Genomic DNA, 115343 nt, shown 5'->3' with positions numbered 1-115343 from the left:
TCAGTTTAATATTAAACATTGTTGCCCTATCCTATGGAATTATTGCTAATAAAGATGCTTCATGGTTTTACGCAAGTGCTACAGGATTGTTATTTGCATTTACCTATCTGTATACAGCAATCAATTCAATCTTTAATTTAGACCAAAGATTATATGGCTGGTTTAGTTTATTTGTCGCTATTAACTCAATACCAGCTGGAATACTATGTTTTTCAGGGTATGGTGGAAATTCTTTATATGGAATTATCTGGTTCCTATGGGGGATTTTATGGTTGACAGGTTTTATCGAAAACACATTAGGGAAAGATCTTGGTAAATTCGTTGGCTATTTAGCCGTTGGCGAAGGCATAGTAACAGCTTGGATACCAGGATTTTTAATGTTATTAAGTATGTGGCCAAAATAGTATGAAAGGGGAATGAACATGCAATTAACAACAAGAGAACAAGAAAAAATGATGATCAGTTTAGCAGCTATGATAGCAAATAGACGGAGAGAAAAGAAAATTAAATTAAATCATCCAGAAAGTATCGCATTAATTACTGATTTAGTTCTAGAAGGAGCTAGAGAGGGAAAATCAGTTTCTGAGCTGATGAATGATGGGAGAACTCTTTTAACAAAAGATGATGTGATGGAAGGTGTTTCAGAAATGATCCCTATGATTCAAGTTGAAGCAACTTTTCCAGATGGAACTAAGTTAGTAACGATTCACGATCCAATTCAATAAAAATTATAAGGGGGAATACATTATGATACCAGGAGAATATAAATTAGCAAAAGATCCAGTTCTTTGTAATGAAGGCTATGAAGCAATAACTATCGAAGTTAAAAATATTGGAGATAGAGCTGTTCAAGTAGGTTCTCATTTTCATTTTTTTGAAGCGAATGAAGAAGGATTAAAATTTGACCGAGATAAAGCTAGAGGAAAACGATTAGATATACCAGCAGGAACTGCTGTCCGTTTTGAACCAGGTGAAGTGAGAAAAGTGAATTTAATTGATCTAGGTGGAAAACGTCGTATCTTTGGTTTCAACGATAAAGTAAATGGCTATTTAGATGATGATCGAAATAAATAGAAGATAGAAAAGAGGGAAAAATATGAGTTTTGAATTAGATAGAAAAAAATATTCACAAATGTTTGGCCCTGTGATAGGAGATAGCATTCGTTTAGGAGATACTGATTTATTTGCAGCTATCGAAAAAGATTATACAGTTCATGGTCAAGAGAGTAAATTTGGTGGAGGAAAAGTATTACGTGATGGAATGGGCGTTAGTGCGACAGAAACACGCCGTTCAAATCCTCTAGTAGTGGATACTATTATTACTAATGCGACAATTATAGACTACACAGGAATTATCAAAGCAGATATTGGTATTCGTGATGGAAAAATTATCGCAATTGGTAAAGGTGGAAATCCAGACAACATGGATAACATTGACTTTGTTGTTGGTGCAAGTACTGAAGCAATATCTGCAGAAGGTTTAATTGTTACTGCAGGAGGTTTAGATATCCATGTGCATTTTATTTCACCAGGATTAGCTCATGCAGCGTTGGATAATGGTATCACAACACTATTTGGTGGAGGGACAGGTCCAGCTGATGGAACGAATTCAGCGACAACCTCTCCAGGTAAATGGCATATCGAAAAAATGTTACAATCAGCTGAAAATTTACCAATTAACGTTGGTGTTATGGCAAAAGGATCTGGTGCTACGCCAGAAACTATCGCTGAGCAAATTGAAGCAGGCGCTATGGCAATTAAGACCCATGAAGATTGGGGTGCAACTAGTGCAGGTATTGATAATTCATTAAAAGCTGCTGATGAATATGATGTACAATTTGCTGTGCATACTGACTCATTAAATGAAGGTGGATTTGTAGGGAATACACTTGATGCGTTTGCAGGAAGAACAGTTCATACGTTCCATACTGAAGGTGCTGGTGGAGGTCATGCTCCAGATATTATGGTTGTAGCAGGGCATGATAATGTGTTACCTTCTTCAACTAATCCAACAAATCCATACACAGTAAATGAGATTAGTGAGTTATTTGATATGGTTATGGTTTGTCATAATTTAGATCCAAAATTACCTGAGGACGTATCGTTCGCTGAATCACGTGTACGTAAACAAACTATTGCAGCCGAAGATGTATTACATGATATGGGAGCTTTAAGTATCATGACATCAGACGCGATGGCAATGGGACGTGTTGGTGAAGTTGCAATGCGTTGTTGGCAATTAGCAGATAAAATGAAAAAACAACGTGGACCGTTAGAAGGTGATAGCGAGTTTAATGATAATAATCGTATAAAACGCTATATTGCAAAATATACAATCAACCCAGCTATTACTAATGGTGTATCAGACTATATTGGATCAGTTGAAGTCGGTAAATTTGCTGATTTAGTTATCTGGGAACCAGCTAAATTTGGGGCAAAACCAAAAATGGTATTGAAAATGGGGATGATTACTTACGGTGTTATGGGAGATGCAAGTTCTAGTTTACCGACACCTCAACCTAGACTTATGAGAGATCTTTTTGGTGCTTATGGAAAAGCGGTTGAAACAACTAATATTACGTTTGTTTCAACTTATGCCTATGAACATGGTATTAAAGATCAAATTAACTTAGGAAAAGTAGTTCTTCCAGTACATAATACAAGAAACTTAACGAAACGAGATATGAAATTAAATAATTATAGCCCAAAAACTATCTCAGTAGATCCACAAACATTCGATGTAAAAATCGATGATGAATTGATTACATGTGAACCAATTGATCAAGTAGCATTAAGTCAAAGATACTATTTATTCTAAAATGAAATAGTTGAATGTAGTTTTAGATGATAAATGTGAATAGGAATAATAGTAATTAGGATGATTCACATTATCATCTATTCTTTTAAAGAAATGGAGTAAAAAAAGTATGATTTTTAATAAAATAGATACAACAATAGATGAAGTAAATGATATAGAAACATTTCATGTCGAAACGGTATCTTTAACTCATGATGAATTGAATAAGAAAATACTACGTGTGACGTCTGATCATGGCAATGATTATGGGATTAACTTATCAGAAGATAGTGAAAAATTAAGTAATGGAGCAATATTTTTTATCGATGATCATAATGTATTACTCGTTACAGTCCGTTCAGAAAAAATGATTATAGTCAGTCCTTCAACAATTGATGAAATGGGAGAGGTTGCTCATATGTTAGGAAATACTCATAAACCTGTTGTCGTAGAAGATGGACAAATAGTTTTAGAGTTTGATCCGACAGTTGTCGAATTACTTGATGCCAAATCTGTTGATTATCGCATTGATGTGATTCAATTAAAAAAACCATTAAAACACGTGGACTTGTCTCATGTACATTAACAATAAATCATTTAAAAATTATTTAGACGTTGTACAGGTGTGTGATTCGACATTTCCCATAGGAACGTTTAATCATTCTTTTGGTATGGAAAATTATTTAAGAACGGACAAAGTAGATAATGCCGAAGATTTTGAATTATGGCTAGATACGTATTTGAAAACACAATTTAAGTATGGGGAAGGATTACTTATTTCGTTATGTTTTGATGCGTTAGAAAAAGATGAAATAGATAAAATATGGTTTTATGATCAATTAATTACTTGTTCCTCTCAATCAGTTGAAACAAGAAATGGGACAAAAATGATAGCCAAACAAATGATAGATTTAATCCAAATATTACATGATATTCCTTTAATTACAAAATATGCAGAATTGATTCAATCGAAAGAAGTTTATGGTAACCCTGCTATAGTATTTGCTATTTTTGCGTATATTAAAGGATTAGAGAAAAATGAATCTATTTTCTTATATGGATATAGTATTAATTCTACCATGATCCAAAATGCAGTAAGAGCTATTCCCTTAGGTCAAAAGATAGGTCAGCTAGTCTTACAACGAACCTTTACAGTACTAAAAGACATAATTGAGGAAATAAAAGATTTAGATTCAAATTATTTAGGAGCTAATGTCCCTGGAATAGAACTATCTCAAATTAAGCATGAAACACAAATATTTAGACTATTTATGTCATAGGAGGACATTATGATGAAAAGAACAGTAGTAATTGGCGTTGGAGGTCCTGTAGGATCTGGAAAAACGTTATTAATCGAAAGATTAGTTAGAAAAATGAATGAAGAATTAAATGTAGCAGTTATTACAAATGATATTTATACAAAAGAAGATGCCAAGTTTTTAGTGAACAATTCTGTGTTAAACGAAGATCAAATTATTGGTGTGGAAACAGGAGGATGTCCTCATACAGCTATTAGGGAAGATGCTTCCATGAATTTTTCTGCTATTGAGGAGTTAAAAAATAGATTTGAAGATTTAGATATTATTTTTCTTGAGAGTGGTGGAGATAATTTAGCGGCAACTTTTAGCCCAGAGTTAGTGGATTCATCTATTTACATTATCGACGTTGCTCAAGGAGAAAAGATTCCTAGAAAAGCTGGTCAAGGTATGATTAAAAGTGATCTTTTTATTATCAATAAAGTAGATTTAGCACCTTATGTAGGGGCAGATTTAGATGTGATGAAAAAAGATACAGAAGTCTTTAGAGATGATAATACATTTTTATTTACTAACTTAAAAGATCAAGACGGTTTGGATGCTGTATATGATTGGATTAAAAAAAATGTATTGTTAGAAGGTTTGTAAAATGAAAAATAAATCAGATGGATTAATAGATTTGATTTTTTCTGAAATAAATGGAAGAACAATTGCTAAGAGGATATATCATGAAGGAAATTCTAGAGTATCCTCTAATGTCCATTTACCATATGAAAATACACCCTACTATTTTTTAATTAATACTGGTGGTGGATTTATTGAGGGTGAAACATATGAAGTCAATGTGACACTATTAAGTCATTCTCATGTAATTGTAACGTCTCAAGCACCTACTTATGTTTATAAATGCGATAACAGAATAGAAACTGGTCAGAAGGTATCTATTCATTTAGAAGAAAATAGTTTTTTAGAATATTTAACAGATGAGGTTATTCCATATAAAAACGCTGTGTATTCTCAAGAGACAATGATTCATATGACACCTACTTCAACACTGGCTTTAATTGATGGTGTGACTGCTGGATGGTCTGAAGATGAGAAGGACTTTCAATATTCTAGCGTTCAAATGAAGACAAGTATCTATATGGATAAAAAATTAATCTATAATGATCACTCATTTTTAACACCTGAAAAAGATGATATGAGACAGTTAGGTTTTTTTGAAGGCCATCAAAACTACAATAGTTTAGTCGTGATTAGTCATCTTTGTACGAATGATGTGATAGAAAAAATAAAAGAAAAGCTTTCTACGTTACAGATTGAGGTAGATTTTGGTCTATCAACATTAGAGAAACCAGGATTTATTTTAAGAACAATGAGTGATAAGGGTGAAAAAAATAGAAAAGTGTTGATGCATGCATTAAACATTTTTAGGTCATTAGTATTTGAACTGCCAGAGTTAGAATTAAATAAAAATGACCATTATTTTAAATAGATTAATAATGGAGGAAACGCATATGGTAGTGAAAGATTTTAAAAAAGAAATGATTGACTATTGGGCTGATCGCTCAATAACATATGCTGAACAACATAAAGATGAATTACTAGGGGAACAAAAAAAAATTTGGCAAGATTATATTCATCAAGAGTTGCTAACTAGTGATATCAAAGTAAAAAAAGTGCTGGATATTGGGACGGGTCCTGGTTTTTTATCAATCATTTTAGCTGATTTGGGTTATGAAGTAACTTCTATTGATATGACCGAAGAGATGTTAACAAAAGCAAAATATAATGCAGGTCATCTATCATCAATGATAGAGTGGCAATTGATGGATGCTCAAGAATTATTATTTGATGAAAATGAATATGACGCTATTGTAACTCGAAATGTTACATGGAATCTAGAAAATCCAGAAAAAGCTTACCAAGAATGGGTGAGAGTGCTAAAACCTGGAGGTATATTATTGAATTTTGATTCTAACTGGTATCACTATTTATATGATGAAAAGGTTAGACAAGAATACAATGAAGCTAGACGTCTAGTTAAAAATTACGATGTGAAAGATTTATATGAAATGACTGATATTCAACGTATGGAAGAATTAGCAAGAAAGATGCCGATGTCTAAAATAGATAGACCACAGTGGGATATTGATATACTAAAGTCTTTAAATATAAGTGATATTTCTGTTCGTCATAATTTAAATAATTATTTGTTGAATGAAGAACAACAAGTAAATTGCATGTTTTCTCCTATTTTTTTGATTAAAGCAACTAATTAATTCTTTTTATGTAAAAAGTGTTTTAAAGATAAAATAAAATATTTTAAAAGTTTATTTTATTACAAATGTGTTATATTTGTGTTGTAGATTGAATATAATACTTTGGAGGATGATTTAAGTGAATAGAAGCAGGTTTTTAGGTTTTTTTGTATTTTTAATGTCAATAGTATTATTAACCGGTTGTGGTAAAAAAGAAGCACAAACGAGCAAAACAAATTTAAATTATGGAAGTACAAAAGATGTTAGAGATATCAATCCCCATCTTTACAATGGAGAAATGGCTGCTCAAAACATGGTTTTTGAAGGACTGACTAAAAATGAAGATGGTAAAGTCATTCCAGCTTTAGCAGAAAGTTGGGACATCTCAGATGATGGTAAAGAATATACATTTCACTTACGAAAAGGTGTGACATTCTCAGATGGTGAGCCTTTTAATGCAGAGGCTGTTAAGAAAAATTTTGATGCTATATTAAGCAATCGTGAAAGACATGCATGGCTTGATATGGTTAATGAAATAGATAATACGCAAGTCATTGATAATGATACATTTAAATTAACATTAAAACATGCATATTACCCTACTTTAGTTGAATTAGGATTAACAAGACCATTCAGATTTATTTCACCTAAATGTTTTGAAAATAACGAAACAAAAAACGGTGTAACAGACTATATTGGTACTGGAGCATATGTTCTTGAGAGTCATAAAGATGGTCAAGTAGCAGTCTTTAAAAAAAATAATCATTATTGGGGACAAGAACCTCAAATTGAAGAAATAACGTGGAAAGTAATACCTGATACTCAGTCATTGTTGTTATCATTAAAAAAAGGGGATATTGACTTGATATATGGATCAGATGGTGATCAATTAAGTATGGACACGTTTACTGAAATGGAAAAAGATAAAAAATTCCAAACATTATTTAGTAAACCTGTTGCATCACGTGCAATTTTATTAAATAGTAAGAGACCTAATTTAAATGATAAAAATGTCAGAGAAGCCATTACTCAAGCTGTTAATAAACAAAATATTGTTAAAGGAATACTAAATGGTGCAGAAGACGAAGCACAAACCTTATTACCAAAAACGGCCCCCTATTCAGATGTTGATTTAAAACACTATGCTTTTGATATAGAGAATGCAAAAAAATTACTAGATAATGCTGGTTGGAAAACTAGTGACGATGGTTTTCGTTATAAAAATGGTGAAAAATTATTATTAACATTTTCATATAATTCTCAAAATGCCCAAGAAGGATTAATAGCACAATCTATTCAATCTGATTTAAAAAATGTGGGGGTAGACGTTACTATCATATCTGAAGAAAAACAAAATTTTTTAGATAGACAAAAAAGTGGCGAGTTTGATTTACAATACTCATTATCATGGGGGACACCTTATGATCCACAATCATATGTTTCTTCATGGAGAATACCAGCTCATGGAGATTACCAAGCACAATTAGGTTTAGAGAAGAAAAAATGGTTAGATAACTTAATTACTGAAGTGATGATTGAACCTAATGAAGAAAAAAGACAGGAAGACTACAAAACAATTCTTTCTTATATTAATGACGAATGTGTTTATATTCCTATTTCTTATTCAAAAACAAAAGCGATTGGTTCATCAGATTTAAAAAATATAGAATTTAATGATTCTCAATATGAAATCCCATTTGAAAAAATGTCATTTAAAAAACAATGATAAGGAAATAGAGCGTGATGTTATGATTAAACGAATATTATCTTTGATTATAAAGGTTTTTGGCATAGTGTTCTTAACGTCATTTATCCCATTTTTTTTACTGACTTATCTATCTAAAGATCCAGCTGAAACATCACTACGAGTACAGGCAATTACACCGACACAAGAAAACATTATCCAAAGACGTCATGAACTTGGATTAGACACACCTTTTTTTATAAGGTATTTGAAATGGATAGGAAATGCGATACAAGGTGATTTTGGATTGAGTTATGTTTCAGGTAAAAACATAAAAAATATGATTTTAGATGCTTTTCCTTATACTTTTATTTTGATGATTATGACAGTTGTCTTTATTCTAATTACTTGTTTTATTTTTAGTATGCTAATGGTTCATCTATATAATCATTGGTTTGAAAAAATAATGAGAGTATTGAGTTTTATATTAAGTGCTGTTCCGTCATTTTGGTTAGGTATCTTGTTGATTTCATTATTTTCGGTGAAATATAATTTGTTTCCAACAGGAGGATTTGATGGTTTTTATTCTGTTATTCTACCTGCGATTACGTTATCAATAGTGTATTCGTCATCGTATATACGCCTAATTAGAAATGAATTTATCCAAAATAGAACACAACAATATGTGAATTATTATAAAGTAAGAGGTTTTTCTCAAAAAAAAATAGGACGTCACATTTTAAAGAATTCCTTAAAATCATCATTAGTGTCAATTGGAATGAGTATCCCTAAATTAATTGCAGGAAGTATTATAGTAGAAAGTGTTTTTGCTTGGCCAGGATTAGGGTTATTGTGTATTAACGCTATACATAATAGAGATATTCCAGTTTTACAAGCATATATCGTGTTAACAGCTTTGTTTTTTGTTTTTAGTGGTATGATTGTAGAAAAATTAATGACATATATTGATCCAAGGTTATCAGAAAGAGGCAGTGTATGAGAAAATTTAAAAAAATAAAAACTGATAAACTACTTTTAGTTTTCAGTATTATTTTAATTTTATTATTACTTTGCATTGTTTTTGCTCCGTATGTTACGGTGCACGATCCAAATAGTCAAGATATTCCGAATAAACTATTGAAACCATCTTTTCAGCACATATTAGGAACAGATTTATTAGGTAGAGATATTTTTTCTAGAATTGTTTTTGGTGGAAGAACAACAATATTATTATCAATATTAATTGTTATTTCGATTATTCTAGGTGGCGTTATTTTTGGAAGTATATCTGGCATGTCAGATGGTATATTTGACCGTATGATTGTTAAAATTTGTGATTGGTTGTTGTCTCTACCAAGTGAAATGCTGTCTCTTATTATGATAGGAATATTAGGACCGAGTATGTTAACAATTATTTTGGCATTAACACTAGTTCGGTGGCCTTGGTATATAAAAATGATACGTTCTGAGATAAAAGTCATTCGGAGTAAAAATTATGTGTTATTTTCTGTCGGATCTGGAAAAAATAAGTTATGGATATACTATCATCACGTCTTACGACAATTACTAAGAAGTATTATCGTTTACGCTACTTTGGATTTAAGCACAGTAGTGATGAGTATTAGTGCATTATCTTTTTTAGGAATAGGGATACAACCCCCAACGCCAGAGTGGGGGACTATGCTAAACGATGCTAGAGAGGTTAGTGTGATAAATCCTTGGCAAATGATTCCACCAGGTATGGTACTATTTTTAGTGATCGGCATGTTAAATTACATTAGTGATTTTATTAATGAACAATTTTATCAAAAAAATTAGAAGGTATGAAAAAATGACTCACATTATGTCTATTGACCATTTGACTGTGCAATCCAATGACGAAAAAAAATTTTTAAATGATATTAGTTTTTGTATTAATAAAAATGAAGTGACTGGTATATTTGGACCAAGTGGAAGTGGAAAATCAACCTTATTGAAAACATTAGTGGGATTAAGCGAAGCTAATTTTTTGATTGATGGGCAAGTATCCTATTATTTTGATAATGAAGATGTTAAGAAGTTGAATACTATCATAGACAAGGATGGGATATCACTTATCAGCCCTAAATTATCCTATATTCCACAGAATGCTTATCAAGCGTTTGATCCCATTGAAAAGATAGGTAAACAATTTGAAGAAACCTTTCTTGAAAACCAAATAGATTCGACAGTTGGTAAAGAAAGAATAAAAGACCTATTTTTTAAAATGGATTTATCCACAGAAGCATTGACAAAATACCCATTTCAATTATCAGGTGGAATGTTACAAAGATGTATTATAGCACTTTGTCTATCTTTAAACCCTGAATGTGTTATAGCAGATGAACCAACAAGTGCTTTGGATAGTATTAATAAGAAAAAAGTAATTGATTTATTCTTAACGTATAAAAAAGAAGTAGGTAAAACATTGATTTTGTCTACTCATGATATCTCTGTTATGGATGTTCTATGTGATTATGTGGTTGTATTAGATGATGGAAAAAAAATAGAAGAAACAAAAACTTGTGATATAGATAATAATGATCAGTCGTATATAGGAAAAGTTAGAAAAATAAAAGAAAAAATAGGTAAACCCTTTTGGAGGTTAAAAAATGGGTGAGTGGTTGGTTGTAACAAACTTATCAAAGTCTTATGGGGTATCTCGCTTTTTATTTTCCAAAAAAAAGCGAGATATTATAAAAAATATTAGTTTCTCATTTAAAAAAGATAGCGTTGCTATTTTAGGAGAAAGTGGTAGTGGTAAGACAACGCTTATCAAGATGTTATCAGGAATTGAAAAACCTAGCTCAGGGGATATTAAACTAAACGTGACACAGTCTCCCAAAAAGAAGAATCCAATTAGTATGATTTTCCAAGACTATTGGTCAGCAATTAATCCTAGATTTACCGTATATGAAGCATTAAAAGAAACAATGAATGAAACTGATGAAAAAAAAATGCTTGATGAGATGACTAACATACTCAAAAAAGTTGGATTATCGGCTGACGTATTATATAAAAAAGCCACTGAAATGAGTGGGGGACAGATTCAACGCATTTGCATTGCAAGAAGCTTATTATCAAGAACTCAAGTATTAATCTTTGATGAGTCCTTTAGTTCTTTAGATTTAATAGTTGTTGATCAATTGCTTGATTTATTGATGGAACTTAGAAAGGAATACAAACTTAAATATGTATTTGTAACTCACAGTTTGGAATTAGCGACTTATTTCTGTGAGGAACTACTGGTATTGAAAGATGGAGAGGTAGAAGAATCACTATTAGTTAGTAATTTAATGCATAGTAATTCTGTTTACGTGAAAGAGTTGATTAAGGCGCAAATTTGATTTAGTTGGTATAAATCAAGTTGAAAGAGAGGAATTACTTTTATGACGCACTCAATAAATACAGGAGATACGGCATTTATCATACTATGTACAGCTCTAGTATGCTTAATGACCCCAGGGTTAGCTTTCTTTTATGGAGGATTATCTCGTAAGAATAATGTATTAATTATTATGTCACAATCTTTTGTGTCAGTTGGTATTACAACAATTATGTGGATTTTAGGTGGTTTTGGTTTAGCTTTTGGTACTGATATTGGTGGTATTATTGGAAATCCAGCTGATTTCTTTTTAATGAAAAATGTCGGTTCTTTATCAAATTTATTACATGGGGCAACCATACCATTTATTATGTTTTTTGCATTTCAGTTAATGTTTTGTATCATCACAGTTCCACTTATGACAGGAGCTTTTGCAGATAGAATGACAATGAAAGGGTATATATTATTAGTAATCGCATGGAATTTATTGATATATTTTCCTATTTGTCATTGGGTTTGGGGCGGAGGATTTTTATCTCATTATAATTTTAGAGATTTTGCTGGAGGAACGGTTATCCATACAACAGCAGGATTTGGGTCACTAGCCACCATCCTATTTTTAGGGCAAAGAAAGCTAACCAATAAACAAAAAAATCAACACAATAATTTGATGGTAGCAGCGATTGGAACGGGATTACTATGGTTCGGTTGGTTTGGATTTAATTCTGGTGGAGCATTAAGAGCGGATACGCAAGCTGTTAACGCATTTGTTTCTACTTTTATTTCTTTGGCTACAGCTTTAACAGTGTGGATTATTTTTGCTAAAGTAAAAAAAGGATATTATGACTTTGTTGATATATTAACTGGGTCAGTAGCAGGGTTAGCAACCATTACTCCTTGTGCTGGTTATGTGACACCAACAAGTGCATTTGTGATTGGGGCTATTGCTGGGATAGTTTGTAATATAGCAGTTGATTTTCGTAAGAAAAAAGGTTGGGATGATGCATTAGATGTTTGGGGAGTCCATGGTATGGGTGGGTTTACTGGTACTATTCTGATAGGAATCTTTGGTACAACAGATTCTTTAATTAGTTCAAATGGAGCACATGGTTTAGTGGTACAAGTACTAGGAGTATGTTTAGTTGCAATCTATTCATTCTTAGTAACACGACTTATTTTAATTCTTATTTCTAAAATTGCTAGAATTAAAACAACTGAGCAAGAACAAGAAGAAGGACTTGATAGTTATTTCTTCCATCAAGTAACTTATGATGAATAATAACACTACCCCACACGAAAACAACATATTGTTTTCGTGTGGTTTTTTTGAATCAGTTATTTGTTTTCTGTTATAGGATTCAAATGTATTTTTAACGTGTTTTATGATAGAATATAAACATTACAAAAGGATTTGTATTAATACAGATTTTTTAAATTAACTATAACAAGAAGAAAGCAATAAGGTGACACGTATGAGCATGACAAAACATGATCAAATATTAGCACATATTGAGTCCTTGCCTGTAGGAGATAAAATTTCTGTTCGAGGCATTGCCAAAATGTTAAGCGTTAGTGAAGGAACGGCTTATCGTGCCATTAAAGAGGCAGAAAATGTGGGATTGGTATCCACTATACAGCGAGTTGGAACGATAAGAATTGAAACGAAAACAAAAGAGAACATAAAAAATCTAACTTTCAAAGAAATTGTTAAAATTATCGATGGTGATGTATTAGCGGGGAAAAAAGGATTAAAAAAACCATTAGATAAATTTATTATTGGGGCGATGACAGAAAAAAGCATGTTACGCTATATTACGCCAGGAGCTTTAATGATTGTTGGTGATAGAGAAGGTGTTCAGCGGTTAGCATTAAATAATTGTGCAGCTGTTCTGTTAACTGGTGGATTTGAAGTCAGTCAAGATATTATAGACTTAGCAGATGAAGTTAAAATGCCTATTTTACGTACATCTCATGATACCTTTACTGTTGGAATGCTAATTAACCGTGCTATTAGTGATCAGATGATTAAAAAGGATATCGTGTTGGTAGAAGATATTCAAACGCCTGAAAGTGAAACATGCTATATGACAACGAAAGATACGGTTGAGGATTATGTTAAATTGGTTGAGAAAACTGGATACACACGTTTTCCTGTAGTAAATAAATCTAATCGCTTAGTGGGGATGGTAACAGCAAAAGACGTGTCTGATAAATCACTGACACAATCTATTGAAAAAGTTATGACGAAAGATCCACGACATGCTAAATCACATATGAGTGTAGCAAGTATCGGACATCAAATGATTTGGGATGGTTTGGAGATTATTCCTGTGGTGGAAGATGATCTAACGCTTGTCGGAATTATATCACGACAAGATGTGATGAGAACTGTTCAATTAGCACAAAAGCAACCACAGGCTGCACATAAATTGACGGATCATATTACTAACCAGATTGTGGAAAAAGAAATGCCTGAAAAAGGAGATGCTATTTTTACATTTGTTGTCACGCCACAGATGATTAATAATTTAGGAACGCTCTCTTTTGGTGTATTAAATCAAATTATTTCAAGTGTTGTTCGTTCAACGATGTTATCACGATACAATTTTCATTCGGTTATTGAGCAAAGTAGCTTATATTATTTCAAATTAATCCAAATGGACAGCGAAATAGAAATCAGAACTCAAGTGATAGAAGTTGGTAGACGTTCAGGAAAAGTTGAAGTAAGTGTATATAAAGATAATATCGTTTCTGCAAAAGCGATTGCAGTATGTCAGTTAATGGATCCAGTTTAGGAGGAAAAGTATGACTATTAGTCAAGAAATTTTAAAAGAAATAAAACATCATGATACCATCATGATCCATCGCCACCAAAGCCCAGACCCAGATGCACTAGGCTCACAAGGTGGTTTAGGAGAAATATTAAAAGAAAGTTTTCCTAAGAAATCCATTTATTTAGTTGGTGGTCCTGTGAATGATTTAGACTACCTTGTCACGATGGATGATGTGAGTGATGAGATGTATCAAGATGCTTTAGTTATTGTGACAGATACTGCGAATGCTCCACGAATAAGTGGAGAGCAGTATTACTTAGGAAAAAAATTAATTAAAATAGATCATCATCCGGATGATGAGCCTTATGGTGATTTATCATGGGTAAATACACAAGCAAGTAGTACAAGTGAATTGATTTATGATTTTTATGAAGAAAACAAAGAAAATCTTGTTATGACAGATAATGCTGCTAGATTACTTTATGCCGGTATTATTGGAGATACTGGACGATTTTTATACCCTGGAACAACGTCTCACACATTATGGGTAGCTAGTCAACTACTAACATACGACTTCGATGCGGCAAGATTAAGTCGATATATGGACGAAGTAGATGAAAAAATTTCGCGTTTGTCAGGATACATCTACGAAAATATGGTTTCGGATGAAAATGGTGCAGCGATGGTGTTGTTAACACAGGATGCATTGAAAGAGTTTGATGTAGTTGATTCGGAAACACCAGCTATTATTCCTTTACCAGGAAAGATTCGTGGGATTTTATCGTGGGCAATTTTTGTTGAGCAGCCTGAAGGATTTTTTAGAGTTCGCTTGAGAAGTAAAGGTCCTGTGATTAATGGTATTGCAAAACGACATCATGGTGGTGGTCACCCATTGGCTAGTGGAGCAAACGCTAAGGATATGGATGAAGTGGAAGAAATATTTGAAGAAATCAAAACAATTGTTAGTGAATATAAAATATCATAAGTAAAAAAGCGTAAAAATAAGTTAACCTTATTTTTACGCTTTTTTATTATCCAAGTATTTTTTCAACGACTAATTGTTTACCATAGTCACCATCATGTGTAGAAATAGCTTTATAACCTTGTTTTTCCCAGAAACGACTCGCACGTTGATCATCGTCGATAAAAGTTAATCTTATGGTTTTCGTACCAGTATCTGAGACAGTTTTTTCTAAGGCTGTATATAATTCTTTCGCTAGTTCTGTACCACGATACTCACTTTCTAATACAAAATAACCAAGCATCCCAGTTTCTTTTTGTGGAAAGTCTTCGACCCAGTCAATAAATCCCATCAATCTATCACGATCAAAAATCCCATACATGTATTTTTGTGATGGTGATGTTTTTGGTGGAAGTGATGTGAAGAACTCTTTAACTTGCTCTTTTGTAGGTTCAGCAGCAACATAATCTGTGAAGTAATCTGTTGTTCTTAATAAAAACTCTTTGAAGATGGCTAAATCAGCTTCGTTTTCTCCATCTAATAATCGAATATGAATGGATGGAAAATCAACAGTATTAAAATGTTTCATAAAATATAAACCTCTTTCTATCTGTAAGGAACAGTTATTACTACTTTAGAATAGCTTATATCAAGATTAATTAAAAGGTGTTAAGGATAAAAAAATGAAAAACGGACTAGAATCAATGAATTGTATTAATCATGAAAAAAAACTTTGCGAAATGCTAATAAGCAAGTATAATAAAACAGGACGTTTTTGTGTTACAACTGAAACAATACATTAAGAAAGAGAAGTGAGACTAATGGGACGTAAATGGGCTAATATCGTAGCTAAGAAAACAGCTAAAGATGCAAACAACAGTAAAGTTTATGCCAAATTTGGAATTGAAATTTATGCAGCAGCAAAATCAGGTGATCCAGATCCGCACTCTAATCAAAAACTTCGTTTCGTTATTGATCGCGCAAAAACATACAATGTACCAAAACATATTATTGATCGTGCTATCGAAAAAGCAAAAGGATCCGGCGATGAAAACTATTCAGAATTACGCTATGAAGGATTTGGGCCAAATGGTTCGATGGTGATTGTTGATACACTAACAAATAATGTTAACCGTACAGCAGCAGACGTTCGAGCAGCTTTTGGTAAAAATGGTGGGAACATGGGTGTATCAGGTGCTGTAGCATATATGTTTGACAACACAGCGATTTTTGGTTTTAAAGGCGAAGACGTGGAAGAAATTTTTGAGTATCTATTAGAAAAAGATATCGAAGTCAAAGATGTGTTCGAAGAAGAAGACCAAATCATCGTTTACGGTGAATCAAGTGATTTCCACGCGATTCAAGAAGCATTAAAAGAAAAAGGAATTACAGAATTTTCCATAGCTGAAATTCAAATGATTGCTCAAAATGAAGTCGAATTATCTGAAGACGACCTAGCTCAATTTGAAAAAATGATTGATGCTTTAGATGAATTAGAAGATGTTCAACAAATTTTCCATAATGTAAATATGGATTAGTAGTAAATAAAAAAGTCAGAAGTTTAATTCTTCTGACTTTTTTTTCGTTTACCGAGTATGCGTGTTTTTTTAACAGATTCGTTTTCTGATTCTGTAGTGTTTTTTGCTTCATCCGTATCTTTGACACGTAGTTCTAATGTATAAGGTTCTTTATAAATAATTCCGTCTTTTTCATAAGATCCACCATTAACAAAGACACCAAGAGGAACTAAAGAATCAGCATCATCATTTATTTTGATACTAGCCACTTCATTTAAATCTTTGTAGCTACTTCCAATCAGCAATTTTCCTTTTGAAATTTTATAGAAAGGAATAAGAGTATAGCTATTTAGTTCGTAAGCATAGTCATTGAGTTTTTTTGCTGTGATATAGTTTTTTTCCAATAATTCATGGACAACTGTATCAATTACTTGATCGCTATCATTATTTAAAGTTAGTGTTAATAGTTTTCCTTGAATTTTTGGAGTGGTTGAATTTGTTTGCACAGTTTCATCAAATGTCGCATCTTCCGGTACGATATTTTCAATTAAATTAGTGACATCCCATTTTACTTTCTGATTTTTAAAATAATAAATAAAGTTTAAAACGATAAAGTAAGCTAGAACAATAAAAATCAGTAGGTAAAGTATCATTCTGAGATAATTTCCGTTTTGAAAGTATCCTTTTACAATACGCAAGATATATAGTGTTGGAAAAACACTAACAACAGTCAAAATCTTATTTTGTAACCTTGGGTTGATATTTAAGTAGTTTAAGAATTTGGTTATATTACTCAAGATTAAAGTTAGTAAAGCATCCATTAGTTATTCCCCCCCATAACAGTTTTATTCTCATTTGTTTTAGGGGTCACCGTAGCATTTTGTGCATCAGGAGTTACCGTATTTTCAGTCTTTTCTTCCATATTTTGGGTGTTACTTGATGGTTGATTTTCAGAGGAATGGGTATTTTCTTCTGATGACGAGTGATTTGATTTGTTTTGTTTACTGTCTTTTGTTTTCTCTTGCGGTTCAGATACAGAATGTTCAGTTTGTTGGACGGAGCTATAAGTTGTATCCGAGTAATTGGTTGTAGTATTTGTATTGTCTTGAGTTGAATGAGTTATCGTTTCAGTTGTAGACGTTTCAGTTTTTTTGGTTTTATAATTACTACCGTCCACAACAGCAGTTGTTGCACTTATCCCTAAAGCAATACTAAAAATAGCAATAGGCTTTAAAAAGGGAGCAACGATTTTTTTATCTTTGGCCATACAATACTCTCCCTTCTAATAAATCATGTAAATCTCTTATTATCATAACAGATTTACTGTTTTTCTAATTAAAAAAATAACTATTTTCATTATTTTTAAACTAAATTTAATAAGATATTTGTTGTTATATAGGTTAAACAAGCCGTTTTTGTGGTTGCAACATGATTGATGACTATTTTATGTATTATCATAGAACCGTCTTTTTTTATGGTATAATTTGTAAAATTAGTTACTAGTGATAGGAGGAGTAATATGATTAAACCAAGACGATTAAAACGTGGAGATAAGATTGCAGTTGTCAGCTTATCAAAAGGATTACTGGGAGAAGAATTTGTTGAACATAATCTCATTTTAGGGAAAAAGAGATTGGAAGATTGTGGGTTAGAAGTTGTGTTTATGCCCCATGCTTTAAAAGGGATAGACTTTGTTGACAAACACCCAGAAAAAAGGGCAAAGGATTTGATTCAAGCTTTTGAAGATGACTCTATCAAAGGGATTATTTGTGCGATTGGAGGAGATGATACCTATCGAACGCTTCCTTATCTGATGGAGAATGATAAGTTTAAGGATTTAGTCAAAACTAAACCGAAATTATTCACTGGATTTTCTGATTCCACGACTAATCATTTGATGTTTTATCATCTTGGTTTAACAACTTATTATGGGATGGCTTTTATTCCTGATTTAGGTGAAATTAGTGATAGCATGTTGTCATATACTGAAAATTATTTTAGTTATTACTTTGAAGAGAGCCCACTGTATGAAGTGATAAAGCCAAGTGAAATTTGGTATGATGAACGACTAGACTTTTCTAAAAAAGCATTAGGGCAACAACGCATAAGCCATGTTGAGACAAAAGGCTATGAATTGCTACAAGGTAAGTCGGTATTTGAAGGAGAATTGTTAGGTGGTTGTATTGATAGTTTGTATGATATGTTAACACCATTTACAAATAGCGATGAACCAGACGTGATTGAACGATACGGTATTTTTCCAGATTTAACGACTTGGCAAGGAAAGATTTTATTTATTGAAACATCAGAAGTGAAAGAGTCACCAGAAACAGTTGAAAAAATGTTGGGAGTACTGAAAGACAAAGGTATATTTGATGTGGTGAATGGTGTTATTTTTGGTAAACCACAAGACGAAGTATTTTATGAAGAATACAAACAATCTTTAGTTAAAGTGATTGATAATAAAGAGTTGCCAATAGTTTACAATGTTAATTTTGGACATGCTACGCCCAGATGTGTTTTGCCATATGGGGTTCGTGTACAAGTTGATAGCGAGAAACAGGAAATCAGATTGTTAGAGTCAGCATTTTATGAGGAGAAAAATCATGGAAACTAGACTAGCAGATGTTTCAACTATTTATCATTCAGCTTTAAATTTATTTCCTTATTGGACAAATAAAAAATTAGAAGAATGGAAACAAGCTTATCTGGACACGATAAAACAAACATTATCTAGTGATTCGCTTACTGATTTCTATCATCTATTATGTCAATTTACTGCCAGATTAGATGATGGGCATACGATGATTTATTTACCAAAGGAGCTTAAAGAAGATTTAGTATATCCTATAGCTTTGGATATGATAGAGAACCAATTAGTTATAGTGAAGACAACTAATGATTATCAAAATTATTTGTATTTACCTATTAAGAGAATAAATGGATTGTCCGTTTCAGACTTTTTAAAAGAAATAACTTCTAAGTTTTGGCTTAGTAATGAGGTAGTATCACTTTACTATTATCAAAACTATTTGTCTTTTTTTCAGCCCAATCAATTATCCGTAGATTTTTTTTCTAATGATAGATTAGAGTTATCTCCTCAAAATAAGGAGACAATTGTTTGGATGGAAGAAAAAGTAGAAAAGGACCTAGTAGTTGAAACAGACGCTATTACAATCATAAAAGATAAGAATAAAATCTTGATAACGATTAAGCATTTTTTGAGTCAAGATGTCGTGACAATTTTTTACCAATATATGGAGTTGTACAAAGAGTCAGAGGTCATCATTTTTGATGTCAGAGGGAATATGGGTGGAAATTCAGGATTAGCCAATGATATTTGCTCAGCTTTTTTTAAAGAGTCATTTGAAACCGAGTTATCTTTTTACCAAGTGTTAGATGCACAACGTTATGCCTCTGGGACGCAGCTTTATTACAAGCAAGACATAAGTGATGATAATGAGTTTACTCAAACGCTATCTCATCAATATTATTTAGAAGGAATTGATCAAGAAACAGTACCCAAAAATCGAGGGGAGTTATCAGATAAAGCTGTAATAATTATTCAGAATAGACAGACGTATTCTTCAGCTGAAAATTTTGTGATGAATTTTTATAAAAGACCTAAAACAAGAATTATTGGAACGTATTCAGCTGGATCGACAGGTCAGCCAGCTTTAATACCTCTTGAAACAGGTGGTACGTTTATGGTGACAGCAAAAGGAGTTAAAATTCCCAATGGAAAAATCCACCATAATATTGGTATTAAGCCAGATATCATGATGGAAGAAATGTTATCAGATAAATTAAATGGTGTTGATTCTTTACTAAACTATGCGTTACAAACTAGCATTGATTATTAAGCAGTTCAAGAGCTTGTTGTAAATCAACGTCTTCTGTTAAATGTTTAGGCGTCCAAGGAACATAGACATCCGGTTTCACACCTTTACCTAGCATTCCAAGACCATCATCTACAAGAGAAGTTTTAGATGTGGGGTACATGAGACTAAATAATGGGTATTCTTGGAAACAGCAATTGGCATAATCAAGAATACCTAATGTATTTCTTCCAAGAGTGGTAACCTTATCAGATTTTTTTACTAAATTGACAAAGCTATCACCACTAGAACCACAATAAACATCTGTTAATACAATAATAGATGATGGTAAATTTGTTCCATGAATGGTGTAATCAAGAATAGGACTATCAGTAAAGGGGATAAATCCAGTTTGATTTCCTTCAATGTGTTTTTTAAAGAAGTCTAATTCAGATTGTATGAACTGTCTGGATACATCATCTATCTCTTCAGAATCTAAATAAGGTTGAAAAGCTTTTTGACGTAATTCATCGTTTCTCTTAGTTACATTATAATACATTAATTCGTTTGGATTACTTAGTTCTTCAAGGCTTATAGTCTGTTTAAACAAATAGTCTAATAAAGGGAAATAACTCATATCACTGCCACCATTATTAATACGAACATCAATAATTAAAGAATCAATTGTTTCGAGTGATTGTCTGTTTTCCTGAATTAATGCTGAAATAGGTTGTTCTGCATAAAAATCACTTAAAACCATGTAGCCAGTTTGCTCGTTAATCAACTCAAAAGAATACGTGCTCTCTTTAGGTGGTATGTTTGATTCTTTAGGCGTTTTGAGAATGTCACCATTTGATAGTGTAATCGTTTCTGATTTTTCTAATAAGTAAGTAAAACTTTGTCTTTCGGGTATAGGATTTAGAATCCTTTCATTTTCTTTTACAACTTCAGAAATAGGTTTATTATCAATTTTGATAATTTCTTGTCCAATGCTTAATAGACAATTTTTTGAAAATAAATCGGATATATAAAGTTTATCGTTAAATCGTCGTGTTAAAAAATTAACTCTAGGAATATCAATAGTTGGTTCAATTAAAGTCAGATGAGCATCTTGATAGGTTTTTAAAAAGTCCATTGTGGCATAATAAAAATCTTTATCAGAAGTGATTGAAGGGACTCGTTCTAAATAGTCATTTTTCGCTTCATCTTGTGGTAATTCTTTGCAACCTGAGTAGTCATTACTCACTAGTTCAATAATATCATTGGCAATTTTTTCATACGTCATATTAGACACCTCGTTTATAGGATATAATAAGTATACCGAAATATTCATTAAAAGTAAGTATATAATAAAAAGGATGGTTGAAAGAGTTGAAATATAATTGTCAGTGTTTATGTGGAAAAGTTAACTATAATGTGATACTGGATAATTTAGATTTTAGTATTTGTCATTGTTCAATGTGTAGAAAAAATACTGATGGAACAGGATTCTTATATTTTTATACTTATTGTCAACCTAATTTTTCTTCAAGTGATTTTCTATCAACTTATAATGCTCAAAATATTGCAGAAAGAGTATTCTGTAATCAATGTGGGACATTGCTATATTATCGACATTTTGAAAGTAAGGGGTATTTTATTCCGATAGGAGTAGTAGACAACTTATCTGAAGAAAAAGTAAAATTAGTGTCAGAATGGTACTATCAGGTTAACCGAGTTATTATGATTACAATAAAGAAACAAAAAAATATTAAAAAGGAGATATCAACAATGACATGGAGAGAAAATCGAATTAAATCTGCGCAAAATGGTACAAATCCAATGTTGATAAAAGAGATGACAGGAGGCTTTTTAGTATTTGGTGATGTTCAGTTTTTACCTGGATATTGTGTGTTATTACCAAAAAGAGAAGTAAATTCATTAAATAATTTGTCATTAGAAGAAAGAGAATCTTTTTTATTAGATATGTCGATAGTAGGAGATGCCTTGTTAAGTATGTGTGGCGCTACTAGAGTAAACTACGATATTTTAGGTAATACAGATAACTATCTGCATGCTCATATTTTTCCTAGATACGATTGGGAAGAAGAGGAAAGACGTAAAATGCCTGTATGGTTGTATGATAAATCAAATTGGCGTAACCCAGACACAGCCTATCAAGAAGAAAAACATGGAGAAATTCGTTCAAGAATAAAAAACTATTTAGATAAAGAAAGCTAACTATTCTTCTCCATATAATCTAAGGATTTTTCAAAAAGAATTAAAAAAATAGAAAATAACATAATCGTCTGAACTGGCAGAGAAACAGAGGCGACAAAATAATCAGTGATCATTAAAGAGATGACATTTTGAAAAAACATCAACAAGATAGAGTCTTTTTTAGTCAGCAGATGAAAAATGGAATCTATAAAAAAATCAATGACTAAATAAATAACAAAAAATAAGATTAAGTTACCAGGATGTGAATAGGTGGCACCAAGTAGTTTTAATGCACCTGAAAACGTCAAAGAGATAATAATTAACGGAACTAGAATGATAACAGCAAGAATCAATTTTGTCATAAAGTTAACAGCCCTCTCAAATTATACTTTTGCTAAAAATAGTGTACTCTGTTTTATAGCCTTATATGACAATTAAAGCACCAATAAAAAAAGGGGTGTTGTTATGTTTAAAGTATCAAATTTTTGGGGTAATCATGATGTTATAGTCAAAAATGAGTTAGGGACTTTTAAAGTAATAGAATATGTTAAAGAATTGAGTCTAACACCACAAGAAGCACAAATAGCCTATTTTTCAAGTAAGATGAATGTCAGAAAACGCCAAGTGATTTGTGACGTGGAACAAACAGATATCACATTACAAGCTGGTGCTATGCAGTGGACAGTTGGAGATGTCAGTGTAACGACAAGTGTAAAAGGTGTAGGCGACTTTTCAGTAAAACTGTGAGAGGTGCTGTAACGAAAGAATCTGCGATTAAACCTGAATATACAGGTAAAGGATTACTAGTGCTTGAACCAACGTATAAATATATTATATTACTTGATGTATCACAGTGGGACAATTCAATTGTACTTGATGATGGCTTATTCTTAGCTTGTGACTCAGGATTAAAACATAAGGCAATCATGCGTTCAAATATTTCATCTGCTGTTGCAGGGAATGAAGGACTATTTAATTTAAACATTAAAGGAAATGGAATTCTTTGTTTAGAATCCCCAACACCTTATGAAGAATTGATTGAAATCGAATTACAAGATGATGTATTAAAAGTAGATGGTAATATGGCGATTGCTTGGAGTGGTTCTTTAGATTTTACTGTTGAGCGTTCAGGAAAAAGTTTGATGGGATCTGCCGTTTCAGGTGAAGGACTTGTCAATGTTTACCGAGGAAGTGGGAAAGTATTGTTAGCACCAGTTGGATAAACTAAAAAGGAAAGTATCCTAATAGATGCTTTCTTTTTTAATTATAAAATAGTTTATGGCTTTTGATAACTCTAAGTAAGAGTTTTTATTTAGTTCATGTTTTCCATTTGGGACAATACTTAAGTCAGAAGATGGAATGAGTGCGTGAATTTGTTTAGCATATTTCAAATTAACAGTGTCTTTTTCTCCACACAGTATCAGTGAAGGAAGATTAATTCTTTTTAAAGACTCCGTTAAGTCAATATTAATAGATGAAGTGAGTTGAATCATTTGTTTTTTAGACAATCCAATTGTTTCGAAATTTTTTTTTGGAAGAATCGTAAAAAGTAATGATTGGAATAAATTGATTGTCTTAGGAATTGGCTTATGTATAGCACTAGCAATAATAATACCTTTTAAGTAACGATTAGTTGACTTACAAGTATACATCAGTGCCAGTAAACCTCCTAATGATAACCCACATAGATAGTAAGGTTCTGTTATTTCGTCAAGCTTTTTTGATATTTTGGGATAGATGGTTTCAATAGTCACATCCGAATTTTTGTTTATTGCTGTAAATAGGGGGATAATCTGACTATTTACAGCAATATGTTCCACAACTTTTTCCCAGTCATCCTCGTTTTGACCTAAGCCATGTAAAATAACTAATTTTGTCATAGTGGCACACTATATATCATTTTTTTATTATATTTAATGTAGTTTACAGAGTAGGTGATAATTAATCGAGTAAATTTTCTCATGAAAGGAAAAAGCCCTAACCCTATTGCACAAAGAAAAATACTTGAAATAGATTGGAACATAGAGAAATCTTGAAGTTGTGTCACATTGGCTATCACTAAAAGGATAGGAGATATAATAAATGCTCCTATAATTATCCAAAAACTAGCTATAATAGCATATAGTGCTATCGCAAATCCCATTACTACAACTAAATTAAAAAAAATTAAACTTATTAAAGCAAACCAATTCTTTTTCATTTTTAACACCCCTTTTATAAAGAATAGCAAATTAACTAGTTTTTATAAATAGGGCTTAAGGAGTATTTTAAATATGCGAACATATGATACGTTATAAGTTAATAAAGATGATTAGTTAAATAGTTAATGCTGATTAAAGTAAGAGAAAATATTAGACGAATAGTTATATGAGTTGTTGTTAACCTATTGAGAATAAAAATGCCATTGAGAAGTGCTGCGATAAAAAGAATGACAACACCCACATATAATAGGCGATAGTCTTTAATATAAAGTAGAAGGCATAAGGCCCCGACTAGATTGATAATAAAAATGATAGGGTGTTCTGAAAACGAAATTATTTTAATAGTAGCTAATGCCATTAAAATACCATATAGCATAGATATAACTGATAAAATATAGAACATAAAAATACACCTCCTTTTTATATGGTTTATTAAATCATAGGTGGTGTACCACATGACAATAGTTTTTAAGGAGGATTTTACATTATGTACATTGGAGAGTTTATCCAAACATTTGAGACAACTAGAGAAACAGTAAGATATTATATTGAAGAAGGATTACTCACACCAACAAAAGTAAATGGAAACTATTTTTTTACGGATTTAGATATATCTGATTTTAAAAATATTCGAGAATTACGCGACATGGGATTATCGATTCGAGTATTAAAGCAAATTAAGAAAAATAAAAAAGATTGTGGCAGTAAAAGACAGTGGGAGGACAATTTTCAAATCATTAATGATGAATTAGAGAGAGTAGAAAAGGAATTAGAAATCTTAGCCCAGCAAAAGAAAACGCTAGAGGCTGTTTCAAATCAGTTGCAGTTGGTACTAGATGAATGTAGTAAAAAAGAACTAGAAAATGAGTGATAGATTTCAAGAGTTTTTAGAAATAACTATATATTTAAATAAATTGAGTATAATCCCTTTACTAATAGCTTCATTGGGTTTGGAATATATGACAAAAAAGATTGGTCTGCTAGGAGTATTGATATTCATGTGAAAGGTGATTCACATGGTTGGGAAGCTCCTGAAGATGAAAAAATTGACGATTGGGAAAATATATAGTTAGTTATGAAAGACTTAGGGTATACTTTAATAGATTTACATGAACATGAATTTAACAAAGATGATTTTTCTGTAGAGTACGGTGTCATTGACATGTTACCTATTTTTTCAAACGTATCTTTAAGTGATTTAGAATGGAACAACTGGGATGATGTTGAATTTCATACGTCATTGACTGAAGCATTGCTTAAAATCTATTTAGCTTCTAGTAAAGATAGTTATAGGGCAGAAGGTAATAATAACAAAGATTTTGAAAAAATAAAATATCTTAAATCCCTCTTAACAATAAATTGGTTTAGGAAAATACATCACTGTCCACATCAAAAAACCACATGAGAACTCAATCCTCATGTGGTTCCTTTTATATCAATGTAAATCTTTTAAAGAGTTTACATCATACCGCCCATCATTGATGGATCCATTCCACCAGGCATGCCGGCAGATTCTGGTTCTGGTTTGTCAGCAATCACGCCTTCAGTTGTTAAGATTAGTGCAGAAACACTTGCAGCGTTTTGTAAAGCTGAACGTGATACTTTAGTTGGATCTACGATACCAGCATCAATCATGTTAACCCAAGTATCATCTTTTGCATTGTATCCAACGCCTGCATCAGCTTGTTTTAATTTATCAACAACAACTGAGCCTTCCATACCAGCATTTTCAGCGATTTGACGAACAGGTTCTTCTAAAGCACGGACAACAATGTTCACACCAGTTTTCTCGTCACCTGTTACATCAAGTTCAGCTACTTTTGGTAATACGTTAACAAATGCAGTACCACCACCAGCAACAATCCCTTCTTCAACAGCGGCGCGAGTTGCGTTTAACGCATCTTCAATACGTAATTTTAATTCTTTTAATTCAGTTTCAGTAGCCGCACCAACTTTAATGACAGCCACACCACCAGCTAATTTAGCTAAACGTTCTTGTAATTTTTCACGGTCAAAGTCTGATGTTGTTTCAGCAATTTGAGAACGGATTAATGATACACGGTTTTCAATTGCTTGTTTGTCACCATTTCCTTCAACAATTGTTGTGTTATCTTTGTCGATAACGACTTTACTTGCAGAACCTAACGCATCAATTGTTGTATCTTTTAAGTCTAAGCCTAAATCTTCAGTGATAACAGTTGCGCCAGTTAAAGCAGCAATATCTTGTAACATTTCTTTACGGCGGTCACCAAATCCAGGAGCTTTAACAGCAGCCACATTGAATGTACCGCGGATTTTGTTTAATACTAATGTTGGTAAAGCTTCGCCATCAACATCATCAGCAATGATTAATAATGGTTTACCTTGTTGTAAGATTTGTTCTAATAAAGGTAAAATATCTTGGATATTAGAGATTTTTTTGTCTGTAATTAAGATATATGGATTTTCTAAAACAGCTTCCATTTTATCGTTGTCAGTTACCATGTATTGAGATAAGTAACCACGGTCAAATTGCATTCCTTCAACAACATCTAATTCAGTTTCAATTCCTTTAGATTCTTCGATTGTGATAACGCCGTCGTTACCAACTTTTTCCATTGCTTCAGAGATTAATTCACCAATTTTTTCACTACCAGAAGAAACAGCAGCTACTTGTGCAATTGATTCTTTTGAGTCAATTTTTTTAGAAATAGCATGTAATTCTTCAACAGCTTTTTTAGTAGCTAATTCAATCCCACGACGAATGCCGATTGGGTTTGCACCCGCAGTGACATTTTTAAGTCCTTCACGAACGATTGCTTGAGTTAAAACAGTTGCAGTCGTTGTTCCGTCACCTGCGATGTCATTTGTTTTAGAAGCTACTTCAGCTACCAATTGAGCACCCATGTTTTCAAAACGATCTTCTAGTTCAACTTCTTTAGCGATAGTGACACCATCGTTTGTAATTAATGGAGAACCAAATGATTTATCTAAAACAACGTTACGTCCTTTAGGTCCTAATGTTACTTTTACAATATTTGCTAATGTATCAACACCATGTACCATTGAGCTACGAGCGTCTTCAGAAAATTTAATATCTTTTGCCATTGATTATTCACCTCATATTATTTTTTTATTCTACAATTGCGATTATGTCTTTGTCGTGTAATACTAAGTAATCTTCACCAGAGTCAGTTACTTCTTGTCCGGCGTATTTTTCGAATAGGACAGTTTGTCCAACACTTACAGATACGGATAATTTTGTCCCATTTTCTAATGTACGACCATCGCCAACAGCAACGACCTCACCAGTTTGAGATTTTTCTTTTGAAGCTGATGTTAAAACTAGTCCACTGGCAGTTTTTTCTTCCGCTTCTTTTACTTTAATAACAACACGATCTCCTAATGGTTTTAACAATGTGTATCCCTCCATAATTTTATTTTTTAGCACTCTTATTCAATGAGTGCTAATCACATCTTTTATAATACAGATAAATGTTTTTTTTTGCAAGTATTTTGATACAATAAGAAAAGATATCAAAATCAACGGTAGAAAAGATAGGTGTAAGCACAGATGACATTGAATCAAAATATGATTTATACAATTTTTCTATATTTATTTTTATTGAACAGTCATTTATTTTTTTCATTAAATAACAATCAAACTATGTTGCTTTATAGTGTCATAGTATGGTTAATTTTAGTTATTTATTTTAAAACGTCAAAAAAAGATACGTTAACAAAATCAACTTCTTCTATAAAAAAGATAGCATGGTGGGGAGTTATAGGTCTGTTGTTAAGTTTTATGGTCCAATGGGGATTTTTATTTATCACTAATATGATTTCTCCAAGTTTAAATCGCAACACAGATATATCAGGTCAATCAACTTATTTATTTTTGCTTGTCTCTATTTTATTTAATCCTATCATGGAAGAATTAGTTTTTCGGTTTAGTTTTGTCAATTGGATTGGACAAAAATTACCGATTTGGGTGGGGATTGTAGTAAGTTCGCTGATTTTTATGTTGATGCACACAAGTGGGAACCTGATGATTTACTTTGGTTTGGGTATGGTTTTTTCATATATTTATAAAAAAAGTGGAAGTATTTTAACATCTATTCTGGTACATATGGTGATGAATGGGATAGTGATTTGGCTAAATTAAAAAAGCTTAGCGACAGCGGTCGATAAGCTTTTTATTTAGTCTTCTTTGTAGTTAGATAAGAAGTAGATTAATGTTTGCATTTCATTTGTTAGGTCAACATTTTGAATTTGCACATCCTTTGGAACGTTGATACGAATTGGTGTGAAATTCATAATGCCTTTGATTCCGGCTTCAACTAGACGGTCAGCATTTTCTTGTGCATGTGCTGGTGGGACAGTTAAAATGGCAACATCAATATGTTGTGCACGAATTTGTTCAACCATATCATTAGCATCATAGATAGGAACGCCATCAAGTATACGACCGACAATATCAGGTTTAACATCAAATGCAGCACTGATACGAATACTATCACTTTGATGGAAACGGTAGTTCAATAATGCGTGTCCTAAATTACCAACACCGACAAGAGCTACATTTGTTAAACGATCTTCATTTAACGTTTTAGCAAAAAAAGTCATTAAACTTTCCACGTCATACCCGTAACCACGTTTACCTAATTCCCCAAAATAAGAAAAGTCACGTCGAATCGTCGCACTGTCAACTTTCACAGCCTCACTTAACTCAGTTGAAGAGACTTTTTTCTTTCCTGAATCAAATAAAAATTTCAAATATCGATAATACAAAGGTAACCTTTTGGCAGTTGCCTTTGGAATAGTCGTGTCTTTCATAATAATTCCCCTCACTTTTCATATACCCTCATTGTTATAAAGTTCACGTTAATAGGATACCTTTACTAAGGGATAAAAGCAATTTTTACGCTTATACTTGAGTAATTATGAACGATAAATATACCAAACATATTTTGTGTTTTATGATAAACTGTTTTTAGAAATTAAAAGATGGAGGACGTCATGATTTTATTACAAGCTAACAATGTCTCTAGATTATTTGGAGATGACGTATTATTTGAAAATATTCAATTAGATATACAAGATAAAAGTCGAATTGCGCTTGTTGGACGTAATGGTGCAGGGAAATCGACATTATTAAAAATGTTAGCTGGCATTGAGGAGCCAGATACAGGTTTAGTTACGAAAACAAGAGATTTAACAATTGGTTATTTAGATCAACATACTGGTTTTGAATCAGATAAAACAATTTGGGAAGAGATGGTTAGTGTCTTTGACTATGTTCAAGAGATGGAAAAAAACTTACGACAATTAGAAAAAGACATCGCCGATCCAAATATCCATGATGATGAAGAAAAATATCAACAAGCACTAAAAGATTACGATAAATTACAACATGAGTTTAATGAAATGAATGGTTATGGTTATGAGTCTGAAATAAAATCTGTTTTACATGGATTTCGTTTTGATGAAAGCTATTTTGATGTACCAATTCAAAATCTATCAGGTGGTCAAAAAACTCGTTTAGCATTGGCACGTTTGTTATTGGAAAAACCTAATCTACTCATTTTAGATGAGCCGACTAACCATTTAGATATTGATACATTAAATTGGTTAGAAGGGTATTTACAAGGCTATCGTGGGGCTATTTTGATGGTATCCCATGACCGTTATTTCTTAGATAAGATTGTGAATGAAGTATATGATATTAGTCGAAGAAAAATTAGTCATTATAAAGGTAATTATTCGAAGTTTTTAGAAATGAAAGCTGAGAGATTAGAACAAGAAGAAAAAGAATACGAAAAACAGCAGGATAAAATTGCAAAACTAGAGGACTTTGTGGCACGAAACGTTGTACGCGCATCAACAACAAAACGAGCACAAAGTCGCCGCAAACAATTAGAAAAAATGGAAAAATTAGAGAAGCCCTTAGGTGACGAGAAATCAGCTCATTTTCTATTTAAAATCAATCGCACGTCAGGTAGAGAAGTGCTAACGCTGGATGATGTGGCAGTGGGGTATGATGATCTTATTTTGAGTGAACCTATTAATCTAGCTTTGCGTAAACAAGAAGCCATTGCTTTAGTTGGCCCAAACGGAGTTGGTAAATCGACATTATTAAAGAGTATTATCGGAGATATTCCATTTATTAAAGGAACAGCTGATATTGGCCATAAAGTAGATATTGGTTACTATGACCAAGAGCAAGGAAAACTTAGTGGAAGTCAAAGCGTGTTGGAAGAATTATGGCGTGAGCATCCAACGACACCTGAAAAAGATATTCGTACTTTATTAGGTAGCTTTTTATTTTCTGGAGAAGATGCTAAAAAAACGATTAATTTATTAAGTGGGGGAGAAAAAGCCCGTGTCGCATTAGCAAAATTAGCGATGCAACGTGATAACTTTTTAATTCTAGATGAGCCGACTAACCACTTAGATATAGATAGCAAAGAAGTATTAGAAAATGCCTTAATCGAATATGATGGCACATTGCTATTTGTTTCTCATGACCGCTACTTTATTAACCGAATCGCGACAGGTGTTTTGGAGTTGTCAGAAGAGGGTAGTACTTATTATCATGGAAATTATGATTACTACATCGAGAAAAAAGAAGAAGAAGAGGAACGTAACGCATTACTTGATGGCGAACAAGATAATCCAACGAAACACATGACAGAGGTTAAACTAAGTTACGAAGAATCAAAAGAAAGACAAAAAGAACAGCGTAAATTAGAGAGATTGGTTGAATCATTAGAAGTTGAGCTGCAAGAGATGGAAGAAAAAATCGAAGCAATTCAAAAAGAGATGGAACAACCAGAAGTGCTTGAAGATCACGAGCAACTCTTGAATTTAGATAAAGAATTGAAAGAAACTTATAGTAAACAAGAAACGTTATTAGAATCTTGGGAACATGCTTCCTTAGAGTTAGAGGCGTTTTAATTAAACGTAAATGAAAGAAGGTGTCACTTATGAGAAAGAAAGATGGATTAGAGTATTTCTTACAAAATAAACTGAATGCTCGAGGTAAATTGATAGTGATTCTCTTTTTATTCTATCTTTGGTTGAGGTATTCAACTAATTTATATGTGATGTTAAAATTCTTTGTCGTGGTGGCACTTATCTCATTAGTTGTGTTGATTTACGAATTAATCTTTTATAAAAAAATATACAAAGAATAACAGCCAAAGCATCATGCCTTGGCTGTTTTTAGTTCATTTTTTTGTACGTCGTTCATATCGATTGAATAAAAGTAAGGCAATTAATGAGAATAATACAGGTCCGGCAATTTGCCATAGTGTATCTCCCCAAACAGGACCACCTTCTCTAAATAAAGGTTCGATAATGGTAAAGATATTAGCAAAACCAATGACAGCCATGACGACTATCGTACTCACCATATATTGCGTTTTGGTTTTGAAAATATTGATTGAATGATCAATGTCTGATTTTTGTTTAAATGCTGGAAAAGCACCTGTTAAAAATAGATAAGGAATCGTCATTGAGACGTTTACCATTAAGGTTAAAACATTATAGAATGATTGTGCGTCTTTACCACCAAATGATACTAAAGCTAAGATAAGAACCACAATCGCACATTGAATCCACATAGCAAAAGCTGGCATGCCTTTGTCATTTTCTCTAACCATTTTTTCAGGCCAAAGTCCTTTTGGTGTTCCTTTGATAATCGTTTTTAGTGGTGAATAGATTAAAGTAAAGAAAGCACCTAAGTAAGCTAGAAACATGGATAAACCGGTAAATCTAGCTAATCCATGCCCAATGGCTAAAGCAGTATCTGTCGATAAATTAATTGCTCGACCTAATTCAAATCCTAGATTATTCATTAAGACATAAGTGATATTGCCAAGATTGACATTATCACCACTTAAAACAGAATTCCAGTTTGTTGACACACCCCATAAAAGAATGGTTAATGCATACCCAATAGAGATGATGATAGCTGAAAGAATAACTCCTTTAGGGAAATTTTTCTCAGCATTTTCTGTTTTATCTACTAATCCACCCACAGCTTCTAGTCCACCATAAGCGAAAATAGCAAATACTAAAAATGAAATAATAGCTAGAGGAGAGTTGAAACCTGGATTTGGAGAATCAATAAAACTTTTCATTCCTTCAATCGGTTGAGCGACTTGACCTTTGTTAAAGATTAAGATAATCAAGCTGACAATGATTAATACCACATTTAAAAATGTAACGGCAATCCCACCGGCAGAAGTAATTTTTGTGATTTTATCTAATCCTCTTGCTGCAAAAAATGTCACAACGATAATAAATAAAATAGCTAATAACCCGATTGTTTGAGTGGAATCAAGTCCAAACAAACTCCAATAATTTGTTTTATCAGACCCTGAATAAGTTGTAGACAAGGTGATAAAGACTTTTGTAGAAACATTCACCATCCAAATAATGTAAGATGTATACCACATGAATGTCCCGATGAACGCATATTTTGGTCCAACAGATTTTTCCATCCAAGTGTACATCCCACCACTTTCATGTTTGAATGTCGACCCATATTCAGCCATCATTAGTGCATATGGTATAAAGAAAAAGAGTGCTGCTAAAATATACCAAATAATAGCACCATATCCCATACGATAAAAGGCGACTGGAGCATTACCAAACCCGAACACTGAGGTAAAAATCATTAAGATTAAACCGAACAGGGTTACCTTTTTTGTTGATTTTGTCATAAAAATCCTCCTTAATTTAAAATGCCCTATTATACCCCACAACTATAGTATCAAACATTCTAAGAAAAGATTAAAAGAACTGAGTAAAATGTTAGTAAATTTACTCAGTTCTTTTAAAATGTTTATTAAATTGTTACTTATCTGTTATCTAATTCTTAACAAAAAAGGTTAACTATCTTATTTTTATTTTAAATTCTCATTCTATCAATGGCGTTTCTCATTTCTTCTTTTGCTTCTTCGTCTGTTTCTTTTTCATGGTATTCAACTAAAAAGTCATAAATAGCAGGATTGGTTGGGTCGATTTTACTTAAAGACCAAGCGGCAGTTCCCCGTATAACCGGCCGTGGATCTTGTTCAATGCAGCTTAATAAATGAGGAATGCTGGTTTTATCTCTCACATTTCCTAAAGCAATAATAGCATTTCGTTGAATTGGTTTTTTTCCTCGCCATGATCCTGCAAGATAACCAAAACGTTCTTTAAATTCACGATTTGAAATAGTTAATAGAGGTTTTAACAAAGGTGTCACAACTTCTGGATCAGGTTCCATTTCTTCGTGAAAATGGAAGTTCTTTCCTTTATTGAAGGGGCAAACTTCCTGACAAATATCACATCCATAAATAATTGAACGAATCTTAGGTCGATATTCTTCTGGCATAAAGCCTTTTGTTTGCGTTTGGTAAGATAAACACTTTTGAGCATTCATGCGTCCATCTCCTAAAAGAGCCGAAGTTGGGCATTGGTCGATACATTTCGTGCATTCACCACACTGATTTTCCATAGGTGTATCTGGTTCAAAAGGAATATTAGTAATAATTTCACCAAGATAAACGTATGAACCAAATTCTTCTGTAATGAGTAGGCCATTTTTTCCGATGAAACCTAGACCAGCACGTTGCGCTACCACGACATCAATCAATTCACCAGTATCCACCATTGGCTTAAAATCTAATTCTAGCTCTTTAGGTGTTTCTTCTTTAATAAATGTGATTAATTTATCTAATCTATCTTTTAAAATATGATGATAATCCGTTCCCCAAGATGCTCTAGCAAATTTACCACGTTTTTCACCACGAACTGATTTGAGTCGCTCGTTCATTCGAGTCGGATAAGCAAGAGCAATGGAAATAATCGATTGTGGTTGATTAAAAATTAAATCAGGGTAGAGACGTTCATCAATATTTCCATGCTCAAATCCTGTTGTATGATTGTTTTCTTTTTGTTCTATTAAACTTGTTCTTAAATGGTCAAAGGGCTCAGCCGTTGTGAACCCAATTTTATCAATGCCTATATCTTTACTTGCTTCAATTATTTTTTGTTTCAATAATTCAGTATCCACAAGATATACCTCCAGTCAATTCTTCCTTAAGTATCAGATAATCCTCTCTTTTTTTCAACCTTTTTCTTATTTTTACGAATATTGAGTTAAAGAGGTGAGAAGGATGTTGATAGCAAAAAATGATGCACAACAAATGATTAGTAGTCATGAAGCAGTAAAATCAGAAACCTATTATTGTCCATGTTGTCAAAATGAAGTGGTTTTAAAGAAAGGAAAGATAAAATTCCCACATTTTGCTCATAAAACTCTATCAAATTGTGAGGCTACGAGTGAGCCGGAGACATTAGAACATTTAAAAGGAAAATCGTTGATTGCACGAAATTGTGCAACTTTTGGCTTAGCGTATGAACTAGAGGTATATCTTCCTGAAATTAATCAACGAGCAGATGTTTTGATACAAAATAAATTAGCAATTGAATTTCAATGTAGTTCTCTTAGTATTGAAAGGTTGATTGAACGAACAACACAATATAAAAAGCATGATTATCAAGTGTTTTGGGTTTTAGGTAGTCGTTTAGGAACACAAAAACATCTAACAGAATTAAAAAAGCATTTTATTTATTTTGACTGCTTTAGAGGGTATATTGATTTTTGTTTACTAGTTGAAGATAATCTCTTAGTCGTAACTTATTATCTTTTTTCAAAAAACAAAAAAATAGTAACAAGAAAAAAACAGTTTTCTTTAGGTGAGATATCATTAGTTAATATATTGACAGAGTGTGGCTTAAAGACAGAGTATTTAATTCAACAGCCTTTTGAAGAGATGTTGAATAGACGAAAACAGTTATCTGACCAGCTACTATGCTCAGATAATATCGTTAAAGATTTACAGGAATACTTTTATCAACACAACCTTCATTTAGCTCACTTACCACCTTATCTTTATTTCCCTAATTTTTTTCATCCTTTACTACGAGGAGAGGATATACGGATTCGATGGCTTACTTTTGAAGTGTTACAAAATAAAAAAATGCTCACATATCGTGAGTTGCAACAAGATGTGCTAGAAAATTTACCACCTGAGGCAATGGATGACTATGCAAATTTAGGAAAACATCAAGTGTTTGATTATTGTTTATCTTTGTACGTAAGCTTTTTACAGGAAATAAAAGTAGTGAAATTAAGTGGCTCGAATATGTTATGTTTTGATGAGGAAAGTGTGATGAATAACGAGCAATTCAAAAAATTCTTTAAAAAAAGAAGTGAAAGACTAACTCTTCCGTTAAAATATGATATGATTATTAAGTGATAATGAGAAGGGAGTTATTTAAAATGAGTGAAACAAAACAATTACCAAATCGTTCGGAATTACCAGAGGAATTAACATGGGATTTAACTCCTATTTTTGCATCAGATGATGCGTTTAATGAGGCGTTGACATCATTGACTGCAGAATTAGAAAAAGCAAGTGAGTATCAAGGAACATTAAAAAATGGTGCGAAAGCTTTTCTATCAGCAATTGAATATGTATTGTCTATTCATCGTACGACAGAAAAAATTTATGTGTACTCACATTTAAAAAATGACCAAGACACAAGTGATGCACTTTACCAAGGACTTTATGCAAAAGCAAGTACTATTGCTGCTAAAGCAGGGGAAGCTGTTTCATGGTTTGGCCCAGAAGTGTTAACGTTATCTGATGATACGATTGATTCATATTTTAAAGAAGAAGCAGGTTTAGAAATCTATCGTCACTTTATTACTCAAATTACAGCAGATAGAGCTCATACGTTATCTGAAAAAGAAGAAGCACTATTAGCTGGAGCAAGTGAAATATTCTCAGCGTCAAGTCATACATTTTCTGTATTAAACAATGCTGATTTAGAGTTTCCAATTGTGACAGATGAAGATGGACAAAAAGTGCAATTATCTTCAGGTATGTATGGTCAATTAATGGAAAGTACAAACCGTGAAGTACGTAAAGAAGCTTTTGAAGGGTTATACAAAGTTTATAAACAATTTAGAAATACATTTGCTAGCACATTATCGTCTCATGTAAAAAAACATAATTTCAATGCTCAAATCAGAAATTACAGTTCAGCACGTGAAGCAGCTTTAAGTGCTAACCATATTCCTGAATCTGTTTACGATACATTACTTAATGTGGTACATAAAAACTTACCATTGCTACATCGTTACGTGGCATTGCGTAAACGACTATTAAATGTTAACGAACTACATATGTATGATATGTATACACCAATATTAGGAGATGCACCAATTCGTTATACTTATGACGAGGCAAAATTAAAATCACTTGAAGGGTTATCTCCATTAGGTGAAGAATATTTAGAAATCGTTCAAGAAGCTTACAGCGATCGCTGGATTGATGTGGTTGAAAATAAAGGCAAACGCGGTGGTGCTTATTCTTCAGGAAGTTATGATACAAAACCTTATATTTTATTAAACTGGCATGAAAGTTTAAATCATTTATTCACGTTAGTTCATGAAATGGGACACAGTGTTCACAGTTACTACACACGAAAAAATCAACCTTATGTATATGGTGATTATTCTATTTTCTTAGCAGAAATTGCCTCAACAACGAATGAAAACTTATTAACAGATCATTTGTTAAAAACAGAAAAAGATCCTAAAGTTAGAGCCTTTATCTTAAATCATTATTTAGATGGTGTGAAAGGAACAATCTTTAGACAAACACAATTTGCTGAATTTGAACATTTTATTCACACTGAAGATGCAAAAGGAACACCGTTAACAAGCGATTACTTAAGCGAGTATTATGGTGAGTTAAATGCTAAATACTACGGTGATTCAGTAGAACGTGATCCTGAAATTGCTTATGAGTGGAGCCGTATTCCGCATTTCTACTATAACTACTATGTGTATCAATACTCAACTGGATTTTCAGCAGCGACAGCTTTAGCGGATAAAATTATCCGTAAAGAAGAAGGTGCGTTAGAAAACTACTTAACATTCTTGAAATCAGGAAGTAGTGATTATCCAATCGAAGTGATGAAACGCGCGGGAGTTGATATGACGCAATCTGCTTATATTGAAGAAACAATGAAAGTCTTTGAAGCTCGTTTAGATGAGTTAGAAGCGTTAATTGATTCATTTTAATCAAATAAAAAGGAATGCTCTTAATGATGAGGGCATTCCTTTTTAGTATTTAAGTATTTTGGCACGGCAACTGTGCGTATCTTCTGATTTTAATAATTGTTTGATTAAATCTGATGATGAAAAAGCATCGATCAAGACGCCAAAATTACGTGTCGAGTCATAGTTAAAAATAACGGCCTTTGCAAAACGATTGACACCCATTTCATTAGCCACTTGTTGGTCAATTTTGAAAAAATCTTTGATTAATTTTGATTGTCTATCTAATTTAAATGTTTCTTTGTCAGCATTAATTTTGGTTAAGATGGTATCAACTAGTTCCTCAGAATAAGCCACTTTTTTCTTCCCAACTAAATCTTGCAAATGAAAAAGAAATTTTCTTCCCATTTTGTTTCCTTGTAGTTGGGCAGCTTTAACATCTAGACAAGCAGAATAGATCGTTTCAACTAACTGGTTTCTATGAGTCAGGTCATTTGTTGGATAATTATTATCAATCAGGTAGTGTTGGATAATTAAGGGATTTAATACTGGAATTAATTTTAAGTAGACTTTGTTGTTTTCTTTCTCTATTGCCTCTAAAAAACGCTTTTCAGATAACAAACAAAGTTCATCTAACGGATTCACAAATAAATATATCTCGACCATTATGCCCCCCCTTACCTTAAAAATTGTTCTACTTCTTACGTATAACGTAACAAGAATTCGTAAAAAACAAAAGGGAAAAGCCTTTCGTTTCAGAGTATTCAAATCAACCGTGATATTTTATCATACGTGCTATTTTTTTGCTAGCAGGATGTCTTTTTATCCCTTTTTTTATTAGAAAATCATTAAAAAACAATTCTCCTTTTTTTGAGTCGGTGACTTCCATTTCAAGTTCATAATCAATTATTTTTCCAAAATGACTTTCATCAAGAACAAGTAAACACTCGTTATTTAATTTTTTTTCGCGTCTATATGTCGTTAAAAAGCCAATCACTTTTAAATCGGTTACAGATATACCAATAGATTCTAGATAATTAGCTACATCTCTACCAAGTGGAACTCTTTCTTCTTTGATTAAAGTGTTAATCTCTTTTTCAGTTAGAGAATCTGTAATTTCTTGAAAAGCATTTGTATTAGAAGTTGGTACTTTTAAAGTACATTCATTTTTTCCTTGTCTTTTTCTTAGTCTAAGTCCCATTGCCTTTTTTTTCAACGCGTTATCAAGTGTATCAAAATAACAATTTGTCTGAGAAAAAGCAGGAGTATCAGGAAAATACGTTGTTAATAATTGCTGAAATTCATCTTTAGTTAACATGTTTTTGAATTCGATTTCTATCTCTTTTTCCACATTCCTCACCTCGCGAATAGTGTAATGAATTGGTTATGAAAAAACAACTATCTTGTCTTATTAGCGTGCTAACTTTTTATGGGTAATTATGTTAAAATATAGCATGTATGTTGACAGTAAAGGTGGCGAATGAAATGGAAGATAGAAATTGGCAATTATTTTTGGCACCATACGAACAGGCAGTTTCAGAATTAAAAGTGAAACTCAGAAATATTAGAACACAATATAAAGAAAATAATTTACATACCCCAATTGAATTTGTCACTGGGCGTGTAAAACCGAAAGATAGCATCTTAACTAAAGCAACATTGCGAGGAATTGATTTAAATCGGTTAGAAGACGATATGCAAGATATTGCAGGTCTTAGAATTATGTGTCAATTCGTAGAAGACATATATGAAGTGGTTTCTTTACTACGTAAGAGGACTGATATAAAAATTATTCATGAACGTGATTATATCACCAATAAAAAAGCTAGTGGGTATCGCTCGTATCATTTAGTGATTGAATACCCAGTGCAACTCATCATGGGTGAGAAAAAAATCTATGTTGAGATACAAATTAGGACGCTTGCGATGAATTTCTGGGCAACGATTGAACATTCATTAAATTATAAGTATGATGGTGAATTTCCAGAAGAAATAAATAAACGCCTTGAGTTAACCGCTGAAGCAGCATATTTATTGGATGAAGAAATGTCAAAAATTCGTGATGAGATACAAGAAGCTCAACATCTCTTTTCTTACCGAGATTTAGAGCATTTAGAACGATATGTTAATGAAAAGAGAGGTGAAAGCGATGAGGATTAGAGTGTATTCCAATCGAAAGCCAACATCTAGAAAGGTAACGCAAGAATTATTGGAAAAGTTACGCAAAGCTGGGTTTATTTTAGATAAAAAAACCCCAGATGTGGTTATTACAATCGGTGGTGACGGGACTTTATTGAGTGCGTTTCATACGTATGAAAGTCAGTTGGATACTGTGCGTTTTATTGGTGTTCATACAGGTCATTTAGGGTTTTATACTGATTGGCGTGATTATGAAATTGATGAACTTGTTCGAAGTTTAAAAGAAGAAAAGCAAAATAGTGTGAGTTATCCTTTGTTAGATGTCTGTTTGACATACACCAATAATATGCCAGATAGACATTTTTTAGCACTTAATGAAGCGACAATTAAAAATGTGGATCGTACGATGGTAGCCAATGTTTTCATCAAGGATGAGCTGTTTGAGTGCTATAGGGGAGATGGATTATCAGTTTCAACCCCAACTGGTTCAACAGCGTATAGTAAAAGTTTAGGTGGTGCGGTGGTACATCCTCGTGTTAACACTTTACAATTAAATGAGATAGCTTCGCTAAACAACCGAGTATATCGGTCGTTAGGGTCTCCTATGATTATTGCACCAGATGAATGGATCAGATTAGATATGAAAAAAAGAGAAACATATAGTTTGCATGTAGATAATTTATCTTTAACAAATTCAAACATCAAACATGTAAAATTCTGCTTATCAGAAAAAAGAATTCATTTTGCTTTGTATCGACATACACATTTTTGGCGTCGTGTGAATAACGCCTTTATAGGAACTTCAAAAGAAAGTAGCGAGAGATTATGAGATTTAGCTGGACAGTAGATGAAGATAAGATTACGTTAAAACGTTTTTTAAATAATCAAGGCGTTTCAAGACGATTATTAGCTAAAATTAAGTTTCAAGGTGGAACACTTTTAGTAAATAAACAAGTGAGAAATACAAAATTTGAAGTAAAATTAGGCGATATTGTTACCATCATCATTCCAGATGAAGGGGAGCACGAAACGATGCTTCCTTTTGAATCTAGTTTAGATATTGTGTATGAAGATGATCATTTGTTGATTGTCAACAAACCAACAGAAGTGGCATCTATTCCATCTCAATATCATAAAAATGGTACAATGGCGAATTACGTCAAATATTACTATAATCAGCAAAATTATGTCAATCGTGTAATACATGTAGTGACGCGTCTTGACCGTGACACAACAGGGTTAATGATGTTTGCGAAACATGGATTTGCACATGCCATGATGGATAAACAACTTCAGTCGGGTGAATTAAAGAAATATTATCATGCGTTAGTTGGTGGCGATTTATCTCGTTTAAGCGAACATGAGATGATTGACTTACCTATAGGGCGAGATGAAACATCGATTATTAAACGATGCGTCATAGAAGGTGGACAACAAGCATTAACTGAATATACATTAGTCGAAAAAAATCAAGATATCGCACAAGTTTCGGTACAGTTACACACAGGAAGAACACATCAAATTCGCGTGCATTTTTCAGAGATTGGATGTCCGTTAATTGGAGATGAATTGTATGGTGGGGACTTAACAAAAGGATTGAATAGGCAAGCACTTCATTGTCAGAAGTTAGTTTTCCTACATCCATTTACAAGAGAGGAGTTAACATTTGAGTTGCCATTACCAAATGATATGAAAGAGTTAATAGAGTAAGGGGAGTTCGTTGGTATGACAGAAGTGTTAAACAAAGAAGAACAAGAAAAAGAATTACTAAAGTTATTGCAAAGTCAGAATATGGATGTTTTTAGGGAAAAGTTTCTTGATTGGCATTTGTATGAACAGGGACAATTTTATTTATCTTTAGATAAAAAAGAACGTCATCTGATGTATGCTTATTTGTCACCCAAAGAGATGGCTGATATGCTTGATGTCATCGAGGAAGACCATGAAGGATTAACAGATTATATTACAGAGATGTCACCTAATTATGTCGTGGCCATTTTAGAAAACATGTATACCGATAATGCGGTTGATATTTTGAGTCAGTTAGAAGAAGAAACTGCTAGAACGTATCTAGATCGTATGAAACCTGAAACATCGGTTAATATGAAACGACTGCTTCATTATGAAGATAAAACAGCTGGTTCAATTATGGCAACAGAATATGTATCGATTGTAGCCAATCAAACAGTACGTTCTGCTTTAACGCTTTTAAAGAAAAAAGCACAAGAAGCTGAAATCATCTACTATGTGTATGTTGTCAGCTTAACAAATCAATTAGTAGGTGTTATTTCGCTAAGAGATTTAATTGTGAGTGATGATGACATGATGATTGAAGAGATGATGGGCGAGCGTGTGATTAGTGTTGGTGTAAATGAAGACCAAGAAGAAGTCGCAAAAATGATTCGTGATTATGACTTTCTTGCTATTCCAGTTGTTGATGATAATAATCACTTATTAGGGATTATTACCGTTGATGATATCATTGACGTTATTGATGATGAGGCAGCAAGTGATTACTCTGGTTTGGCCGGGGTCGATGTTGAAGCGACCACTGAAAGTTCTTTTCAAGCTGCATTGAAGCGATTGCCGTGGCTTGTGACACTTTTGTTTTTAGGTATGTCGACAGCATCATTGATAAGTCACTATGAAGTGCTGATTAGTGAAGCGAGTATTTTAGCCGTATTTATTTCGTTAATAACCGGTACTGCTGGAAATGCAGGAACGCAATCATTAGCCGTTGCAGTTAGAAAACTGGCCGTCTCTGATGATAAAGAACTGAACTTTTTCTCATTAATTATGAGTGAGATATTAACAGGGATTATCACAGGAGCAGTAACGGGTGTGGTTATTTTCTTAGTTGTTGGTTTTTGGAAACAAAATTTCCCACTAGGAATGGTTATTGGTATTGCAATGCTTTGTGCGATAACAATCGCTAACTTAGCTGGTAGTTTAATTCCAATATTGATGGAAAAAATTGGTTTTGACCCTGCAGTAGCAAGTGGTCCGTTTATCACGACCCTTAGTGATTTGACCAGTGTGTTGATTTACTTTAATATAGCAGGTTTGTTTATGCCTTTAATCGTAGGTAGTGTATAATAAAATAGAAAGTAAAAAGAGGTCATGATTGATGACTTCTTTTTTATTAGTTAACAAAGAAAAAAGGGGCAATGACAATGTTGGTAGAACATCAGATAAATCCGTCTTTTAAATGGATTGAAACCCATCATTTATCAACGAGTGAAAAGAATATATTAAGAAACGAGTTTCAAATACCAGAGGAAACGCTTGAATATGTCATGGATATTTATGAACGAAGTAATTATATTACTGATTCTGTCAATGACATAGAGTTGGTTGTGATTCATGTTCCGACAAAGCAACCTAAAGACATTCGCTATGTGTCAAGACCAGTTAGTTTTTTAGTAAAAGATGACATGTTATTTTCGTTTAATGAAGCGGAAAGTACGATTAGTTATGAGGGTGTGAAAGAAAGTATCGAGCAGGTGAGTTCAGCAACGCCAATGATTTTTTTGTTTGAATTAATTCGTGAATTAATCGACCGTAATTTACCGATATTAAGAGAGATTTCTAAAGAGCGTCATCAGTTAGATGACTTGTTAACAGAAAGAGTGAAGAATAAAGATTTGGTTCGCCTATCTTACTTACAACAAACTCTGACATTCTTACTTAGTGCGTCAGAAAATAATTTAGAAATATTGGAACAAATAAAACGATCAAAATTAGGAAGAAGTTTTGATGAACAAACGATGGAACGCCTTGAAGATGCGATTATTGAAGCCAATCAGGTAGCACATATGACAGAACTTGAATCAGACATTGTAGACCGAATTGCTCGGATTTTCGATAGTATTATGAATAATAACTTAAATGATACGATGAAATTTTTAACAGTTTGGTCGTTAGCATTAGCTATCCCAACGTTAATTACAGGGTTTTATGGGATGAATATTGACTTGCCACGCTTGTCGTCAGATTATGAATGGATTTATGTGGTCATCTTATCCGTGATTCTAATTATCTGGTTAATTATGTTTATCAATCATAAGAGGAAATAAAAAAAAGAGATGGCATGCCATCTCTTTTTTTTATAAAAATAATTGATAATCTTATAGTAATTTGTTGTAGAACTCAACTACGTAAGACTCGTCAACTTCTTGTGGTAATTCATCACGTTCTGGTAAACGAGTGATACTACCTTCTAATTTTTCAGCGTCGAAGCTTACAAATGAAGGACGACCTAAAGTTGATTCAACAGCATCTTTAATGATTGTTAATTCTTTAGATTTTTCACGGATAGAGATAACTTGTCCAACAGCCACTTCGTATGAAGGGATGTCAACACGTTTGCCATCAACTAAAACGTGACCATGGTTAACTAACTGACGTGCTTGACGACGAGTTGTAGCTAAACCTAGACGGTATACTACGTTGTCTAAACGTTGTTCTAAAAGAACCATAAAGTTAACACCGTGTTTACCTTCTTTAATTTTTCCGGCTCTCATGAAAAGATTACGGAATTGACGTTCATTTAAACCGTACATATGGCGTAATTTTTGTTTTTCAGTTAATTGCATACCATATTCTGATTTGTTTCTTCTTTGGTTTGGTCCGTGTTGTCCTGGTGCATATGGACGACGAGCCAATTCTTTACCAGTTCCTGATAAAGATACGCCTAAACGACGAGAAATTTTCCAACTTGGTCCTGTATAACGAGACATTTAAAAATCCTCCAATATAATTTTTTATTTGGAGTAAAATAATTTCTTGAAAATATTAATAGACGCTTAGTTTATTCTTCAATCTTCACCTTTGCAGCCGCGGTTACGCAATTGAACCCATAAAGGCAATAAACTAATAAACGTGCTACTTATTTTCTAGCTGCATTATTTTACACAAATTCCATTATACTTTATCAATTTTGAAAAGACAAGAATTAATTGATGTTTTGTAGAAAAGTTTAAATAGAAAAATTTGACGTATTTTATCCACATTTTTATTAAACTTTTAGTAGATTTGGACGAGTTTTTAAGATATAGTATCTACTGTAAATAAAAGTTTGTTCAAAAAATAACAATGTTATCAAAGGAAGGAATAAGACAATGGCACAACATTCAGAATTGATGGCCAAACTAGATGCGTCCATCGAAAAAAAAGATGAATTAATCCAAAAACATTTTGGGAAATACGCGATGCGTTCGATATTAGCAACACTATATCTGAGCTTAGGATCAGCGATTGCAATAGGATTAGGATTGAAATTTACAGACCCAGCAGCGGGAAAAGCTTTATACGCGATGGCATTTGGTTTGGGATTAGCTTTAATCATTTTTCTTAATGCAGAACTTGGAACATCTAACATGATGTATATGACAGTTGCGACTTACCGAAAGAAATTAGCACCAAGTCGTGCGTTAAAAATATTGCTAGTTTGTGTGCTGTTTAATTTAATCGGTGCACTCGTTATTGCTTATATGTTATCTCTTACAGGATCTTTTAAAGGATTACCAGCAGATAATTTTTTAACGCATCTGGTTGAGGGGAAATTTGAAAAGGGAATCCTTCAAACATTAATAGAAGGGATTTTTGCCAATGTGATTGTTAACCTGGCTGTTTTGATGTCGATGAAATTAAAAGATGATGTGGGTCGATTATTTGGTGTCATTCTAGTTATTTTTATTTTTACCTTCTTAGGATTCGAGCACGTTATCGCCAATTTTATTTACTTCCCATTAGCATATTTTTCATCAGGCGGGGTAATTGCTGGAATGACGGTTGGTGCAGTAGCGACCAATTTGATTTTTACTTTCATTGGTAACTTTATTGGTGGAGGATTGGTTATTGGGTTAACTTATTCTTGGTTGAACAAAGATGAATCTGTTGACTATTTAGATTAATTGAGTAGAACAAAAAAAGCTTGTCATACAATTTGTATGACAAGCTTTTTATTGGATAAAAATAACATCATCTGGTGCATAATTTGGATGTTCTTCATTAATATGATCGTAGAACATAATACCATTGATATGATCAATCTCATGTTGTACCACAATGGCCATATAATTTTTCAAACGAATTTTATGTTCTTCACCATTTATATCATGATAAGTAACTGTAATTCGTGCGTTCCTAATAACGTAACCTGGTACGGGTCTGTCAACAGATAAACAACCTTCTCCTTCTTCAAGAGCGGCTTGTTGAACTGAGTGACTTACTATTTTGGGATTATACATGACAGTGCTTAAAAGTGGTTCAGTATCTTCTTCTGACTGACTAGGAATTTCAATTGCAATAATGCGTTTTGAAATATTTAATTGTGGTGCGGCAAGTCCAACACCACCACGCAGTTTGTACTTTTCTGCAAGTTCTGGGTCTTGACTATTTTTTAGAAACTCTTGCATACGTTTACCTAGTTCAATATCTTCTTCTGATAAAGGTAACTCAACTTCTTTGGCAACTTCACGAAGGGTAGGATGCCCCTCACGGATAATATCATCCATTGTAATCATCAATATCCCTTCCTTTCTATTCTAATATAGTACTTTTCATTTTACCATAAAATGAAAACATTGAGAAATAAATAAATCGCTTAAACCCTTAATAAATGTTATTTTTACTTATTTTATTTTGGTAATAGAACGATGAAAACTTTCATATTTTTCTAAGAAACTAAATCAGTTATGTTATTATTCTAAAGGATTTATAACTAATGAAAAAAGTTACAGGAGGCAATTGATTAAATGAGTAAGCAGCAGTTTGGTATGGTAGGATTAGGTGTTATGGGAAAAAATTTGGCTTTAAATAGTGAAAGCAAAGGATACAGCGTGTCCGTTTACAGTCATTTTTATCATGAAACAGATGAGTTTTTAAAGAATCATCCAGAAAAAAACATTAAAGGATTTGAAACAATTGACTCTTTTGTTGAATCAATTGAAACACCTCGAAAAATAATGCTGATGGTAACTGCTGGAAAGATAACAGATACTATGATTGAACAGTTAGTCCCTTATTTAGATGAAAATGATGTGTTGATTGATGGAGGAAATACTCATTACACTGATACACTCAGACGAAGTAACTACTTAAAAGAATTTGGAATTAACTTTGTGGGTTCAGGTGTGTCTGGTGGGGAAGAAGGTGCACTAAACGGTCCATCACTCATGCCAGGTGGTCAACGTGAAGCATATGATTTAATTAAACCTTTGTTTGAAGATATTGCAGCTAAAGCTCATGATGGAAAACCTTGTGTGTCTTACATTGGACCAGACGGAGCTGGACATTTTGTTAAAATGGTTCATAACGGTATTGAATATGGTGACATGCAGTTGATCGCCGAGAGTTATGATATTTTATCTAAAGGATTGGGTATTAGTATAGAAGAAATATCTCAAATCTTTAATTCTTGGAATGATGGCGAACTAAACAGCTATTTAATGACGATTACATCAGAATTATTAATGAAGAAAGATGATTTAGACACGCAAGATTACATCGTCACACACATATTAGATAAAGCAGGCAATAAAGGAACTGGGAAATGGACCAGTCAAAATGCACTTGATTTAGGTGTGCCATTACCTCTTGTAACAGAAGCAGTTTTTGCTAGATTTATGTCAGCTTTAAAAGAAGAACGATGCGAGGCAAGTCGTATTTTACCAGGACCAGATGCTACTATAGACATAGAAAAAAACGTCATGATAGAAAAAGTCAGAAGAGCCTTATACTTTAGTAAGATTATGAGTTACGCGCAAGGCTTTTCACAAATGATGATGGCAAGTAATGAATACAATTGGTCATTAAACTATGGAGAAATCGCTCAAATATTTCGTGAAGGCTGTATTATACGTGCACAATTTTTACAAAAAATCACAGATGCTTATGAAAAGAATCCAACACTAAAAAATCTAATGTTAGATGACTACTTTTTAAGTATTGTTTCAGAATACCAAAGTGACATTAGAGAAGTTGTTTCTTTAGCAGTTAAACTAGGCGTACCAGTACCAAGTCTGTCTTCGGCGATTTCTTATTATGATTCATACCGCTCAAAAGACTTACCAGCCAATATTATTCAAGCACAAAGAGATTACTTTGGTGCACATACTTATGAGCGAAAAGACCGAGAAGGAATATTTCATTATGATTGGTACAAAAAAGATAAATAAAACGAGAATTAAGTGTATGAAACAGTTGCTTTTATGCTAAAAATCATGTAAAGTACCATTGTGTGATAAATCGTCACATGCCTATTACTTGGTACATCGAATCACCAACGATATACTCAGTTTTGGGGAAATAATATAGAAGAGGTGAAAGACATGGCAATTTCAAAAGAACGCAAGAACGAAATCATTAAAGAATACGCACGTCACGAAGGAGATACTGGTTCTCCAGAAGTACAAATCGCTGTTTTAACTGCAGAAATTAATGCATTAAACGAGCATGCACACGTGCATAAAAAAGACCACCATTCATACCGTGGATTAATGAAAAAAGTTGGTCACCGTCGTAACTTACTAGCTTACTTACGTAAAAATGATGTTCAACGTTACCGTGAATTAATCAAACGTTTAGGCTTACGTCGTTAATCAATTTAGCCAAAAATAAGAGGATAAGTGAGGTCGTTTTGATCTCGCTTTTCTTTTAATAAAAAACCGAGGATGAGCTGATTGTCTACTATGCAAATATGAGTTTTCTTATTTTTTTGAGATGATTGATATTTGTTTAGTAGTCTGTTCACCTCGAGTATGCAAAGGAGAAAAATAATGCATAGTGAAAAACGTGTATTTGAAACAACTTGGGGCGGTCGTCCGCTATCAGTTGAAATCGGGCAATTAGCCAAACAAGCAAATGGAGCAGTGTTAGTAAGATATGGTGACACAGTGGTATTAAGTGTCGCAGTGGCTTCAAAACAAGCGAAAGATGTTGATTTTTTCCCATTAACAGTTAACTACGAAGAAAAAATGTATGCTGTTGGGAAAGTACCAGGAGGATTCATTAAACGTGAAGGACGTCCAAGTGAAACAGCAACATTAACTGCTCGTTTGATTGATAGACCAATCCGTCCAATGTTTGCGGAAGGATTCCGTAATGAAGTTCAAATTACGAACACAGTGATGAGTGTGGAACAAGATTGCTCACCTGAAATGGCAGCAATGTTAGGTTCATCTTTAGCTCTATGTGTATCTGATATTCCATTTAATGGCCCAATTGCTGGCGTTGAAGTTGGTTTTGTTGACGGTGAGTATGTCATCAACCCAACTGTTGAACAAGCAGAGCAAACAACGATTGAATTATCAGTAGCTGGAACAAAAGATGCCATCAACATGGTTGAAAGTGGCGCAAAAGAAGTATCTGAAGAAGATATGTTAGGTGCCCTTTTATTCGGTCATGAAGAAATTAAACGTTTGGTTGCTTTCCAAGAAGAAATTGCCAATGAAATCGGCAAAGAAAAAATGGAAATCGAGTTATTACAAGTTGATGCTGATTTAGAAAAAGAAATCAATGATACTTATATGCCTCGTATGACTCAAGCAATTCAAACAGAAGAAAAATTAGCTCGTGAAGACAATATTTCAGCTTTAAAAGATGAAGTGATTACTGTTTACGAAGAAAAATTTGCTGAAGATGAAGAGTCTGCTAAATGGATGAAAGAAGTTCGTCAAATCTTAGAAGACATGGAAAAAAATGAAGTTCGTCGCCTGATTACAGTTGAAAAAGTTCGTCCTGATGGTCGTAAAATTGACGAAATTCGTCCTTTATCATCTGAAGTAGGAATTTTACCACGTGTACATGGATCTGGTTTATTTACTCGTGGGCAAACACAAGCTTTATCAGTTTGTACATTAGCACCACTTGGCGAACATCAAATTATTGATGGTTTAGGTGTGGAAGAAAGCAAACGATTCATCCACCACTATAACTTCCCACAATACTCAGTTGGTTCAACTGGTCCAATGAGATCACCAGGTCGTCGTGAAATCGGACATGGTGCATTAGGTGAACGTGCGATGGCACAAGTCATTCCAAATGAACAAGAGTTTCCATACATGATTCGTGTGGTTTCAGAAGTATTAGAATCAAATGGTTCTTCTTCTCAAGCAAGTATCTGTGCAGGAATCTTGGCCTTAATGGATGCTGGTGTTCCAATCAAAGCACCTGTTGCGGGTATTGCAATGGGACTTGTAATGGATGGGGATAACTACACTATCCTAACAGATATACAAGGTATGGAAGACCACTTGGGTGACATGGACTTTAAAGTTGCCGGAACAAAAGATGGTATTACAGCATTACAAATGGATATTAAAATCGAAGGAATTACAGAAGCTATCTTAACAGAAGCTCTAACTCAAGCGAAAAAAGCACGTATGGAAATTCTAACTGAATTGACATCAACAATCGCTGAACCTCGTAAAGAGTTAAGTAAATATGCTCCTAAGATTGAAATGATTCAAATCAAACCTGAAAAAATTAAAGATGTTATCGGTAAAGGTGGCGAAACCATCAATAAAATTATCGAAGAAACTGATGTTAAAATTGATATCGATCAAGATGGTAATGTAAGTATTGCCCATCAAGATCAAGATAAAATCAACCGTGCGATTGAAATCATTAAAGATTTGGTTCGTGAAGTTGAAGTTGGAGAAGTTTACTTAGCAAAAGTTGTTAGAATCGAAAAATTTGGGGCCTTTGTTAACTTATTTAAAGGAAAAGATGCCTTAGTACATATCTCTCAATTCTCACATGAGCGTGTGAATAAAGTAGAAGATGTAGTTAAATTAGGTGATGAAATCCTTGTTAAAGTAACTGAAATTGATCGTCAGGGACGTGTCAATGCTTCTCGTAAAGCGATGATTGAAAAACCAAAAGAAGAGAAAAAAGAAGAAACAAAAGAAAAATCTGAATAAAATCAAAAATCACCTATTAGAGTTATCTAGTGGGTGGTTTTTTCTTAGTATATTAGATAGTTGAAGGGTTTCTTCTTGCAAAATCGTAAAACAAAAATTTGTCAACACGGTGTCTACTTTCTGTGTATTGAAACTGTTCAGCATTAGCTAAAAAGACACGGCTTTGAATTGACACAATATTATTATCTTGTGAATTTAAATCTAAATGGTCTTTATCTAATTGATTTAAAGGAACAACCCTGATTTCTTTTTCGGCAAAAGAGATCTGTAAATTTAACTCTTTTTCGATATGTTTGTAAATGGAATCCTCTCCAATCTCGCGTGTTAAATTAGGAATTAATCGACATAACAAATAATCTGTGTCACGAATTACTTTTTGATGATCAATTTCTCTTGTTCTTATTATTTTCCAGACATCTTCATCTTTTTCGAATCCTGTGAGACGACTTAAATCTTCAGAAATTTTTATTGTTTCTAATGAGACGACATCAGTGATACTATCATATCCATATGCTTGTTGTAATTCTTTGTAACTTGTTAAACCTGAGATAGGGAATCTTAGTTGTTCTCTTTTTAAAACCATAGATCCTTTGCCATGTATTTTTTGGATATACCCATTTGTCATTAATAAATTCAATGCTTTTCTGACAGTATCTCTTGATACTTTAAACTGTTTCACATATTGATTTTCACTAGGTAAAAAATCTCCCGGACCGTACTCACCTTTTAAAATGCTGTTTTCAATTGTTTGATAAATTACTTCATAAGCTTTCATATAACTAACTCCTTTTTAACTTGTTCGAACAACTTATAGTAAGTATAAAATAGGTGATACTTCTTTTTATTCAAATGAGAAAATTTTAATAAAACATCTGTTCAAAAGTTGCGTTGTATTGGTTTTTATATACAAGTGAACGTTTTGTTGGTAAATAAACCAACAAATTAAGTCATTAATTAAATAAAAATGTGAAAGAAAATTAATATGAGGTGCAAATATAATGTTAGCGCTTTACAAATAAAAAAATAGGGTGTATATTTCATTTAACATAACTTGTACATACAAGTGGAAGGAGAAAGAAGATGGGAAAATTTAATCAAGATGCATTGCTATTACTAGACTATGTCGGTGGAAAAGAAAATATTGCGGCAGTTACGCACTGTGCAACACGTATGAGGTTTGTACTAAATGATCCATCTAAAGCACAAGAAGATAAAATAGAAGAAATATCTTGTGTGAGAGGTATTTTTACCAATGCTGGACAGTTTCAAGTTATTATTGGAAATGAAGTACCAACGTTCTACGAAGAATTTATGTCAGTAGCAGGAATTCAAGGTGGAACAAAAGAAGAAATAAAATCAGCGGCAAAACAAAATCAAAACATGTTACAACGAGCAGTCACTATGCTTGCAGAAATTTTTACGCCATTATTACCAGCAATTATTGTTGGGGGATTAATATTAGGATTTAGAAATATTTTAGAAGCGGTACCAATGGGATTTTTAGATGGAAAAACGATAACAGAATCATCGACTTTTTGGAACGGTGTGAATGGCTTTTTATGGTTACCAGGTGAGGCTATTTTTCACTTCCTTCCAGTAGGGATTACATGGAGCATCGCTAAAAAAATGAGAGGAACAGAAATACTAGGAATTATCTTAGGGATTACACTAGTTTCTCCACAGCTTTTGAACGCCTATTCAGTCAACTCAACTAGTGCAGCAGATATTGCAGCTAACTGGAGTTGGGATTTTGGATTCTTTACCATGGATAAAATTGGGTATCAAGCACAAGTTATACCAGCTATGTTAGCAGGTTTTATGTTAGTATATCTAGAAAGATTTTTAAGAAAACATATTCCAGAAGCTGTTTCAATGATATTTGTTCCGTTTTTTGCTTTATTACCAACTATTTTAGCTGCTCATTTAATATTAGGACCAATTGGTTGGAAAATAGGTTCTGCTATTTCAACAGTTGTAAATACTGGATTAACATCATCTCTTAATTGGCTATTTGCTGCTGTATTTGGTACTTTTTATGCACCACTTGTTATTACAGGTTTACATCATACAACGTTAGCTATTGACCAACAATTAGTAGCAGATTTTGGCTCAACGAATCTTTGGCCAATGATTTGTTTATCAAACATTGCTCAAGGAGCAGCTGTTTTAGCTGTTGTATATGCTCATAGAGGAAATAAAAAAGAAGAACAAGTGTCTGTTCCATCAGTTATTTCAGCTTGGTTAGGTGTAACAGAACCTGCAATGTTTGGGATTAATTTAAAATATATGTATCCATTTGTTGCAGCTATGATTGGTAGTGGGATAGCTGGTTTATTTGTGACATTATTTGGTGTTAGAGCCTTATCAATTGGTGTTGGTGGCTTACCAGGTATTTTAGCTATCATGCCAAAATATTACGGGGTATTCTTTATAGGGATGATTATTGCAGTTATAGTCCCATTTATTTTAACATTATTCTTTAGAAGAGCAGGTATTTTCAATCAGCTAGACAGAGTTGGTGAAGCTATTTCACCTATTGATGATAGCTTAAGCATACCTGTGACATCTGAAAATGTTGCTAGTGAAGTTGTTTCGGTCTATGCACCATTAGTTGGAGAGTTATCACCAATTACTGATTCAAAAGATCCAGTATTTTCTCAAGGAACAATGGGACAAGGAGTGGTCATTGAGCCGATGGAAGGTCATGTTTACGCACCGATGAACGGAACGATAAGCTTAGTATTTCCTAGTAAACATGCAATAGGTATTGTAGATGATCATGGAATTGAAATGTTGATACATGTTGGTCTAGATACAGTTAATTTAAATGGACAGTATTTTGAAACACATGTCAAACAAGGCGATAAAGTGATGATTGGTGACTTATTACTAGATTTTGATATAGATGGTATTAGAGAGTCAGGATTTTTAACTCAAACACAAGTGGTCATTACTAATTCAGATAGTTATCAAGTAGACCCGATAATCAAAGATGGTAACGTGACAAATGATACAGGAATTTTGCAAGTTAAAACAATTTAGTTAGGAGTGACGTCATTGAGTTTTAAGGACAAAGTAATCTATCAGGTTTATCCAAAATCATTTTATGATAAAAATGGGGATGGTGTAGGAGACATACAAGGTATTATTGAAAAATTACCCTATTTAGAAACGTTAGGTGTTGATATGATTTGGTTAAATCCAATTTATCCAAGTCCACAAAAAGATAATGGCTATGATATCTCAAACTATACAGCGATTGACCCAATATTTGGCACAGAAGCAGATTTTAAAGAACTAGTAGAAAAAGCACATGAAAAAAAGATTGATATTATGCTAGATATGGTGTTAAATCATGTATCAATTGAACATGAATGGTTTAAAAAAGCATTGGGAGGTGATTCTTATTATCAAGACTTCTTTATATTAAGAGATGAACCAACTAACTGGGAATCAAAATTTGGTGGAAATGCATGGTCTCAATTTGGTGATACACCTAAATATTTTTTACATTTATTTGATAAAACGCAAGCTGATCTGAATTGGCGTAATCCAAATGTTCGAAAGGAACTATATAAGGTAGTTGATTTTTGGACAGCTTTAGGTGTAAAAGGATTGCGTTTTGATGTGATTAATGTCATTGGAAAAGATGAGGTCTTAAAAGACGCAGAAGATCAGGTTGGTAAGTTTGAATATACTGATAAACCAATTGCCCATGAATTTATTCATGAGATGAACCAAAAAACGTTTGGAAAAGACAAATCGATTGTCACAGTGGGGGAAATGAGTTCAACTACTATCGAAAATGGCATTCTTTATACCGCACCTGATAGAGAAGAACTGAGTATGATTTTTAATTTTCATCATTTGAAAGTGGATTATAGAAATGGTGAAAAGTGGACTAAAATGCCTTATGATTTTGAAGCATTGAAATTTATTTTACATGCTTGGGGAGAGGGTATGAGTGATGGAAATGGATGGAATGCCCTGTTTTGGAATAATCATGACCAACCACGAGCACTTAATCGGTTTATTGATTGGAAAGACTATCGAGAGCGTGGCGCTAAGATGTTAGCTGCATCAATTCATTTAAACCGAGGAACGCCTTATGTTTATATGGGAGAAGAGATTGGCATGTTAGACCCTGAATTTTCTGAAATAGAAATGTATCAAGATGTTGAGACACATAATGCTTATGATATTTTAATTAGTGAAGGGTTAAATCATCAGAAGGCAATGGAAATCATCCAAGCAAAATCGAGAGATAACTCCCGTACACCAATGCAGTGGGATTCGACGGAACACGCTGGATTTAGTACAAGTACACCTTGGTTATCTACAGGGAAGTATACTGACATTACGGTAGAAAATGAATTAGAACATGGAACTATTTTCACTTTCTATCAAAAGCTAATCCAATTAAGAAAAGAAAAAGAAGTCATATCAAAAGGAGATTATACACCTTTTGACGTTCCTAATACGAGAATATTTGGTTATGTGAGACGATTTGATGATGAAGCGTTACTTGTCTTAAACAACTTTTCAAATGAAGCCGTAACAATTGATATTCCAGATGAGTTTTTAAATGGTGAAGTTTTAATAAGTAATATCGATACTATTTCTTTAACGAAAAAAATGACCTTAGAGCCTTATCAGACAACAGGTATTTATACTAAATAATAGAAAAACCAGCGACCGTTATAGTCGTTGGTTTATTATATTTTTTATTTGTCAAATTAAACTAGACAAAATATCATTGTCTACATAACTCAAAAATACTTCCAATGGTGTTTTATAGTTTAATGATTTTCTAGGAATATTATTTCTTTTAGATGCGATAGATTGGATAAAATATTCCTCAACTTCGTTGAAATCCATTTGTTTAGGTAAGCCATCTTTACGTAATAAACCATTAGAGTGTTCATTTAAACCTCGTTTTGATGGTGTTCCTGGATCGGCAAAATAAATATCAATATCATTTCGATTGCTGATGATTTCTAATTAGAAAATTATTTACCACAATCGAATGTGATTGATTTAAATAGATGGCATGGAAACTTTTTAAGCCAATTATTTAAACTATTTTCGATATCTTTCGCTCGTCTGCCTATTGATTTTAACGTAATAATAACTTTTGATAGTCTTTCAAAAAATGTGATAACAGCAGTTTTATGATCTTTTCCAACAATTGTGTCACCTTCAAGGTGACCAAATTCATTATTAAAGAGTTGATAATCCTTATTACGTTGATGAATGTTTCTTTTAAAGGCTTGTTTTACTCTTTTTTCTCTATAACCATTTGCTTTCCCTTTACATTTCATAGGTAATGCAGTCAAATCAAACAGTCCTTGCTTAAATAATCTATAGAGAGTACTGATATAACATGAGATAGGAAAATCAGCACGACCAATAATGACATCTGGAGTCCATCCTTGAACAACTTTCTTTTGAATGTATTCTGTTTCATTATCAGATAAAGAAATAGGGTGTCTGCCACAATTCTTTTTATTATTTTTGTATCTTTTATAGTAATCTAGTGCAGATAGTCCCTCGTCAAACGCTTTGTAAACAGTATAGATAGTCTGTTTTGCTCGTTTCAATTGTTTCGCTACGTATGTTCTTTTTTTATTTTGATGGTAATAAGTTTCTGTCAAAACTAGCTTGTCTGTAGTCAGATTTGTATAGGTCATTTGTGAACACTCTCTTTGTTTCCTTTGGTTGGAAAGATAATTTGAGTGTATCACAAATGATTTTTTTAGTTGTCTAGCTTAATTTTACAATCGGCGTAGTTAAAAAAATATATATTTTTGTTTGATTATAAAAAGTATACTTTTTATTAATAAAACTAGAATAAAGTATGAAAATACACAAAATGTTATAAAAAATTCTTCATATATGATAGAATCATATATGAAGAATTTTTAAGAAATACGGGAAATAAAATACGTCTTAGGTCGTATCCTGATATCAATCATATGTTTGATATTATTTGGCTTAAATGATTGTATAATAAGTTGAAGGTAAGGGAGTGATTTTTATGGAATTAAAAAAAAGAAAGATACCAGATACAACAAAAAGATGGTTAAGTTTTGTAGCTCGCTCCGTTTTCTATGCTGCTATTATACTTGTGTTAATTTATTTGTATCAATATAGTCACGTAGGTGGGGGCTCTTTCATTTATAATCAATTTTAAAAAGGAGCTAGTGAATAATGTTAAATGAAATTGTAACAAAAATTAAAGACATTTCATTAAATAGTGAAGAAACTGTCTTTTTTGAAGAAGCTAATCGTAAGTATACATATAAAGAATTAGATGAACTATCAGATTCTCTTGCAGGTTATTTAGAAGAAATTTATCCTTCTAAAACACCAATCATTGTTTATGGTGGACAAGAAGCTATGATGGTTATATCATTTTTAGCATGTACGAAAGCTGGACATTCTTATGTTCCAATTGATGATCATACGCCAAAAGAACGCGTATCAATGATTGTTGAAGAGGCTAACGCATCATGTGTTTTATCTTTATCTGAATGGCCGCTTAATACAGAGAATGTTTATAACAGAGAAACTATTATTTCTTTAATGAAAAATAATAAAAACTACCTAGGTAAACAAGTTGTGTGTGAAAATGATATCTATTATATTATTTTTACTTCAGGGACAACTGGAAAGCCTAAAGGTGTACAAATTACTTATAATAATCTAATTAGTTTTACTAGTTGGATGTTGAGTGATTTTGATTTGAAAGAAAACCAACGCTTTTTATGTCAAGCGCCATTTTCATTTGATTTGTCTGTTATGGATTTATATCCAGCACTGTTAACAGCAGGGACATTGATTCCAATGCCTAAAACAATGATTGAGAATTTCCCTTTATTGTTTAAGTCAATTCCGGAAATGAATTTAAATGTCTGGGTATCAACACCATCATTAATTGAAATGGTATTATTAAATCCTGAATTTGATGGAGAACATTTACCAAGTTTAGAAAATTTTGAATTTTGTGGTGAGGAGTTACCCAAAAATACAGCGAAAAAGTTGTTAGAGAGATTCCCGAATGCAAAGATATTCAATACATATGGTCCGACAGAAACAACAGTTGCTGTTACAAATATTTCACTAGATTCTGATATATTAGATAAATATGAACGTGTGCCTCTTGGAAAAGTTAAAAGTGATACAGAAATTCATATTTTAAATGATAAAGGTGAAAAATTACCTGATGGAGAAATAGGTGAAATTGTTATTTCTGGACCAAGTGTCTCAGTTGGTTATTTCAATAATCCTGAAAAAACAAATGAAGTTTTCTTTGAATTTGAGGGTGTTCCAGCATATAGAACTGGAGATGCAGGTCTATTAGAAGATGGTTTATTGTTTTATAAAGGTCGTATGGATTTCCAAATTAAATTGAATGGGTATCGTATGGAATTGGGTGATATTGACCATCATTTGATTACACTTACAGAGGTACGAGCAGCGTGTTCTGTGCCAAAATATAATAAAGCAGGAAAAGTACAACAATTACTTGCTTACATTGTTCTAGAAGAAGATGTAGACGCATCAGATGAGAGAGCTTTGACACAACGATTAAAAGAAGATTTAAATAAAACTGTAATGGACTATATGGTACCACATCGTTTTATCTATGTGGAAAATCTTCCAATGACGCAAAACGGAAAAGTTGACCGCAAACAATTAATAAATGAGGTGAATAGTTAATGAGTCAGTTAACTCAGTTTATCCCGTACTTGACTCCTTACGAGAAACCTTTTTACTTTATTTTACTAGGTGTATTATTTATTCCATCAATTATTTTATCGTTAAATGGTAAGAGGTTGATGTGGTATCAAAACTTTCTAACAATTTTTTTCTTATGGATTAGTTTTGGTGGTCCAAATTCAAAACAAGGGTTGGCTTTAATTGCTTACATTATATGGCAAACACTGCTAACATCAGTCTACTTTAAATATCGACAAAAAGAGAATAAAAGTGGTGTGTTTTATGTAGCTGTTCTACTGAACTTATTACCTATGTTTATTATTAAACTGTCACCATTCTTTGGATCTCAATCGATTTTGGCCTTTCTAGGTTATTCTTATCTGACATTTAAGTCAGTTCAAGTGGTAATGGAAATTCGTGATGGCATTTTAAAAGAATTTAATATTAAGTATTATATTCAATTTTTAATTTTCTTCCCAACGATTTCATCAGGCCCGATTGATCGATATCGTCGATTTTTAAAAGATTATTTAAATCCACCAGATAAAGAAAAGTATGTTGAGCTATTACAAAAAGGAATTCATTACATATTTCTAGGTTTATTGTATAAATTTATTATAGGATATGTGTTAGGTAGTCACTTATTGCCAGCAGCTCAAGGTATTGCATTAGATGGAACTACTCCTGTATTAGGAACCATTGGGTATATGTATGTGTATAGCTTTTATCTATTTTTTGACTTTGCTGGATATAGCTTGTTTGCAGTCGGGACTAGTTATTTACTAGGTTATGAAACGCCAATCAACTTTAATAAGCCGTTTATTAGCCCAAACATTAAAGAGTTTTGGAATAGATGGCATATGACGCTCTCTTTTTGGTTTAGAGATTATGTATACATGAGATTAATGTTTACATTAATTAAGAAAAAAGTATTTAAAAGTCGAATTGTAGCATCCAATGTTGGTTATTTTGGCCTATTCCTTTTAATGGGATTATGGCATGGCTTAACCTGGTACTATATCGTTTATGGTATTTATCATGCATTACTAATATGTATTAACGATGCATGGTTGAGATATAAAAAGAAACATAAAGACAAGTTACCAAGCAATCGTTTTACACATGTATTTTCTATTTTTATTACATTCAATGCGGTATGTTTTAGTTTCTTGATATTCTCAGGATTTTTAGATACATTAATTAAGCACTTTATTTTAGTATAGGAGATGGGTAAAAATGAACGTAAAAGAAACAATTTTAAATATTTTAGAAGATTTAACAGGAACAGATTTTTCTGATCAAATGACTGTTGATTTATATGAAGAAGGTATTTTAGACTCAATGGCAACTGTTCAAATGTTGGTTGAAGTTGATGGACAATTAGGCATTACTGTACCAGTTTCTGAATATGAAAGAAGCGAATGGGCGACTCCTGAACAAATTATCGCACAGGTTGAATCTTTACAATCATGACATTAAATAAAAAGATATTTTTCGCTGTTGGACCATTTGCTGTAGCAGCATTGTTCATAGTAGCATTATTGTATTCGCCAATTGATTTTATAAAAGATCCCTCAGACGAGAAGGTGCACGAAGCGGCATCTTCCATGTCTGTGAATGTGTTAAAAGGCTCAGAAATCAAACGACAAGCAATGGAGTCTGGAAAGTATTTACCATTCTTTGGTTCATCTGAATTAAGTCGTGTGAATCCTTTCCATCCATCTGTATTGGCTAAAAAATATGATAGATCTTATGAACCGTTTCTACTAGGAGCGCCAGGAACGCAATCTTTAACCCACTTTTTTATGCTAAATTCTGTAAAAAAACCATTGGAAAATAAAAAACTTGTGTTTATTATTTCGCCACAATGGTTTGTAAAAAAAGGTGTATCTGATCCAATGTACTCACTATTCTACTCACCAATTGAAACATATGAATGGTTAGTTGATTTAGACGAGACTGATAAAACGGATCAGTATGTAGCAGGACGCTTACTTGAGTTTGAAAGTGTTAAATCTGATACACAGTTAAAGAAAATATTGTTGAAAGTAAAAAATGGTGAAGAATTATCACAATCTGATAGAAGAAAAGCTTATTATAAATACAAACGTCTTAAAAATGAAGATTTATTATTTGGACAAATTGGTATTGTGTCTAAGAATAAACGAATAGATAAACAAGTAACAGAACTACCGAATCAATATAATTTTGACGAACTAGATACATTAGCTTACAAAATAGGACATGATAAAACAGATAACAACCCATTTGAAATTTCAAATAGTTTTTATTCAAATCGAATTATGCCTATGAAAGGTAAATTAAAAAATTCTCAAAAGAATTTCAATTATATGTCATCACCTGAATACGGTGATTTTGAGGCATTTTTAGAACTTTTAGATAAAAATAATATTGATGCTATGTTTGTTATTCCACCAGTCAATAAATTATGGTCGGACTATACAGGCTTATCTACTGAGATGTTAGATAATTTTTCTAAGAAAATTAATTACCAACTAAAATCTCAAGGATTTAATAATGTTGTTGATTTTACTAACAAGCGTGGAGAAAAATACTTCATGGAAGATACCATTCATATTGGATGGCGTGGTTGGTTAGAAATGGATACTTATTTACAAGAATTTCTGAAATCTAAGCAAAAACCAGACTATAAAATGAATCCAGAACTTTTTTACAGTAAAGAATGGCAAACGAAAGATTATCAATAAAATAAGATTGTAGATTAAATCGTGTTGATGGACAATAACATTGATAAAAAAGTCTCAAAAATGAAATAGAATTAATTGGAGTGAGGGAAGAAATTCGGCTCTTTGTCAACTACTGTTGGTAAGAGTTAAAACGTTAGAATTTAGGATCTAGAAAACAACATGTTTTCTAGATCTTTTTTGGTGTCTTGAATACAGATTTTTTTAAACAAATTGCTATTCGTAATTTGAAATTATAAAAACTTCTCATGCCATAGGCATTACGCTTAATGACTTTAATATGATTGTTCATACATTCTAAAGGACCGTTTGAATACGATGTTTCAAAAGTATTTTTTATTTCTTCTTGATACTTTCTAAATGTTTTAAAAACAGGTATATACTCTTGAAAAAGAGTTTTTTGATTGATTAAATCTACAAATAAAGAATAATCTTTTGTTTGAAAAGCTCTACCAATGTGTTGAACTAGATAAATTTCATCTAGTTCAACACATTGGTAGAGCTTTTCAAAAAATACGGATTAAAATAATGACTCAATTAAAATCTAAAGATAATGGCCTTATCTTTAGGCGAATTAAAAAAGATTGTGAGATACTTCAAAAAAGTTATGACAAATGCGTCCTTCATTAACGCTTGCTAGCCTGTGATTCTATATTGGCAGAAACTTACAACACCTATCAACAAATTTTAAGAACGATTCAAACAAAAGATTATTCTTTATTTATAGAATTAATTGATCAACCGACACAATTTAAAGAGTTTGTTACTGTTTTCAAAACATTTAAAAAGTATCGAGAAGAAATAAAAAACACCTTTGAAATATCTTATTCAAATGTATGAATAACCATATTAAGGTCATAAAGCGTAATGCCTATGGCATGAGAAGTTTTTATAATTTTAAGCTACGACTATCAATTTGTTTAAAGAAGTCTGCTTTCAAATCACCAAAAAAGATCTAGAAAACTAAAAAGTTTTCTAGATCCTAAATTCTAACGTTTGAACTTTTACCAACACTAGATGACAAAGAGCCGGTTTTGATTGGATGCACTACAAGTTCCGCTTTTTTGTTATTTAGTTGATTCTGTTGTTTTTTCTTTACTAGAATCTGTCGACTTAGTTTTTGAAGATTTGCTTTCTTTAGAATCAGAAGTTTTACTTTCACTTGTTTTTATTTCTTTTTGTGGTAAATAAGGAGTTAAAATATCTTTATATTGAGAATCTTTTATTTTAACATTTGCTTTATCTAATTCTTTACCAATAACTTCTTGTTGGAAAGTAGCATCAGACATTTTTGTTTGCTCAAAGAGTTCTTTTAATTCTTTTTCGTAAGGTTTGTAGTCATTACCTTTTTGTTTGTTTTTAACCATTTTAACGATGTAATAAACATCAGCACCAGTTTGTTGGTTTTGAACAGTGATTAAATCAGATACTTTACCATCTTCTAATTTATAAGCAGCATTTTTTACTTCAGTTGGTACTGTTACACCGGCTGGTTCAGTTGTAGCAGTTGAGTCAAACTTAACTTTTCCGCCATCTTCTTTAGTTGTTGTGTCATGAGAATCACTTTTAGCTACTTTTGTAAAATCTTCCCCATCATTTACTTTTTTCAATGCTTTTTCAGCATTTTCTTTAGAGTCAAAAGACATAATTTGAGTTTCTACTTGTGGGTGGTATGTTTTCCAAGTTTCTTTAAGGTCAGCATCTGTTACTTTGATATGAGATTTTAACATTTCTTTAAAGGCTAAACTTTGCTTAATATTTTCCTTGAATTGTTTTGCTGTCATATTATTTTGTTTTAATAAAGATTCGAACGATTTTTTACCACCATTTTGTTCTTCGTAGGATGCATATTGTTTATCAATTTCTTTTTGGTCTACTTTATTGCCATAGTCATCTAATGTGATTTTTTGAATAATCATATTCACTAGGGTATCAGATGAAGTTGAACTTTTCTTTAATTCATCAAAAAATTGAGAGTCAGTGATTTTACCGCCTTTCATTGTAACGATATCCTTACCACCTGAACATCCTGCTAATGTAATCATGCTAAGCAACGCAACAGCTGCTAATTTAAATTTCTTGTTTTTCATGTTGAGTCTCCAATCTAGTTTTAAGTAAAAATTATGAATTTTCATAAATATGTTTATTATTATACCATAAAATGAATTAAACAAAATACCTATTCAAAAAAGTTAAGTAGAATTTATAAATTATTTAAAACTTTATTGTTCAAGAGCTTCTTTGAAATCGTTTATATCTTGCTCTATTTTAGCTAATTGTTCTTTCATTTTTTCTAGGCGTGGCTTTGCTTTAAATTCAAATTTCTTAAAACTTTTTTTGGTTTCTTTTTCAAAAGTAGGTAATAATTCTTGAGATAGAGCAGTTAATTGATTTGCTTGAACTTTAGTTGTATCAAGCTGATTACTTAACGATAAAAGAAAATTAATGTTTTCTTCTATTTTATTAGTCATCAATCGTTGGGTTTCTTTTCCAGATCTAGGAGCAAGTAAGAGAGCTGCACCACCACATAGAGCCCCACCTACTAAAAAACCTTTGATAAATTTTTTGCCAGAAAATTGTTTTTTATTTCCTTTTTTCCCCACTATAAAATCTCCTTGTTAATTGATTGAGCGATTGTTGCCATATCATTTGTCGTATATTTAGAGCCATTATCTGCAAATGTCATTGAAAAATCATCTTCTTTGCCGTATCGTGGAATGAGGTGGATATGTGAATGAAACACACTTTGGTAAGCCGCTTCTTTGTTATTATTTACGATATTTAATCCAACGACATCTGGAAAAGCTTTTTCAATCGCACGAGCAATTTTAGGAGCTCTAGCAAATACTTCAGCTGCTAGTTTCTCATCGTATTCAAAGATATCTGTTACATGTTTTTTAGGAATGACCAATGTGTGTCCTTTAGTAGTTTGTGTAATATCTAAAAAGGCATACACCATCTCATCTTCATAAACAGGATAACTAGGTATCTCTTTTTCTATTATTTTACAAAAAAGACAATCTGTCATGTTTTATTCCTCCTAATTTGATTGGGTTTTAGCTACAGTGTACCACTATCCTAATTGATTGCAAAGTTCAGAGAGATGAGATTAAAAAAAAGTAAGTAAATGAACGAATTATGATATAATTATTCTAGTATATATTGGAGGAAAAATAATGAGTTTAAAAATAGAAAACTTAACAGGAGGCTACGGTCATGTTCCTGTATTAAAATCGGTTGATTTTGAAGTGAAATCTGGTGAGATGGTTGGTTTGATCGGCCTTAATGGTGCGGGTAAAAGTACCACGATTAAACATATTATCGGCCTTTTAAATGCACAAAAAGGAAAAATCACAATTGATGATGAGACGATCTTTAGTGCACCAGACTCTTATCGTAAGAAAATTGGATTTATTCCAGAAAGTCCAATATTGTATGATGAATTGACATTGAGAGAACATATTGAAGTAACAGCTATGGCTTATGATATTCCAAAAGATGAGGCATTAAAAAGAGCGGAGTATCTACTAAAACTATTCCGTTTAGATAATAAATTAGATTGGTTTCCAACTCACTTTTCAAAAGGAATGAAACAAAAAGTGATGATTTTGTGTGCCTTTTTAACCAAACCAAGTTTGTATATCATCGACGAACCATTTCTAGGATTGGATCCATTAGCAATTAATGCTTTACTTGAATTAATGAATGAAATGAAAAAACAAGGGGCAGCAATTTTGATGTCAACTCATATTTTAGCCACAGCAGAAATATATTGTGACAGATTTGTTGTCTTGCATAACGGTGAAGTTAGAGCAAATGGTACGATGGAGGAGTTACGTGAAGAGTTTCATCTACCTGGTTCTTCTTTAGATGATATTTATCTATCCCTCACAAAAGAGGAGGAGAACTAATGATAGATTTTTATAAAGTACGCCTAGCTAAACATCAAAAAAGAATGTTCAAATATTTAAAATATGTTATGAATGACCATTTTATTTTAATCTGTATGGTAGGTTTAGGTGGTTTTGGCTACTATTATTCTGAATATTTAAAGAATTTGACGCCAGCAGTGTCATGGGTGCCAATTGTCGTTGGACTGGTCTGGTTTATCAGTTTATTTGTGGGAAGGTTAAGCACGTTAATGCAAGAAGCAGATGCTGTCTTTTTAATACCAAAAGAAAGAGCGATGACAACCTATTTAAAAAGAGGGCTGAACTATTCAACCATTTTTCCGACTATTGCGATATCATTAATTGTTGGTGTAACATTTCCGTTAGTGGCTATTACCAAGTCAGTTGATTTTTCTATGACACTATTTATTATAGCTAGTTTATTAGCTTTAAAATATGCAGATCTTTGGATTCAATTAGAATCACTGTATCTTGATTCTGGACAAAACGTAACCACTCACCGAATCATTTGGACGTTAGGGGCAATTGGAAGTTTATTTTGCAGTTTATATGTTTCGTTTTATGTAGGTGTTGCAGTCGCATTTGTTATTAGTATTGTATTAGTGATGTTGAGTAAAAAAACACTTGAAAGTAGCCAATTAAACTGGGAAAAAAGTATTCAAGTTGAGAGAAAACGTATGAAACGTCTTTATTCGTTCTTTAACTTATTTACAGATGTACCAGGGTTGTCATCTGATGTACGTCGTAGAAAATATTTAGATGGCTTGCTAAATCGAATAAAAAAAACATCAGAAAATACGTATCTTTATCTATATGCTAGAGTAGTAGCTCGAGGTTCTGAGTATAGTAGTTTAACGATTCGTTTAATTCTTGTCGGGATGGTCTTGTTGTTTTTTACTAAGTCATTTTGGTTGATGGCAATATTAGGTAGTTTGTTTATTTATCTATTAGGATTTCAATTGATACCAATTTATCACGCTTTTGATTATATGTTAATGACGCAATTATATCCTATCTCATATAAATTAAAGCACAATGCAGTTTTATTTATTATTAGAAGTGTCATTGGTATCATGACATTGATATTTAGTCTAGTAGTAGTAGTTGCTTTGCCAAATAAGCTAGATGGTATTAAACTAGCTTTAGTATTTGTTATGGTATTTGTTTTATTATCTTGGAGTTACTTACCAATGAAACTAAAAAAAATGGAAAAAATGGAAAATAGGTGAAAAACTTAATAGAAAATATGTTATACTGAGTTTTCGAAATAGGTCAGCGAAACGATGGTAAAGGTGAGTAAAGGATAATGATGGAGAGTAATGAACATGTTTAATTTTGATAAAGCCTGGAATCTCCAACCAATCAAAGGAGATACCGGAAAAGCTTATAAGGGTATGAAGGAAAATGAGAGAGTCTTTATTAAGCGTAATTCAACTCCTTTTTTGGCCGCATTATCTCGTGAAGGATTAACGCCAAAATTGCTTTGGACAAAAAGGACAAGTAATGGCGACATACTGACTGCACAAGAATGGTTAGAAGGACGGCAATTAGAGATAGATGAGATTTCTGATAATGAAGATGTTGCACATATGTTGCACTATTTACATCAATCAGAATCACTGAAGTCAATGTTGAAGAGAATGGACGGTGCAGAAAAGTCAGTTTTTGATTTTTTACAAGATTATATAACTGATCTACCTAAAGACTTAAAAGAGGATGACTATTTGATGCGGGTGTTTCGTCATTTAGAAAATCATCTACCTCCTTATACATCGGTTCAATTTGTTGCGTGTCATGGGGATGCGATACATAATAACTGGATGCTTGCGTCTAATGGGGAATTATATTTAGTAGATTGGGATTATTCTGTTTTATCGGATCCAGCCTATGATTTAGGAACAATTCTTGGACAATATGTTTCTAAAGAGAGTTGGCCAGATTGGCTACAGGTTTACGGCATCAGAGTTGATGATGAGCTACTAGAGCGAGTCCATTGGTATGCTGGTATGAATTTGTTGCAACAAATTAAAAGAAGCTACCATAGAGAAGAGTTTAAACAAATGTCTAACTATGTTTCTCTATTAAAAAAATTATATGATATTTAAGTAGCTCTTTGACTTTATGTCAAGGGGCTATTTTATAGAAAGGAAAAAACGATGCGTTTAAGAAACAAACCAGGAGCAATGGATACAATTATAGCTAATCCACAGTATATTTTGACTGATGGTAGCCAGTGGAGAGGGAAATGGCAAGACCGTTTTGAAAAAGAGCAACCAATTCATATTGAAGTGGGAAGCGGAAAAGGCCAATTTATTGTGGAGATGGCCAAAGCTCATCCTGATATCAACTATATTAGTATCGAACTTCAAACGAACGCTATGATATCAGTACTAGAAAAACAATTAGAAGAAAAACTGCCTAATTTACAGTTGTTACTAGTTAATGGAGCGGATTTAACTGACTTTTTTGCAGATGGTGAAGTATCTCAAGTTTATTTGAATTTTTCAGATCCATGGCCTAAGAAAAAACATGAAAAACGTCGATTAACGTTTAAAACATTTTTGAAAACATATGAAACTATCTCTAAACCAAAAGCTCAACTTCATTTTAAAACAGATAATCAGGGATTGTTTGAGTATTCACTAGCAAGTCTATCGCGATATGGGATGACTTTAAATCAAGTTTGGCTAGATTTACATCATAGTGATTATGAAGGAAACATCATGACCGAATATGAAGAAAAATTTTCAGCCAAAGGGCAGCCTATTTATCGCTTAGAAGCAACATTTAATAATAAATAAAACAGGCATTTTCGTACACGCTATAGTACGGAGATGTCTGTTTTATTTGATGGCAAAAGAACCGTGAGTTGATTAATAATAAGCTCTGTTATTGCCCCTTTTGATAGTTGGCAATCATGAAACAACCAGTTTTTGATAGTACCAGTAATGGCAAAAGCAAAAAAGGTCGCGGTTTCTTTTGGTTTGTATGGTAAATCATGTTGGTTAGTTTGATGTGTAAGTAAATAGTAAATGAAGTGCTCAAGCTGATTTGATAGTTGTGCGTCAAAGACATAGGACTCAAGTAATGTTTTTTGATAGAATACTTGATTTTTTTCAAAATAATCGACTAATCGTTTTATAATAACCGTCCAATGATCGTAAGTCACGAAGTGTTGTACAATCTCTGTTAGTTCTTGTTGGTATATCCAGACAATTAAATCATCTTTATCAGTAAAATGATCATAAAATGTTTGTCTACGATATTCAGCGTGAGACATAATATCTTTTATTGATATTTTTTGATAGGGAGTCGTCTTTAATAAATCTTTTAGTGAATAGGCGATGACCTTTTTAGTGATTAAAGAACCAGTTGACGCCATGAGAGACCTCCTTTTATTTCCGTTGACTATAGAATAACAAGCCAAAAAGAAAAAGACAAATAACTTTTAGTTTTGAAAGCGGACACATATCGGGAAATGTCCATTACAAAGAAAGCCTTTTCTTTATATAATACAGTCATAGATAAGAAAACGGAGGAAGCAAAGATGAAAAAAATTATTAATCAAACAGACGACATATTAAACGAAATGCTTGAAGGGCTCTCTTATGCTTATAGTGATTTAGTGACACGTGTTCCTGAAACAAATGTGATTGCTAAGAAAAATATTTCAGGTAGTAAAGTAGGAATAGTTAGTGGTGGAGGAAGTGGCCATGAACCTGCTCATGCTGGATTTGTAGGAACAGGAATGCTAAGTGCCGCTGTTTGTGGAGAAATTTTCACTTCGCCAACTCCTGATCAAGTACTAGAAGGAATCAAAGCTGCTGATGATGGTGCTGGAGTATTGCTAGTTATTAAAAATTATTCTGGTGACGTGATGAATTTTGAAATGGCAAAAGATTTAGCAGAGATGGAAGGCATTGAAGTTGAAACAGTATTAGTTGATGATGACATTGCGGTAGAAGACAGTACATATACAGCTGGTCGACGTGGAGTCGCTGGAACCATTTTAGTTCATAAAATTTTAGGTCATGCCGCTGAATCAGGTAAAAGTTTAGCTGAGATCAAAGAAATCGGAGACAAACTAGTTAAAGAAATTAAAACATTAGGTGTGGCATTAACTGGAGCAACAGTTCCTGCTGTAGGAAAACCAGGCTTTGTTTTAGAAGAAGACGAAATTGAATTCGGAGTTGGAATTCATGGGGAACCTGGTTATCGTAAAGAAAAATTACAATCATCAAGAAAATTAGCCGAAGAATTAGTTGGAAAATTAAAAGATGAATTTAACTGGAAATCTGGCGATACATATGGTGTGTTAGTGAATGGTTTAGGTGGCACACCATTAATGGAGCAATTTGTTTTTATGAATGATGTAAAGGCTTTACTTGAAGAAGATGGATTAGTTGTTGACTTCAAAAAGGTTGGAGACGTTATGACATCAATTGATATGGAAGGTTTATCATTAACGATGATTCACTTAGATACACCTGAATGGACAGAAGCATTGAAAGCACCTGTTACAACAATTGCGTGGTAAAAAGGAGAGGAATGTATGGAAGCAAAACAAATTATAAAGTGGTTACAACTTTTTACAGATAAAGTTGGTGAAAATAAAGCGTATTTAAGTGAGCTAGATACACCAATCGGAGATGGTGATCATGGTGCCAACATGGCTCGTGGAACGAGTGAAATGATGAAATCTATCGAAGAAAAAAAACCTGAAACACCAACAGATGTCTTTAAGTTAGCAGCTATGACATTGATTAGTAAAGTCGGTGGGGCATCTGGTCCATTATATGGTTCTGCTTTTATGGGAATGACAAAAGCATCAATGAAATCAGATGATTTGGTGACAATTTTAGAAGGTGGCATGAGTGAAATTCAAAAACGTGGAAAAAGTGAGCCAGGCGAAAAAACAATGCTGGATACTTGGTCACGTGTCATTGAATCCCTCAAAGACGGTTCTTTAACAGAAGAAAAAGTGAAAGAAATTGCCGAAGAAACAAAAGAGATGAAAGCAACAAAAGGACGTGCCTCTTATTTAGGTGAACGTTCAATTGGACACATTGATCCAGGTGCTATGTCAAGTAGTTACCTATTTGAAGCTATGATAGAAGCAGGAGTGAAGTAGATGAGTTTAGGAATCGTATTAGTATCACATGTATCAGAGATTACAACAGGTATTACACGTTTAATCAAAGAAGTAGCTAAAGATGTTTCGATTACAACAGCTGGCGGATTGGAAGATAACGGTATTGGAACTAGTTTTGATACGATTATGTCAGCATTTGAAGAAAATGAAGCAGACACTATCCTGGCTTTTTATGACTTAGGAAGTGCTAAAATGAACTTGGAATTAGCAATGGACATGACAGATAAAAATGTCATTTTATATGATACAGCATTAGTTGAAAGTAGTTATACAGCGGCTGCGTTAATACAAGCTGGTGCTGATATAAAAACCATTGAAGAACAATTAAGCGAATTAAAGGTTAAATAATCTAGGAGGAAAGATCATGAGAAAAGCATTTATTAGTCCATCAAAATATGTACAAGGTGAAGATGAATTACTGAATTTAGGTTATTATGTTAAAACATTTGGAAAGACAGCTCTTTTAATCGCACATCAAGATGATATCAATCGTGTGCAAGAAAAATTAGATAAAACAGCAGAAAAATTTGGTATAACATTTATCCCGAGTCATTTTAATGGTGAATGCTCACGTGGTGAAGTAGCAAGATTACAAGCTTTTGCGAAAGAAAATAAAGCAGATTGTGTGATTGGTTTAGGTGGTGGTAAAGCCATAGATACGTCAAAATGTGTAGCTGAAGGAGATAATTTAATTATTGTGCCAACAATTGCTGCAACCGACGCTCCAACGAGTCATTCAGCTGTTTTATATACTGAAGATGGTGAGTTTGATGACTATGCTTACTTTAAACAAAGTCCAAGCGTGGTAATGGTTGATACAACAATTATCGCAAACGCTCCGACAAGATTTTTAGTGTCAGGTATGGGGGATGCGTTATCAACATTATTTGAAGCCCGTGCAACAGCGAATTCATTTTCAAATGTTAACGCTGGATTACCAAATGGTTATGTGACAAAAGAAACAGCACCAGCTAAAAATACGATTGCAGCTTACACATTAGCTAAAGTGTGTTATGAAACATTACTTGAAAATGGCTACAGTGCCAAAATAGCATGTGACAATAACATCGTGACACCAGCATTAGAAAACATTGTTGAGACAAATATCTTATTATCTGGTTTAGGATTTGAAAGTAGTGGTTTAGCTGCTGTTCACGCGATTCATGATGGATTGACTGCATTAGAAGGAACTCATTCATACTTCCATGGTGAAAAAGTTGCCTTTAGTGTGATTTGTCAATTAGTCTTAGAAAATGCCTCACAAAAAGAATTACATGAAGTACTTGATTTTAGTTTATCAATTGGCTTACCAGTTTGTTTAGAAGATATTGGTGTGGAAAGCATTACATTTGAAGAAGCAATGGAAGTGGCTGAAAAAGCATGTATACCTGAAGAATCAATTCATTCTATGCCTTTCCCTATTGTTGAAGAAGAAGTTGCGGCTGCCATTATTGCAGCAGATAAGATTGGTCGTGACTACAAAGCGAAACATAAATAATGATTTAAAGTTTTCAAACAGCCAGAATGCCCTATTCTCTGGCTGTTTATTGTTTTATATACTTATGTTAGACTAGGAAGGAAAAAGAAGAAGGGGGGATGTTATGACACGGATTATCAATAAACCAAAAGATACTGTTTCACAAGTTTTAAATGGTGTGGCATACATTCATCAAGATATCTTACAAAGAATTCCTAAAACAGGTATATTATTACGCAAAAAGTTGACGCCAGATCGTGTCGCAATTATTAGTGGCGGTGGAAGTGGACATGAACCAGCACATTTTGGGTATATTGGAGAAAACATGCTTGATGCTTCAGTAAGTGGACCAATATTTATTCCGCCGACAGCTGAAGAAGTGTTTGAGGCCATTCAAAAAACAGATCAAGGTAAAGGTGTTTTATTAGTCATAAAAAATTTCGAAGCTGATATAAATAATTTTTTACAAGCAGAAAAGCAAGCGAAAGAAGCGGGTCATAATGTTTCCCATGTGATTGTCAACGACGACTGTTCAGTTGAAACGGGAAGTTTTGAAAAAAGACGTCGAGGTGTCGCTGGAACTGTTTTTGTACATAAAATACTAGGAGCAGCAGCTAGTGAAGGCAAATCATTAGATGAATTAGTTTCAATAGGAGAAAAAGTCATCAATTCAATGAATAGTCTAGGAGTTGCTTTATCAAGTGGGACAAGTTTAACTGGAGAAACGTCTAACTTTACCTTAGAAAAAGATATGATTTCGTTTGGTATTGGCATTCATGGTGAGGAAGGATACCGAAGTGAACCATTTCATTCGTCAGAACACTTAGCCAATGAGCTATTAAATAAATTACTCGTTCAGTATGATGATTATATTAATAAAAGATTTGCAATCCTTATAAATGGTTTGGGGACAACGACGATAATGGAGCAGTATGTTTTTTCAAATGATGTCAAAAGGCTGTTAGAGTTAGAGGGTGTAACGGTTGTTTACGCTAAAACAGGAAATTATATGACATCAACTAATATGGCTGGAATTTCATTGACTCTTTTAGAAATTACCGAAGATAATTGGTTAGATTACCTTAAAAAACCAACTAATGCTTTTGCCTGGTAAAAAAATTAATTTATTTTAAAAAAAGGTTGTATTTAAATGAAAGTCATGATATATTAATAAGCGTAGTATATTTGATTCGTTTTAGGAAAATTAACATTCTGTTTACATTTCTCCTATTAAGCGTCACATTTATTGCAACAAAATATGCGTATATGATTACGCGATAATAAGGAGGAAACACAACATGGCAAACGGAACTGTAAAATGGTTTAACGCTGAAAAAGGTTTTGGTTTTATCACTCAAGAAGGTGGAGAAGATGTATTTGCACATTTCTCAGCTATCCAAGGTGACGGATTCAAAACTTTAGAAGAAGGTCAAGAAGTGACTTTTGATGTTGAAGAAGGTCAACGTGGACTTCAAGCAACTAACATCGTTAAAGCTTAATCTAACTTTTAATTAAACAAAACCACTTAAGTTAATTCTTAAGTGGTTTTTTATTTGCTTGAATCAAGTGGCTCGTCGATTACCATACCAAGAGCTAAACCAATGCTAATCATTTGATCCATATTTACGATAAGTCCTTGAATTTTATCAGGAGAAAAGTATATCTGTTCAAAGTGACAACTAGATAAATTTAATCCAGAAAAAGTAGTGTTTAGCCAAGTTGATTTTTCAAGGTGGCAGTCATTAAATTCACAATGCTTCCAATCTAAGTCAGAAAACTCGGAAAGTGATAAGTCAGAAGATAACCATCCTGTATATCTAATTTTAGCAAAGTTAAAAGAGGTGTAAGGCATAGTACATTGCTTAAATTCGCAGTGACTTAGGTAAGAATCAGCAAAGTTAACACTAGTTAAACGACAATTTTTAAACAGAACACGATGAAACGAACTGTCAATCCATTCCGTATTGGAGAAATCACAGGAATCAAAAATCGTGTCGCTAATTTCAATAGCCTCACACTGTTGATTGGAAAATGTCGTTTTTTGCCAATGATTTTTATCAATTATTAACCGATTAATTTGGGTAGTATCTTCTTTGGTAACATACAAAAATTGTAAATTATCAAGGGTGTTATTAGATAAATATTCTGGGAAACATGTTTTATCTTCTAGTTTATCTTTTATTAGAATAGGGTGATTTCGTTTCATGTATCATCCAACCTTTCAAATAGTAAAAACGTCAATTTTAAATTAAGTATAACATATTTTAAAAATAGCTAATCAAAAAAATGTTGACTTTTAGATCTAATTCTTATACAATGAAGAAGTTGAGAAATCAAAGCAGAAGCACCCGCTTCTCGCCTTAACAATAAAAATTGTTGGGCTAGATAACGTTTAGTTTTGATATTTTTATCAAACACTATTTTGGTGCGGGGTCTTTATATAATAATAAAGAACTCGTTTTTTTCTGTGTTTTTCTCTAGAATATTCGGAGGTGAATGACCATAGCAAAAGATAATATGGTGAATGACGGCATTCGTGCAAGAGAACTACGTTTAATTGCAGTAGACGGAGAACAGCTAGGTGTTAAATCTAAAGTAGAAGCTTTAAGAATTGCTCAAGAGGCGAATCTTGATCTTGTTTTAGTGTCACCAAACGCTAAACCACCAGTTGCAAAAATCATGGATTATGGAAAATTCCGTTTTGAGCAACAGAAAAAGGAACGCGAAGCCCGTAAAAAGCAAAAAGTCATTAATGTAAAAGAGGTTCGTTTGAGCCCAACGATAGATGTCAATGATTTTAATACCAAGTTGCGTAACGCGCGTAAATTCCTTGAAAAAGGTGATAAAGTGAAAGCTTCTATCCGATTTAAAGGTCGTGCGATTACCCATAAAGAAATTGGTCAGAACGTCTTAAATCGCTTAGCGGATGAAACAAATGATATCTCAGTTGTTGAACAGAAAGCGAAAATGGATGGTAGAAGTATGTTTATCATGCTTGCACCAAAAACAGATAAGTAGGTAAAAATCTGAGGAGGAAAATAACATGCCAAAAATGAAAACACACCGTGGATTAGCAAAACGTGTAAAACGTACTGGTGGTGGAGGACTTAAAAGACATCGCGCATTTACTAGTCACCGTTTCCATGGAAAAACTAAAAAACAACGTCGTCAATTACGTCGTCCAGCAATGGTATCAAAAGGCGATTACAAACGTATCCGTCAACAATTGACTCGCATGAAATAATTTTTAGTTTTTGATAATAACTAAAAACATATACTGAAATATTGAACAACTCAAGGAGGAATTATCATGGCACGTGTAAAAGGTGGAACAGTAACTCGCCAACGTCGTAAAAAAGTGCTTAAGTTAGCTAAAGGCTACTATGGCTCAAAACATACATTATATAAAACAGCAAAAGAACAAGTGATGACTTCTTATACATACGCATTTAGAGATCGTCGTCAAACAAAACGTAACTTCCGTAAATTATGGATTGCTCGTATTAACGCAGCAGCTCGTATGAATGGGTTAAGTTACTCTAAATTCATGCATGGATTAAAATTAGCAAACATTGATATGAACCGTAAAATGTTAGCTGATATCGCTATTCATGATGCAGAAGCATTTACAACATTAGCGGACCAAGCAAAAGCTGCTTTAGCTAAATAATTTAAAAAACCTTAGAAAACATTGAATGTTTTCTAAGGCTTTTTTGTTTAGTATGGTAAAAAATTTAATAATTTTGTCAGATCATTTATTTGTCCTTGTAAACTTGAACCAATCGTTGTATCGCGAACATATTTTCTTTCAACGGGTCTATCAACAATACGTTTGATAGAAACAATGTCATCATTTTGTAAAATCACTTCTTCTACAGAAGAAAATGGTTTGTGTGCGACTAATTGCATACCATATGAATTGTACAGTAAGGTGTATCCTGCGATTCCTGTTGTCTTTTGGTATGGTTTTGAAAACCCACCATCAATCACTAACATTTTACCACCGGCTTTAATTGGCGTCTCACCTTTAATTTCTTTCACTGGCGTATGACCATTTATAAGGTGGCTATCATCTTTATAGAGACCAAACTCCGATAGAATAAAGGAAATCGTTTCTTCGTTTTCTCTAAGCGTGTAATAAGCGTTTTTTTCTTCAATATGCGTGGATTTATCTTCAATAAAGTAACGCTCAAAAGTCGTCATTTCTTTTTTTCCAAATAAAGAAGAGTTCTCACCAGACCATAAGTACCATAATAAGTCTGTATCAAAATCATCGTATGTTTCTGGATTGGTGTAAGCTTTTCTAAGGCTTGTCTCAAAGAAATCTAGCAGTTCTTTTCCTTTATATGACCCGTCAGTTAGTTTAAATTCTTTTAAAGAACCATCTTTATTTAAGGGAACGCAACCATGTATCAGTAGGTTATCATTATAAACCAAGTACATATTTCCTTTTTTGACTAAAAAATCAGTATGACGTTTTAGTTTTTCAGAGTGGATAAAGTTTTGCATCAGTCTTTCGATGATATCTTCTTCTTCATGTGTAAGTACTGAAGGATTGTCAGGATTGACTGTCATAAAACAAGTATTAGTTAAAGGATATTCTTTTCCTTTTATCGAGACAGTCAACTGGTCAAAATTTGTATGTGACAATAGTTTACGGTGATCCATATCAAATTCAGGTCGTCTTTGAACTAATTGTTCTTCTAGTTTGAATTGTAAGATAGCTGCAGCCTGATGCATTTTAGTTGTTTCTAACAGTTCTTCTTTAGAAGAATAGGTTTCAGGTGTTGGTTTTGGTCTAAAGGCTTCGTTATCTAGGTAATATTTTTCAGCATAAGTAAGTAGTGGTCGCAAATTAATGCCATAAGTATCTTCTATTATATCTAAATTATTATAACGAGCGGATATTCGAATAATATTCATCATACATAACGGTGATCCAGCAGCTGCTCCAATCCAAATAATATCATGGTTTCCCCACTGTATATCAACAGAATGATAATCAATTAAGCCGTCAATGATTTTATCAGGTTCAGGTCCTCTGTCGTAAATATCGCCGACAACATGGAGATGGTCTATAACAAGTCGTTGAATGGTGTAGCACAAATCAATAATTAAAGCGTTTCCTCGTTTAAGCGTTAAAACATCTGATATGATTTGGTTATAGTATTCTTTTTTATCAGTATTTGTTTTAACCTGATATAAAAGTTCTTCAATAATGTAAGAAAAACGTTTAGGTAACGATTTTCTTAATTTTGAACGAGTATATTTACTTGCACTAAATTTAATTAATCGAATGAGCTGATCAATTGTTTGTCTATACCAATTAGTGTCAATTAGTTTTTCAATGTGTTTGAGTTTTTGTTCTGGATAATAGATGAGTGAAGCAAGTATTTGTTTTTCTTTATCCGTTAACTCGTTATTGAAGACATCATTTATCTTTTCCTTAACGTTTCCAGATCCGTTACGTAGTAAATGTTGAAAGGCATTAAACTCTCCATGCAAATCACTAACAAAGTGTTCTGTTCCTTTAGGTAAATTTTGAATCGCTTTCAAATTTATGATTTCGCTAATGATGTTTTCTTTATTTTTGTATTGTTTGTAGAGTAAATCAAGATATTTATTTTGTTCTTCCATAATCCCTATACCTTTTCTTTTTTAGGTTAATAGTAGTATATAGAGTTATATTAGTCAATCTATACCAATTAGTAAAATTTACCTAATTGTCAAATGAAGAAAAAGTTTGTATAATTTTAAAGGATTGGAAAGGTGATAAAAATGAGAAATGAAATGATGTATCGTCCAGTGTTAAAAGACGAGATAATCGATTTAGTTAGATATAGACAGCCTGAAATGGGTGGAAAAGTTGGAGAAATCCAACAAGAAGCAAAAGAAACAGGAGTGCCAGTTATTCCTAATGAGACGGCTACGTTTCTGCGTTTCTTTTTAAAACAAATAAAAGCCAAAAATGTATTAGAAGTAGGAACAGCGATAGGTTTTTCGGCTAGTCTGATGATTGATGCTATGGGTCCAGATAGTCATGTTACGACGATTGATCGGTTTGATGTCATGATTAGACGAGCAAAAAAAACATTCGAAAAACTAGGAATAGAAGATCAAGTAACACTACTTGAGGGGGACGCTAAAGATATTTTAGGAACACTTGATGGACCGTTTGATTTTATTTTTATGGATAGTGCTAAATCAAAATACATTGAATTTTTACCAGATTGTTTAAGATTGGTGAAAGAAGGTGGCGTGATTATGATTGATGATGTATTTCAAGCAGGAACAGTCATGCACGACATAAAGGACATTCCTAAAAGTCAAAGAACAATTTATAGAAAATTGAATAAATTGTATGATGCTGTACTTGGCCATGACGATTTATCAGTGACGATCTTGCCACTAGGTGATGGCGTATTGATGATTTCAAAAGAAGTTGAAGAAGTGAATTTAATAGTTGATTAAAGAATGTGGTGGATACACATTCTTTTTTTTGTTATATTAAGACAATAAAAAAACCAATTGATAAAAACCTTATCAACTGGTTTAAATAACGTCGCAGGAGGGATTCGAACCCCCGACCGTTCGCTTAGAAGGCGAATGCTCTATCCAGCTGAGCTACTGCGACTGGATGATTAAAAGTATATGCTGTTTTAAACAACAGAATAATCATAAACAATTTTTAGAGAATAGTCAACAGTTTTTTTAATAAAAAAATTGTCATTAAAAAACTTGACCTAAAAGGAAAATTAAAAGAAAAAATGGATGATAAACAAACGAAAATTAAAAATACTAGACAAAAAGTAGAAGTATGATGTATACTTACAAAAGTATTGTTGATATTATGGGGAAATTAAACAATATAACAATTAATTTAGGTGTAAGGGGAATATACAATATGGGGAAAATTGATCCACGAGTCATTAAAACTCGTAAAAAACTAAGACAGGCTTTTTTAGATTTATTAAAAACTCGTAGCTTAAGCGAGATGAATATTAAAGATTTAACTAATCAAGCAGGTGTTACCAGAGGAACTTTTTATTTACATTACCGAGATAAAGATACATTTATTGAGACGATTATGGAAGAAATTATTGAAGATTTCTATGAATCAGTCATTGAGTATGTACCTTATCAAGGCGATGACGAGAAACAAATTCCAAGAATTGTTTTAGATAAAGTGTTTTCTTATATTGGTAACTCACCAGAGTTTTTTATCACGCTGCTTAATGAAAACGATGCAGAAGACTATCGTGTGCTGTTTAGCGAACGTTTATACGACTATGTCTTAGCTCATGTAAATTATGGTAACTCTATCCCAGTTAGAAAGATGCCAAAAGAATTAGTGAATAACTTTGTTGTTTACTCATTGTTAGGTATTGCAAACGCTTGGGTGAATGAAGGACAAATTTATGCTAATCATTATATTGCAGCAATGGTTTCTAAGATGTATCGTTCTGAATTATTCATAGAAGTTGGATTATCAGACTTTTTTGTATCAGAAACAATCTAAATTTAACGAGAATGGTCAAAAGTTGTTGACCATTCTCGTTTTTTTTGGTACCATGTTAATGTTGTATTTGTGTGCACCACAACTACAACCGCACGAAACAAGTATTAAGAACGCGAGTCGCTTGTGACGGCGAGTCTAAGTAAAGAGAAGGAGGTGCGGAACAAACATGTACGCTATTGTAAAAACTGGTGGAAAACAAGTTAAAGTAGAAGTAGGTCAAGCAATTTACGTTGAAAAATTAGACGTAGAAGCTGGCGGTAAAGTTGTGTTTGATGAAGTCGTTTTAGTAGGTGGAGAATCAACAAAAGTTGGTACACCACTTGTAGAAGGAGCAACTGTTGAAGGAACTGTTGAAAAACAAGGAAAACAAAAGAAAGTTGTAACTTACAAATACAAACCTAAAAAAGATAGTCATCGTAAACAAGGTCATCGTCAACCTTATACAAAAGTTATGATTGAAGCAATTAATGCCTAATTCTTAGAAAGTAGGTATGCTTGTGATACAGGCTAAATTTAAGCAAACTGAGACCGGTGAGTTTTTATCATTTGAAATGGATGGACATGCTGAATCAGGGCCTTTTGGCTATGATATCGTGTGTGCTGCGGCCTCTGCTTTATCTATTAATACGATAAATAGTATTAATGAGTTAGCAGGTTATACGCCCATCTATGATATGGAATCAGGGTATCTTTATTTTGAAAGATTAGAGTCTTTATCAGATAGACAAATTGATATAACAAATCTTTTGGTTCACAGTTTATTGATTGGGTTACGCTCAATCGAAGCTGATAATCAAGCGTTTATACAAGTTAAACTTAGTCAAGGAGGTGCAAATCCATGTTAAAAATGAATCTACAATTATTCGCCCATAAAAAAGGTGGAGGTTCTACTACTAACGGTCGTGATTCAAGATCAAAACGTTTAGGTGCTAAACGTGCTGATGGTCAAACTGTATCAGGTGGATCAATTTTATACCGTCAACGCGGAACAAAAATTTATCCAGGTGAAAACGTTGGTCGTGGTGGAGATGATACATTGTATGCAAAAGTGGACGGAGTTGTTCGTTTCGAACGCAAAGGACGCGAAAAAACACAAGTATCTGTTTATCCAGTGGCTAAATAATTTACTAATTAAAGCAACTTATTCAATAGAGTAGGTTGCTTTTTTTGTTGCGTTTGATTTTATTTCACTCATAAGTTTGTTATAATAAAAAGTAGCATAATGAAAGAGGGCGACGTAAATGATGGAACGTGTAGAAAAATTACGAAGTAAAATGGTAGAACGTGGAATAGATAGCTTTTTAATTACTAATTCATATAATTTAAGATACTTAACTGGTTTTACAGGAACGACGGGTGTAGCGTTGATTACACTAGATAAAGCCTATTTCATTACGGATTTTAGATATACAGAACAAGCAAGCGAACAATGTAAAGGGTATGAAATTGTGAAAAATGTTGAACCAGTGTTTAATGTAGCAGCTGATTTAATTAATAGTTCTGCAGCACAAAACATGGCATTTGAAGAACAAACAGTGTCATTTTTCCAATATATTGTCCTTGAAGAGTTAGTGAATGTAGATTTAGTCCCTGTTACTGGTATGATTGAAACACTACGTGAAGTGAAAGACGTAGCAGAAATTGAAACAATTCGTAAAGCTTGTCAAATTGCAGATGCTGCGTTCGAGCATATCTTGACTTATATCAAACCCGGCATGACAGAAATTCAAGTAGCTAATGAATTAGACTTTTATATGAGAAGTTTAGGAGCAAGCGGTGTATCATTTGATACAATTGTAGCAAGTGGATTGCGTTCAGCAATGCCTCATGGAGTGGCGAGTGATAAAAAAATTGAAGTAGGAGATTTTATTACAATAGACTTTGGTTGCTACTATAATGGCTATGTATCAGACATGACTCGTACGATTTCTTTGGGTGAACCAAGTGAAAAATTAAAAGAAATCTATCAAGTTGTTAAAGACGCACAGCAACTTGTTTTAGATAAAGCTAAACCAGGTATGACAGGTGTGGAACTTGATGCGATTGCAAGAGATTACATTACTGACAAAGGGTACGGCGAAGCGTTTGGGCATTCGACAGGTCATGGTATTGGTTTAGAAATTCATGAAGGTCCTAATGTGTCTAAATTAGCTGAAAAAACATTTGTTCCAGGTAATGTCATTACAAATGAACCTGGCATCTATTTACCGGGGATTGGTGGGGTTCGAATCGAAGATGACATGTTAGTAACAGAAGATGGGATCGACCGATTGACACACTCTCCAAAAGAGCTTATTATTTTATAGAAATTTTTGTGAGTCACAAAGGTTTAGGAGGCCGCTATGATATCAGTTAATGATTTAAAAACTGGATTAACAATTGAAGTTGATGGTAATATATATAGAGTAATTGAGTTTCAACATGTTAAACCTGGAAAAGGTGCTGCATTTGTGAGAACCAAACTTAAAAATCTAAGAAATGGCAATACTGCTGAGAAGACATTTCGCGGAGGAGAAAAAGTAGCAAAGGCACAAATTGACAATAAAAAAATGCAGTATCTTTATGAATCTGGTGGTAGTTATGTTTTCATGGATATGGATACATATGAACAGTTAGAATTACCATTTGAAACCATTGAGGATGAATTAAATTATTTATTGGAAAACAGTGAGTGTCATATTATGATGTATGGCACAGAAACTATTGGAATAAATCTTCCAAATACGGTAGAATTAGAAGTCAAAGAAACAGAACCAGGAATTAAAGGAGATACGTCATCAGGAGGCTCAAAACCTGCTATAATGGAGACAGGTTTAGTTGTCCAAGTACCTTTCTTTATTAGTGAGGGTGACCGTTTGATTATTAATACATCTGATGGTTCATATGTTTCTCGTGCATAGTGATAGACTAAAGGAGGAAGTTTAATGTCAGAAAATAAAAATTTGGTATTAAGTAACCAAAACCAAGCAATTGACGGAGAAATTGTTGTTGCTCCTGAAGTGATAGAAGTTATTGTAGGTATTGCTGCATCAAAAGTATCTGGTGTTTATGGCATGCGCGGTAACTTAGCATCTAATGTTGCTGAACTTTTTGGAAGTTCTGTACATGATAAAGGGGTGTATTTAACAAACGATTCAGGAAAAATAACACTAGATCTGTATTGCTTTTTAAATTATGGTGTCTCTGTTCCTAAGACAGCCATTGATATGCAAGAAAAAGTAAAACAGCAAGTTTTTTATATGACAGATTTAGAAATAGCAGAAGTAAATGTGCATGTTGTAGGTGTAGTGCCAGAAAAAACAACATTACCAGATTTAAATGAATTATTTGATTCAGAAAATGAGGAAGATTAGAGTGGGATTAACAAGACACCAGTTAAGAGAAGTAGCTTTTCAGACGATATTTTCGATGATGTACCAAGAAGATGCAGCAATCATTGACTCGATTTCTTATACGTTATCATTGATGGATGAAAAATTTGAGTTAGAAGAAGAAGATTTAGTGATTCCAACCTATTTGGAAGTAGTTGTTACTGGAATCATGGAAAAACAGACTATGCTAGATTCAATCATCGAAAAGCATTTAAAAGGCTGGAAAATTAATCGCTTAGCGAAAGCTGACTTGATTATTTTACGTCTGGCTATTTTTGAAATGTTATATTTAAAAGATGTACCCAATAAAGTATCGTTGAATGAGGCGTTGGAATTAGCAAAAACGTATAGTGATGAAGAATCTAAACGTTTTATTAATGGTGTATTATCATCTGTTTTGAACGATATCGAAAGTCAAAAATAATTAACAAAGAGGCTGACCCAAAAGTCTTAAAATAGAAAAAAACCCATGAAATCCGTTAATTATAACGTTGATTTCATGGGATTTCTATTTTGTTAGGTGGGTGATCTTTCAAGAGATGGTAAGTTAAAAGAAAGGGCCGATAAGCTTGAGAGCGAATTATCGGAAAAAGAAGTGTTTACAGAATTAATCAAAAGTAAAGAACAAGCAATTGGTGAGCTTAATGAAAAGAAGACTGACTTAGAAACACAAATTGAGGAATTAAAAGCTACTATAGAAACGCAAAAGAAAAATTTAGCAGCAAAAGATGCATATAGAGAAGCGGAAATCGCTGAAATGGAATCATACTATACTGGAGAAGTTAAAAAATACTAAGATCAAGTAATAGCTACGATGTAGAAAAGAATGCGGTTCTTGAGAAATTAAATGATTTAACAGTTGAAAAAGAAGATTTAGACAAAGAACTTACACGCTTAACAAAAGCAAGTAATGAAAAAGGTGGCAAACTAGAAAAAGCTGAGAGTATTATAGAAGAAGTAAATACAAATGAAAATGGCTAGTAATTTTTATTGTCGAAATTAATATTCATAGTATAATAAGAACTAATTATAATAAACGCACCTCTAAAGTTTTAGGGTGTATTGTTATGAGTAGTTTTTTATTTATTAGAAGCAAGTATGTTAAAATAGAACGTAATTAAAAAATGAAGGGATGGAGACGATGACAGTAATTTTAGACGGGAAAGCATTAGCCAATAAAATGCAAGCAAATTTAGCTAATGAAGTGGTAGATTGGAAAAGTAAAGGTTACCGTATACCCAAACTAGTAGTAATTCTAATAGGAGAAGACAGTGCTAGTAAAGTATATGTGAAAAATAAAGAAAAATCAGCCCAAAAAATCGGATTCCATTCAGTAGTAAGAAGACTAGATGAAGCAGTTAGTGAGGCAGAGTTGTTAGACATCATTGCAGAGTATAATCAAGATGAAACAGTGGATGGTATCTTAGTACAGCTACCATTACCTAAACATATTGATGAGGAGAATGTGTTACTTGCTATTGATCCTAAAAAAGATGTGGATGGATTTCATCCACTTAATGTAGGAAAACTTTTTGTCGGGGATCCTGATATGCATCCTTGCACGCCTTTTGGTATTATTACATTACTAAAAGAGTATAATATTGAGTTGGTTGGAAAAAAAGTTGTGATAATTGGTAGAAGTAATATCGTTGGAAAACCTTTAATGCACATGATGTTAAATGAAGATGCTACTGTCACTATTACTCATTCAAAAACTAAGAATTTAAAAGAAGAAACATTAACAGCAGATGTATTAGTTGCGGCAATTGGACAAGCTGAGTTTATTACATCTGATTATGTAAAAGAAGGAGCAGTTGTCATTGATGTTGGGATGAATCGAAATAGCGATGGTAAACTAGTTGGGGATGTAGATTTTGAAGACGTGTTACCTAAAGTTAGTGCGATTACGCCGGTTCCAGGAGGCGTTGGTCCAATGACAATAACTATGCTAATGGAACAAACGATGTATCAAGGTAGAAAACATTGTGGAGAGGAAAGCCATGACAACAAGTGATTATTTAACGGTCACAGCATTAACAAAATATTTAAAACGTAAATTTGATGCAGACCCATATTTAGAAAAAGTGTATTTGACTGGTGAAGTATCAAATTTTAGAGCAAGAGTAAATAGTCATCAATATTTTAGCTTGAAAGATGATAAGGCTAAAATTTCAGCAGTACTGTTTAAAGGGGCATACCAAAAACTAAAATTTACTCCTGAAGAGGGGATGAAAGTTTTAGTGGTTGGTCGCCTCTCTCTTTATGAGGCGTCTGGTAATTATCAAATTTATATTGATCATATGGAACCAGATGGAGTAGGTGCTTTGTATCAAGCTTATGAACAACTAAAAGCATCACTAGAAAAAGAAGGATTGTTTAAATTAACACATAAACAATCATTAGTGAAGTATCCCAAACGAATTGCAGTTATCACAAGTCCGAGTGGCGCGGTTATTAAAGATATTATGACCACGATACAAAGACGTTATCCTATTGCACAGTTAGTATTATTTCCGACAAAAGTTCAAGGAGATGATGCTGCAGGAGAAATTGCACAACGAATCAAAGAAGTAGATGCTATTGACAATTTCGATACGATGATTGTTGGTCGTGGTGGAGGCTCTATTGAAGATTTGTGGTCATTTAATACAGAAGAAGTGGTTCGTGCTGTTTTTGAAGCGAGAACACCGGTTATTTCATCTGTGGGACATGAAACAGATACTACGTTGACCGATTTAGTGGCAGATGTACGAGCGGCAACTCCAACAGCGGCAGCAGAACTAGCAGTACCTGTGTTACAAGAAGAGTTACTTAAAATTCGAGAAAAGCAATCACGCTTGTATCATGCACTTGATAATCAATTAAAACATAAACGTGCTCGATTTGAAAAAGTGAGTGAGTCAGTCATATTTAAACAACCAAATCGATTGTATGAAGCATTTTATTTACAATTAGATAATTTAGATCGACGTTTGAAACAGACTATGAGCACTCAGTTACATGAAAAGCAAGTGAAATGGCAAAAGCAATCAGAAAGATTGATGGTAAAAAATCCGTCTGAATTAATTAAACGACGTCACCAAGAACGAGAATTCTTGGAACAGAATTTACACAGAGCAATGTATCAACTCATTAGTGATAAAAAGCAATCTCTTTATCAAACGACTGAATCACTAGATTTACTGAGTCCACTTAAGACAATGGGGCGAGGGTATAGTTATGTGACTAAGAATAATCATATTGTAAAAAGTGTCTCAGATGTTAAAATTGGAGATGAGATGATATTGAATGTATCAGATGGCCAGATACAAGCAGAAGTAAAAGAGATAGAAAGTGATGGGAAAGCATGAGTAAAGAAAAACAAACATTTGAAGAGTCAATGGAAGAGCTTGAACAAATCATTAAAGGACTAGAATCAGGAGATGTACCGTTAGAAACGGCATTGGAAAAGTTTCAACGAGGAGTTGAGTTAAGTAAAGAGTGTCAAAAGACATTAGCAAATGCCGAAAAAACACTGACTAAAGTAATGAGTCAAGATGGTCAAGAAATTGATTTTGAAGCAAAAGGAGACTAAATATGTCGACATACACTGATTTTGTGACACGACATGCACCAATCATTGAACAAACCATTTGTACATTTTTAAAAAAAGAAACAATAGGTGAAGACTTGTATGACTCTATGAGTTATTCGGTAAAAGCTGGTGGGAAAAAATTCCGTCCACTTTTATTTTTGGCGACGTTATCCTTAGTTGATTACCCAATTACTAATGAAGAATATAAAGTCGCAAGTTCTTTAGAAATGATTCATACCTACTCGTTAATCCATGATGATTTGCCAGCGATGGATGATGATGATTTACGACGAGGAAAACCAACCAATCATAAACAATTTGGCGAAGCCATGGCTATTTTGGCAGGCGATGGCTTATTAACGGAGTCTTTTCATCTGCTTTCTAGTGCGAAGATAGAAGCAACTAAATTAGTTAAGTTGGTAGAAATTCTATCTAGTAGTGCTGGGACAAAAGGTATGATAGCTGGTCAAGTTGAAGACATAGAAGCAGAAGAGCAATCTGTGTTACTTGCCGAACTGCAATTGATTCATGAGAAGAAAACGGGAGCACTGATAAAATCTGCTGTTGAGATGGCATGTGTGTTAGCAAGTGTAAGCCCCATCATTGAAAACGAGTTGATGACTTATGCAACGACTGTTGGAATTGCATTTCAAATTCGTGATGACTTATTGGATGTGATTGGTGATGAGGATGTTATCGGGAAACACGTTGGTAGTGATGAAAAATTAAACAAATCAACTTACGTGTCATTGTTAGGGTTAGAAGAAGCCAAAGAAGCGTTTTATACACAATGTGACATAGCCAAAGAAGCATTGCGCCGAACAAAAATTGAATTGGGAATAGACAATACTCAAACGTTACTAGATGAAATATTAAAAGAATTGAAGGAAATATAATGAAAGAAAAAGTCGGCAAAGAACGAGTAGACGTTCTTTTAGTACAACAAGGATTGTGTGAGACAAGAGAAAAAGCCAAACGAACAGTGATGGCTGGTTTGGTATGTGATGAGAAAAATATTCGATACGATAAACCTGGTGAAAAAATACCTATCACGACTGAATTACGTTTAAAAGGTCAAGTATTGAAATATGTGTCTCGCGGCGGATTGAAACTTGAAAAAGCAATAGAGGTATTTGATATTGATTTTTCTAACAAAATCTTATTAGATATAGGTTCGTCGACAGGCGGATTTACTGACGTAGCCTTACAAAATGGAGCTATGATGAGTTATGCTTTAGATGTTGGGTCAAATCAATTAGCATGGAAACTTCGTCAAGATGAACGTGTCGAAGTGATGGAAAAAACTAATTTTAGGTATTCAAAATTAGCTGATTTTAAATTAGGTCAACCGACAATTGCCACGATAGATGTTTCATTTATTTCATTAAAGCTAATAATCCCTGTGTTGCGTGATATTATTTCAAATGATGGAGAAGTAGTTGCTTTAATCAAACCGCAATTTGAAGCTGGAAAAGAACAAGTCGGTAAAAAAGGCATAGTAAGAGACAAAAAAGTTCATGTTGATGTATTGAATAGAATGATAGACATGATGACAGACTCAAGGTTTAATGTTATGCAATTAGATTACTCGCCTATAACAGGTGGGGAGGGCAATATTGAATTTCTTGCTTATTTAAAACCTTGTGAAGAAGTAGGTAACTATTTAGGAGAAGAACTTCCTGCTCAATTAGTAGAAAGAGCTCATGCTCAGTTAAATGGATAAGAGAGGTCGAACATGAGAAAATCTGAACGACAAAAGTTAATCAAACAAATCATATTGGAAGAAAGTGTTGGCAAACAAGAAGAGTTAGTTATTTTATTAAAAGAACGCGGTATTCCTGTGACTCAAGCGACAGTATCTCGAGATATAAAAGAGTTGAATTTGATTAAACAAGTGGATGAGCATGGAGAATTCAGATATTACCTTCCTAAAAATGACACATCAGAAAAACGTCGCTTGGAAAAAATGATTGAAACATCATTTATAAAAGTCGAAATAATGGATAATTTGGTGAACTTGCAATTAGAGCCAGGAGTGGGTGTCATTATAGGAAAACTTGTTGAATTTGTGTATGAGGATAGTTTGTTTGCCGTTGTTGCTAATGATGATAAATTACTGATTATTACACGAACGAATGAACAGGCACGTATGTTAGAAAGAGAAATTTTATCTATGACATAAGAGGTGAGAAGCGACATGATTCAAGAATTAACAGTTCAAGATTTTGCAATTATTTCTAATTTAACGATTCCTTTTAAAGAAGGAATGACAGTGCTGACAGGTGAAACAGGCGCGGGGAAATCGATTATTATAGATGCGATGGGATTAATCGTTGGTGGTCGTGGTTCAGCTGATTATATAAGAGATGGTGCAGAGAGATGTCGGATTGAAGGGTCATTTTTTGTTTCAGATAATGAAAAAGTTGCTACATTTTTAGAAGATAATGGGATAGAACCAGCAGATGGTCAATTAGTTATTCAGCGTGAAATATATCGCACAGGGAGAAATAATTGCCGAATTAACGGGCAATTAGTTACCACCAAAACTCTGCGTGAGATTGGTCCTTTTATAGTTGATATCCATGGACAAAACGAGCATCAAGAATTAATGCAAGTTCAAAACCACCTAAGATTACTAGATCAATATGCTCCAAGTGATGTAAAAGAACTGAAAGAGATGTATCAAGAAAAATATCAGAAGTATGATGAATTAAAACATAAAGTGACACATCTATTGAATAATGAAAAAGAATTTGTTCAACGCATGGACATGCTGACATTTCAATATAAAGAAATCGAAACAGCTCAACTTGTTGTTGGTGAAGAAGAATCTTTAATAGAAGAAAGACGTCGATTAGTAAACTTTCAAAAAATAATGGATTCATTAAAGAAAGCCTATCAGTATTTAGACAATGAAGAAATCAATGCTGTGAGCTTAAGTGGCGCAGCAATGACCGAGATGGAACAAATAGAGTCTATTGATACAGAATATGCTGAAACGACGGAGTTATTGCGTACAGCATACTATTCTTTGCAAGAAGCAACAGGGAGAATCAACACATCTTTAGAACAATTAGAAATGGATGATGAGCGATTAATTGTGATTGATAATCGACTCGATATTATTAGGCAATTAAAAAGAAAATATGGCGAGACAGTAGAAGAAGTGCTTGCATATTTTGAAGAAATTACCCAAGAGTTAGAATCACAACTAGATACCACAACAGATGTGACTAAATTACAAGAACAGTTAATAGAAATGGAGCAAGAATTACAGGGGATAGCATTAAAACTTAGCGAAAAAAGACATCAAGTCGCAAAAGTATTAGAAGAAAATATCATGTCTCAATTGGCTAGTTTGTATATGGAACAAGCGGTTTTCGAAGTAGCATTTATGCAAACTGATTTAACGATTAATGGAATAGATAAAGCTGAGTTTTATTTGTCGACCAATGTTGGCGAGTCATTAAAACCATTAACTAAAATTGTTTCAGGTGGGGAATTGTCACGAATTATGTTAGCGTTAAAAACTATTTTTTCAACGACACAATCCATTACTAGTATTGTGTTTGATGAGGTTGATACGGGAGTAAGTGGTCGAGTGGCGCAAGCAATTGCTGAAAAAATTCATCAGATTGGTTCACACTCTCAAGTATTATGTATTACCCATTTACCACAAGTAGCAGCAATAGCAGATACTCAATATTTTATTAGAAAATTGGTTAAAGATAACCGTACACAAACACAAGTTAGTGAGTTGGCTGATAGTGAGCGAGTGAATGAAATTGCGCGTATGCTTTCAGGGGCAGATGTTACTGAGCTGACGAAAGAACATGCGAAAGAATTACTAGATTTAGCAAAAAAATAGCGCCGATCTCATAAGAGGTCAACGCTATTTTTTAGATTACACCAATCGCAGCTAATGAAGATAAGACAATTCCACCAACAGTTACAATAATCATAATCCAAACGACGACTTTTGTAATCTTGCTGAATGTTGATTTTGGTTTTTTATCCATAGTTTAAAATTCACTCCAATTATATAGTCATTACTATATATTTTACAATGAGGAATATCTAAATAGCAAGAAAATCAATTAAATGTAAAAATATCCTTAAATAAATTGAAAGAATTGAATGCAATGATTATAATGAAAGTAATAATAATGTTAATGAAGGGATAAATAGCATGCCTCAATTTACTATCGCACTATTTTTCTGGTATTTATTTCCAGTTATAGTGATAATAGCAAGTAATTTACTTGTTAAGAAAACTCATTTGGATAAAAAGTATGGAGTGAAGGCTCCTGATATTGCGACTCCCTTCTTTTTTGTGGGTATTCACTTTGTATCAAAAGGAACGCTAGGGAATAGTTTTTTAGCCTATGTTTTTCTAATGGTTTTTTTTATAGGAATGCTTATTGCTATAATGCTTGCTTATCAGTTTCATGAAATAAATTTCAAACGATATTTTAAAGTATTATGGCGTATGACTTTTTTAGTGACTTTAATGATTTATATTATTTTAATTCTAGGTAGTATAGTGATATTTTTACAACGATAAGAAAACCTCATTCTTTGTGATAGCTTAAAATTCATAGTTAATGATGTCAGATAAAAATCATGAAACCATGCTTTAATAAATGGGTTTCATGATTTTTTTATTGATTTCCTCCATTCTTTAAAATCTATGATAAATTTTAATTTTTTTTATAAGATTGTGGTAGAAAGTGGGGTAATGTGGTAGACTAAATTTATTGAGTGGCAGTGTGAGGTGATCATGTTATGTTTATGGGAGAGTTCCAACATAATATTGACTCAAAAGGACGTCTAATCGTACCCTCTAAACTAAGAGATTCTCTTGGTGAACGTTTTATCGTAACCAGAGGAATGGATGGATGTCTATTTGGCTATACGTTAGATTCGTGGGCCAACCTCGAAGCGAGTATGAAAGATATGCCACTTACAAAAAAAGATGCTAGGACATTCGTTCGATTCTTTTATTCCGCAGCTACTGAATGTGAAATAGATAAACAAGGACGTATTAATATACCAGTGAAATTAAGAGAGTTTTCTGGACTAGAAAAAACTTGTATCATTATTGGTGTATCCGATCGTATCGAAATTTGGAGTGAAGACAGGTGGTTAGCTTTTTCTAAAGAAGCTGAAGAAAATTTCGATGACATTGCGGAAGGACTAATTGATTTTGGAATATAAGTAAGTAATGGAGAATGAATATGTCAGAAACATTTAAACATGTCACTGTATTATTAGAAGAAACAGTGGATGGATTAAACATCAAACCAGATGGTATTTATATAGACTGTACGTTAGGTGGCGCTGGGCATAGCCAGTATCTGCTATCACATTTATCAGATAAAGGTCATTTGTATGCCTTTGATCAAGATGAACGTGCTATTGAACATGCAGAACAATTTTTGAATGAAGAAATAAAAAAAGAAAAAGTAACCTTTATAAAAAGTAATTTTCGCTATCTAAAAGAGAAGATGAATGAATTAGGTATCGATAAAGTCGACGGTATTCTATACGACCTAGGCGTATCATCACCTCAACTTGATGAGGCCGAAAGAGGGTTTAGTTATCATCAAGATGCACCGCTAGATATGCGAATGGACCAAACCAATCCGTTGACAGCAAAAATTGTTGTGAATGAGTACACCTATGAACAACTTGTTAAGATATTTTTTCGTTACGGAGAAGAGAAGTTCTCGAAACAAGTGGCTCGTTTAATAGAAAAAAAACGTGCTGACAAACCAATTGAAACAACAGGTGAGTTGGTTGATATCATTAAAGAAGCTATTCCAGCACCTGCTAGAAGAAAAGGTGGACATCCAGCTAAACGTATTTTTCAAGCAATTCGTATTGAAGTTAATAGTGAACTAGATGTTATTGGAGAAACACTTGAACAAGCTATTGATTTATTAAAACCGAATGGACGAATTAGTGTTATTACTTTCCATTCGCTAGAAGATAAAATTGTAAAAAATATTTTTAAAGAATATAGTACACCACAAGATTTGCCACCAGGATTACCAATTGTACCAGTTGAGTATCAACCTGATATTAAACTTGTGAACAGAAAACCAATTGTGGCTTCTAAGGAAGAATTAGAAGTTAACAATCGCTCTCGTAGTGCAAAACTACGTATTATCGAAAAAATAACTCCTGAAAGGGTGGTTTAACATGTCTTTGCCAGAAAAGCATAGCCAATTTACATATGACGAATCTCCAGTTAACTCACCTAGTAAGGAGAAAGGCAAATTAGAAGAAGTAAAACTTCCAATGATGCCTCCTAGTAAATTAAAAAAAGTAACGAAATTAGAGAAATTTGTATTTGTGGCTTTTGTTGGAACGTTTTTATGTTTAGCAGTGGCAACTATTCGGATGACAACCTATATTAATCGTGAAGAAGAGGCAATCTCGTCTATTCAAGCTGAAAAACAACAAATGCAGCAGGATATTGAAACGCTCGATCAGGAAAAAAATGAGCTACAACGGACTGAACGTTTGAAAAAAGTTGCAGAAAGTGCAGGAATGCAAATGCATGATGAGAATATAAGGAAAATCAAATGATGAAAAAAATTAAAGAGTTCTTTATTAAATTAAATAAAAAAATACAAGAAAAGAGTTTAACACCAGCAGGCAATAGAAAAAAAGTAGGGGTTATCCTGTTTTATACCTCTATTGCTGTTTTTGCGATTATCTCTTTACGCTTTGTTTACATCATAACAGTTGGTAAAGTGGGATCACAAAGTCTTGATTCTGAAAGGCAAAAAATATATCAAGGAAGTAGCGTTATCAAAGCAAAACGTGGAACCATTTTTGATCGTAATGGGTTACCACTTGCTGAAGATGCTACTTCTTATTCGTTATATGCCGAATTAGATAAAAATTATAAAGGAATCAATAATGTTGAGTTGTTTGTTCATGACAAGGATCATGATAAGATTGCTGAAATACTTAATAAATACACAGGTATTGACAAAGAGTTGGTGTTAGACCAACTAAAACCTAAAAAAAATAAAAATGGAAAACTAATTACAAATGTGGAATTTGGATCCAAGGGAAAAAATTTAAGTTTGGAAACTAAAAATAGTATTAAAGAAGCACTTGAAAAAGAGAAAATAACCGGTATTTATTTTAAAGAACATCCAGATAGACTATATCCTAATGGGAAATTTGCTTCTTATTTTATTGGATATGCTCAACCAGAAGATAATAATAAAGAAGATAGCAAATTAAGTGGTAAGAATGGCTTAGGTATTGAACATGCCTATGACAGTGTGTTAAAAGGTGAAGATGGCTTTAAATATTACCAAAAAGATAGTAAGGGAAATGAGCTTCCAGGGACAGAAGTGATAGATAAAAAAGCGAAAGATGGACAGGATATTTATACTACACTTGATACAAATCTTCAGACTCGGTTAGAAGATGTGATGGACAGTGTGAATGAAAAAGCAAAACCAGAAGATATGACAGCTATTTTAATGGATGCAAAAACGGGTGATATTCTAGCAGCATCACAACGTCCAACTTTTGACCCACAAACAAAAGAAGGTTTATATAAAGAAAAAGGAAAACCAGATCCAGTTTGGGAGAACTTATTAGTGCAACGTCCATTTGAACCAGGATCAACAATGAAAGTTTTCACTGTGGCAGCAGCAATTGATTCAGGTAAATTTCCATATAATGAAACATTTGCATCAGGAAAGACACAGTTGTATGATGCAACCATTAGTGATTGGATCCCATCAGGAAAAGGTATGTTGACATATAGACAGGCTTTATCTTGGTCAAGTAATGTTGGAATGGTTAATCTAGAACAAAAAATGGGGTCAATTTGGCCTGAATATTTAGAACGTTTTGGATTTGGTCATTCAACAAATTCAGGATTACCTCTTGAAGCAACAGGTAGTATTAGTGATAAAAACCCAGTTGACATGGCAATGACATCCTTTGGTCAAGCAATATCAGTTACTAATATGCAAATGGTGCAAGCTTATACAGCTATAACAAATGAAGGAAAAATGTTAAAACCGCGTTATATTAAAAAAATTGTTGATAAAAATGGGAAAGAAAAAGAGGTCAAGACAGAGGTAGTTGGCGAACCAATAAAGGCTGCTACAGCTAAGACTGTTCTTGAATACATGCAAGATACTGTTAATGATGAAATATATGGGACAGGTTATGGCATTTACAATATTGACGGGGTAAATGTTTCTGCTAAAACTGGGACAGCCCAAATTTTTGAAAATGGTCAACTGTTAACTGGAGCAAATGACTATATTTACTCTGTGGTTCAGATAGCACCTACAGAAAATCCAGAATACATTATGTACGTCACAATGAAAAAACCAGTCGTTACCGGTGAATACGGCTCTCCAGCGCAGATGATTGCTGAAGTTTCAAATGGTATGTTAAAACATGCATTTAAAGTAGACACCACAACAGATAAAGGAGAATAGCATGATCGGAGTAGAATTATTAATACCATTATCACTAGGGATTGCTTTTGTATTTATGGTAATGCCACTATTTATAGGATACTTTAAGATGAAAAAAATGGGGCAAGCCATTCGAGAAGAAGGACCTGAAGGCCACTTAGCAAAATCTGGAACACCAACAATGGGAGGGGTTGTTTTTCTAACCAGTATCTTGTTAACCTCTCTTATTGTAGGAGCTTGGCAAAAAGAAATGTCATTTTCTTTTTGGAGTAGTTTATTTATTATGTTTTTGTATGGATTATTAGGATTTCTAGATGATTTCATTAAAGTGTTTAAGAAAAGAAATCTAGGTCTTAATTCAAAACAAAAATTAATTGGTCAAATTGTGGGAGGAATCATCTTGTATACTGTTATGAAATCAAATGGTATGACAGATGAATTATACATACCAGTCATTGGAACAATTAATTTAGGTATTTTATACGGTGTTTTTGCAATAATTTGGCTTGTTGGTTTTTCAAATGCCGTTAACCTAACTGATGGCATTGATGGCCTTGTGTCTGGATTAGGGATGATTTCATTTGGAACATATGCCATTATTGCTTATAAACAAGAACAATATGCTATTCAATTGATTTGTTTAGCAACAGTAGGGGCTTTATTTGGCTTTCTATTATTTAATAAAAAACCAGCTAAGATTTTTATGGGAGATGTTGGATCTCTTGCTCTTGGAGGAATGTTAGCTACTATTTCTATTTTACTTCATCAGGAATGGACATTATTATTAATAGGTTTAGTTTATGTTGTTGAAACGATTAGTGTCATCTTGCAAGTTGCATCATTTAAACTTACAGGCAAACGCATATTTAAAATGTCTCCTATTCACCATCACTTCGAATTAAGTGGTTGGTCAGAATGGAAAATAGATATTGTTTTTTGGACAGTAGGATTAGTTATGTCGCTTGTGACATTGGGTATTTTATATTATTAAGGAGAATTAAGGATGAAACAGTCAAAACGTTATACAAATGAAAAGATTTTAGTGTTAGGTCTAGCAAGAAGTGGTGTAGCAGCAGCTAAATTACTTCACGAATTAGGGGCGTTTGTTACAGTTAATGACGCTAAAAAATTATCAGAAAATAAAGAAGCACAAGAATTATTAGAAGCCGGTATAACAGTGATTACTGACGGTCATCCTTTAGACCTTCTTGATGAAGGCTTTTCTTTAATCGTCAAAAACCCTGGGATTCCATATACGAATCCTATTCTCGAAAAAGCAATAAAAAAAGGCGTTCCAATTATCACCGAAGTTGAGTTGGCTTACCAAGTATCGGAAGCACCGTTTATTGGCATAACAGGAACAAATGGTAAAACAACCACCACAACTATGATTAAACAAATCATAGACTCTTATCAACCAAATACTGCGTTACTTGCAGGTAATATCGGTTTTCCAGCAAGTGATGTCGTGGTTGAAGCAACAAAAGACAATGTATTGGTAACCGAATTATCCAGTTTTCAATTAATGGGAATAGACGAGTTTAAACCACATATTGCAGTCATTACTAATATATATGAAGCACATATTGACTATCATGGAACGCGTGAAGAATACGTGAAAGCTAAATGGCGTATACAAAAAAATATGACTAAGGAAGACACATTGATTCTTAACGCTGATTTGCCTGAATTGGTAGAATTATCAAAAAGCTCTCAAGCAGCAATTACGTGGTTTTCAACCAATGAAAAAGTAACAGGTGCTTATTTAGAAGATGGCTGGTTAACTTATAATGATGAAAAAATAATGAAGTCCGGTGATTTAGGAGTTCCAGGGTCTCATAATGTTGAAAATGCTCTGGCAGCAATTTGTGTGGCAAAAAATTATGGAGTAGATAATGAGTCAATAAAAACTAGTTTATCATTGTTCTCTGGTGTGCCACATCGAACAGAATATATCGGCACATTTAATGGTGTCAAAGTTTATAATGATTCAAAAGCGACAAATATTTTAGCAGCTAAAAAAGCTATTAGTGGATTTAATAACGAACAATTAGTGCTAATTGCTGGAGGACTAGATAGAGGAAACTCATTTGATGAATTTATTCCAACAATTGAAAACATGAAAGCTATTGTTTTATTAGGTGAAACAAAAGAGAAATTACAAAAAGCTGCAAAACAAGCATTAGTTAAAGAAATTGTATGTGTGGAAACAATGACAGAAGCAGTTGCAGAAGCAGTTAAAATCGCTAGTACTGATGACACGATTTTACTCTCCCCAGCATGTGCTAGTTGGGATATGTATCCGAACTTCGAAACTCGAGGAACAGAATTTGTAGATGAAATAACTAAGCAAGTAGGGAAATGATTATGAAAGTATTGGTATCCGGTGGAGGAACAGGTGGTCATATTTACCCAGCCATCTCGATTATTCACTATATTAAAGAAAAATATCCAGAGTCGGAATTTCTATACATTGGTACAGAAAAAGGTTTGGAAAGTAAATTAGTACCTAATCAGAGTATTCCGTTTAAAACAATTGAAATACAAGGGTTTTATCGCTCGTTAACCTTGAAAAATTTGAAAACAATGTATTTATTTTTAACGAGTATTAAGCAGGCTAAACGCTATATTAAAGAGTTTCAACCTGATATTGTGATTGGAACAGGTGGTTATGTTTGTGGCTCAGTCGTATACGCTGCAAGTAAACTGAATGTACCAACTATTATCCATGAACAAAATAGTGTAGCGGGTATGACAAATAAATTTTTATCAAAATATGTCGATAAAGTTGGAATTTGTTTTTCTGACGCAACAGAGTATTTTCCAAAAGAAAAAGTTGCGTTAGTTGGAAACCCAAGAGCGCAAGAAGTCGCTTTTGTTGAGAAAAAAACTGTCCTAGAAGAATACGGGTTATCTTCCTCTAAACCAACGATTGTGATATTTGGTGGAAGTCGTGGGGCACAAACTATTAATAATGCGATGAAAGAAGCATTGCCATTATTTGAAGAAAAACCATATCAAGTTTTATATGCGTCAGGTACTATTTACTTTGATGAATTTGACGAATATAAAGATTTACTTAAAAGGTTAGACAATGTGACTGTTGTCCCTTATATTGATAATATGGTAGATGTTTTAGTCAATGTAGAGGCATTGGTTGGTAGAGCTGGTGCTACTAGTATGGCTGAAATTACAGCACTTGGGTTACCGTCTATTTTAGTACCAAGTCCTAACGTTACAGATGATCATCAAACAAAAAATGCCATGAGTTTAGTCAACAAGCAAGCTGCATTGATGGTAAAAGACAGTGAGTTGACAGGTAAAGTACTTGTAAAAAACATTGACAAACTTATGTTGGATGGTAAATTTAGAGAAGATATGGCAAAAGCATCAAAAAAAGAGGGAATACCAGATGCAATGGATCGATTGTATGGATTGATTCAAGAACTAACCTAATTAAGGGGGGCTAGTAAGGGATGTCATACAAAAAAGATGATGATAAAGGTGATAATCAGAATGAACATAAATTAGTAAAGTCATCTAAATCTGAATTAACCAAGCATCAAAAAAATTTATCTGCAAAGAATAATCGAATAAATAAGCTCTCACCTTTTAATGGGTTAACGCCGGTTGAAGAAAAAAAATTAACTAGACGACTGACTAGTATTTTAGTTACCTTGACCATAGGAATTTTAATCACGCTCTACATCATTTCTCCTTTAAGCAAATTACAAGGGATAACAATACAAGGTATTGATAAAGCTGATAATACGTCGATTGTTAAAGCAAGTGATTTAAAAATTGGCGAGAATATTTGGCGACAATATTTTGATAAAAATAAAGAGATGAAACAAGTTGTTGAAAAAAATCCACGAGTTAAAACAGCTAAATTATCCATTACGAAATTTAATCATTTTAAGATTAGAGTCACAGAGTACGATGTACTAGCTGTTTTGTTAAAAGATGATAAACTTTATCCAGTTCTATCAAATGGTAAAATATTGAGTGAGCCGGCTAAAGAATCGGAAAAAGAGTTACCAAAATTGATTGGCTTTAAAGAAGGTGAAGGATTAGAGTCACTTTTAACGTCTTATGAGAATTTTTCAGCCAAAATTAAAACTGAAATTACATCAATAGAGTCTCAATCAACAAAAACTAATCCATTTCGAATTAAATTAGAAATGAAAGATGGAAATCAAGTGATTGGTTTATCAACAACGATAGCAGATAAACTTGTTTTCTACGATAAAATTGTTGCAGAATTAAAAAACAAAAGTGTTATAGATATGGAAGCTGGAAAAACAGGAGTCTATTCGTATTCGATAGAAACGCAAGAGAGTAGTGCAAGTGATGGTTTATCGAACGAAAATTCTAGTGAAAATTCTAGTGAAAATTCTAGTGAAAGTATAAATAATGGTTTTTAACGTTCAGAAAAAAATTAGCAAATATAGTATTCTTCTTTATTTCATAGTACTATTTATGATAGAATGGTGTGAGGTATTATGCATATAATAAAGGAAGACTTTGTTAGAATTATAGGAGGGAAGACCTTTCATGGCAAAAACAGGAATATATGTAAGTCTTGACATCGGGACAACATCAATTAAAGTTGTTGTAGCCGAATACATAGAAAATCAAATTAACATTATCGGTGTAGGAAATGCTAAATCAAAAGGGTTGGATCGTGGGATTGTCATTGATATTGACAAAGCTGTCCAATCTGTCCAACGAGCAATTAAACAAGCAGAAGAAAAATCAGGTGTTCAAATTAAAAGTGTCAGCGTAGGGATTCCAGCTAATCTTTTAGAAGTAGAAAAATGTGAAGGCATGATTGCTGTAAATAATGAATCAAAAGAAATTACGGATAGAGATGTAAAAAATGTGGCGTCAGCTGCCGTGGTTCGTTCGACACCACCAGAACGTCAAGTGATTACGTTAATGCCACAAGAATTTAAAGTGGACGGGTTTGAAGGAATTAAAGACCCTCGTGGTATGATTGGTGTCCGTTTAGATATGAAGGGACTATTATACACTGGACCAAAAACAATTGTTCATAACATCCAAAAATGTGTTGAAAAGGCTGGGTTAGTCATTGATGAAATGGTCATTACCCCTCTAGCGCTTGCTTCATCAATTTTATCAGATGGAGAAAAAGATTTTGGTACAACCATTATCGACATGGGTGGAGGTCAAACGACTACTTCAGTTATGTACGAACGTGAATTAAAGTTTTCACACGTAGAACAAGAAGGTGGAGAATTTGTAACAAAAGATATCTCTGTTGTTTTAAATACATCATTAACTAACGCAGAAGCACTAAAAATAAATTATGGTTATGCTTATCCAGAAAGAACCTCACCTAATGAAGAGTTTCCAGTTGACGTGATTGGGAAAAACGAACCAGTAAGAATAGATGAACGTTATTTATCAGAAATCATTGAGGCCAGAGTAGAGCAAATCTTCTCTAAATCAAAAATGATGTTAGATAGTATCGATGCTTTAAACTTACCAGGTGGAGTTATCTTGACAGGTGGTGCGGCTAGTTTACCAGGAGTAGTTGAATTAGCAGCTGATATGTTTGGAACAAACGTTAAATTATACGTGCCAAATCATATGGGACTACGTAATCCTGTGTATGCAAATGCTATTGCTATAGTTGAGTATGTGGCTCAACTTGATGAGGTTTATCATGTGACTAAGTTAGCAGTTACAGGCGAAAAAAAACGTGCAACTAAAGCCGTAAGAGACGTTCCAACTGAAACCAAACAACATGAAAAAACTGTACAACAAGCAAAAGAACCTGTTACAGAAGTGCCAGTAAATGAACCTGTTCAAGAAAAAGAAGAAGGTTTTGGTGGTAAAGTAAAAGGTTTCTTATCCAATATATTTGACTAATAGTCTAGGAGGAAGCAAATAATGGAATTTTCATTAGATAATACTGTAAATACTGGCGCGGTAATAAAAGTTATCGGTGTTGGTGGTGGTGGCGGTAACGCTGTAAACCGTATGATTGATGAAGGAGTTAAAGGTGTAGAATTCATCGTTGCAAATACAGATGTTCAAGCATTACAACATTCTAAAGCAGAAACTGTCATCCAATTAGGACCTAAATTTACTAAAGGATTAGGAGCCGGTTCATTACCAGATATTGGTGAAAAAGCTGCTTCTGAAAGTGAAGACTTAATTGCTGAAGCATTAAAAGGTGCTGATTTAGTATTTATTACTGCCGGAATGGGTGGGGGAACCGGTACCGGCGCAGCTCCAGTTGTTGCTGGTATTGCTAAAGAACAAGGAGCACTTACTGTAGGTGTAGTAACACGTCCATTTAGTTTTGAAGGACCAAAACGCAGTCGTTTTGCAGCTGAAGGTATCTCTGCATTAAAAGAAAATGTTGATACGTTAGTTATCATTTCAAACAACCGTTTATTAGAAATCGTTGATAAACGTACGCCAATGTTAGAAGCATTTAGAGAAGCTGACAACGTGTTACGTCAAGGTGTTCAAGGCATTTCTGATTTAATTACATCTCCAGGTTATGTTAACTTGGACTTTGCTGATGTTAAAACAGTTATGGAAGATCAGGGTACTGCACTTATGGGTATCGGTGTTGCTAATGGTGAAGATCGTGTTATTGAAGCAACAAGAAAAGCAATTGCTTCTCCATTACTTGAAACATCAATTGAAGGTGCTGAACAAGTATTATTAAATATCACTGGTGGAGCAGATATGACATTATTTGAAGCACAAGATGCTTCTGAAATTGTTGCAAGTGCAACAGGTGGTGAAGTTAATATTATCTTAGGAACGTCTGTTAATGATCAACTAGGTGACGAAATCGTCGTAACAGTTATCGCAACAGGAATTGATCCTGGTAAAAAAGAACGTCAACCAATGGGAAGAAATAATGTTGCAACACAAAATGGAATGGTTCAACAACGTCAAGCTAGACCTGTACAAGAACCAATTCGTGAAGTACCAGAAGTTGATACAGCACGACCAACACAAACAAGTGCGTTTGGAGATTGGGATTTAAAACGTGAACCATCAACTAGACAAGTACCTGATGAAACACAATTTGAAACAATTGATAGAAAAGAATATGATAATGCTAGTCAAGAATCTGATCATCAATTTGAAACTGAAGATGAATTAAGTACACCACCTTTTTTTAGAAGAAAAAAATAAGAGGTGACTTAAGATGATGCTGCAAACACTCCAACAAAATGTTGAAGCTGTTCAAAAAGAGGTAGAGCAAGCTTGTAAATGCAGTGATAGACCATTAGATGATGTAACAGTTATATGTGTAACTAAGTCCGTTGATAGTGAAACAACTAAGCAAGTAGTTGATTTAGGTTATGATCATCTGGCTGAAAATCGAATGGAGAATTTAATAGAAAAACAAGACTATTTAAAAGAGTATCGTCAAATCAAGTGGCATTTTATTGGCAACTTACAACGACGAAAAGTGAAAAGCATTATTAATCAAATTGATTATTTTCATGCATTGGATAAACTGTCATTAGCACAAGAAATACAAAAAAGGGCGATGAAACGGATTAAGTGTTTTGTCCAAGTGAATGTTTCTGGAGAAAGTACAAAACAAGGTATTTCTCCAGAAAGTTTGATAAACTTCATTAAAGATTTAGAAGATTTTGATAGAATTGAAGTTGTTGGTTTAATGACCATGGCTCCTTTTGATTCAAATCTTAACGAATTATCTCATTATTTTAGCCAATTAAAAATATTGCAAACAATAATTGCTAATAAAAATTTTAAACATGCACCTTGTACGGAGTTAAGTATGGGAATGAGCCGGGATTTTGTTCCAGCAATTGAATGTGGTGCGACTTTTGTTAGGATTGGTTCGAGATTTTTCAAATCTTAGGGGGAGAGGTGATAGAGTGAATATATTCAATAAAGCTGGTGAGCGGTTTTCTGATTTTTTTGGTGTGTCTGATGATGATGAAAGGTATGAAGAAAGTGAGCCTTTCATAGATGAGCAAATTGAAGACATTATAGTTGAACAATCAACTCCTACTCAGGCTGAAACAACCCAACAAAAATCAGAGATACAAGAAAGTAACATTAAAATAAATGAACAAAATTCTGTTGCATCAGGCAAAGAATATGATCGACCAAATGAGAGAAATCAATCTGCTGATATGCCTGAAAACCAATATACCAACAAAAAAATAGTTGAAATGAATACCTATCATCAGTCGACCTCAAATGGAAACAAACGTATGATAGTTTCTAGGCAGCATAGAAAAGTATCTGTATACGAACCACGTGACTATATCGACTGTAAGCAAATTGCACAGGCACTTTTTAGAAGAGAAATTGTTATTTTATCTTTTCGATTGATGAAAGAGCAACCTGCTAGACGTATCGTAGATTTTATGACGGGTGTAGTATATGCAGTTGATGGAGATATTCAACGATTAGGTGATGATATTTTTATATGCACGCCACCAAATGTTGATGTTGATTCTAGTATTACTCGTAACATAATCACAAATCATTTAACTGAATATTAAGGATGTGTTAGTTTGATTATCGCTTTAATTTTTAAAGCAATACAAATCTATACTTATGTATTGGTGATTTATGCTTTACTTTCATGGTTTCCAGGAGCGTATGATTCTAAGATAGGCCAGTTTATTATACGAATTTCTCGACCATATTTGAGTATGTTTGATCGCTTAAATTTAAGTATCGGTCCGATTGATTTTACAATTATTGTAGCAATATTTGTACTTCAGTTGGCAGGAAATGGGTTAGTTATAATATTTTCAAGATTAATATATATGTTTTAAAGAAAGGATGTGAGTTTTTTGCAAGCTAATGTGTATCAGCATTTTCGCAAGGACGAACATCCTTTTATTGATACAGTAGGTAATTGGATGGAGCAAGTGGAAATGGAATATGCACCACTTGTTACTGATTTTTTAAACCCAAGAGAGATGTTTATTCTGAAAACATTAGTTGGTAATAGCGAGGACATATCATTATCTTTCTTTGGTGGATATGATTTTTCTGAGAGAAAATGTGCTATTCTATATCCTAGTTATTATGAGCCGAGTGAGACTGATTATGACATTCTCGTTTATCAAATAAAGTATCCATTGAAGTTTGGACATTTAACACATGGCAAGGTACTTGGCACGCTGATGAGTACAGGTGTTAAAAGAGAATTTATTGGCGATATTATAACAGATGGTGAGCAGTGGCAGGTATTTATAAAAAAATCAATTGCTAACTATATTATTCAACAAGTTGACAAAATAGGTTCCTTTGGAGTAAAATTTGACGAAGTAAGTTGGAAGGACATTTTACAACCAATTGATGAGTGGACAGAAGAGAGTTTAACCATCTCATCATTAAGAATTGATAATATTATTTCTACAGTATATAATATATCTAGACAGCGTTCTAAGTTAATAGTTGAATCAAAAAGAGTAAAGGTAAATTGGACTGAGATTGATCGTGTTGATTATCTAGTGGATTATTTAGATATTATATCAGTAAGGGGATTAGGAAGAGTTCAGTTACAAGAAACATTAGGAAAGACTAAAAAAGATAAAATTCGTTTAAAAATTAAAGTTTTAAGAAAGTAGCAAGGAGTGTAAAAATGGGAATTAAACCAATCGATATAACAAATAAAAGTTTTAATACAAAATTTAAAGGGTATGACCGTGATGAGGTAGATGATTTTTTAGACCAAATTGCTTTAGAAGTTGAAAAATTAACTCAAGAAAATCGATCATTAGAAAAAGAAGTTAAGCAAGCAAACGATAAATTAAGCTACTTCAACGAATTGAAAGACTCATTGAATCAATCAATTATCGTGGCACAAGATACAGCTGATAAATTAAAAGAAAATGCTATTAGAGAATCTGACTTAGCAATTCAACAATCACAAGCACAATCTGAAGATATTTTAGCACATGCTAACAAGATGTCTGATGAGTTAATTACAGGAGCAACTAACAAAGCAAACCAGATTCTTTCAGAAGCAAGTGAACGTGCTCGTCAGTTAGCCGTTGAAACAGATGACTTGAAGAAGAAAACACGTATCTTCCACAGAAACTTAAATGTGTTATTAGAATCACAACTACAAATTGTACAAAGTGATGAGTGGGATGAAATACTTAAACCATTTGGTGCGTATGTTGATAGTAGTCACCAAGCGTTTAAACAAGTTCTTGATGCGGTTGAAGCAGCAAATGGCGTTGATCCAACATCGCCAGCTGTAAACACAAAACCAGCTTTGGATAATGTTCCAAAGAACAGAGAAGCAATCAAACAGCCTGAAATTAAAGTATCAACAACACGTGAAAATACTAATAAACCAGCTGACAAACCAGTTGAAAAAAATGACGAAACAAAAAAGTTAAATAAAGTTGAACGTGCAACACGTCCAAGAGTTAAATAATAGTCAATATTGTAAAATAGAAAAGCTTAATTTAATCTGATAGTGAGTTAGGGATAGTGGAAACCTAGTGAGACACTGATTTAAGAAAGATCCTTTACATAAAAGAAATCTGAAATAATAGTAAGATTTCTCGGTGAGAATCGTTACAATCTACAAGAGAGTATAGTCTTATGTCTATACTGAATTTTGGGTGGTAACACGATAGCTTCGTCCCTTTTTATTGGGCGAGGCTTTTTTTATATAAAAAATAGGTGAGGATGATAAATAAATGAAAATGAAAGAAACGTTGCATTTAGGAAAAACAAGTTTTCCAATGCGTGGTAATTTACCAGTAAGAGAAGTTGAATGGCAAAAAGAATGGGAAGAAAAAGATCTTTATGGACAACGTCAAAAACTAAATGAAGGCAAACCAACATTTATTTTACATGATGGACCACCGTACGCAAATGGAAATATCCATTTAGGTCATGCATTAAACAAAGTTAGTAAAGACATCATTGTTCGTTTTAAATCAATGTCAGGTTTTCGTGCACCATTTGTACCAGGTTGGGATACTCATGGGTTACCAATTGAACAAGTTTTGACCAAAAAAGGTGTTAAACGCAAAGAAATGCCTAGAGCAGAATACTTAGAAATGTGTAAAGAATACGCACTTAGCCAAGTTGATAAACAACGTAACGATTTTAAACGATTGGGTGTGTCAGGTGATTGGAATAATCCATACATCACTCTTACACCAGATTACGAAGCAGCACAAATCCGAGTATTTGGAAAAATGGCGGAAAAAGGATATATCTATAAAGGATTAAAACCAATTTACTGGTCTCCTTCTAGTGAGTCTTCATTAGCTGAAGCAGAAATTGAATACAAAGACGTTAAATCTGCATCAATTTATGTTGCATTTGATGTGAAAGATGGCGGAGATGTATTAGATAATGACACAAGTTTTGTGATTTGGACAACAACTCCTTGGACGTTACCTGCTAATTTAGCAATCAGTGTAAATCCTGAATATGTTTATGTTGTAGTAGAAGCAGATGGTAAAAAATTTGTCGTAGCAAAAGAGTTACTTGAAACAGTGGCAAAAGAAATTGGTTGGGAAACTGTTTCAGTTATTAAAGAGATTAAAGGGACAGAGCTAGAAAATCTAACAGCTCAACACCCATTTTATGATAGAGAATCTCGTTTAATTCTTGGAGACCACGTTACATTAGATGCCGGTACTGGTTTAGTCCATACAGCTCCTGGACATGGGGAAGATGACTACATTGTATGTCGTAAATATGGTATTGAGGTTATTTCACCTGTGGATTCTCGTGGATGTTATACAGATGAAGCACCTGGATTTGAAGGAATCTTCTACGATAAAGCTAATCCAATGATTACAGAAATGTTAGAAGAAAGTGGTCATTTACTAAAACTTGATTTCTTTACACATAGTTACCCACATGATTGGCGTACAAAAAAACCTGTAATTTATCGTGCGACACCACAATGGTTTGCATCAATTGATAAATTTAGAGGGGATATTCTATCTGAAATTGAAAAAGTTGACTGGATTATTCCATGGGGAAGAACACGTCTATATAACATGGTTCGTGACCGCGGCGATTGGGTTATCTCTAGACAACGTGCTTGGGGTGTGCCATTACCAGTATTTTATGCTGAAAATGGTGAGGCAATTATTACACCTGAAACAACAGAATACGTGGCGAATTTATTTGCTGAGCATGGATCTAAAGTTTGGTTTGAAAGAGAAGTGAAAGAATTATTACCAGAAGGCTTTACACATCCAGGTAGTCCAAATGGCGAATTTACAAAAGAAACTGATATCATGGATGTTTGGTTTGACTCTGGTTCATCACATGAAGCTGTATTAAAAGGCAGAAGTGATTTATCATTCCCAGCTGACTTGTACTTAGAAGGATCCGACCAATATCGTGGATGGTTCAACTCAAGTATTACAACAAGTGTGGCAATTAATGGCGTTGCACCATATAAAGCAGTTCTTTCTCAAGGATTTACATTAGACCCACAAGGACGTAAACAAAGTAAATCTTTAGGAAATACGATTGAGCCAAATAAAGTAACCAATCAAATGGGTGCAGATATTTTAAGACTTTGGGTATCAAGTGTCGATTATGAATCAGATGTTAAAGTAGACATGAACACATTAACTCAAATTGCTGAAGTTTACCGTAAAATTCGTAATACAATGCGTTTCTTATTAGCAAATACATCTGATTTTGATGTGAAAAAAGACCGTGTTGAATATGATAAATTACGTTCAGTTGATAAATATATGATGATTCGTTTGAATGATACAGTTAAAACAATTCGTGATAAAGGATATGAAAACTATTCATTCTCTACAGTTTATAAGAGCTTAGTTAATTTCTGTACGAATGATTTATCAGCCTTCTATTTAGACTTCGCTAAAGATGTTGTCTATATCGAAGCAGTAGACAATCATGAACGCCGGGCAATGCAAACAGTATTTTATGATATTTTAGTGACATTAACTAAATTAATGACACCAATCTTACCATTTACTTCTGAAGAAATCTGGTCTCATTTACAAGAGGAAGAAGAATACGTACAACTTTCTGAATTACCTGGATATGATACTTACCCAGATCAAGAAGATATCATGGAACTTTGGGATGGTTTCATGGAAGTGAGAACAAACGTCTTAAAGGCGCTTGAAGAAGCAAGAAATAGTAAGCTGATTGGTAAATCATTTGAAGCAAAAGTAACGATTTATCCAAATGAACCAAAAGCAATGTTATTAAATGCATTAAATACTAACTTAGCACAAGTATTGATTGTATCTGATTTAGTCGTTGAAAAACCAACAACTGAAGTACCAGAAGAAGCTGTAAGATTTAATGATGTGGCTATTTTAGTTGAATCTGCTCAAGGTGAAATATGTCAACGTTGTCGTGCCATTAAAGAAGATGTAGGAAGTCATAAAGACTTACCAACATTGTGTGATCGTTGTGCTGAAATTGTTGAAACAAATTATCCAGAAGATGTGGCTGAAGGGTTAGAATAAAACTTAATATTAACACCTCAAACTACGATAAAGTGGTTTGAGGTTTCTTTATGAAAAGTATTGTAGAAAAAGGAGAGATAAAATGAAAAAACTAAATCGTTTGGTATTAGGAGCAACTCTGATTGTTACACTTGCAGGATGTGGAGCAAAAGACAGTCAAAAAACGACAGAATCTAGTGAATCTAGTGCTAAAGTCAGCATTGTTTTAAAAGAAGAAAATAAAGGATTTGATTCAAAAGAAGTTAGTGTGAAAGAAGACGCTGTGTTATATGATGTATTAAAGGATAATTACAATATAGAAGATACAAAAGGATTTATCACCTCTATAGATGGTCATAAGCAAGATGAAAAAGCGAATAAATATTGGTTATATACAATCAATGGAAAACAAGCTGAAAAAGGTGTACAAGAAACAAACGTATCAGATGGAGATAATGTCGTATTTGATTTATCTAAATTAGATTAGGAACGTGCTTATGTTAAAAAAAATAACTACAAAAGAGATTACGATGATTGCGTTATTGACTGCTTTTTGTGTTGTTGGACGAATGTTAACAACTTGGATACCTAATGTACAGCCTATTACCGCAACGCTGATTCTTGTGGCGTTATACATGGGTGGAATTCAGGCGATGGTCATTGGAGCATTATCTATTTTGATTACTAATTTTTATTTAGGGATGGGGATTTGGACTATTGCCCAGATACTATCTTTTTGCGCGATTATTTTAGTGGTTGTATTGCTGAAAAGAATAATCCCTATTAAGACTAGCTTTTTTACGCAACTAATAGTAAGTGGTTTATCAGGATTTTTCTATGGTTTTTTAATTTCTGTTATGCTAGCACCATTTTTTGGCGTACAAAACTTTTGGGCTTACTATATTACAGGAATGAGCTTTGATATGATGCATGCGTTTGGTACAGTTTTTTTCTATGCTATATTGAAAAAGCCATTTGTTTACATTATTGAAAAAGAAATAAATACAAAGAGATAGTGTTTGCTATCTCTCTTTATTTTGTGGACGAACGAATGACTAAATCTTGTGTAATATCTTTGGGTTTAAAATCAAGTTGTTTTAGTTGGCTATGGAGATAGTTAAAGCAATTTAAGGCTTGTGTTTCTAAATGACAATCAACAGTAGTCAAATGAACAATCTCACTGATAGTACTGTTATCAAACCCCATAATTCCAAGGTCTTCAGGTACTTTAATTCCTAATAGTTGTAATTCAGAAATACACTCAGCTGCAATAAAATCTGTATAAAAAACGAGTGCATCAGGCTTATGTATAGAGCTAGCCCATTTTTTTGCTATATCTCGTCCGGTATTAAGATGACTAGAGTTTACAAATATCCAATCGCAGTCTTTTTTTAATTCTGGATGATAGTCATAGAAATGATTGAGAGCTTTAATACGTGCAATAGTATTTTTGTTATTTTCATCTCCTAAAATGTGACCAATTGATTGATAGCCACGTGTTAACAAAAATTCTAGTGACATAAGGTAACTCTCATATTGATTGACATAAGACGAATAAATATCTGGAGAATCAATTCGATGCCATGTTGAAATAGGACCAAATTTTTTAAAAGGGATAATTTTATCCCATGAATTGCTTCTTGTAAAGATAAAAATAGCATCAACTTGTTTGTACTTCATTAAATTAAGCGCATCTAACTCTTTATCCTTATCTCCTCCAGTTACATACAGATTAACGTAGAAATCGTGGTTTAGAGCTGTTTTAGTAAATGCATTTAAAAAGATACTGGTATGTTGATTAAAGTCATGAGAAATAAAAGCTATGGTTTTAGTTAATCCTGACTGTAAATTACGTGCTAGCATATTTGGAATATAGCCTAATTCATGCATGGCTTTTTCAATTTTTTGTCGTGTTTCTTGACTAACATATCCTTTGTTAGAAACGACACGAGATACGGTAGACTTTGAAACACCTGCTTTTTTTGCTACATCAATAATTGTTGTCATATAAAGACCTCCATTTACAAAAATTATACCAAAAAAAACTTGACATGGGAATGTTCCCACAAGATAGAATGAACATACAAACAATATAAGGAGGAAATACAATGGGATTTAGACAAGATTTTTTATGGGGTGGCGCAACAGCAGCCAATCAATGTGAAGGAGCATATCGTGAAGATGGTCGAGGATTAGCGAATGTGGATTTAGCTCCAGTCGGAAAAGACCGTGCAGCAGTTATTACTGGAGAGATGAAAATGTTTGAATTTGATGAACATCATTTTTATCCAGCCAAAGAAGCAATTGATATGTACCATCGTTACAAAGAAGATATTGCGTTATTTGCAGAGATGGGATTTAAAACATATCGCTTATCCATCGCTTGGTCTCGTATTTTCCCAAAAGGTGATGAAAATGAACCAAATGAAGCAGGTTTAAAATATTATGAAGACTTATTTAAAGAATGTAAAAAATATGGGATTGAACCATTAGTTACGATAACTCATTTTGATTGTCCAATGCATTTAGTTGAAAAATACGGTGCATGGAGAAGCCGTGAATTAGTCGGTTTTTATGAAAATCTGTGTCATGTTATTTTTAATCGTTATAAAGGTTTAGTAAAATACTGGTTAACGTTTAATGAAATTAATATGATTTTACATGCCCCTTTTATGGGAGCAGGGCTTTATTTTGAAGAGGGTGAAAATAAAGAACAAATCAAGTACCAAGCTGCTCATCATGAATTACTAGCTAGTGCGATTGCCACAAAAATTGCCCATGAAGTTGATCCAGAAAACAAGGTAGGATGTATGCTTGCTGCAGGAGCAAACTATGCTTATACTAGTAAACCTGAAGATGTTTGGGCGTCAAGAAAAGCTGATAGAGAAAACTATTTCTTTATTGATGTTCAATCTCGTGGCGAGTACCCGTCTTATGCGTTAAAAGAAATGGAACGAAAAGGTATTACCTTACCAATTCAAGAAGGCGATTTAGAATTATTGAAAGAGCACACTGTTGACTTCGTGTCATTTTCTTATTATTCATCAAGATTGCAATCGACGGATCCAGCGGTGAATGAACAAACGAGTGGTAATATCTTTGAGTCACTTAAAAATCCTTATTTAGAGTCAAGTGAGTGGGGATGGCAAATTGATCCACTAGGATTAAGAATCACGTTGAATGATTTATACGATCGCTATCAAAAACCATTGTTTATTGTAGAAAATGGATTAGGTGCTGTGGATACACCAGATGAAAATGGTTATATTGCAGATGATTACCGTATTGAGTATTTAGCAGAGCATATCAAAGCGATGAGAGATGCCGTAGAAATTGATGGGGTTGATTTATTAGGCTATACGACTTGGGGATGTATTGATTTAGTCAGTGCGGGTACTGGTGAAATGAAAAAACGTTATGGATTTATTTATGTAGATCGTGACAATGAAGGAAATGGAACACTTAATCGTAGTAAGAAAAAATCATTTGATTGGTATAAAAAAGTCATTGCAACAAATGGAGAAGATTTGAGCAATAGCTAATTATTATGAAGGCTTCAGATTTTTTCTGAAGTCTTTATTTAAATAAAGTATATTTATTGTTTACAAGAAAGCGGAAACATGTTATTATCTGTATGTAAAGGATTGTAACTGCTAAGCAGGCAAGACCTAAATTGAATGAAATAGTGAACGACAAGATTAGTCTCAGTATATATCTGGGATTAGTTTGCGTAGACTATTTTAGTCAGTTTAGGTCTTTTTTGCATTCAAAAATGTAAGGAGGAATTATTATGGCAAAGCTTTCTAATAGAGAGTTAGCGACACAAGTTTTAGAATTAGTTGGAGGAAAGGAAAATGTGAGTAGTGTTGTTCATTGTGCAACACGCCTACGATTCAAATTGAAAGATGAATCAATTGCTAAGACTGAAGAGATAAAAAAAATACCAGATGTTATCCAAGTCGTTCAAAGTGGAGGTCAATATCAAGTTGTAGTAGGAAGTAGAGTATCAGATGTCTTTAATGAATTACTAGATGTATCTGGGCTTGGAGAGCCAACAGAAGATGAGAAAAAAGATAGTAACATTTTTAATAAATTTGTTGATATTATATCAGGTGTTTTTACACCATTTTTAGGAGCACTGGCAGGAACTGGTGTATTAAAAGGGCTATTATCTATTTTATTATTGACAGGTGTTTTAACAGACAAGTCAGGAACTTATCAAATTCTTTATGCGGCATCAGACGGATTAATGCAATTTTTACCATTTGCTGTTGCGTTTACAGCTGCTAAAAAATTTAAGACAGATCCTTTTATTGCCTTATCAATAGCAGGAGCTCTATTATACCCATCTATCACACAAATGGCAGGAGAACAAGTAGCATTGTCATTTATGGGGGTACCTGTCATCATTAGTCCAACAGGTTATATGCAAACAGTGATCCCAATCATATTGTTTGTTTGGTTACAAAAATATATTGAGAAATTTATGAAAAAAATTATTCCTGAATTTTTAAAAATTATTTTAGTCCCAATGTTTACTATTATGATCATGGTACCGTTAACTTTTGTTGCAATAGGGCCTTTAGGTACAATTATTGGAACAGGATTAGGAACAGCTTATACAGCAGTCTTTAATTTTAGTCCTATATTAGCAGGTGCAGTTATGGGTGGCTTATGGCAAGTGTTTGTAATGTTTGGGATGCATTGGGGTCTTATCCCAATAGCATTGAATAACTTAACACAATATGGCTTTGATACTTTAACACCAATGTTATTGGGAGCTGTTTTAGCTCAGGCAGGAGCTGCTTTTGCGGTATTTTTGAGAACAAAGAATGAAAAACGAAAAGCATTGGCACTCTCAGGAACGTTGACTGCTATTTTTGGTATTACTGAACCGACTGTTTATGGTGTGACTTTACCTCTAAAAAAACCATTTATCGCTTCTTGTATCGGTGGAGCTGTTGGTGGGGCAGTTATCGGTGGAGCTGGTGTTAAACTATTTGCTAGTGGTTTGATAAGTGTATTATCAATACCTGGCTTTGTGAGTACGATTGATGGTGTTGAATCAAACGTTATGATGGGAATTATTGGAAGTATTGTATCTATTGTTGTAGCATTTGTTATGACGTTGGTTATTGGATTTGATAAAGAAGTAGAATCAAATAATGAGGAACCAAATAATGTATCATCTGGTACAACAAGTCAATCAGAATCAAGAGAAGAGTTAGTTTCTCCTGTAACAGGTGAGGTTGTTCCACTATCTGAAGTCAAAGACGAAGTATTTTCTTCTGGTGCGTTAGGAAAAGGTATCGCTATTAATCCAACTATCGGTGAGTTATATGCACCAGCAACAGGAGAAATTACCACTGTATTTCCAACAGGGCATGCAATAGGTATGACAACAAATGATGGTTCTGAGATACTGATCCATATTGGTATGGATACTGTTGAGTTAGACGGAAAAGGATTTGATATTAAAGCTAAGCAAGGGGATAAAGTAAATCAAGGTGATTTATTAGGATACTTCGATATTGATTATATTAAGGAAGCAGGAAAACCTGTTGTCACGCCAATAGTAGTTACAAACTCAGATCAGTTTTTAGATGTCCTTACATTAGATCAAAAAGATATTGTATCAGGAGAAGAATTATTAGTGGTAATCAAATAACGGTGTTTTCATGGTATGATAATTAATTCTGTAAAAAAACATTTATAGGATGTATAATAAAACAAGGATTAATGATAATATCACTGGTTTAAGAAAAGGACACAAGAGATGATTATAAAAAAAATTTTAAATAATAATGTGGTAATTTCTGATAATAAAGAATCTCAAGAAGTAGTTGTGATGGGCAAAGGTATCGCATTTAATAAAAAAGTTGGAGATAAAATATCTTTAATTGCTATTGATAAGATGTTTGTTAATCATTCCGGAAGCGAAAGACAAGAGATGGAAAAATTGGTCGAAAAAATACCACCAGATATCATCGAAGTATCTAAAGAGATTATGTTATTAGCAGAAAAAGAAATTGGTTATAATTACTCTGAGAAATCTTATTTAAGTTTAACTGATCATTTGTTTTATGCTATAGAACGGGCTCGCGAGAATATTTCACTTCCTAATCCATTATTATTTGATATAAAAAAGTTTTATTCAAAAGAATTTAAAGTCGCTTTAAAAGCGGTTGAAATTGTGAAGGATAAGCTAAATGTGGACATGACAGAGGAAGAAGCAGGTGTGATAGCCATGCATTTGGCCAATAGTGTGACAGATTATCAGGATATGGCTACGACGATGAAAAATACAGAAATTGTAAAAAATATTCTTAATGTTGTTAGGCGATATTTTGGATGCGAGTTTGATGAGAACTCTACTAACTATCAAAGAATGGTTACTCATATTCAGTTTTTTGTGCAACGTATCATGAATAATGAGTTAAGTGAAGAAACGGATGATTTCCTTTATGAACTAGTGCAGTCTAAGTATCCTGAGGCGTTTCAGTGTAGCTTAAGAGTGAGAGATTATCTATTGACTAAGCGAGATATCACTATCGGACAGTCAGAAATAGTTTATTTAACCATTCATATCAATAGAGTAATAAGCCATAAGTAGGGTTGAGAGGATAATCCACAAGTCTTAAAAAAGGGCTCTTTGTCAACTACTGTTGGTAAGAGTTAAAACGTTAGAATTTAGGATCTAGAAAACAACATGTTTTCTAGATCTTTTTTGGTGTCTTGAATACAGATTTTTTAAACAAATTTCTATTCGTAATTTGAAATTATAAAAACTTCTCATGCCATAGGCATTACGCTTAATGACTTTAATATGATTGTTCATACATTCTAAAGGACCGCTTGAATACGATGTTTTAAAAGTATTTTTTATTTCTTCTTGATACTTTCTAAATGTTGTAAAAATAGGTGTATACTCTTGAAAAAGAGTTTTTTGATTGATTAAATCTACAAATAAAGAATAA

General features: G+C 33.2%; 125 protein-coding genes, 1 tRNA gene, 3 pseudogenes and 2 other annotated features (1 of these 131 running past the window's edge). Of the genes and pseudogenes, 100 read left to right on the top strand and 29 right to left on the bottom strand.

Annotated features, from left to right (window positions below; genetic code table 11):
- The 17 genes from DW196_RS04330 to DW196_RS04250 form a co-directional block, all read left to right on the top strand.
- Positions 1–404: the 3' portion of an AmiS/UreI family transporter gene (locus DW196_RS04330; RefSeq protein WP_071457476.1), read on the top strand. The gene continues 115 nt to the left of window position 1, outside the view; the window shows 404 of its 519 coding nt (coding positions 116–519); its start codon lies beyond the left edge, outside the window; its stop codon occupies positions 402–404.
- Between the two features lie 18 nt (positions 405–422).
- Complete coding sequence (locus tag DW196_RS04325) at positions 423–725, top strand: urease subunit gamma (protein ID WP_071457475.1); 303 nt, start codon at positions 423–425, stop codon at positions 723–725.
- A 22-nt stretch (positions 726–747) separates the two neighbouring features.
- Positions 748–1074: an urease subunit beta gene (locus DW196_RS04320; RefSeq protein ID WP_071457474.1), complete on the top strand. Its 327-nt coding sequence runs from the start codon at positions 748–750 to the stop codon at positions 1072–1074.
- Between the two features lie 22 nt (positions 1075–1096).
- A complete protein-coding gene (gene ureC, locus DW196_RS04315) occupies positions 1097–2818 on the top strand; it encodes an urease subunit alpha (protein ID WP_118250363.1) in 1722 nt (573 codons plus the stop codon).
- Positions 2819–2927: 109 nt separating this feature from the next.
- The gene (locus tag DW196_RS04310) at positions 2928–3383 is read left to right on the top strand and encodes an urease accessory protein UreE (RefSeq protein WP_071457472.1); all 456 of its coding nucleotides are present in this window, start codon (positions 2928–2930) and stop codon (positions 3381–3383) included.
- Positions 3373–4077, top strand: coding sequence for an urease accessory protein UreF (locus tag DW196_RS04305; RefSeq protein ID WP_071457471.1), 705 nt, complete (start codon positions 3373–3375; stop codon positions 4075–4077). Before DW196_RS04310 ends, DW196_RS04305 begins: the two co-directional genes overlap by 11 nt.
- A 9-nt stretch (positions 4078–4086) precedes the next feature.
- Entirely contained in the window at positions 4087–4701 is a 615-nt protein-coding gene (gene ureG, locus DW196_RS04300; RefSeq protein WP_187363576.1) for an urease accessory protein UreG, read from the top strand.
- A gap of 1 nt (position 4702) precedes the next feature.
- Positions 4703–5548 carry an urease accessory protein UreD gene (locus tag DW196_RS04295; RefSeq protein WP_118250362.1) on the top strand — a complete coding sequence of 282 codons (846 nt, stop codon included), beginning with the start codon at positions 4703–4705 and terminating at the stop codon, positions 5546–5548.
- Positions 5549–5570: 22 nt separating this feature from the next.
- Entirely contained in the window at positions 5571–6335 is a 765-nt protein-coding gene (locus DW196_RS04290) for a class I SAM-dependent methyltransferase (RefSeq protein WP_158563517.1), read from the top strand.
- 118 nt (positions 6336–6453) lie between these two features.
- The gene (gene nikA, locus DW196_RS04285; protein WP_199566559.1) at positions 6454–8040 is read left to right on the top strand and encodes a nickel ABC transporter substrate-binding protein; all 1587 of its coding nucleotides are present in this window, start codon (positions 6454–6456) and stop codon (positions 8038–8040) included.
- Between the two features lie 22 nt (positions 8041–8062).
- Positions 8063–8998, top strand: coding sequence for an ABC transporter permease (locus DW196_RS04280; RefSeq protein WP_071457875.1), 936 nt, complete (start codon positions 8063–8065; stop codon positions 8996–8998).
- Complete coding sequence (locus DW196_RS04275) at positions 8995–9816, top strand: ABC transporter permease (protein ID WP_071457467.1); 822 nt, start codon at positions 8995–8997, stop codon at positions 9814–9816. Before DW196_RS04280 ends, DW196_RS04275 begins: the two co-directional genes overlap by 4 nt.
- Before the next feature lie 13 nt (positions 9817–9829).
- Positions 9830–10636, top strand: coding sequence for a dipeptide/oligopeptide/nickel ABC transporter ATP-binding protein (locus tag DW196_RS04270; protein WP_158563516.1), 807 nt, complete (start codon positions 9830–9832; stop codon positions 10634–10636).
- Positions 10629–11363 carry an ABC transporter ATP-binding protein gene (locus tag DW196_RS04265; protein ID WP_071457465.1) on the top strand — a complete coding sequence of 245 codons (735 nt, stop codon included), beginning with the start codon at positions 10629–10631 and terminating at the stop codon, positions 11361–11363. Before DW196_RS04270 ends, DW196_RS04265 begins: the two co-directional genes overlap by 8 nt.
- 42 nt (positions 11364–11405) lie before the next feature.
- Positions 11406–12620, top strand: coding sequence for an ammonium transporter (locus tag DW196_RS04260; RefSeq protein ID WP_071457464.1), 1215 nt, complete (start codon positions 11406–11408; stop codon positions 12618–12620).
- 199 nt (positions 12621–12819) lie between these two features.
- The gene (locus tag DW196_RS04255; protein ID WP_118250571.1) at positions 12820–14136 is read left to right on the top strand and encodes a DRTGG domain-containing protein; all 1317 of its coding nucleotides are present in this window, start codon (positions 12820–12822) and stop codon (positions 14134–14136) included.
- A gap of 10 nt (positions 14137–14146) precedes the next feature.
- Positions 14147–15100 carry a bifunctional oligoribonuclease/PAP phosphatase NrnA gene (locus DW196_RS04250; RefSeq protein WP_118250359.1) on the top strand — a complete coding sequence of 318 codons (954 nt, stop codon included), beginning with the start codon at positions 14147–14149 and terminating at the stop codon, positions 15098–15100.
- Between the two features lie 46 nt (positions 15101–15146).
- Here the strand turns inward: DW196_RS04250 and DW196_RS04245 are convergent, their stop codons facing one another.
- A complete protein-coding gene (locus DW196_RS04245) occupies positions 15147–15665 on the bottom strand; it encodes an N-acetyltransferase (RefSeq protein ID WP_118250358.1) in 519 nt (172 codons plus the stop codon).
- 232 nt (positions 15666–15897) lie between these two features.
- Here DW196_RS04245 and DW196_RS04240 point away from each other — a divergent pair, with 232 nt between their 5' ends.
- Positions 15898–16614 carry a YebC/PmpR family DNA-binding transcriptional regulator gene (locus tag DW196_RS04240; protein ID WP_118250357.1) on the top strand — a complete coding sequence of 239 codons (717 nt, stop codon included), beginning with the start codon at positions 15898–15900 and terminating at the stop codon, positions 16612–16614.
- Positions 16615–16637: 23 nt separating this feature from the next.
- On the opposite strand, the gene DW196_RS04235 is transcribed toward DW196_RS04240, so the two are convergent.
- Positions 16638–17414, bottom strand: coding sequence for a DUF6681 family protein (locus DW196_RS04235; protein ID WP_071457460.1), 777 nt, complete (start codon positions 17412–17414; stop codon positions 16638–16640).
- The gene (locus tag DW196_RS04230; protein WP_071457459.1) at positions 17414–17860 is read right to left on the bottom strand and encodes a hypothetical protein; all 447 of its coding nucleotides are present in this window, start codon (positions 17858–17860) and stop codon (positions 17414–17416) included. The genes DW196_RS04235 and DW196_RS04230 overlap by 1 nt, the downstream gene beginning before the upstream one ends.
- A 252-nt stretch (positions 17861–18112) precedes the next feature.
- Here DW196_RS04230 and DW196_RS04225 point away from each other — a divergent pair, with 252 nt between their 5' ends.
- Together DW196_RS04225 and DW196_RS04220 are read left to right on the top strand one after the other, a co-directional pair.
- A complete protein-coding gene (locus DW196_RS04225; protein ID WP_118250356.1) occupies positions 18113–19210 on the top strand; it encodes a S66 peptidase family protein in 1098 nt (365 codons plus the stop codon).
- Positions 19200–20456 carry a S41 family peptidase gene (locus DW196_RS04220; protein ID WP_158563515.1) on the top strand — a complete coding sequence of 419 codons (1257 nt, stop codon included), beginning with the start codon at positions 19200–19202 and terminating at the stop codon, positions 20454–20456. Before DW196_RS04225 ends, DW196_RS04220 begins: the two co-directional genes overlap by 11 nt.
- Here DW196_RS04220 and DW196_RS04215 read toward each other — a convergent pair.
- Positions 20440–21696: a S41 family peptidase gene (locus DW196_RS04215; protein ID WP_158563514.1), complete on the bottom strand. Its 1257-nt coding sequence runs from the start codon at positions 21694–21696 to the stop codon at positions 20440–20442. The two genes, DW196_RS04220 and DW196_RS04215, sit on opposite strands and share 17 nt — an antisense overlap.
- Positions 21697–21827: 131 nt before the next feature.
- Here DW196_RS04215 and DW196_RS11560 point away from each other — a divergent pair.
- Positions 21828–22103, top strand: a pseudogene (locus tag DW196_RS11560) (GFA family protein); the annotation flags it as partial.
- A 78-nt stretch (positions 22104–22181) separates the two neighbouring features.
- Entirely contained in the window at positions 22182–22631 is a 450-nt protein-coding gene (locus DW196_RS11555) for an HIT family protein (RefSeq protein ID WP_233541923.1), read from the top strand.
- Here the strand turns inward: DW196_RS11555 and DW196_RS04205 are convergent.
- Entirely contained in the window at positions 22628–22972 is a 345-nt protein-coding gene (locus tag DW196_RS04205) for a YrvL family regulatory protein (protein WP_118250352.1), read from the bottom strand. The two genes, DW196_RS11555 and DW196_RS04205, sit on opposite strands and share 4 nt — an antisense overlap.
- A 103-nt stretch (positions 22973–23075) precedes the next feature.
- Between DW196_RS04205 and DW196_RS11550 the strand changes: the two genes are divergently transcribed.
- Positions 23076–23357 carry a hypothetical protein gene (locus DW196_RS11550; protein WP_233541914.1) on the top strand — a complete coding sequence of 94 codons (282 nt, stop codon included), beginning with the start codon at positions 23076–23078 and terminating at the stop codon, positions 23355–23357.
- Positions 23354–23833 (top strand): AIM24 family protein, encoded by a 480-nt coding sequence (locus tag DW196_RS11545; protein WP_233541913.1) that lies wholly within the window; start codon positions 23354–23356, stop codon positions 23831–23833. Before DW196_RS11550 ends, DW196_RS11545 begins: the two co-directional genes overlap by 4 nt.
- 18 nt (positions 23834–23851) lie before the next feature.
- Here the strand turns inward: DW196_RS11545 and DW196_RS04195 are convergent, their stop codons facing one another.
- Both DW196_RS04195 and DW196_RS04190 read right to left on the bottom strand, forming a co-directional pair.
- Positions 23852–24490, bottom strand: coding sequence for an alpha/beta fold hydrolase (locus tag DW196_RS04195; protein WP_118250350.1), 639 nt, complete (start codon positions 24488–24490; stop codon positions 23852–23854).
- Entirely contained in the window at positions 24487–24810 is a 324-nt protein-coding gene (locus tag DW196_RS04190) for an HAAS domain-containing protein (protein ID WP_071457454.1), read from the bottom strand. The genes DW196_RS04195 and DW196_RS04190 overlap by 4 nt, the downstream gene beginning before the upstream one ends.
- A 488-nt stretch (positions 24811–25298) precedes the next feature.
- Between DW196_RS04190 and DW196_RS04180 the strand changes: the two genes are divergently transcribed.
- Together DW196_RS04180 and DW196_RS04175 are read left to right on the top strand one after the other, a co-directional pair.
- The gene (locus DW196_RS04180; protein WP_118250346.1) at positions 25299–25682 is read left to right on the top strand and encodes a MerR family transcriptional regulator; all 384 of its coding nucleotides are present in this window, start codon (positions 25299–25301) and stop codon (positions 25680–25682) included.
- A pseudogene (locus DW196_RS04175) lies at positions 25675–26216 on the top strand (phosphoribosylanthranilate isomerase). The gene DW196_RS04180 and the pseudogene DW196_RS04175 overlap by 8 nt, the downstream one beginning before the upstream one ends.
- 53 nt (positions 26217–26269) lie before the next feature.
- Here DW196_RS04175 and groL read toward each other — a convergent pair.
- On the bottom strand, positions 26270–27898 hold the full coding sequence (gene groL, locus DW196_RS04170) for a chaperonin GroEL (protein WP_118250344.1): 1629 nt from the start codon (positions 27896–27898) through the stop codon (positions 26270–26272).
- A gap of 25 nt (positions 27899–27923) precedes the next feature.
- Complete coding sequence (groES, locus tag DW196_RS04165) at positions 27924–28223, bottom strand: co-chaperone GroES (RefSeq protein WP_276325599.1); 300 nt, start codon at positions 28221–28223, stop codon at positions 27924–27926.
- Between the two features lie 141 nt (positions 28224–28364).
- Here groES and DW196_RS04160 point away from each other — a divergent pair, with 141 nt between their 5' ends.
- On the top strand, positions 28365–28955 hold the full coding sequence (locus DW196_RS04160; protein ID WP_118250342.1) for a CPBP family intramembrane glutamic endopeptidase: 591 nt from the start codon (positions 28365–28367) through the stop codon (positions 28953–28955).
- A gap of 35 nt (positions 28956–28990) precedes the next feature.
- On the opposite strand, the gene DW196_RS04155 is transcribed toward DW196_RS04160, so the two are convergent.
- A complete protein-coding gene (locus DW196_RS04155; protein ID WP_071457448.1) occupies positions 28991–29626 on the bottom strand; it encodes a redox-sensing transcriptional repressor Rex in 636 nt (211 codons plus the stop codon).
- Between the two features lie 183 nt (positions 29627–29809).
- Between DW196_RS04155 and abc-f the strand changes: the two genes are divergently transcribed.
- On the top strand, positions 29810–31747 hold the full coding sequence (abc-f, locus tag DW196_RS04150; RefSeq protein WP_118250340.1) for a ribosomal protection-like ABC-F family protein: 1938 nt from the start codon (positions 29810–29812) through the stop codon (positions 31745–31747).
- A 29-nt stretch (positions 31748–31776) separates the two neighbouring features.
- Positions 31777–31986: a hypothetical protein gene (locus DW196_RS04145; RefSeq protein WP_071457446.1), complete on the top strand. Its 210-nt coding sequence runs from the start codon at positions 31777–31779 to the stop codon at positions 31984–31986.
- Positions 31987–32019: 33 nt separating this feature from the next.
- Here the strand turns inward: DW196_RS04145 and yjeM are convergent, their stop codons facing one another.
- Positions 32020–33519 carry a glutamate/gamma-aminobutyrate family transporter YjeM gene (gene yjeM, locus DW196_RS04140; protein WP_071457445.1) on the bottom strand — a complete coding sequence of 500 codons (1500 nt, stop codon included), beginning with the start codon at positions 33517–33519 and terminating at the stop codon, positions 32020–32022.
- Positions 33520–33707: 188 nt separating this feature from the next.
- Entirely contained in the window at positions 33708–34856 is a 1149-nt protein-coding gene (queG, locus tag DW196_RS04135) for a tRNA epoxyqueuosine(34) reductase QueG (RefSeq protein WP_071457444.1), read from the bottom strand.
- Positions 34857–34959: 103 nt separating this feature from the next.
- Between queG and DW196_RS04130 the strand changes: the two genes are divergently transcribed.
- Both DW196_RS04130 and pepF read left to right on the top strand, forming a co-directional pair.
- A complete protein-coding gene (locus DW196_RS04130; RefSeq protein ID WP_118250338.1) occupies positions 34960–36105 on the top strand; it encodes a competence protein CoiA in 1146 nt (381 codons plus the stop codon).
- A gap of 23 nt (positions 36106–36128) precedes the next feature.
- Positions 36129–37940, top strand: coding sequence for an oligoendopeptidase F (pepF, locus tag DW196_RS04125; protein WP_118250336.1), 1812 nt, complete (start codon positions 36129–36131; stop codon positions 37938–37940).
- Between the two features lie 42 nt (positions 37941–37982).
- On the opposite strand, the gene DW196_RS04120 is transcribed toward pepF, so the two are convergent.
- Both DW196_RS04120 and DW196_RS04115 read right to left on the bottom strand, forming a co-directional pair.
- Positions 37983–38582 carry a DsbA family protein gene (locus DW196_RS04120; RefSeq protein ID WP_118250334.1) on the bottom strand — a complete coding sequence of 200 codons (600 nt, stop codon included), beginning with the start codon at positions 38580–38582 and terminating at the stop codon, positions 37983–37985.
- Between the two features lie 103 nt (positions 38583–38685).
- Positions 38686–39267: a CYTH domain-containing protein gene (locus tag DW196_RS04115; protein WP_084657234.1), complete on the bottom strand. Its 582-nt coding sequence runs from the start codon at positions 39265–39267 to the stop codon at positions 38686–38688.
- Positions 39268–39401: 134 nt separating this feature from the next.
- Between DW196_RS04115 and DW196_RS04110 the strand changes: the two genes are divergently transcribed.
- The 5 genes from DW196_RS04110 to DW196_RS04090 all read left to right on the top strand — a co-directional run bounded on the left by DW196_RS04110 (position 39402) and on the right by DW196_RS04090 (position 44131).
- Positions 39402–40076 (top strand): GTP pyrophosphokinase family protein, encoded by a 675-nt coding sequence (locus tag DW196_RS04110; RefSeq protein ID WP_071457440.1) that lies wholly within the window; start codon positions 39402–39404, stop codon positions 40074–40076.
- Positions 40066–40884, top strand: coding sequence for an NAD kinase (locus tag DW196_RS04105; RefSeq protein ID WP_118250332.1), 819 nt, complete (start codon positions 40066–40068; stop codon positions 40882–40884). The genes DW196_RS04110 and DW196_RS04105 overlap by 11 nt, the downstream gene beginning before the upstream one ends.
- Positions 40881–41765, top strand: a complete 885-nt coding sequence (locus DW196_RS04100; RefSeq protein ID WP_071457438.1) for an RluA family pseudouridine synthase — start codon at positions 40881–40883, stop codon at positions 41763–41765. Before DW196_RS04105 ends, DW196_RS04100 begins: the two co-directional genes overlap by 4 nt.
- A gap of 15 nt (positions 41766–41780) precedes the next feature.
- The gene (gene mgtE, locus DW196_RS04095) at positions 41781–43151 is read left to right on the top strand and encodes a magnesium transporter (RefSeq protein ID WP_071457437.1); all 1371 of its coding nucleotides are present in this window, start codon (positions 41781–41783) and stop codon (positions 43149–43151) included.
- Positions 43152–43228: 77 nt separating this feature from the next.
- Positions 43229–44131 (top strand): magnesium transporter CorA family protein, encoded by a 903-nt coding sequence (locus DW196_RS04090; protein WP_158563513.1) that lies wholly within the window; start codon positions 43229–43231, stop codon positions 44129–44131.
- 51 nt (positions 44132–44182) lie between these two features.
- On the opposite strand, the gene rpsD is transcribed toward DW196_RS04090, so the two are convergent.
- The gene (gene rpsD, locus DW196_RS04085) at positions 44183–44794 is read right to left on the bottom strand and encodes a 30S ribosomal protein S4 (protein ID WP_118250328.1); all 612 of its coding nucleotides are present in this window, start codon (positions 44792–44794) and stop codon (positions 44183–44185) included.
- A 381-nt stretch (positions 44795–45175) separates the two neighbouring features.
- Here rpsD and DW196_RS04080 point away from each other — a divergent pair, with 381 nt between their 5' ends.
- Positions 45176–45970 (top strand): formate/nitrite transporter family protein, encoded by a 795-nt coding sequence (locus DW196_RS04080; protein ID WP_118250326.1) that lies wholly within the window; start codon positions 45176–45178, stop codon positions 45968–45970.
- A gap of 48 nt (positions 45971–46018) precedes the next feature.
- On the opposite strand, the gene def is transcribed toward DW196_RS04080, so the two are convergent.
- The gene (gene def, locus DW196_RS04075; RefSeq protein WP_071457433.1) at positions 46019–46582 is read right to left on the bottom strand and encodes a peptide deformylase; all 564 of its coding nucleotides are present in this window, start codon (positions 46580–46582) and stop codon (positions 46019–46021) included.
- A gap of 231 nt (positions 46583–46813) precedes the next feature.
- On the opposite strand from def, the gene gndA reads away from it, so the two are divergent.
- From gndA to pnp, 3 genes are all read left to right on the top strand, one after another.
- Positions 46814–48235: an NADP-dependent phosphogluconate dehydrogenase gene (gndA, locus tag DW196_RS04070; RefSeq protein ID WP_118250324.1), complete on the top strand. Its 1422-nt coding sequence runs from the start codon at positions 46814–46816 to the stop codon at positions 48233–48235.
- Between the two features lie 153 nt (positions 48236–48388).
- A complete protein-coding gene (gene rpsO / locus DW196_RS04065) occupies positions 48389–48658 on the top strand; it encodes a 30S ribosomal protein S15 (RefSeq protein ID WP_071457431.1) in 270 nt (89 codons plus the stop codon).
- A 177-nt stretch (positions 48659–48835) separates the two neighbouring features.
- Positions 48836–50980 carry a polyribonucleotide nucleotidyltransferase gene (pnp, locus tag DW196_RS04060; protein WP_118250322.1) on the top strand — a complete coding sequence of 715 codons (2145 nt, stop codon included), beginning with the start codon at positions 48836–48838 and terminating at the stop codon, positions 50978–50980.
- Positions 50981–51032: 52 nt separating this feature from the next.
- On the opposite strand, the gene treR is transcribed toward pnp, so the two are convergent.
- Positions 51033–51755, bottom strand: coding sequence for a trehalose operon repressor (gene treR / locus DW196_RS04055; protein WP_118250320.1), 723 nt, complete (start codon positions 51753–51755; stop codon positions 51033–51035).
- A 305-nt stretch (positions 51756–52060) separates the two neighbouring features.
- Here treR and treP point away from each other — a divergent pair, with 305 nt between their 5' ends.
- The gene (treP, locus tag DW196_RS04050) at positions 52061–54022 is read left to right on the top strand and encodes a PTS system trehalose-specific EIIBC component (protein ID WP_118250318.1); all 1962 of its coding nucleotides are present in this window, start codon (positions 52061–52063) and stop codon (positions 54020–54022) included.
- 15 nt (positions 54023–54037) lie between these two features.
- Positions 54038–55660 (top strand): alpha,alpha-phosphotrehalase, encoded by a 1623-nt coding sequence (gene treC, locus DW196_RS04045; RefSeq protein WP_118250316.1) that lies wholly within the window; start codon positions 54038–54040, stop codon positions 55658–55660.
- A 51-nt stretch (positions 55661–55711) separates the two neighbouring features.
- Here treC and DW196_RS04040 read toward each other — a convergent pair.
- A pseudogene (locus tag DW196_RS04040) lies at positions 55712–56670 on the bottom strand (IS30 family transposase).
- A 347-nt stretch (positions 56671–57017) separates the two neighbouring features.
- On the opposite strand from DW196_RS04040, the gene DW196_RS04035 reads away from it, so the two are divergent.
- The 5 genes from DW196_RS04035 to dltD are packed head-to-tail and all read left to right on the top strand — an operon-like array spanning position 57018 to position 61431.
- On the top strand, positions 57018–57173 hold the full coding sequence (locus tag DW196_RS04035) for a teichoic acid D-Ala incorporation-associated protein DltX (protein ID WP_084657229.1): 156 nt from the start codon (positions 57018–57020) through the stop codon (positions 57171–57173).
- Positions 57174–57190: 17 nt separating this feature from the next.
- Positions 57191–58702: a D-alanine--poly(phosphoribitol) ligase subunit DltA gene (gene dltA, locus DW196_RS04030; protein ID WP_118250314.1), complete on the top strand. Its 1512-nt coding sequence runs from the start codon at positions 57191–57193 to the stop codon at positions 58700–58702.
- The gene (gene dltB / locus DW196_RS04025; RefSeq protein WP_118250312.1) at positions 58702–59925 is read left to right on the top strand and encodes a D-alanyl-lipoteichoic acid biosynthesis protein DltB; all 1224 of its coding nucleotides are present in this window, start codon (positions 58702–58704) and stop codon (positions 59923–59925) included. The genes dltA and dltB overlap by 1 nt, the downstream gene beginning before the upstream one ends.
- A 13-nt stretch (positions 59926–59938) precedes the next feature.
- Complete coding sequence (dltC, locus tag DW196_RS04020; RefSeq protein WP_071457393.1) at positions 59939–60175, top strand: D-alanine--poly(phosphoribitol) ligase subunit DltC; 237 nt, start codon at positions 59939–59941, stop codon at positions 60173–60175.
- Positions 60172–61431 carry a D-alanyl-lipoteichoic acid biosynthesis protein DltD gene (gene dltD, locus DW196_RS04015; protein ID WP_118250310.1) on the top strand — a complete coding sequence of 420 codons (1260 nt, stop codon included), beginning with the start codon at positions 60172–60174 and terminating at the stop codon, positions 61429–61431. The genes dltC and dltD overlap by 4 nt, the downstream gene beginning before the upstream one ends.
- A 166-nt stretch (positions 61432–61597) precedes the next feature.
- Here the strand turns inward: dltD and DW196_RS04010 are convergent, their stop codons facing one another.
- A complete protein-coding gene (locus DW196_RS04010; protein ID WP_370447143.1) occupies positions 61598–61837 on the bottom strand; it encodes a transposase in 240 nt (79 codons plus the stop codon).
- A 427-nt stretch (positions 61838–62264) separates the two neighbouring features.
- On the opposite strand from DW196_RS04010, the gene DW196_RS11745 reads away from it, so the two are divergent.
- Entirely contained in the window at positions 62265–62387 is a 123-nt protein-coding gene (locus tag DW196_RS11745) for a transposase (RefSeq protein ID WP_118250304.1), read from the top strand.
- 108 nt (positions 62388–62495) lie between these two features.
- Here DW196_RS11745 and DW196_RS03990 read toward each other — a convergent pair whose 3' ends face one another.
- From DW196_RS03990 to DW196_RS03980, 3 genes are all read right to left on the bottom strand, one after another.
- Positions 62496–63518, bottom strand: coding sequence for a peptidylprolyl isomerase (locus DW196_RS03990; protein WP_118250302.1), 1023 nt, complete (start codon positions 63516–63518; stop codon positions 62496–62498).
- A 132-nt stretch (positions 63519–63650) separates the two neighbouring features.
- The gene (locus DW196_RS03985; protein ID WP_158563510.1) at positions 63651–64031 is read right to left on the bottom strand and encodes a YtxH domain-containing protein; all 381 of its coding nucleotides are present in this window, start codon (positions 64029–64031) and stop codon (positions 63651–63653) included.
- Positions 64031–64456, bottom strand: a complete 426-nt coding sequence (locus DW196_RS03980; RefSeq protein ID WP_118250298.1) for an HIT family protein — start codon at positions 64454–64456, stop codon at positions 64031–64033. Before DW196_RS03980 ends, DW196_RS03985 begins: the two co-directional genes overlap by 1 nt.
- A gap of 148 nt (positions 64457–64604) precedes the next feature.
- Here DW196_RS03980 and DW196_RS03975 point away from each other — a divergent pair, with 148 nt between their 5' ends.
- The 4 genes from DW196_RS03975 (at position 64605) to trmB (ending at position 68140) form a co-directional block, all read left to right on the top strand.
- Entirely contained in the window at positions 64605–65339 is a 735-nt protein-coding gene (locus DW196_RS03975) for an ABC transporter ATP-binding protein (protein ID WP_118250296.1), read from the top strand.
- A complete protein-coding gene (locus DW196_RS03970; protein WP_118250294.1) occupies positions 65339–66568 on the top strand; it encodes an ABC transporter permease in 1230 nt (409 codons plus the stop codon). Before DW196_RS03975 ends, DW196_RS03970 begins: the two co-directional genes overlap by 1 nt.
- Before the next feature lie 90 nt (positions 66569–66658).
- Positions 66659–67444 (top strand): phosphotransferase family protein, encoded by a 786-nt coding sequence (locus DW196_RS03965; protein ID WP_370447141.1) that lies wholly within the window; start codon positions 66659–66661, stop codon positions 67442–67444.
- Positions 67445–67495: 51 nt separating this feature from the next.
- Positions 67496–68140, top strand: a complete 645-nt coding sequence (trmB, locus tag DW196_RS03960; RefSeq protein ID WP_071456374.1) for a tRNA (guanosine(46)-N7)-methyltransferase TrmB — start codon at positions 67496–67498, stop codon at positions 68138–68140.
- Between the two features lie 20 nt (positions 68141–68160).
- Here the strand turns inward: trmB and dhaS are convergent, their stop codons facing one another.
- Entirely contained in the window at positions 68161–68721 is a 561-nt protein-coding gene (gene dhaS / locus DW196_RS03955) for a dihydroxyacetone kinase transcriptional activator DhaS (protein ID WP_118250290.1), read from the bottom strand.
- A 165-nt stretch (positions 68722–68886) separates the two neighbouring features.
- On the opposite strand from dhaS, the gene dhaK reads away from it, so the two are divergent.
- The 6 genes from dhaK to DW196_RS03925 all read left to right on the top strand — a co-directional run bounded on the left by dhaK (position 68887) and on the right by DW196_RS03925 (position 73467).
- On the top strand, positions 68887–69876 hold the full coding sequence (dhaK, locus tag DW196_RS03950) for a dihydroxyacetone kinase subunit DhaK (protein ID WP_071456376.1): 990 nt from the start codon (positions 68887–68889) through the stop codon (positions 69874–69876).
- A 15-nt stretch (positions 69877–69891) separates the two neighbouring features.
- Positions 69892–70470, top strand: coding sequence for a dihydroxyacetone kinase subunit DhaL (gene dhaL / locus DW196_RS03945; RefSeq protein ID WP_118250288.1), 579 nt, complete (start codon positions 69892–69894; stop codon positions 70468–70470).
- On the top strand, positions 70471–70839 hold the full coding sequence (gene dhaM, locus DW196_RS03940; RefSeq protein ID WP_071456378.1) for a dihydroxyacetone kinase phosphoryl donor subunit DhaM: 369 nt from the start codon (positions 70471–70473) through the stop codon (positions 70837–70839).
- Positions 70840–70855: 16 nt separating this feature from the next.
- Entirely contained in the window at positions 70856–71989 is a 1134-nt protein-coding gene (locus DW196_RS03935; protein ID WP_071456379.1) for a glycerol dehydrogenase, read from the top strand.
- A 103-nt stretch (positions 71990–72092) separates the two neighbouring features.
- Positions 72093–73082, top strand: a complete 990-nt coding sequence (gene dhaQ / locus DW196_RS03930) for a DhaKLM operon coactivator DhaQ (RefSeq protein ID WP_118250286.1) — start codon at positions 72093–72095, stop codon at positions 73080–73082.
- A 184-nt stretch (positions 73083–73266) separates the two neighbouring features.
- Positions 73267–73467 carry a cold-shock protein gene (locus DW196_RS03925; RefSeq protein WP_071456381.1) on the top strand — a complete coding sequence of 67 codons (201 nt, stop codon included), beginning with the start codon at positions 73267–73269 and terminating at the stop codon, positions 73465–73467.
- 50 nt (positions 73468–73517) lie between these two features.
- Here the strand turns inward: DW196_RS03925 and DW196_RS03920 are convergent, their stop codons facing one another.
- Entirely contained in the window at positions 73518–74174 is a 657-nt protein-coding gene (locus DW196_RS03920; RefSeq protein ID WP_118250284.1) for a pentapeptide repeat-containing protein, read from the bottom strand.
- Between the two features lie 124 nt (positions 74175–74298).
- Positions 74299–74439 (top strand) — a sequence feature (ribosomal protein L20 leader region).
- A gap of 25 nt (positions 74440–74464) precedes the next feature.
- Here DW196_RS03920 and infC point away from each other — a divergent pair.
- From infC to rplT, 3 genes are all read left to right on the top strand, one after another.
- Positions 74465–74986 (top strand): translation initiation factor IF-3, encoded by a 522-nt coding sequence (gene infC / locus DW196_RS03915; protein WP_071456383.1) that lies wholly within the window; start codon positions 74465–74467, stop codon positions 74984–74986.
- Between the two features lie 25 nt (positions 74987–75011).
- Positions 75012–75212, top strand: coding sequence for a 50S ribosomal protein L35 (rpmI, locus tag DW196_RS03910; protein ID WP_071456384.1), 201 nt, complete (start codon positions 75012–75014; stop codon positions 75210–75212).
- Between the two features lie 66 nt (positions 75213–75278).
- On the top strand, positions 75279–75638 hold the full coding sequence (gene rplT / locus DW196_RS03905) for a 50S ribosomal protein L20 (RefSeq protein ID WP_071456385.1): 360 nt from the start codon (positions 75279–75281) through the stop codon (positions 75636–75638).
- Positions 75639–75685: 47 nt separating this feature from the next.
- On the opposite strand, the gene DW196_RS03900 is transcribed toward rplT, so the two are convergent.
- Positions 75686–77605, bottom strand: coding sequence for a fructose-1,6-bisphosphatase (locus tag DW196_RS03900; RefSeq protein WP_118250282.1), 1920 nt, complete (start codon positions 77603–77605; stop codon positions 75686–75688).
- Between the two features lie 141 nt (positions 77606–77746).
- On the opposite strand from DW196_RS03900, the gene DW196_RS03895 reads away from it, so the two are divergent.
- Entirely contained in the window at positions 77747–78439 is a 693-nt protein-coding gene (locus DW196_RS03895) for an O-methyltransferase (protein WP_118250280.1), read from the top strand.
- An 89-nt stretch (positions 78440–78528) separates the two neighbouring features.
- Here DW196_RS03895 and DW196_RS03890 read toward each other — a convergent pair.
- A tRNA-Arg gene (locus DW196_RS03890) sits at positions 78529–78602 on the bottom strand.
- 186 nt (positions 78603–78788) lie between these two features.
- On the opposite strand from DW196_RS03890, the gene DW196_RS03885 reads away from it, so the two are divergent.
- The 16 genes from DW196_RS03885 to recN all read left to right on the top strand — a co-directional run bounded on the left by DW196_RS03885 (position 78789) and on the right by recN (position 90300).
- Entirely contained in the window at positions 78789–79487 is a 699-nt protein-coding gene (locus tag DW196_RS03885) for a TetR/AcrR family transcriptional regulator (RefSeq protein WP_158563509.1), read from the top strand.
- A gap of 76 nt (positions 79488–79563) precedes the next feature.
- Positions 79564–79634 (top strand) — a sequence feature (ribosomal protein L21 leader region).
- 19 nt (positions 79635–79653) lie between these two features.
- Positions 79654–79962: a 50S ribosomal protein L21 gene (gene rplU / locus DW196_RS03880; RefSeq protein WP_071456389.1), complete on the top strand. Its 309-nt coding sequence runs from the start codon at positions 79654–79656 to the stop codon at positions 79960–79962.
- Positions 79963–79984: 22 nt separating this feature from the next.
- On the top strand, positions 79985–80332 hold the full coding sequence (locus DW196_RS03875) for a ribosomal-processing cysteine protease Prp (protein WP_079347366.1): 348 nt from the start codon (positions 79985–79987) through the stop codon (positions 80330–80332).
- Positions 80326–80610 (top strand): 50S ribosomal protein L27, encoded by a 285-nt coding sequence (gene rpmA, locus DW196_RS03870; RefSeq protein ID WP_071456391.1) that lies wholly within the window; start codon positions 80326–80328, stop codon positions 80608–80610. Before DW196_RS03875 ends, rpmA begins: the two co-directional genes overlap by 7 nt.
- Positions 80611–80728: 118 nt before the next feature.
- Positions 80729–81793: a Xaa-Pro peptidase family protein gene (locus tag DW196_RS03865; RefSeq protein ID WP_187363575.1), complete on the top strand. Its 1065-nt coding sequence runs from the start codon at positions 80729–80731 to the stop codon at positions 81791–81793.
- A 36-nt stretch (positions 81794–81829) separates the two neighbouring features.
- Entirely contained in the window at positions 81830–82387 is a 558-nt protein-coding gene (gene efp, locus DW196_RS03860; RefSeq protein WP_071456392.1) for an elongation factor P, read from the top strand.
- Positions 82388–82411: 24 nt separating this feature from the next.
- Entirely contained in the window at positions 82412–82840 is a 429-nt protein-coding gene (locus DW196_RS03855; RefSeq protein WP_071456393.1) for an Asp23/Gls24 family envelope stress response protein, read from the top strand.
- A gap of 1 nt (position 82841) precedes the next feature.
- Positions 82842–83282 (top strand): transcription antitermination factor NusB, encoded by a 441-nt coding sequence (gene nusB / locus DW196_RS03850; protein ID WP_233541912.1) that lies wholly within the window; start codon positions 82842–82844, stop codon positions 83280–83282.
- Between the two features lie 96 nt (positions 83283–83378).
- The gene (locus DW196_RS03845) at positions 83379–83654 is read left to right on the top strand and encodes a hypothetical protein (RefSeq protein ID WP_118250276.1); all 276 of its coding nucleotides are present in this window, start codon (positions 83379–83381) and stop codon (positions 83652–83654) included.
- A gap of 345 nt (positions 83655–83999) precedes the next feature.
- Complete coding sequence (folD, locus tag DW196_RS03840) at positions 84000–84872, top strand: bifunctional methylenetetrahydrofolate dehydrogenase/methenyltetrahydrofolate cyclohydrolase FolD (protein WP_118250274.1); 873 nt, start codon at positions 84000–84002, stop codon at positions 84870–84872.
- Positions 84859–86208, top strand: coding sequence for an exodeoxyribonuclease VII large subunit (gene xseA / locus DW196_RS03835; RefSeq protein WP_118250272.1), 1350 nt, complete (start codon positions 84859–84861; stop codon positions 86206–86208). Before folD ends, xseA begins: the two co-directional genes overlap by 14 nt.
- Positions 86205–86432: an exodeoxyribonuclease VII small subunit gene (locus tag DW196_RS03830; protein ID WP_071456397.1), complete on the top strand. Its 228-nt coding sequence runs from the start codon at positions 86205–86207 to the stop codon at positions 86430–86432. Before xseA ends, DW196_RS03830 begins: the two co-directional genes overlap by 4 nt.
- 2 nt (positions 86433–86434) lie before the next feature.
- Positions 86435–87328 carry a polyprenyl synthetase family protein gene (locus tag DW196_RS03825; protein ID WP_118250270.1) on the top strand — a complete coding sequence of 298 codons (894 nt, stop codon included), beginning with the start codon at positions 86435–86437 and terminating at the stop codon, positions 87326–87328.
- Entirely contained in the window at positions 87328–88155 is an 828-nt protein-coding gene (locus DW196_RS03820) for a TlyA family RNA methyltransferase (protein ID WP_118250268.1), read from the top strand. Before DW196_RS03825 ends, DW196_RS03820 begins: the two co-directional genes overlap by 1 nt.
- A gap of 12 nt (positions 88156–88167) precedes the next feature.
- Positions 88168–88614, top strand: a complete 447-nt coding sequence (locus DW196_RS03815; RefSeq protein WP_071456400.1) for an arginine repressor — start codon at positions 88168–88170, stop codon at positions 88612–88614.
- Between the two features lie 15 nt (positions 88615–88629).
- Positions 88630–90300, top strand: coding sequence for a DNA repair protein RecN (recN, locus tag DW196_RS03810; RefSeq protein ID WP_118250266.1), 1671 nt, complete (start codon positions 88630–88632; stop codon positions 90298–90300).
- A gap of 31 nt (positions 90301–90331) precedes the next feature.
- Here recN and DW196_RS03805 read toward each other — a convergent pair whose 3' ends face one another.
- Complete coding sequence (locus DW196_RS03805; RefSeq protein ID WP_071456402.1) at positions 90332–90451, bottom strand: DUF4044 domain-containing protein; 120 nt, start codon at positions 90449–90451, stop codon at positions 90332–90334.
- A 170-nt stretch (positions 90452–90621) separates the two neighbouring features.
- Between DW196_RS03805 and DW196_RS03800 the strand changes: the two genes are divergently transcribed.
- The 19 genes from DW196_RS03800 to DW196_RS03710 all read left to right on the top strand — a co-directional run bounded on the left by DW196_RS03800 (position 90622) and on the right by DW196_RS03710 (position 109382).
- Positions 90622–90996 (top strand): DUF3397 domain-containing protein, encoded by a 375-nt coding sequence (locus tag DW196_RS03800; RefSeq protein WP_118250264.1) that lies wholly within the window; start codon positions 90622–90624, stop codon positions 90994–90996.
- Between the two features lie 221 nt (positions 90997–91217).
- Positions 91218–91649, top strand: a complete 432-nt coding sequence (gene mraZ, locus DW196_RS03795; RefSeq protein WP_118250262.1) for a division/cell wall cluster transcriptional repressor MraZ — start codon at positions 91218–91220, stop codon at positions 91647–91649.
- Between the two features lie 20 nt (positions 91650–91669).
- Positions 91670–92635 (top strand): 16S rRNA (cytosine(1402)-N(4))-methyltransferase RsmH, encoded by a 966-nt coding sequence (rsmH, locus tag DW196_RS03790; RefSeq protein ID WP_118250260.1) that lies wholly within the window; start codon positions 91670–91672, stop codon positions 92633–92635.
- Position 92636: 1 nt separating this feature from the next.
- On the top strand, positions 92637–93026 hold the full coding sequence (gene ftsL / locus DW196_RS03785; protein ID WP_071456406.1) for a cell division protein FtsL: 390 nt from the start codon (positions 92637–92639) through the stop codon (positions 93024–93026).
- The gene (locus DW196_RS03780) at positions 93026–94918 is read left to right on the top strand and encodes a penicillin-binding protein 2 (RefSeq protein WP_158563508.1); all 1893 of its coding nucleotides are present in this window, start codon (positions 93026–93028) and stop codon (positions 94916–94918) included. The genes ftsL and DW196_RS03780 overlap by 1 nt, the downstream gene beginning before the upstream one ends.
- Before the next feature lies 1 nt (position 94919).
- The gene (gene mraY, locus DW196_RS03775) at positions 94920–95888 is read left to right on the top strand and encodes a phospho-N-acetylmuramoyl-pentapeptide-transferase (RefSeq protein ID WP_118250256.1); all 969 of its coding nucleotides are present in this window, start codon (positions 94920–94922) and stop codon (positions 95886–95888) included.
- Positions 95889–95900: 12 nt separating this feature from the next.
- The gene (gene murD / locus DW196_RS03770) at positions 95901–97262 is read left to right on the top strand and encodes a UDP-N-acetylmuramoyl-L-alanine--D-glutamate ligase (RefSeq protein WP_118250254.1); all 1362 of its coding nucleotides are present in this window, start codon (positions 95901–95903) and stop codon (positions 97260–97262) included.
- A gap of 2 nt (positions 97263–97264) precedes the next feature.
- Positions 97265–98353, top strand: coding sequence for an undecaprenyldiphospho-muramoylpentapeptide beta-N-acetylglucosaminyltransferase (gene murG / locus DW196_RS03765; protein ID WP_118250252.1), 1089 nt, complete (start codon positions 97265–97267; stop codon positions 98351–98353).
- Positions 98354–98373: 20 nt separating this feature from the next.
- Entirely contained in the window at positions 98374–99321 is a 948-nt protein-coding gene (locus tag DW196_RS03760) for a cell division protein FtsQ/DivIB (RefSeq protein WP_118250250.1), read from the top strand.
- A 130-nt stretch (positions 99322–99451) separates the two neighbouring features.
- Positions 99452–100792: a cell division protein FtsA gene (gene ftsA / locus DW196_RS03755; RefSeq protein WP_118250248.1), complete on the top strand. Its 1341-nt coding sequence runs from the start codon at positions 99452–99454 to the stop codon at positions 100790–100792.
- A gap of 21 nt (positions 100793–100813) precedes the next feature.
- A complete protein-coding gene (ftsZ, locus tag DW196_RS03750) occupies positions 100814–102082 on the top strand; it encodes a cell division protein FtsZ (protein WP_118250246.1) in 1269 nt (422 codons plus the stop codon).
- Positions 102083–102095: 13 nt separating this feature from the next.
- Positions 102096–102782, top strand: a complete 687-nt coding sequence (locus DW196_RS03745; protein ID WP_233541911.1) for a YggS family pyridoxal phosphate-dependent enzyme — start codon at positions 102096–102098, stop codon at positions 102780–102782.
- 16 nt (positions 102783–102798) lie between these two features.
- A complete protein-coding gene (locus DW196_RS03740) occupies positions 102799–103434 on the top strand; it encodes a cell division protein SepF (RefSeq protein WP_118250244.1) in 636 nt (211 codons plus the stop codon).
- 15 nt (positions 103435–103449) lie between these two features.
- Positions 103450–103713, top strand: coding sequence for a YggT family protein (locus tag DW196_RS03735; protein ID WP_118250567.1), 264 nt, complete (start codon positions 103450–103452; stop codon positions 103711–103713).
- A gap of 18 nt (positions 103714–103731) precedes the next feature.
- Positions 103732–104514 (top strand): RNA-binding protein, encoded by a 783-nt coding sequence (locus DW196_RS03730; RefSeq protein ID WP_118250242.1) that lies wholly within the window; start codon positions 103732–103734, stop codon positions 104512–104514.
- A gap of 14 nt (positions 104515–104528) precedes the next feature.
- A complete protein-coding gene (locus DW196_RS03725) occupies positions 104529–105332 on the top strand; it encodes a DivIVA domain-containing protein (RefSeq protein ID WP_071456416.1) in 804 nt (267 codons plus the stop codon).
- A gap of 268 nt (positions 105333–105600) precedes the next feature.
- Positions 105601–108387 carry an isoleucine--tRNA ligase gene (gene ileS / locus DW196_RS03720; RefSeq protein WP_118250240.1) on the top strand — a complete coding sequence of 929 codons (2787 nt, stop codon included), beginning with the start codon at positions 105601–105603 and terminating at the stop codon, positions 108385–108387.
- A gap of 82 nt (positions 108388–108469) precedes the next feature.
- Positions 108470–108853, top strand: coding sequence for a DUF4430 domain-containing protein (locus tag DW196_RS03715; protein WP_118250238.1), 384 nt, complete (start codon positions 108470–108472; stop codon positions 108851–108853).
- Between the two features lie 10 nt (positions 108854–108863).
- Positions 108864–109382: an ECF transporter S component gene (locus tag DW196_RS03710; protein ID WP_118250236.1), complete on the top strand. Its 519-nt coding sequence runs from the start codon at positions 108864–108866 to the stop codon at positions 109380–109382.
- A 16-nt stretch (positions 109383–109398) separates the two neighbouring features.
- Here the strand turns inward: DW196_RS03710 and DW196_RS03705 are convergent, their stop codons facing one another.
- On the bottom strand, positions 109399–110373 hold the full coding sequence (locus DW196_RS03705) for a LacI family DNA-binding transcriptional regulator (RefSeq protein WP_118250234.1): 975 nt from the start codon (positions 110371–110373) through the stop codon (positions 109399–109401).
- Positions 110374–110474: 101 nt separating this feature from the next.
- Between DW196_RS03705 and DW196_RS03700 the strand changes: the two genes are divergently transcribed.
- The 3 genes from DW196_RS03700 (at position 110475) to licT (ending at position 114979) form a co-directional block, all read left to right on the top strand.
- Positions 110475–111908 (top strand): 6-phospho-beta-glucosidase, encoded by a 1434-nt coding sequence (locus DW196_RS03700; RefSeq protein WP_118250232.1) that lies wholly within the window; start codon positions 110475–110477, stop codon positions 111906–111908.
- 248 nt (positions 111909–112156) lie between these two features.
- The gene (locus DW196_RS03695) at positions 112157–114034 is read left to right on the top strand and encodes a beta-glucoside-specific PTS transporter subunit IIABC (protein ID WP_118250230.1); all 1878 of its coding nucleotides are present in this window, start codon (positions 112157–112159) and stop codon (positions 114032–114034) included.
- A 108-nt stretch (positions 114035–114142) separates the two neighbouring features.
- Positions 114143–114979, top strand: a complete 837-nt coding sequence (gene licT, locus DW196_RS03690) for a BglG family transcription antiterminator LicT (protein WP_118250228.1) — start codon at positions 114143–114145, stop codon at positions 114977–114979.
- Between the two features lie 84 nt (positions 114980–115063).
- On the opposite strand, the gene DW196_RS03685 is transcribed toward licT, so the two are convergent.
- Positions 115064–115343, bottom strand: a 280-nt coding sequence (locus DW196_RS03685) for a transposase (RefSeq protein WP_233541910.1), incomplete at its 5' end; no start/stop codon positions are given.

The organism is Vagococcus sp. AM17-17 (assembly GCF_003471765.1).
Classification (GTDB): Bacteria; Bacillota; Bacilli; order Lactobacillales; family Vagococcaceae; genus Vagococcus; species Vagococcus teuberi.
This window is presented reverse-complemented; position numbering and strand designations above follow the sequence as displayed.

Bases quoted from the DNA above. Each gene is read 5' to 3' on its own strand.
- DW196_RS04325 (WP_071457475.1), top strand. From the start codon at position 423: ATGCAATTAACAACAAGAGAACAAGAAAAAATGATGATCAGTTTAGCA.
- DW196_RS04320 (WP_071457474.1), top strand. From the start codon at position 748: ATGATACCAGGAGAATATAAATTAGCAAAAGATCCAGTTCTTTGTAAT.
- ureC (WP_118250363.1), top strand. From the start codon at position 1,097: ATGAGTTTTGAATTAGATAGAAAAAAATATTCACAAATGTTTGGCCCT.
- DW196_RS04310 (WP_071457472.1), top strand. From the start codon at position 2,928: ATGATTTTTAATAAAATAGATACAACAATAGATGAAGTAAATGATATA.
- DW196_RS04305 (WP_071457471.1), top strand. From the start codon at position 3,373: ATGTACATTAACAATAAATCATTTAAAAATTATTTAGACGTTGTACAG.
- ureG (WP_187363576.1), top strand. From the start codon at position 4,087: ATGATGAAAAGAACAGTAGTAATTGGCGTTGGAGGTCCTGTAGGATCT.
- DW196_RS04295 (WP_118250362.1), top strand. From the start codon at position 4,703: ATGAAAAATAAATCAGATGGATTAATAGATTTGATTTTTTCTGAAATA.
- DW196_RS04290 (WP_158563517.1), top strand. From the start codon at position 5,571: ATGGTAGTGAAAGATTTTAAAAAAGAAATGATTGACTATTGGGCTGAT.
- DW196_RS04280 (WP_071457875.1), top strand. From the start codon at position 8,063: ATGATTAAACGAATATTATCTTTGATTATAAAGGTTTTTGGCATAGTG.
- DW196_RS04275 (WP_071457467.1), top strand. From the start codon at position 8,995: ATGAGAAAATTTAAAAAAATAAAAACTGATAAACTACTTTTAGTTTTC.
- DW196_RS04270 (WP_158563516.1), top strand. From the start codon at position 9,830: ATGACTCACATTATGTCTATTGACCATTTGACTGTGCAATCCAATGAC.
- DW196_RS04265 (WP_071457465.1), top strand. From the start codon at position 10,629: ATGGGTGAGTGGTTGGTTGTAACAAACTTATCAAAGTCTTATGGGGTA.
- DW196_RS04260 (WP_071457464.1), top strand. From the start codon at position 11,406: ATGACGCACTCAATAAATACAGGAGATACGGCATTTATCATACTATGT.
- DW196_RS04255 (WP_118250571.1), top strand. From the start codon at position 12,820: ATGACAAAACATGATCAAATATTAGCACATATTGAGTCCTTGCCTGTA.
- DW196_RS04250 (WP_118250359.1), top strand. From the start codon at position 14,147: ATGACTATTAGTCAAGAAATTTTAAAAGAAATAAAACATCATGATACC.
- DW196_RS04245 (WP_118250358.1), bottom strand. From the start codon at position 15,665: ATGAAACATTTTAATACTGTTGATTTTCCATCCATTCATATTCGATTA.
- DW196_RS04240 (WP_118250357.1), top strand. From the start codon at position 15,898: ATGGGACGTAAATGGGCTAATATCGTAGCTAAGAAAACAGCTAAAGAT.
- DW196_RS04235 (WP_071457460.1), bottom strand. From the start codon at position 17,414: ATGGATGCTTTACTAACTTTAATCTTGAGTAATATAACCAAATTCTTA.
- DW196_RS04230 (WP_071457459.1), bottom strand. From the start codon at position 17,860: ATGGCCAAAGATAAAAAAATCGTTGCTCCCTTTTTAAAGCCTATTGCT.
- DW196_RS04225 (WP_118250356.1), top strand. From the start codon at position 18,113: ATGATTAAACCAAGACGATTAAAACGTGGAGATAAGATTGCAGTTGTC.
- DW196_RS04220 (WP_158563515.1), top strand. From the start codon at position 19,200: ATGGAAACTAGACTAGCAGATGTTTCAACTATTTATCATTCAGCTTTA.
- DW196_RS04215 (WP_158563514.1), bottom strand. From the start codon at position 21,696: ATGACGTATGAAAAAATTGCCAATGATATTATTGAACTAGTGAGTAAT.
- DW196_RS11555 (WP_233541923.1), top strand. From the start codon at position 22,182: ATGACATGGAGAGAAAATCGAATTAAATCTGCGCAAAATGGTACAAAT.
- DW196_RS04205 (WP_118250352.1), bottom strand. From the start codon at position 22,972: ATGACAAAATTGATTCTTGCTGTTATCATTCTAGTTCCGTTAATTATT.
- DW196_RS11550 (WP_233541914.1), top strand. From the start codon at position 23,076: ATGTTTAAAGTATCAAATTTTTGGGGTAATCATGATGTTATAGTCAAA.
- DW196_RS04195 (WP_118250350.1), bottom strand. From the start codon at position 24,490: ATGACAAAATTAGTTATTTTACATGGCTTAGGTCAAAACGAGGATGAC.
- DW196_RS04190 (WP_071457454.1), bottom strand. From the start codon at position 24,810: ATGAAAAAGAATTGGTTTGCTTTAATAAGTTTAATTTTTTTTAATTTA.
- DW196_RS04180 (WP_118250346.1), top strand. From the start codon at position 25,299: ATGTACATTGGAGAGTTTATCCAAACATTTGAGACAACTAGAGAAACA.
- groL (WP_118250344.1), bottom strand. From the start codon at position 27,898: ATGGCAAAAGATATTAAATTTTCTGAAGACGCTCGTAGCTCAATGGTA.
- groES (WP_276325599.1), bottom strand. From the start codon at position 28,223: ATGGAGGGATACACATTGTTAAAACCATTAGGAGATCGTGTTGTTATT.
- DW196_RS04160 (WP_118250342.1), top strand. From the start codon at position 28,365: ATGACATTGAATCAAAATATGATTTATACAATTTTTCTATATTTATTT.
- DW196_RS04155 (WP_071457448.1), bottom strand. From the start codon at position 29,626: ATGAAAGACACGACTATTCCAAAGGCAACTGCCAAAAGGTTACCTTTG.
- abc-f (WP_118250340.1), top strand. From the start codon at position 29,810: ATGATTTTATTACAAGCTAACAATGTCTCTAGATTATTTGGAGATGAC.
- DW196_RS04145 (WP_071457446.1), top strand. From the start codon at position 31,777: ATGAGAAAGAAAGATGGATTAGAGTATTTCTTACAAAATAAACTGAAT.
- yjeM (WP_071457445.1), bottom strand. From the start codon at position 33,519: ATGACAAAATCAACAAAAAAGGTAACCCTGTTCGGTTTAATCTTAATG.
- DW196_RS04130 (WP_118250338.1), top strand. From the start codon at position 34,960: ATGTTGATAGCAAAAAATGATGCACAACAAATGATTAGTAGTCATGAA.
- pepF (WP_118250336.1), top strand. From the start codon at position 36,129: ATGAGTGAAACAAAACAATTACCAAATCGTTCGGAATTACCAGAGGAA.
- DW196_RS04120 (WP_118250334.1), bottom strand. From the start codon at position 38,582: ATGGTCGAGATATATTTATTTGTGAATCCGTTAGATGAACTTTGTTTG.
- DW196_RS04110 (WP_071457440.1), top strand. From the start codon at position 39,402: ATGGAAGATAGAAATTGGCAATTATTTTTGGCACCATACGAACAGGCA.
- DW196_RS04105 (WP_118250332.1), top strand. From the start codon at position 40,066: ATGAGGATTAGAGTGTATTCCAATCGAAAGCCAACATCTAGAAAGGTA.
- DW196_RS04100 (WP_071457438.1), top strand. From the start codon at position 40,881: ATGAGATTTAGCTGGACAGTAGATGAAGATAAGATTACGTTAAAACGT.
- mgtE (WP_071457437.1), top strand. From the start codon at position 41,781: ATGACAGAAGTGTTAAACAAAGAAGAACAAGAAAAAGAATTACTAAAG.
- DW196_RS04090 (WP_158563513.1), top strand. From the start codon at position 43,229: ATGTTGGTAGAACATCAGATAAATCCGTCTTTTAAATGGATTGAAACC.
- rpsD (WP_118250328.1), bottom strand. From the start codon at position 44,794: ATGTCTCGTTATACAGGACCAAGTTGGAAAATTTCTCGTCGTTTAGGC.
- DW196_RS04080 (WP_118250326.1), top strand. From the start codon at position 45,176: ATGGCACAACATTCAGAATTGATGGCCAAACTAGATGCGTCCATCGAA.
- def (WP_071457433.1), bottom strand. From the start codon at position 46,582: ATGATTACAATGGATGATATTATCCGTGAGGGGCATCCTACCCTTCGT.
- gndA (WP_118250324.1), top strand. From the start codon at position 46,814: ATGAGTAAGCAGCAGTTTGGTATGGTAGGATTAGGTGTTATGGGAAAA.
- rpsO (WP_071457431.1), top strand. From the start codon at position 48,389: ATGGCAATTTCAAAAGAACGCAAGAACGAAATCATTAAAGAATACGCA.
- pnp (WP_118250322.1), top strand. From the start codon at position 48,836: ATGCATAGTGAAAAACGTGTATTTGAAACAACTTGGGGCGGTCGTCCG.
- treR (WP_118250320.1), bottom strand. From the start codon at position 51,755: ATGAAAGCTTATGAAGTAATTTATCAAACAATTGAAAACAGCATTTTA.
- treP (WP_118250318.1), top strand. From the start codon at position 52,061: ATGGGAAAATTTAATCAAGATGCATTGCTATTACTAGACTATGTCGGT.
- DW196_RS04035 (WP_084657229.1), top strand. From the start codon at position 57,018: ATGGAATTAAAAAAAAGAAAGATACCAGATACAACAAAAAGATGGTTA.
- dltA (WP_118250314.1), top strand. From the start codon at position 57,191: ATGTTAAATGAAATTGTAACAAAAATTAAAGACATTTCATTAAATAGT.
- dltB (WP_118250312.1), top strand. From the start codon at position 58,702: ATGAGTCAGTTAACTCAGTTTATCCCGTACTTGACTCCTTACGAGAAA.
- dltC (WP_071457393.1), top strand. From the start codon at position 59,939: ATGAACGTAAAAGAAACAATTTTAAATATTTTAGAAGATTTAACAGGA.
- dltD (WP_118250310.1), top strand. From the start codon at position 60,172: ATGACATTAAATAAAAAGATATTTTTCGCTGTTGGACCATTTGCTGTA.
- DW196_RS11745 (WP_118250304.1), top strand. From the start codon at position 62,265: ATGAATAACCATATTAAGGTCATAAAGCGTAATGCCTATGGCATGAGA.
- DW196_RS03990 (WP_118250302.1), bottom strand. From the start codon at position 63,518: ATGAAAAACAAGAAATTTAAATTAGCAGCTGTTGCGTTGCTTAGCATG.
- DW196_RS03980 (WP_118250298.1), bottom strand. From the start codon at position 64,456: ATGACAGATTGTCTTTTTTGTAAAATAATAGAAAAAGAGATACCTAGT.
- DW196_RS03975 (WP_118250296.1), top strand. From the start codon at position 64,605: ATGAGTTTAAAAATAGAAAACTTAACAGGAGGCTACGGTCATGTTCCT.
- DW196_RS03970 (WP_118250294.1), top strand. From the start codon at position 65,339: ATGATAGATTTTTATAAAGTACGCCTAGCTAAACATCAAAAAAGAATG.
- DW196_RS03965 (WP_370447141.1), top strand. From the start codon at position 66,659: ATGAACATGTTTAATTTTGATAAAGCCTGGAATCTCCAACCAATCAAA.
- trmB (WP_071456374.1), top strand. From the start codon at position 67,496: ATGCGTTTAAGAAACAAACCAGGAGCAATGGATACAATTATAGCTAAT.
- dhaS (WP_118250290.1), bottom strand. From the start codon at position 68,721: ATGGCGTCAACTGGTTCTTTAATCACTAAAAAGGTCATCGCCTATTCA.
- dhaK (WP_071456376.1), top strand. From the start codon at position 68,887: ATGAAAAAAATTATTAATCAAACAGACGACATATTAAACGAAATGCTT.
- dhaL (WP_118250288.1), top strand. From the start codon at position 69,892: ATGGAAGCAAAACAAATTATAAAGTGGTTACAACTTTTTACAGATAAA.
- dhaM (WP_071456378.1), top strand. From the start codon at position 70,471: ATGAGTTTAGGAATCGTATTAGTATCACATGTATCAGAGATTACAACA.
- DW196_RS03935 (WP_071456379.1), top strand. From the start codon at position 70,856: ATGAGAAAAGCATTTATTAGTCCATCAAAATATGTACAAGGTGAAGAT.
- dhaQ (WP_118250286.1), top strand. From the start codon at position 72,093: ATGACACGGATTATCAATAAACCAAAAGATACTGTTTCACAAGTTTTA.
- DW196_RS03925 (WP_071456381.1), top strand. From the start codon at position 73,267: ATGGCAAACGGAACTGTAAAATGGTTTAACGCTGAAAAAGGTTTTGGT.
- DW196_RS03920 (WP_118250284.1), bottom strand. From the start codon at position 74,174: ATGAAACGAAATCACCCTATTCTAATAAAAGATAAACTAGAAGATAAA.
- infC (WP_071456383.1), top strand. From the start codon at position 74,465: ATGACCATAGCAAAAGATAATATGGTGAATGACGGCATTCGTGCAAGA.
- rpmI (WP_071456384.1), top strand. From the start codon at position 75,012: ATGCCAAAAATGAAAACACACCGTGGATTAGCAAAACGTGTAAAACGT.
- rplT (WP_071456385.1), top strand. From the start codon at position 75,279: ATGGCACGTGTAAAAGGTGGAACAGTAACTCGCCAACGTCGTAAAAAA.
- DW196_RS03900 (WP_118250282.1), bottom strand. From the start codon at position 77,605: ATGGAAGAACAAAATAAATATCTTGATTTACTCTACAAACAATACAAA.
- DW196_RS03895 (WP_118250280.1), top strand. From the start codon at position 77,747: ATGAGAAATGAAATGATGTATCGTCCAGTGTTAAAAGACGAGATAATC.
- DW196_RS03885 (WP_158563509.1), top strand. From the start codon at position 78,789: ATGTATACTTACAAAAGTATTGTTGATATTATGGGGAAATTAAACAAT.
- rplU (WP_071456389.1), top strand. From the start codon at position 79,654: ATGTACGCTATTGTAAAAACTGGTGGAAAACAAGTTAAAGTAGAAGTA.
- rpmA (WP_071456391.1), top strand. From the start codon at position 80,326: ATGTTAAAAATGAATCTACAATTATTCGCCCATAAAAAAGGTGGAGGT.
- DW196_RS03865 (WP_187363575.1), top strand. From the start codon at position 80,729: ATGATGGAACGTGTAGAAAAATTACGAAGTAAAATGGTAGAACGTGGA.
- efp (WP_071456392.1), top strand. From the start codon at position 81,830: ATGATATCAGTTAATGATTTAAAAACTGGATTAACAATTGAAGTTGAT.
- DW196_RS03855 (WP_071456393.1), top strand. From the start codon at position 82,412: ATGTCAGAAAATAAAAATTTGGTATTAAGTAACCAAAACCAAGCAATT.
- folD (WP_118250274.1), top strand. From the start codon at position 84,000: ATGACAGTAATTTTAGACGGGAAAGCATTAGCCAATAAAATGCAAGCA.
- xseA (WP_118250272.1), top strand. From the start codon at position 84,859: ATGACAACAAGTGATTATTTAACGGTCACAGCATTAACAAAATATTTA.
- DW196_RS03830 (WP_071456397.1), top strand. From the start codon at position 86,205: ATGAGTAAAGAAAAACAAACATTTGAAGAGTCAATGGAAGAGCTTGAA.
- DW196_RS03825 (WP_118250270.1), top strand. From the start codon at position 86,435: ATGTCGACATACACTGATTTTGTGACACGACATGCACCAATCATTGAA.
- DW196_RS03820 (WP_118250268.1), top strand. From the start codon at position 87,328: ATGAAAGAAAAAGTCGGCAAAGAACGAGTAGACGTTCTTTTAGTACAA.
- DW196_RS03815 (WP_071456400.1), top strand. From the start codon at position 88,168: ATGAGAAAATCTGAACGACAAAAGTTAATCAAACAAATCATATTGGAA.
- recN (WP_118250266.1), top strand. From the start codon at position 88,630: ATGATTCAAGAATTAACAGTTCAAGATTTTGCAATTATTTCTAATTTA.
- DW196_RS03805 (WP_071456402.1), bottom strand. From the start codon at position 90,451: ATGGATAAAAAACCAAAATCAACATTCAGCAAGATTACAAAAGTCGTC.
- DW196_RS03800 (WP_118250264.1), top strand. From the start codon at position 90,622: ATGCCTCAATTTACTATCGCACTATTTTTCTGGTATTTATTTCCAGTT.
- mraZ (WP_118250262.1), top strand. From the start codon at position 91,218: ATGTTTATGGGAGAGTTCCAACATAATATTGACTCAAAAGGACGTCTA.
- rsmH (WP_118250260.1), top strand. From the start codon at position 91,670: ATGTCAGAAACATTTAAACATGTCACTGTATTATTAGAAGAAACAGTG.
- ftsL (WP_071456406.1), top strand. From the start codon at position 92,637: ATGTCTTTGCCAGAAAAGCATAGCCAATTTACATATGACGAATCTCCA.
- DW196_RS03780 (WP_158563508.1), top strand. From the start codon at position 93,026: ATGAAAAAAATTAAAGAGTTCTTTATTAAATTAAATAAAAAAATACAA.
- mraY (WP_118250256.1), top strand. From the start codon at position 94,920: ATGATCGGAGTAGAATTATTAATACCATTATCACTAGGGATTGCTTTT.
- murD (WP_118250254.1), top strand. From the start codon at position 95,901: ATGAAACAGTCAAAACGTTATACAAATGAAAAGATTTTAGTGTTAGGT.
- murG (WP_118250252.1), top strand. From the start codon at position 97,265: ATGAAAGTATTGGTATCCGGTGGAGGAACAGGTGGTCATATTTACCCA.
- DW196_RS03760 (WP_118250250.1), top strand. From the start codon at position 98,374: ATGTCATACAAAAAAGATGATGATAAAGGTGATAATCAGAATGAACAT.
- ftsA (WP_118250248.1), top strand. From the start codon at position 99,452: ATGGCAAAAACAGGAATATATGTAAGTCTTGACATCGGGACAACATCA.
- ftsZ (WP_118250246.1), top strand. From the start codon at position 100,814: ATGGAATTTTCATTAGATAATACTGTAAATACTGGCGCGGTAATAAAA.
- DW196_RS03745 (WP_233541911.1), top strand. From the start codon at position 102,096: ATGATGCTGCAAACACTCCAACAAAATGTTGAAGCTGTTCAAAAAGAG.
- DW196_RS03725 (WP_071456416.1), top strand. From the start codon at position 104,529: ATGGGAATTAAACCAATCGATATAACAAATAAAAGTTTTAATACAAAA.
- ileS (WP_118250240.1), top strand. From the start codon at position 105,601: ATGAAAATGAAAGAAACGTTGCATTTAGGAAAAACAAGTTTTCCAATG.
- DW196_RS03715 (WP_118250238.1), top strand. From the start codon at position 108,470: ATGAAAAAACTAAATCGTTTGGTATTAGGAGCAACTCTGATTGTTACA.
- DW196_RS03710 (WP_118250236.1), top strand. From the start codon at position 108,864: ATGTTAAAAAAAATAACTACAAAAGAGATTACGATGATTGCGTTATTG.
- DW196_RS03705 (WP_118250234.1), bottom strand. From the start codon at position 110,373: ATGACAACAATTATTGATGTAGCAAAAAAAGCAGGTGTTTCAAAGTCT.
- DW196_RS03700 (WP_118250232.1), top strand. From the start codon at position 110,475: ATGGGATTTAGACAAGATTTTTTATGGGGTGGCGCAACAGCAGCCAAT.
- DW196_RS03695 (WP_118250230.1), top strand. From the start codon at position 112,157: ATGGCAAAGCTTTCTAATAGAGAGTTAGCGACACAAGTTTTAGAATTA.
- licT (WP_118250228.1), top strand. From the start codon at position 114,143: ATGATTATAAAAAAAATTTTAAATAATAATGTGGTAATTTCTGATAAT.